The following is a 115,343-nucleotide window of genomic DNA, read 5'->3' as shown; positions in this document are numbered from 1 at the left end:
CGTAAAAGGCAAGCCGCTTCAAACACGTTTGTCAAAGAACTATATCACTAAGAAAATGGTAGATGACTATCAGGCGGCTTTTGAAAAGGCAAGGCTTGACGAGAAGAACAATTTTTCTTCAGAGATCAAAGAACACTTCGACCAGGAGCCACAACAACTCAGCAACTACAAGATCCTCAACTCGGGCTTGAAAGCGTCAGCTCCTGAGTTTGAGTATACGGCCACATTCGTGCTGGACAATTTTGTCAAGAAAGCAGGCAACAACTACATCGTTGAGGCTGGAAAATTGGCTGGCTCTTTTCTTAAATTGGATGATGAAAGCCGGACCCGCACAGTGGATGTGTATATGTCAGGACCAAGGACATTTCAGTATGCCATCAATCTGGCCGTACCTAAGGGTTACAGGGTTAAAGGATTGGAAGACTTAAATGCAGAGAAAAAGAATAAAACCGGAGCATTCAGTTCCAGGGCAGCTGTGGAAGGGGAAACGCTTCGTATCACCATCAGTCGTTCTTACACCAATTATTTCGAAAAGGCTGCAGATTGGCCTCTTCTTGCTGAACTAATTGAGGAAGGCAGTGCGCTGGGCTTGAAGAAGGTGTTACTGGAGAAGGTAAATTAGTTTTTGTTTAAGAAAAGCCAGGTGTTCTGATTGGGCGCCTGGCTTTTTTGTGAATTGTGGTGGCGATAATACGATAGCGCTGATGCTTTGTGCCTGAAATACTCGAAGAATTTCCAAGGTGCCTTTGGTTCTTATCACTTTTATTCGTCTGATTGTTGGTCTTCATTGCACTCATGAGCTCCCTTCGGTTGGTTTTCTTGAAAGAAAAGTACCAAAACTTAGCGAAGCGATCACTTTCCGGCTTTTCTTGTCACTTTTCTCTTGAAAGAAAAGTAACCAAAACTTAGCGAAGCAATCTCTTTCAGGCCTTTAAAAATCAAATTAGACACTAAAAAACTCAAGGACTTCCCAAGGTGCCTTTTCGCTCAAGGTCCCTCACAGTTCCTGCACTGAGGGAAGTCCGTGCCCTCCGGATAAACGTTCGTACTAAATATGATTGTTGCTTCAATTGCAGTACCTTTTTATCGAGGGTAGTACGGTCAGCTTTGTTGTTGATCGATGGGACGGCCGTCCCGTAAGTTCCGGGAAAAATTTGCGCATCAGCTGACTTTGTGCGGGAGGATGGGGCATTGGCTGGTTGTCTGAAGCGAAGGTTTGCGCGTTTCAGGGGACAAGCAGACGCAGCCCCGAGCTGATGAGCAAATTTGTGCGGTTGGTATGTGCGGCCAAGGAACATTCGGGAAGGCTTGAGTTTTTTGTTTCTTTTTGTGTCAAGACAAAAAGAAAAGAAGCAAGACTTAGCGAAGCATTCTCTCTCAGGCCTTTCTTGTCACTTTTATTCGTCTGATTATTGGTTTTCATCGGCACTCATGAACTCCCTTCGGTCGGTTCTCTTGAAAGAAAAGTAATCAAAACTTAGCTAAGCGATCTCTTTCATGCCTTTAAAAATCAAATTAACACCTGAAAAACTCAAGGACTTCCCAGGGTGCCTGTGTTTCTCGTCACTTTTCTCTTGAAAGAAAAGTAACCAAAACTTAGCGAAGCGATTTCTTTCAGGCCATTAAAAATCAATTAAAACACTGAAAAACTCAAGGACTTCCCAAGGTGCCTTTACCGCACAAGGCAACCGCACAGTTCTGCCAGCAGCGCTCAAGGGCTGGGCTGCTTTGCCCTCATACCCATATCCCTCGCTTCGCAACCAGCCAATGCCCTTTCCCATTACACAGGCCTACTGCTGCCAGAGCTTTTTCCGGCACTGAGGGAAGTCCGGCCCTCCGGATAAACGTTAGTACTAAATATGATTGTTGCTTCAACTGCAGTACCTTTTTATCGAGGGTAGTACGGTTAGCTTTGTCGAAAACTTGCAGCTACGTTGATCAATGGGCCCGCCTTCCCGTAAGTTTCGGGAAAAATTTGCGCATCAGCTGGCTTGTGCTTGGGGATGGGGCCTTGGCTGGTTGTCTGAAGCGAAGGTTTGCGCGTTTCAGGGGACAAGCAGCCAAGGCCCCGAGCTGATGAGCAAATTTGTGCGGTTGCTATGTGCGGCCAAGGAACATTCGGGAAGGCTTGACGTTATTCACAAATTATTTGTTATTTAATGGTGTTCATGGTCTCGCTTTGCTCGGCATTGTTTCCTTTTGTGTCAAGACAAAAGGACTAGGCCTTTCCGCGGCCATGAGCGGAGAAAAATTCCGGAGCTTTTGAATAAAATTAAAAAGCCCTATCACAGCATTTGCAATCCGAACAAGGGTTGATTTGATTGTTATTGGAGTTCATGGTCTCGCTTCGCTCGGCATGGTTTCTTTTTGTGCAAGACAAAAAGATAAAAGGATCTCAAGGTGCCTTTGTCGCACAAGTCAACCGCACAGTTCCTGCATTAGCGTTCGAGGGCTGCGCCTGTTTGGGACCAAGACGCACGGGCTTTCACTTCAGCCAACCAGCCAATGCCCTCTTCCCTGGCTCAAACCCTGCTGATTCAGGAACTTTTTCCAACCCTAAGGGAAGTCCGGCCCGGGATCAGCGGTAGTGAATTTGAGTTGCAATTAACAACCAGCACTCTTAGTCATCAGGGCGATACTAAATTAATTAATAGTTACTATTTAGATTTAATCTAATTTATTTGTGAAAAAGAAAAAAAGGTGCTTCTTTTGCCCTTACTTAGAATCAATCCAAATAAGATGAAACAAAAGATACCTTTTTTAACACTTCTACTTAGCGTTGTCCTTTTGAATTTTAGCAGCCTTTTTGCCCAATCTACCGGTACTATCCGGGGCAGCATAAGCACACCCGATGGAAAGCCAGCTGAGAAAATATCCGTAATGCTGAAAGGAAAAGGACGCGGCACGGCGACGAATACTGCAGGAGAGTATTCATTCAATGAGCTACGCCCCGGCGCCTATATGGTACGGGTGACTGCGGTAGGTTCGCTTGCCCAGGAAAAAACTGTAGAACTGGGTGCTGGTGAGACAATTGTCGCGGACTTTGTACTTAGCGCTGATGCTGCACGATTGCAAGAGGTCACTATCTCTTCCCAGAAAGTAAATACGCTTCATACCAGAAAAAGTGAATCGGTAGCGAGATTACCCCTGGAGAACCTGGAGAATCCGCAAGTATACACCACGATCAACAAAGAGTTGATGCAATTGCAGATGACGATTAATTTCAATGATGCTTTGAAAAATTCCTCTGGAATCGACAAGCTTTGGTCTTCTACCGGCCGTGCAGGCGATGGAGCAGCCTACTATAATCTCCGCGGGTTTGCCACCCAAGCTTCAATGGTAAACGGGATTGCAGGCCTGACTAACGGAGATCTGGATCCAGCGAACATTGAAAAGATCGAGGTAATCAAAGGTCCATCCGGTACACTTTTCGGCGGTGCCCTGACTAATTTCGGCGGTTTGATCAACATCGTGACCAAAAGACCACTTGATACGCTTGGTGGCGAGCTAAGCTATACAACAGGTAGCTTTGACCTAAACAGACTTAGTGGCGATATTTATGGGCCGGTGAGCAAGGACGGTAAACTGACGGGGCGCCTTAACACGGCCTACAATTACCGCAACAGCTTTCAGGATGCAGGCTTTTCGCGGTCCTTTTTTGTAGCACCGGCCCTTGAATACAAGGTAAGCGATCGCCTACGTTTGAACCTGGATGCGCAATTTTACAATTATGAGGGCACTAATCCCTTGATGGTATTTCTAAACAGAAGTCGCCAGCTGATCGCCAGGACACCCGCAGAATTGAACTTTAATTTCGAGCGCTCCTACACCAGTAATGACGTTACTTTTCAAACTCCTACCAGTAATATCTTCGGTCAGATCACCTACAAACTGTCTGACTCCTGGACCTCGCAAACCAGCTTCTCCAGAAGCAACCGCCAGTCAAACGGCCTTTACCAGTATGTCATGTTCATCGGTGCTACCGATGATCTGCTGAATCGGTATGTGGCCGACCAGAACTCTATCAGCACTTCCGGAAACTTCCAGCAGAACTTCACGGGCGACTTCCAGATTGCCGGACTAAGAAACAGGCTGGTGGCCGGATTCGACGCATTGAGACTGGAAACGCGCAATAACAATTCACCCTATATCTTATTTGATCAGGTAAATTCTGTTCAAGCAGACGACGCCAACTATGGAAAACTAAACGAAGCCGCAGTGGAAGCGAAATTAGCAGCAAGTACTGCGGCTTTCACAAAGAACACCTTGCTAAATAACGTCTACGGTGCGTACGTCTCTAACGTATTAAATATCACACCAGAACTGATGGCGATGTTAAGTGTTCGCGTGGACCGCTTCGATAACCGGGGCACTTTTAACCAAAGCAATGGTTCAACCACCGGAAAGTACCTGCAAACCGCCTGGTCTCCCAAATTGGGATTGGTTTATCAGGTAGTTAAAGACAAGGTTGCGCTATTCGGAAATTACATGAATGGCTTTAAAAACGTAGCGCCTGTCACTCAGCCGCTTCCTGACTATTCAGGAACCTTCAAACCGCAACATGCAAACCAGCTGGAAGGTGGGGTAAAACTTGATATCTTCCGAAATAAACTAAGTCTTACTGCGAGCTATTACGACATTACTGTATCGAATATGACACGTGCCGAAACTATCACAGTAAACGGAACTCCTTACAACGTAACGATTCAGGATGGAACACAGACGAGCAAAGGATTTGAAACTGACGTCGTGAGCAATCCCTTAAAGGGGCTGAACATCGTAGCAGGCTATAGCTATAACGACAGCAAAATGACGAAAGCCGCCGCTGGAGTACAAGGCCGTCGGCCGGTCACTGCGGGCCCGGCGCACCTGGTGAACGCTTGGATCAGCTATTCCATACAGCAACGAGCATTAAAAGGATTGGGCTTTGGTTTCGGTGGAAATTATGCAAGTGAAAATTTGATCACCAACTCAGCTGCTACGGGGGTATTTTCTATCCCGGCTTATACCGTTCTGAATGCCACGGCCTTTTATAATGCCCGCTTATATAGAATCAGCCTGAAAGTGGATAATATCAGCAATGAAACTTATTATAAAGGTTGGACAACGGTAGAGCCGCAGCTTCCAAGAAGTGTGCTGGCGGGTATTGCTTTCAAACTGTAAAATGGCAGCGACAAGCCCTTCGAACCCAAAAAAGAAGAAGATCTCCTCATTTTTACACCTATGGCTCGGACTAGCGTCCGGGCTGGTGGTGTTTATAGTCGCGGTAACTGGCTGCCTCTACGTATTTCATAAAGAGATTTCGCAGGTAGCAGACCGGGAGACGCTATATATTGAGCCGCCAGCCGCCGGCAGCTCCCTCCTGCCGATCGGTGAACTGAAGGAACGGGCGGAAAAAGCGCTCCAGCAGAAGGTCTATTCCATAACTACTTATAGAGATCAGCAGCATGCCTGGGAGTTTATGGTGTTTGAACCAGGCGACAAAGAAGCGCTTTGGTTCTTCGATACAGTGAAAGCCTACAAATCGGCCTTCCTTAATCCATACACCGGGGAGCTTACAGGGCTGAAGGACTACAAGCAGGATTTCTTCATCATCGTTAAATACCTGCACTGGAGTTTGCTGCTCAATACCAAGTACGGACAGCCCATTGTTGGTTATGCTACCCTGATCTTTGTGGTACTCCTCATCACCGGCCTGATCCTGTGGTGGCCCAGGAACTGGAACCGCCATAATTTGCGCAAAAGTTTTAGCATCAACTGGAGGGCTAGTTTTAAGCGTCTAAATTATGATTTGCACAATGTCCCAGGCTTCTACGCTATGTTGATCCTGTTGATTCTGGCCCTCACCGGCATGAACTGGGCAATGAAATGGTTCCAGACGGCGGTCTATGTAGTCGCCTCACAGTCGGTCACTCCACCTGTCAAGAAGGTCTACAGCTCTGATTCTACCGCTGTTCCTGTAAAAGATCCGCTTCAGGCAGCCTATCTGCAAGCGCTTTCCCGTTTTCCGGATGCCAAGAGGATCGCGCTTTCACCCGCAAAAGATGCATCGGGGGCGATTTCTGCCACTGGCTATTACGGGACGGAAACCTATTACGACGCAGATGTGCTGAAGCTCGACCAATACAGCGGCAAGCTGCTGGGCAGGGAGAATTTCTCCGACAAGAATAACGGGGAGAAAATCATAAAGATGAACTACGATATTCATGTGGGTGCTGTTTGGGGGCTGACCGGGAAGATCATCGCCTTTATCGCCAGCCTTATTGCGGCAAGTTTACCGGTTACCGGCTTTATCATCTGGTGGGGACGACGAAAGAAAGCCAGAAAAGCGGCCAGATTACCGAGAAAACGGCGTCAAGGAGGGAACGGAGTTGTCATAAGGGAATGAAGGTTATAAGTGATACCGCTTTCATCTCGATTGGAGAAAAGAGATATAAAGCCGTTGATGAATCAAGACCGCAACAACTCGGGCAATTTCTGAAACAGCCGGAAACAAGTTCTCTTTAAATTTAACAGTGCAGAAGGAAGAAATGATCCCTTTTCTTAATCGATTTCGTATTCAGAAATAATTGTCCGTCTAAATTCCATTACCTCTGGCGAGATTTTAAAGCCATTTCCACCATATCCCTTGGCGAAGGTTTGGATCTCGTCATTTGAGGAATAGCCTGAATGGTCGGTAGCGGCGCTGCCCGCGTTGCTGATGTAAACCAGTTTCCCGAGTTCTACATTTGCCCTGCTGCTAAGTTTCTTCGCCGACTGAAGGGCATCGTCGTATGCCAGCAGGTCGGCTTCTCTAAAGAGACTGTCGGCCTTTGAATGGTCAAACTGGATCTGCGAAATACTACTGATCTTTGTTGCCAGCAGATTTCCCGTCAGTTCAGTAAATTTCCGGATATCGTGCAACACGAAGTCGATGGACTGTTCTGCCTGGTACCCGGCAAATACGTTCGCTCTGCCATTATATTCGTAATGCTTATTAGCAGATATACTGCTTGTTTTTATATCGTTTTCGTTTGAACTGTACCGGCCAAGGATGTTCAACACGGAATCTACTGTCTGCTGGGTCATTCGAACAGCATCGGCCATCCGGGGTTGCGTGAAGGAAACCTGAAGGGTCAAAATCACCAAATCGGGTTTCGCCCTGATCTTTCCTTCTCCTGTCACACGAATCGTTTCTGCTTTCTGATGAGGCCTGAAGTTACAAGCGGATAACAGGAGACAAATAAATGATAAGGCGTATTTCATAATTGCAATTGTAAGATTTGAGGAGAAAAATAGGGAAATATAGTAACAATACAAAAAGGCAGGTCTGCAGGAATAGCACCGAGGGTATTTTCTTACCATCTCAGCAAAGGATGAATCTAAATCCTTTAATAAAGAGGGAGATTGTCATAAGTCAGGCCGAATTCAAGTAAAAAAGTAGTCGCTGTTCAGGAAGGAACTGATGAACAACGCGTTTTTTGTATCTTTAACCATGGACCTTATCGGAAAGTACAAATTAGCAGAATTTATTAAGGCCTATCCCGAAGACGAAAGAGCGCTGTCTGCATGGCTTAAACAAGATCGGCTTGATCATGGTCTCTATTCGCCGGTCTTTCGACCCAGCTTTGCTAGCTGTAGTCCCTTCGGGAAGTTTCAGCTTAACTATGTCTATAATCGAGGTCTTAGATGGGGATACGTGCACTACGCAGGCAAGGAGCATAAGAGTATTCCGGGCGATGTTACGATGCCAGAAATCCAGGAGGACCTGATAGCAGAATCAATCACGATCATGACCGGAAGAGGGCGGACTAAAACGATCATCGAACGAAAGGAAGTCCCAAACAAGCTTCGCGATGAAGACTATCCCATCCCCCAGGCCGAAGCGGCGAAAGCGTCGCAAAGAACTGAAAAGGAAGAACGTAAAGCTATTGGGAATGACAAGGAATATAAACGGCTGTATTTCCGGGCGTTAATGATATTTAACTCAGAACCCGGCACCAAAGAATATGAAGAGCTATTGTCATTGCTACCGCTGATCAGGGACTATGAAGATGACCAATTTCGGTTTATGGAGGTGACCTTGCTGGACGTGGTGGGGCTTCATATGGAGGAGCGTAGATATACGACCGACCTGTTGGCACTAGACTTAGGGGAACCGTTTGAAAGCGTCAAAGCCTTCCTGGAAACAGGAGCACCCTTATCTAAAAAAGGAATGAAAAAGCTGGTTAAGATCTTTCGCTTAGGGGCTTTTTTACCTTAGGTACTATTACAACTAAGATTACCGGATTCGGGCCAGAGGGCACCCTTGCTCCGCACCCTCCTCCTAAGGTAAGCGCGGCGAGGACTGATATCTAACGGTATGAAACGGTATGTCTGCCCTTCAATCAGCCACGGTTGTAACTTTAGCCACCTTTTCTATTGTTTCAACACCACTACACTGGCTACCGTTTGCCAGTTTTGGCTGACCTGCTGGTAAAAAGGTACATCGTCCGATCCACCTTTCCAGATATAATAAGTTTTTCGATCGCTGGAGCCGTTGTAGCTCACTGCATGTTCTAAGGCGCGGGTTTTAATTCCGGCCAATACCCGGTCAAGGTTAAAATTAAACACCACTTTGTAATTGTCCTGCGGTTGAATATTGAAGTCGTTCACAGCGATATTTGCTTCAAAAGGAAGTGAGCTGGCCACTACCACCGTGTCCCGTCCCGCACGGCTGTTCTCAAACGTTCCCTTCAGGTAAAAGGCCAATTCGGATTTTGGAGATTTCCGTAAAAGTAGCTTCACCTTGACGTTAGTGTAAGATCCGGAAGGTAGCTTAAATACGCCTGCTAATGCATCACTGTCAAAAATATTCATATTCTTCCCAACAATGATCGTGGTGTCAAGCATCTTATTACTCATTCCCACAAACGAAATCTTTTCTACCCAAATGCTGGCGGAAGACCAGTTAACAGCTACCATTGAATCGGTTAAAACCTGTGCTGACTTTATTGCGGTAGCTTTGGTGCCTGTCCCTAAAGCTTTAGCAAAGTAAGATACTTCCCCCTGAGCAGCAGTGCCAGGTTTCCCGGGAGCGTCATCTCCTTTTTGACAAGAAAGTGTTGCAGAAGCGATCAATAGCAGCGCTAAGATGTGTTTTAAGGTTAAAGTTTGCATTTGTTTCAGGTTTACAATTGAATTAATGGTATAAATATATGCAGAAGAACTAGATGAAAGTTAGCTATGGATGAAAAGATTTCAGGAAAGGGATGAGAGATCGAAACCACTTTCCTCTATGTTTTGCTCTTAAAAAGGTGTTTATCCTTTTCTTTTCCAGAGTAATGACTAAATTTGAACGCAAAGCGCTCTCCCCAGGGATCCACATAGCGATGAGTTGAATAGATGATGTGATCCACGCTTGTACTTAAACATTTTTTATCACAATTGAATGAGAAGATTTTTACTCCTTATCGCAGCTATTTTACCCATTGTCTCGTCTTTTGCGCAAACAACACCTGTCATTACCTCACTGGATCCTTACTCAGGTGCTGCAGGTACTGAAGTTACGATTGACGGCACGGGCTTTGCATCAAGCGCACCGGATAACATTGTTTTCTTCGGTAAGAAGAAAGCCTCCGTTATTTCCGCTACTGCAACCGAGATAAAGGTGCAAGTCCCTGCCGGCGCCACTTATGGATCCGTTTCGGTTACCAGCAACGGCCTCACCGCTTACTCAGTCAAACCTTTTCTTCCCCGATATACCGGATCAGTTATTGGGCCGGGAACCTTTCTATCCAAGATAAGCTACGACACTGGGGTGGGGGCCGAAAGTGTGGAGTTGGCCGACTTGGACAACGATGGCAAATTGGATATCCTGGTGATAAACCGGGACTCCTATTATATTTCTCTTTACAGAAACACAACTTCAAACTCTACACAGACCTCTTTTGCAGAAGAACTTACATACCACCTTGGTTATGGTGCTGATAATTTAGCAGCTGGAGACCTTGATGGAGACGGCAAGGCTGATGTGGTAGTAATGGACAAGAACACTGGGCGAATAAGCATCTTAAAAAACACCGGAACACCGGGTAAGATCAGCTTTCAACGATCGGAAATAGCTGGTCTTTTTGCTGCCTTTGATGCCTTAATCAGGGACGTTGATTACGACGGGAAACCAGATATAATTACCGCCGACCTGTGGAATAGAACAATTACGGTTTTGAGAAATGAAGGCGGCAGCACGGGTATCACCTTCTCAAAAAGCGTCTATCAGGCCCCTTACTCTCCCACTGCACTTATAATGACGGACGTTGATGGAGATGGGATTGCCGATCTCATTGCAGCGAACACGGATGCAGATGGAAGTTCCTTTTCGGTCTTTAAAAACTTAAGCAAGCCGGGGCAGGTTTCCCTTGCAGGAAGGGTAGATATTGCCGGAGAAGGCGGAAATTTGAAACAAATCACTTCCGCCGACTACGATGGGGACGGGCTCCCGGACATCGCTGTTACCAATACGGCTTCCCGACATATCTCGGTCTATAAAAACACCAGCACTACCGGAAATATCTCCTTTCCCCTCACTGAAAAGACCGACTATCCAGCTACTTTCTCAGCAGCAGATATCATTTCAGCAGACCTGAATGACGACGGGAAAGCTGATCTTCTTGTCGCTAATTCCAATGGATCGAACGTGAGCATATTAAAGAATGCGAGCAGTCCGGGAACGATTAATTTCGGCGAACATGTCGACTATCAGCTACCTGGTCCTTCAGGACTAGCTCTCACAGATCTAAATGATGATAAAAAGCCAGACCTTGCAGTAAGTAGCCGTTATAGAAGAGAACTATTTATACTAAATGGGCATGGCAACGCCTCGGAAATAACTGCTTTTTTGCCATCAAACGGTCTTGAAGGCGAAACAGTGACCATAACAGGAAAAAACCTCCTAAATGCAAATTCAGTGTACTTCGGAGGCCGACCAGCCGCTTCTTTTACTGTCAATTCTTCAACAAGTATTTCTGCAATCATAGGAAAAGGAAACACCGGAAGCGTTTCTGTAACACTCCCTCACGGTATCGCTTCCCTGAATAAGTTTCGGTATGAAGCCAATGTGCCGATAATCAGTACCATCTCTCCTGCAAGTGCCTCAGCAGGGAGTACCATCACTGTAAACGGTGCCAACTTTAATCAGGAGGCTGAGCAGAATTTCGTTTACTTCGGACCGGTGAAAGGAGAAGTTATGACCGCGACAACCTCATCATTGCTGGTCAAAGTGCCATTAGCAGCTGCCAACCAACCTATTTCTGTGACTGCAAAGAATTTGACCGGCACATCGGCAAGAACGTTCTATCCGTCTTTTCCCGGAACAACGCAGATTGATATAAACTCTTTTCGTAGCAAGATAGATTTTACAGCAGGCATCGCTCCTACTGACATGGTTGCGGCCGATTTTGATGGAGATCAAAAAGTAGATATTGTAACTGTGAACAGTGGCGGTTTGTCAAGTGCAGGTACACTCGGCATTTTAAGGAACACGAGCTCATCGGGAAGTTCCGCCTATCTCTCTCAGGGAAGTATTACTGCCGGTAGTAATCCGGCAGCCGTATCTGCGCCTGATATGAATAGAGATGGAAAACCGGACCTGCTTTGGGTAAGTAAAGGCAGCAATAGTTTTTTTGTGAGTCTTAATACCAGTCAAGCTGGATCTATCTCATTTACATCCCCCTTCGCCTTTCAGGTAAACGCCCCTTCTACGATTACTGCCGGGGACCTGGATCTTGATGGTAAGCCTGATGTTGTAGTTGGCCATGTACTTGAGAACCGCGTTTCAATTTACAGAAATGTTTCTATCAATGACACAACTCAATTCTCGTTACCACAAGTATTTACAGCTGATGCGCCCGTGACGTGCATCGCAATCGGCGATATGAATAATGATAAAACCCAAGACCTGGTTATTGGTCACGCTACTGTTGCTAGTGTCCTGATCTATGGAGGCGGCAGCACTCCCGACTACATCGGCTTTGGGCCACAGCTCCGCCTTACAGCAGCCAGCACAGTTTCGTCTTTGAAGCTGAATGACATCGACGGCGACGGAAAAGTCGATATTGTAACTACCGGTGCAGCTGTCAGTGCATTTAGAAATACCAACACAGGGAACTCACTGTCCTTTTCAACCGGCACAACTCTTCCTTTCTCCGGCACCTCAACTGGCCTTGCTGTAGCTGATCTGGACGGAGACAGGATGCCTGAGGTTGTCATTTCAGACAAAAACAACAATAACGCTTCAGTGTACAAAAACACCAGCACCAGCGGTTTAATCAACTTTTCGTCGGCCGTAAATTTCGCTACCGGCGCCGAGCCCGCGGGAATTCTCATTAATGACTTCGACGGTGATGGTGTTCCGGATCTTGCCGCTGCCAACAGCAGCACTTCGGCAAATTCTGTGAGTATACTTCGTAACCTCACGAACCAGCCGGAAGCGAATGCTGCCAGTGTCCCAAAGATCACCTCCTTTAGCCCAAGCTCCGGTGTCAACGGAACTTCGGTGACTATCACAGGTACGAACTTTAGTCCAACGCCCGGAAATAATATCGTTTACTTTGGTGCAGTAAAAGCACAGGTACAGGCTGCCAGCAGCACCTCATTAACAGTAGCAGTTCCCCTCAGCGCGACCTTTGCGCCCATCACCGTAACCGTCAATAATCTGACTGCCTATTCCCAGAAGCCCTTTATGGTAAAACAGGTGAATCCCATCCAGATGGAGTCCAAAACGTTTTCTCCAAAGAGCGATTTCCCAACCGGTGGAGTAAATAGCGTGGCGGTGGGAGATTTGGACGGTGATGGAAAATCTGAAATAATCGCAACAAGCGTAAGTTTATCGCCGCATGCTACTACGATTGCTGTGCTTAAAAATACCGGTAGCAGGGAACAGATTTCCTTCGATCCTAAACTAAATTTCACCACCGGCGAATCGCCCTCTGCTGCAGCTTTGGGAGACTTCAATGGAGATGGAAAATTGGATGTAGTGACGGCAAATCAGAATGGTAACAGTGTATCTGTTTTAATAAACAACACCGCTGGCACCATCTCCTTCCAACCAAAAATCGATCTGACCACTGGAATTAATCCTTCAGCCGTTGCAGTTACCGATATCGACCAGGATGGTAAACCGGATATAGTGGTCACAAACGGAGGCGAGAAGTCGTTCTCCATTTTCAGAAACACGAGTACCAATGGTACTGTCAGTTTTGCTGACAAAGTAGATTTTGCCGCAGGAAGCAGTCCGGTAAGTTTGGCTATAGCAGATTTCGACGGAGACGGTAAACCAGATGTAGCGGTAGGCAGCATGACAAGCACTACCATTGATATTCGTAGAAATGAGAGCAGCATAGGCTCTATTTCTTTCGCCGGATCAACGTATGTTAACGCATCCGCCTACCTCCTTTCTCTGGCTGCCGGCGATCTAAACAATGACAACAAGCCCGACCTGATTGCTGCGAACGACCTTACCCATACTGTTTCAGTAATTAAAAACACGAGTACCATCGGTTCAATTTCTTTTGATGCTAAAGCAGATTACCCCACCGGAAAAAATCCGAGGGGGCTCGCTCTAAATGACCTGGATGGTGACGGACTGGTAGACGTAGCTGTTGCGAATTTTAGCTCGAACAGTATATCGGTACTGAGAAACACCAGCACGAGTTCTATTTCATTGGCGGAAACGCTGGACCTACCCACAGGCCAGCAACCCTCAAGTGTTGCCCTTGCCGACCTTGATAATGATAACAGGACCGATATCCTTGCTGCGAACAGCAATAGCTTTTCAAGCTCGGTATCAGTCATCCTAAATGCCCCTAAAGCACGGCCCTTCATCCAAACCTTTGCGCCGGCGTCTGGTGCGGCAGGCACTACTGTAACTATACAGGGAGCAAACTTTAGTCCGATAGCGGCTGAGAATATTGTTTTTTTTGGGGCGGTAAAAGCTAAGGTTACTGCTGCGACGGTGAAGACCCTTACGGTAACCGTTCCTCTGGGAGCCACCTATGAACCGATTAGTGTTACGACCAATGAACTGACAGCATTTTCAGCTAAGCCTTTCCACGTTCTTTTCCCCGGTGCTGCCAGCACCTTCACACAGGCTTCGTTCGAGAAGAAAACAGATATCGCGACGGGCAGGGGGCCACGAGCTGTATCTCTGGCAGATTTCGATGGGGATGGTAAAGCAGACATGGTATCGGCCAACGTATTCTCAAACACTATATCTGTATTTAGGAATACAGGGACGAATGGGAACGCGGCACTCGCTGAGAAATTAGACCTGCCGGCGAATAATGAACCGGTGTGTATCGCTATTGCAGATGTTACCCGCGACGGCAAGTTGGATTTAATTACCACGAATTACAATTCGGGTAGTAACAGTGCTGTTTCGGTTTATAAGAACACGAGTACACCGGGGGCTATTTCCTTTGCAACCAAAGTAGATTACGCTGATGGTTTAAGAGGTTCCTATGGCGTGGCGGCAACAGACTTTGACGGCGACGGAAAGACGGATCTGGTATTGGTAAACCAATCCTCCAACACCGCCTCTGTTTTCAGAAACATAAGCACGGAGGGGACGGTATCTTTCGCAGCTAAAGTTGATTTTCTGACTGGCGATCGTCCCTATGGAATTGCCATTGGCGACTTTAACATGGATGGGAAGCCAGATTTCGCAGTCACTAACAGGTTCTCGAATACGGTCTCCGTGCACAGAAACACCAGCAATGTGGGTACCATTTCTTTTGCTGCCGGCATCCAGTTTACTACGGGGTCGGATCCCCTGCAAACTGCTGTAGCTGATCTTGACGCAGATGGTAAATTAGATATCGCGGTACTAAACACCGCATCCAACACGGTATCTGTATTAAAGAACATCAGCACTAATGGCTCCATCGCCTTTGCCGGGAAAGTAGATTACTATACAGGCAGCGGTCCCAACGGTATCGCGATCACTGATCTGGACGGTGAAGGAAAGCCAGATTTAGCTATAGTAAATTTTGAAGCCGGCTACGGAACAACCGTCTCTGTACTAAAGAATACCAGTACAAATACTGCCCTTTCTTTTGACTGGAAGGTAGATTATGCTACTGGCCTTGGAGCCGACTGGGTGTCTGCAGGCGATGTAAATAATGACGGTCGCCCCGACCTGGTAGTAGCCAACTATACAGATAACAGCATATCGATCCTACCTAACAAATATCAAGTACCAGACATTAGGCTTTTTAGTCCGGCTACAGCTGCTGCTGGCGATACGGTTATGATCAGCGGTGTAAATTTAGGCAGAGTCACCGAGGTTAAATTTGGCGGAACTGCGGCGACCTTTATCGTCAAATCCCCTACCCATATTACTGCCACACTTGGAACCGGAAGTTCCGGAACTGTTTCCGTCACATCGCCGGAAGGCAGTGATTCCGTGACCGGCTTTACTTTTATCCCAAAGCCTGCTGTATTCACATTTTCGCCGCCAGTTGGAGGTAGCGGAACCACCATAACAATAAGCGGCACTAATTTAAGCGGGGCGACTGCTGTTAAGTTCGGAGGCACGGCCGCAGCATCCTTTACCGTGAATTCGGCGACAAGTATTACTGCCGTAGTAGGTGCAGGATCTACGGGGAGTGTGTCTGTAGAGACGCCCGGAGGTGAAGGCACTATCGCAGGCTTCACTTACATTGCCGGGCCTGTTATTAATTCATTCAATCCCCTCTCAGGCAAGGAAGGGACTACCGTTACGATCAGTGGTACAAACTTTTCAGGAGCAACAGCCGTAAGCTTCGGGGATGTGTCCGCTGCTTCTTTCACTGTCGTCTCCCCTACTACCATCACTGCGGTTGTAGGTGCTGGAGGCGCGGGACCTGTTTCAGTGAAAACAGCAGGCGGAACGGCCAGCAAAGCAGGCTTTAATTTTACTGCTGCTCCGCTTATTACTTCATTTGATCTATCGAGAGGTAGTCTTGGTTCCGTGGTGACTATTACAGGAACTAATTTATCTGATGTTACAGCGGTAAGTTTCGGGGGAAGTCCAGCGAGTTCATTTACGGTCGTATCCGCCACTACTATCAAAGCGGTAGTTGGAGAAGGAGCCACGGGCCGCATATCGGTAACATCTCCCGGAGGTGTAGCAACAAGCAATGCTGATTTTACCTATTTGGTTAAGCATACTATCAGCTCCTTTGCTCCTACCGAAGCAGGTGAAGGTGAACGGGTGACTATAACGGGTACTAATTTTTCAGAGAACTCCGTTGTCATGTTCGGTAATTATGATGCTACCTCTGTGATATTTGTATCTCCAACAACCCTTATTGGAGTGGTTGGCAAGGGAAGCAGCGGAAGCGTGACCGTTAGCGCCCAGGGCTGGGACGTATCGCTGCCCGGCTTTACATTTTTAAATAAGCCAGCGCCCACGCTGACTGGCTTTACCCCTTCTGCCGCTGCAAAAGGTACGCGGGTAACGATCAGCGGACAGAATTTTACAGGTACCACTTCTGTTAGCTTTGGAGGGGTTGAAGCAACCTGGTTCAGCGTAGAATCGCCCAACACCATCATTGCGATTGTTGATGGAGGTGCTGACGGCCAAGTAAAGGTGACAACTGCCGGCGGCTCTGCTACCAAAAGTGGTTTTAGCTTCATTAAGGCACCTGTTATTACCTCCTTCAGTCCTGCTGTAGGGGGATTAGGCAGCACCATTACCATAACAGGAGAAAACCTGGCGGGTGTTAGCGCGGTAAGTATCGGCGGCACCCCTGCGGCCTCCTTTACCCTCAACTCTCCCACTTCTGTTTCGGCGGTGGTGGGTTCCGCTGCCAGCGGTGCTGTTTCGGTTACCACAGCGGGTGGAAGCACCTCTAAAGAAGGGTTTACTTTCATCCCCAAGCCTTTTATTAGTGCTGCAGGCAACACCACTTTTATCACGGGCGGAAAAGTAAATCTGAATTTCTCGTCTTCCCTGAACATACCGGTTCCTTACACCTTGCAGTGGTCGAGAAACGGTGTTCCAATCCTTGGTGCCAACGGTACAAGCTATGAAGCCAGGTCGGCTGGATCTTACTCGGTTATGCTGAGTGCCGGCTCTTTTTCTATCAGTGCTGAGCCAGTCGAAGTCAAAGTGATATTCGCCCTTCCCCCCGATAATTTCAACATAAGGAATACCAACGAGACCTGTCGCAGTAGCAATGATGGCTCGGTTAAGATAACCGCAAAAAATCCAATGAGCTATAATGCACGCATAACCGGGGGCGGTATCAACGCCGATTACACCTTTAGTATTAGCAAGGACATTAACAACCTTGGCGCCGGGAAGTACTCAGTTTGTATCACCGTACCAGACCAGCCCGGTTATCAGCAGTGTTATTCGGTAAGCATCACCGAACCTGAGGACTTGGCGGTTTATACGAATTTCAACGAAGAAACAAATAAGCTGAGGTTACAAATGGCGGGCGGTGAGAACTACGTTGTTGATTTTAACGGAACAACTTATACCACTAAACAAGGTACGATCGAGCTTCCCCTCGTAAACGGGACTAACCGCATAAAAGTGAGGACAGGAAAAGACTGTCAGGGTGTTTTTGAGCGGGTAATTAATCTATTGCCTTCAGCCAGGGTTTACCCTAACCCATTTGACGATCTATTGAATTTAAGTATTCCCAATCCCGGGGAAGATATCGTGATGGTAAGGGTGCTTTCTACAAGCGGAACAGTGGTATACGAAAAGATAGCTCAGCTACCCGAGGGCCAGCTGCAATTAAATCTTCAGCACCTGCAACCGGCAATGTATATCCTGTCAGTGAAGAACGGTAAACACGAGTCATTATTAAAAGTCATCAAGAAATGAGGAAGCTAATTCTATCAGTGCTAATTGTCTCCCTGGCGGGGTGCTCAGGAAAAAAAGATACACCAGTGCTTCCCCCGGAGAAAGCAAGTTTGGTTTTTCCGCTTCAGAACCAGGTGTGTACTTCGGGCAGTGTCATTTCCAACAGCCAAAGTATTATCGAATTCAAATGGAATCCGGCCGGGAATGCGCAATCTTACGAGCTCCACATCAAGCACCTGCTAAAAGATTCGGCCGTAGTTAAAACCACTTCTGCTACAAGTCTGTCTGTCCCGCTCTCCAGGAACACTCCCTATTCCTGGTACGTGATTTCGAAGTCATCAAAGACAGCAGAAACAGCGAAGAGTGAAGGCTGGAAATTTTATAATTCGGGACCGGCTTCCAGCTCTTACGCGCCCTACCCCGCAACAATAAATGCACCTGCAATGGCTGAAAGTTTTCCTCAAGGGACACAAAAGGTGAACCTGAACTGGAGCGGGAATGACGTCGACTGGGATATCAGCACTTACGACGTTTATTTCGGTACCGAAGGCAACCTTTCCCTGCTAAAAACGGATACAAAGGAAACCAGTATAACCGATGTTACGGTGAGAAGTGGGACAACCTATTACTGGAAGGTGATTACCAAAGATGCTAAAGGGAACAGTTCAGAAACGGTAGTTTATCAATTTAGTGTGAAATAAGCTGATACCTATCAACGGGTTAAGCATAAACGCTCCTTGTTACTGCTGAGCAAGGAGCGTTATTATGGTCTCGACGAAAGCGAGTTTTTATGAGATCATAGAGCGTACCTGTCTCTCAGCAGCTATACACAAATTTCTCCCCCCTTTGCAGTTTCTCCTTCACTCGTCCTATCGCTTCTTTCAAATTATCAGCTTCCTCCTTCTCCAGTACACAAGCATATGCTTTCCTATAAAGGTCCAGGGCCTTTCGGTCGTCCTGATTTTTCTCTTCCAGCAAGCCCAGCTGCTGGTAGATGAAAGACCTCTCCATGCCCGGTACCTTGAGCGCCTGAGATGCCAGCTCTCCGGCTTTCTTCTTCATATTTAAAAAGACCAGGAGTTTAAGAAACTCCTGGTAGGCTTCAGGAAAACCTGGTTCCAGCTCTATGCATTTGCCGAAATAGTATCCGGCTGCCTGATAATCCTGAGTATAATAGTAGTTCAGAATGCCGACCTGAAAATAAGCGCGTGCATAGCCAGGATCGGCCAGCAGCAGCTCGTTGAATAATCGCAGCGACTTTGCTGCTTCTCCATATCGCAGCTCTTCTATTGCCTGAATGTACCGCTCATCTGTAGTACAATAAATGTCCATAATAATTAATGTCTGGTAATCAATAAAACTCAAAGGGTTCCCCGGATTATCCTTACCGGGTTTCCCCGCTCCAGTGAATGGTGTTCGTGCCATTGCTCCTGTCGCTGTTGACTGAATGCCCGCTCCTGCAGTTGATACAGCTTTTCTTCCAGGCGGCGGATAGCTATCTTTTTATTTTCAAGTTGAGAACGGCTGTCCATCACCTGTACCTGCAGTCCGCTAGGCAGATGGGTAGCACGAACCGCTGTTTCCACCTTATTGACGTTCTGCCCGCCCGGTCCCGAAGCGCGAAAGGTTTCAAAGCGCAGTTCTGATTCCTGCAGGAATGAAACGTCTCGTTCTGCCCCTGTCGCTTTTTCATTGCATGCGGGAGGCAATTGGTCGAATACTTCCAACCCTACGAACCAGTTTTTTCGCTTATGGCCGGTCCGGTAAGGGCTCTTTCCGATCCAAAGAATACTTCCTCTCCAGCCCGAAAGAAAGGCACCAAGCAACTCCCCTTTTAAGCGGAGGGTAGTGGAAAGTAGTGTCCCTGCTTTTTCGGCTTTTACCGCTTCCATTACTTCGGTTTTCATTCCCCTGCCTTCTGCTTCTTTCCGGAAAATTTCCTGCACTTTATACACTACCCGCGCGCATTCCAGGGGACCGCGTCCTGCAGTAATTTGAATAATCTTTTCTTCCATATCTACTCCTTGTTCATCCGTACTAGGCGGGGTTGAAAGCTACCCTCGATGGTTACGAGGTCCCTTTGAGCGCGCATTACGTTGTCAATATCCTTGTAGGCTGACGGGTTTTCCTCCACGCTTCCCCCGATCAGCTCTACTCCCGCTTTCAGCAACATCTTCTTCAAGGCCGAGGGAGTCATGCTATTCTTTGCCTTTTGCCTGCTCATTGCTCTTCCTGCTCCATGTGAAGCAGAAAACAGAGAGCTGTGCCGGCCCGAGCCCCGCACCAGATAAGCAGGTGTACACATACTCCCGGGAATAATACCCAGTTCTCCGGCATGGGCGGGGGTGGCCCCCTTCCTATGGATGATTACCTCCCGTCCATCAGGCAGCGTATCTTTCCAGGCGAAGTTGTGGTGGTTCTCTACACGAGCCAGTGTTTCCAGCCCCAGCGATCGAAGCAGGTTGGCGTGGATACGGTCGTGGCAAGCTTGGGCGTACTCTCCCGCAAAATTCATGTGTTGCCAGTAGGCTTGTCCTGCCTCGGTCTGCAGATCGAGCCAGGCTAGCTGCTGCGCCTGCCTTGGAAGTTTACAGGTGTCCATGGCGATTTTTGTGAAGTGCATCGTAATAGCCGCACCTAAGCCACGGCTTCCTGAATGGGAAAGCAGGGCAAGGTATTTCTTCGGTTCAAGCCCCAGACTATTTTCCCCGTGCAAAGAGATCTCCCCGAACTCCACAAAGTGATTGCCGCTGCCGGAACTTCCCAGCTGCCTTACTGCTTTAGCATGCAAAGGCTTGAGCAGTGAACTGGTTTTGAACAGCGGGCTGTCCAGCACTTCGTGTTCTTGCCGGAAAGCTAGTCCCCCCTCCATCCCAAAGTGGGTAAAGTCGCGAAGTGCCTGCTTTAACTTATAGTCGTATCGCTTCAGATACAGTTCGCCAGCATCCAGGATGGAAAGGGCCATACGACAGCCGATGTCCATGCCCACGCCGTAAGGTATGACGACGTTTTCAGTAGCAAGTACCCCGCCTATAGGTAAACCGTAGCCGCTATGTGCATCGGGCAGAAGCGCAGCCTGCACGCTGACGGGCAAGGAAGTGGCCAGCTTCATTTGTTTCAAAGCCTGTTCCTCGATTTCCTTGCCGCCGTAGACTTTCAGAGGCGCATGCTCTTCCAGAAGATCATAGGCCAGCTTCTTCGCCTGCGGCTTAGCTGTAAAGGCCATCGCAATTTTACTCGTCAGTGGATCGGCGATAAAGGCCTCGGGCTCTTCCTTTATCCGAGCCAGCAAGTCCCATTGCTCCTCCACACCGCTGTGCTTAAAATGCCTGGTAAAAATGTTCACTACCAGGCTCCTCAACTGATTATTGGTATAACCCAATTGGGTTAAGTATTTTGTTTTTAAATGGTTGCCCATGTCTTTGTTTTTTTGTGTAACTGGATCGAAACGAGGAAAAGCAGTAGGAATAAAGCGTGAGGTCCAGCAGCACGAGCGTTATCTATAGCAGAAACAGCAGCGTCACCTGGGACTTCAGACGCCGGCGAATTCAGCTCACCCTTAGTTCAATCCCTGATCACTGAGCATTTCAGCGATCAATCAATAAGTAAATATTTTGAAATAGTAAAGTTGATTCATTCCCCAAGGACGGGAATATACCTTTCCGCAATGCCTGGCATTACAACTCAAGCAACATTTGATCGAAATACAATAAATGATGGATTCAGCTAAAAGCTGAAGGCGAAAGGGCTATATGTGAATAGTGTGATTCATAACTCCAGGTATTAAGACGTACAGGAATTGAGGCAAAGATAGAAAGATTTTCTTTTCCGAAGAAATGTTTTTTCTAAGCCGACAAGAGAGACATTGGTGGTCAATAAAATAAAGGACATGCTACAGTTCTCCCAGCGACACACAGGCAGCAAAGAGTCCGTCTGCGTCAGCAAAAACGCCGTATTTCCCTGTCCTTAACATTGAGCTAACACTCCCCTGCTACCTTTGCTGCAATTCGATCAACGAATGGAGAGCTTAGATACAAGGGATTTAATTGCAGGGATCATCAGTGGCGATAAGGAAGCGTTCAGTGAGTTCTACAACCGGAATTGGGAGTTTCTTTACCAGTTTGCTATCAGTCGATTAAAAGATACCGACGAGGCAAAAGATGTAGTGCAGGAAATATTTGTAACGGCGTGGTTGAAAAAAGAACAGCTGGAAAGCGTAGAAAATATCCGAGCCTACCTCCTGACGATGGTGAAGCATGAAACCATCCGGAAAATCAGCCATGCCTTAAGGTTGCAGGAAAAAATCACACACTACCACGAATACGTTCTCCCTTCCTTCGTACTTCCCGACGATCATGCTGCTTACAAAGAACTCGTCAGTATTCTCGACCGGGAAATAGAAAACCTACCCGACCGTCAAAGGGAAATATACAGGCTTAATAAAGAGCAGGAGCTAAGTATTCAGGAAATCGCCGCTCAGCTAAACCTTTCCAGCCAAACCGTGAAGAACCAGCTCGGACTTGCAAAAAAACGTCTTAGGACGGCGGCGAGCGAAGCTATGCTGGGCCTGCTGTTCCTCATGCAGTAGGTCGCCCATTAAAGAAACAATTTCTTAATATTTTCATAACCAGGTCGGACCGGTACTTTCCTTCATAACTTTCCTCATGCTTATATACAACAATAAGCATGAATGATAAACAACTGCTCCGGCTCTTCGATAAATACCTTTCCGGAACGGCAAGTCAGGAAGAACTCGAGTTTATCGAGGGATGGTTCCGAAGAACAGGCGCTAAAGTTCCACCTGTGCTTTCTGATCAGCAAAGGGAGCATATCCGCACTGACATCTATCGCAGTATTGAAAAGAGGATAGATCCTGAGCCGGTGAAGAGTTCCGGCAGGTTGATCAAAGTCCTGCCATTCTTATTCAAGGCAGCTGCCCTTCTTGGCTTCGCCCTCTTATTCTATGGTTCCTACGAATATTTAAAAACGGGTAAAAAGCACGGGAAAACCCGCGAGGTGCCGGTCTTTACGGAGCTGCACGTACCTGCGGGACAAAAAGCTAAAATAACGCTGCCGGACAGCAGTACCATCTGGCTGAACGGGCGTAGCAGCATTCGCTACAGTAAAACGTTTGACAAAATCAGGGAGGTATACCTGGACAAGGGCGAAGCATTCTTTGAAGTAAAGCACGATAAGCAGCGGCCTTTCGTAGTCCATTCAGCTGGTATCGATACGCGGGTATTAGGTACTTCCTTCAATATTTCCGCCGGCAGCAGAGAGGAAGATTTCGTGCTTTGTGTAAGTACCGGCAGGGTGCTCGTTTCCGAAAGTCAGGGGAACCGCCGAGTGATTGACACCGTTACCAGGGGATATCGCCTTAACTACCGTCGCAAAGACGGTGGCTTTAGCAAAAACACGGCAGATGTAAGCAATTATACTGCCTGGAAGGATAACCTCCTCGTATTTAAGGACGCGACCTGGACGGAAATCAAATCAAAAATTGAAAACTGGTACGACGTTGAGGTAATATTTCAGGGAACGCGTTCGGGAAAACAATTGTTCACCGCAGCCTACCGGGATAAGCCTTTGCGCGAAGTGCTGGAATCGCTCCGGGACATCAACTCCTTCCACTACCGCATCGATAACAGGAAAGTTTTTATAAGTCATTAACCAGGATCAGCCAAAGGAGGACAGTATATGTAAGATAACGCTTTTAAACAAAGCTGCCCGAGCTATTGGCCCAGCTCCGGGCAGCAGGTCTTTAATCTCTTTCAATAATTAAAAACAGTTAAATGTATGAAAAAACACTTAAAAAAACTCTTTTACCATACCATACCCATCATGAAATTCTCGCTTTTAGTCTTCACAGTCATAGCAGTATTGAGTGGTTCATTAATGGCTAATAAAACCCGGGCGCAGCAGTTGAACCAGGTCAGGCTGCGTTTGGAAAACCGCCCGGGAACGTTGGACGAACTGTTGCAGGAGCTACAGCAGAAATCCGGCTTTATGATCATGTACAACTCCCGGGATTTGGGTGGAGAGCGACCACTCCCCTTCACCCTGCCCAGAAATGAGCAGTCGTTAAAACAAATCTTGGACCTGCTTTCCCGCGAGATGCCGATAAGCTACCGTCAGTCGGGCGAAAATATCTATGTGCGACGCAAGGCACAGCCCGGCAGCATAAGGGGCTCCGTAACGGACGAATCCGGCGAGAGCCTACCTGGTGCCAGTGTCCGTGTAAAAGGGACCAACAAAGGTACCATGACCAATATGCAAGGTACCTATGTGCTCTCACTCGAGCCGGGAAACTATACGCTAGTAGTAAGCTATATCGGCTACCAGAGTCGTGAATACCCTGTTACCGTTGCTGAAGGCAGCGATCAGGAGTTGAATGTCAGCCTTAAAGCGATGGCGCAATTGAAAGAAGTGGTGGTCAGCTACGGGCAGCAGCGCAGAGCTGAAATCACAGGAGCTATAGCCCAGGTAGATGCCGAGGACCTTCAGGACCAGCCGGTAGGTCAGTTTGCCCAACAACTACAGGGACGAATTGCAGGGGTCCAGATCAACCAATACAGTGGCCAGCCCGGAAGAGGCATCGAATTCCGGATACGGGGAGCTGCCTCACTTTTTGCGGACAACCAGCCACTGGTAGTAATTGACGGAATACCGGTGACCGGAAGTATCAACAATATCAATCCGGCAGAAATTGAATCTTTCACCGTCCTGAAGGATGCCTCATCAACCGCGCTCTACGGATCAAGGGCAGCAAACGGTGTCATATTGATCACTACCAGGCACGCGAAAGCGGGGGAATCGAAAGTAGAGTTCAACAGTTTTTATGGGATCCAAAAAATCCCGGAAGGCAGAATACCGAAAATGATGACGGCACGCGAGTTCGCCGAATTTCAAAACGAGTATTATGAAGACAGAGTAAAATACGAAAACTACAAAGGGACGCTGGATCCCGTGTATCAGAATCCGGAACGCTACGGCGAAGGAACCAACTGGTTCAACACCCTCACCGAAACGAATCCTATTCAAAAGTATGACCTGATCGTATCCTCGGCGAGAGAGCGTTCCAGCTCTACCATCATTGCAGGCTATTTGAATCACCAGGGAGTCGTGTTAAACACCGGAACCCAGCTCTTTTCGCTTCGTCTCAACCAGGATCTTCGTTTGAATAACGACCGGATAAAGCTTGGATTTAATATCGCGCCAAGTTACCGGATAGATCATAATAACCGACTGAGCACCGATGGCCTGAATGGTCTGATGGAGAAAGTCGTAGAAGCTAGTCCATTGATTTCCCCAGTAAACCCTGATGGTACCATGCCGCTTTACGTTAACTCGCCGGGCATGGTGACAAATCTGAATCCTTACGCCCAATTTTTACAGACGAAGGACGACTACAAGACGACCCGGATCCTGGGAAATGCCTACCTCAACTACGAGTTTCTGAAAGGCTTGAGCCTGAAAACCAATTTCGCGGTTGACAAGGGGGCAGAAACCCGGAACCGCTTTGTGCCTTCCACCATTGTGGCAAATGGTATCGCCAGTGGATTAAGCAGTGCAGTTGACAATTACTCCTGGACAGCAGAGGCTAATCTGCATTACAATAAAACCTTTTTTGATTACCACCATGTGGAGGCGCTGGTTGGCTATTCTGCCCAAAAGTTCGATCAGGAAAGTAACTCCGTAACGGGTACCAATTTTCCAAATGATGATGTGGAATGGATCTCGGCAGCGACAGCGATCAGTGAGGGTAGCAGCAATACCACCCATTATTCCCTTATCTCACAGATCGCCCGACTGAACTATAATTTCAAAAGAAAGTATCTTCTATCAGGCGCCGTTCGCCGCGACGGTTCTTCCCGATTTGGCAGTAACCGGAAATATGGCTACTTCCCTTCCGTAGCCGCGGGCTGGGTATTGAGTGAAGAGCCGTTCATGGATAGGTTTACCAAGCTGGACCTCCTGAAACTTCGCGCCAGCTACGGTATCACAGGTAATAACAGCATTGGAAATTATACCTTTATTCCTAATACAGGTAGCTATAATTATGTATTTGGAAATCAACTAACTCCTGGCATTTCCATCAGTAACCTGGGCAACGTGGATCTTGCCTGGGAGCGGAACAAACAGTTTAATATCGGAGCAGACTTAAGCATTCTGGATAATCGCGTATCATTTACCTACGATTATTATGATAAGATATCAGACGGGTTGATCATGGACATGCCGATTCCCCGCGCTTCCGGATTTACCACCATTAAATCTAACGTTGGAGTGCTTGAGCTATGGGGACATGAGCTTAGTCTGAATACGGTAAACCTCACCGGAAAGCTCAAGTGGAACAGCAGTTTCAACATGTCTTTCGACCGCAACCGGATTAAATCACTCGTAAATCCTGGCTTCCTTCGCCGGAACAACACTACTTCCTCCGACTATTACCGCCACCAGGAAGGTCGCTCGCTAGGCGAATTCTACGGCTTCGTTTTCGAGGGTTTGTATAAAGACGAGCAGGATCTGGCCAATTCTCCGAAGTTGCAGATCTCCGGTCTGAAATCGGCAGTAGGTACCGTCAAAATGAAGGACGTGAACGGAGATGGCTTTATCACCAACGACGACCGTACCTTCATTGGAAACCCCACCCCAGATTTCAACTTCGGTTTCTTCAACGACTTCCGATACAAAAATTTCGACTTAAATATCGCCATGGCGGGATCTGTTGGAGGAAAAATTATGAACCCAGGAAAATGGGCCTACCTGGCTAACCTCGACGGTGCCCGCATGATGCTGGCTGCTACGAAGGACCGGTGGAGGTCGCCGGAGAATCCTGGTTCGGGTGTTTATCCGCGCACCATGTCGGGCACTACCGGTCTCGGTCGCAGTGTAAACACCCAGTGGATCGAGGATGTCTCCTACCTGACTGCCAAAAATATCTCCCTGGGCTATACCGTGCCTCTAAAGAATAGTAAGACGCTGAGCAACCTTCGCATTTATGCCTCCGTGCAACAGGCTTTCACTATCAGCAACTATTCGGGCATGAATCCGGAAGTAAATGTGGGAGGAATGGACCCGTCAAAGGGTCTGGGGATCGACGAGAATGCGTACCCTGTTCCCCGTACTTTTTCTTTAGGTATCAACACAACATTCAGATAAACGACACAGACAAATGAAACTATCGAAATCAACATACGGACTTCTGCTGATGCTAGCCCTGGCGGGAAGTTCCTGTAAAGAATCCTTTATTGACCTCGCGCCGGAAGATCAGCAATCCAGCGAAAGCTTCTTTCGCACGGAGGAACAGTTCAGACAAGCCGTTACAGCAGCCTATACTCCCCTGCGCGACCTGCTGGTCAACGACTTTTTTACTGGGGAAATGCGCTCTGACAATACGCATTACGAATTTTATGAGATCAACCGGGGCACCGCTTACCTTTTCAGGGAAACTATTGCCGATTTTACCGACGATCCCAACAATGCCTACAGCAATGCAGTCTACTTCCACTGCTACAAAGGTATTTCGAGAGCGAATATTGTGCTTGGAAGACTAGCGACGGCGACGCTGGAAGAGAAGGCTAAAAACGAAATTGAAGGACAAGCAAAATTCCTTCGGGCTTTCAATTACTTCAAGCTCGTCCGCTACTTTGGGGAAGTACCGTTGTACCTGAAGGAAGTTAGCACAGCTGAAGATGCCTTCCTAACAAGGAGCCATGTTGAAAAAGTGTATAGCCAGATCATTGAAGATGCTAACGATGCAATCCTGAAACTCGATGTACCCAAGTTTCCTCAAACGGGACAGGCTACGAAGGGGGCAGCCACAATGCTCCTTGCAGAGGTCTACATGACCCTGAAGGACTATGATGAAGCGGAGAAGCTGCTTAGAACCCTTCCGGGGATGGGCTACCAGCTCCTACCCGACTATGCCGCTGTTTTCTCGACGGCGAACAAAAACAGCAGGGAGTCGATCTTTGAAGTTCAGTATATGGCTGGTGCCCAGGGCGATCAGCAGAGCACCTTTATCTATTCATTTCTTCCGAGAAGTCTCAATACTTCCATCATTACCGGCGTTGCCACTAACAACAGCGGCACAGGGGGCTGGAACACGCCTACAGAAGATTTGATTAATGCTTATGAAGAAGGCGACAAGCGGAAGGCCGCTTCTATCGGTATTGCAGAGGGCACCTACAATGCCAGCAATATCTTTTCTATCTCTGCAAACAAAAGCATTGAAAACTATAGCCCGGCCGCGGGAAAAATTGGTGTTCCTTATATCAAGAAGTACCTGAACCCGCATAGCATCGCCAACAATACCAACGACAACTGGCCCATCTACAGGTATGCGGATGCACTCCTAATGTTGGCCGAGGCCCTCAATGAACAGGGATTGTCGCCTCAGGCACTGCCCTACCTCAATCAGGTGCGTGACCGGGCATTTGGTGCCGGTGTGTCTCCTATCACCACTACTGACCCTGCTGAATTGCGTGACATTATTGCTCGCGAACGCAGGGTGGAGCTGGCATTTGAAAATCACCGGTGGCATGACCTGGTAAGGACCGGTAAGGCCATAGAGGTAATGACAACCTATGGCGAGCAAATGAAGAGCAAGTTCCCTTACCTCGGCGCTGACACCTACAATGTGACAGCCGAAAGGCTCTTGTTCCCTATTCCACAGTCGGAGCGTGAGGTAAACCCTGCATTAACTCAAAACAAAGGATACAACTAGTGAAAATGATTTTGAACAAACTGAACCAGCAGCTTAAATTCCCTTTAAGCTGCCTTAGTCTTCTTGCAGTGGTAGCAGTCTACGGACAAACTACGCCGCCAAAAAAGGTAGCTGACACAGCTAAGGAAAAAAAGGAATTCTCTATAGCAGTGATTCCGGACACTCAGTACAATACCAAAGAAAGCCAGGGCGGCTCCAATGCACTTTTTACTGCCCAAACTGACTGGATTGTTAAGAACCGGGAGAAAGAAAACATCGTCTATGTGATTCACGTGGGAGACATTGTAGACGACGGAGATAGCAAGCCGGAGCAATGGGATAACGCGGTGAAAGCACTGTACCGCCTGGAAAAACCACAGCCCGGCCTGCCCTACGGGATTCCTTACGGTCTGGCCGTAGGAAACCACGACCAGTCGCCGAGCCAGTTCGCTGTAACCGGTAACACCTATTACTTCAATAAGTATTTTGGTGTGGAGCATTTCAAGAACCGGCCCTGGTATGGCGGAAACTATAAAAATGACAACGACAGTCACTACGACCTCTTCTCGGCAGGAGGTTCAGACTTCATCGTCATCTATATTGAGTATGATGCGTTTGACGAGGACCAGGAAAATATGAACAACTGGGCCGCAGGCTTGCTGGATAAGTACTCCGACAGGAAGGCAATCGTCGTGAGTCATTACATTATTGGTTTTAATAAAGTTCCCGGAACGAATCTGGGAGGAGAAGCACAGTTCGGCAAGCAGGGTAAGAGGCTGTATGACCGCCTTAAAACGAAACCGAACTTGTTTATGATGCTTTGCGGACATGTCGGGGATAACGGTGAAGGCTACCGGCAGGACACCTATGCAGGCAAAACGGTCAAAACTTTCCTTGCCGACTATCAGAGCCGGCCGAGGGGTGGCAACGGTTTGATGCGACTGATGAAGTTTTCTCCTGAAAAAGATCTGATTAGTGTCCAGACACTCTCCCCGGACTTGGGCACCTACGAACGGGACGGCGACAGTGAGTTCGTGAAGCCCTGGTTGCGCGAATCTTCCGCTTCGAGGATCTACGATTTTAATAATGATGGCAAATCGGAGATAGCGTTCTATCAGGCGGGTACCTGGCACATCGGTGGTGATAAAGTAAACTTTGGGAAAGAAGGTGACATTCCTGTTCCCGCCGACTACCTGGGAAGTGGCAGAGCAGAACTGGCAGTCTACTCCCCTGCTGAACAAGTGTTTCGGATTAAGGGCCTCGCCGACCAGCCTTTAGGAGAAGCAGGAGACGTTCCGCTTCCGGCAGATTATACCGGCGATGGTGTTGCGGATCTTGCCGTATGGCGTCCTTCAAATGCTACCTGGTACATTAAAGGCCAGGAACCCAGGAAGCATGGCTGGAAGGAATCTTTGCCTGTTCCCGCTGATTATGATGGAGACGGAAAAGCAGAACTGGCAGTCTTCCGCTATTCGAACCACGTATGGTACATCGCGGATCTGGGTAATGTTCCTTTCGGGCAAGACGGAGACATCCCTGTGCCGGGAGATTACAACGGAGACGGAAAAAGCGAGATCGCTGTCTACCGCCCCTCTTCAGGGGAATGGCTTTTTTATAATGCCAAAACAGCGGTCAAGCTAGGCAAACCGGGAGACATCCCAGTGCCGGGAGATTACTTTGGCAATGGCCGTATAGAGCCTGCGGTATACCGTCCGGCGAGTGGCACTGTTTATTCTGCCTCCGGGAAACAACTGAAAGCAGGCTCCACAAAAGCAGCGATCCTCAACCTTCCTTATCCTATCAGAAGCGCTTTCTTCAAAAGCGAATGATAAGTTGGACTAATAAAGGCTGTCGTGAGACAGCCTTCATTAGTTTTTTCCAAATCTGCTCCACTCCTTCTCATCTGCCAGTAAAAGTTCTTCTTCGATTTAGTTATTTCCAGCCAAGCACGCATTTACCAACGGCGTAAAAGTTTCTTCCATCCACTTTCATCATCGCGGTATACACTACCGTGAAGGTACCATCGTCTTCCTCAATCGCACAAAGCGGAGTGCGAGTGTAGTGATCGCCGGGCTCCGCCCATAAATTACGCTGATTCTGAATCTTTACTCTGGTTTCCTTCGTCCAATGAATTCCATCTTCGGATAAACTATAGCCGATTTCGTGGTCCCCCATCGAATCATAGATCATCAGGTAACGACCATCCTTCAAACGGCTGACTACTTCATTTTCGGTAAACACTTCAGCTAGTGGAAGCGGATTAAAGCCTTCCGGCATACGGGTCCATGGACCGGACAGACTACTCGCGAAGGCAAGTCCTGTGGGCCAGCCTGTCATGGGGATGTAATTGTGCCCGTCGTAGGGTGAGTACCACGTGTTGCCAACTTTATAGGGGTTAAAGCAGGCTACTGCCTGTTGCCCTTCCCAGGCCTGGGAATTTGCATCTGGCTCCAGTACGATTCCCATATCTGCATAGGGACCAGCGATTCCGTCAATTCCGGCTATTGTTGATTTAGCCCGCCAAATCCGTCCCTGATAATCACTTCCCGGGATTTCACCCTTACTTTCGTCTCCTCCCCGGTAAGCGACATAGAAGATATTCCAGGCATTCTCCTCCTCATTAAACACCACACCTGTCACCCAGACTTCGGCACGCGGATTTGTATGGGTACGACCAGGTACGCTGTTGACTACTGTCGACTGCCGTTTCCAGTTCCGGGCGTCGGGGCTTGTCCAATGCGAAATTCGAAGGTCGCGATGGGGCCGCTCAAACATTTCGTTTACGAACATATGGTACACTCCCTTCAGCTTCACTACCTGTCCGGTTTCAAAGCCAGAACGGTTATGGGTAGCGAGAACGTCGGGATGATCGGCTTTAATCACCGGGCCTTTCTCGGCTGAAATTAGCTGGAGCGTTTGTTTAGATTTTCTTGGCGACAACATACTTCCGCGCATGTCCTGGCTCTTCTGCGAAAAAGCAGGAAAAAAGCTAACAAGCAGTATAGCATAGCTTAGGAGGTACTTGCAATGGCTGAACTGTTTTTTCATATAAATCCAAGATATAATTAGTTGTTGAGGGATGGAAAACTAGAATCGAATAAACCATTCCTTTTTCCCCTGGATATAGCCAGGAGCAGTTTAAATCAATTGACTAAAGTAAAAACTAAAAAAACAAGAACTGAGAAAATACCTTCCAAAAAAGTTTTTAACTATAGAAACATTTTATTTATCAATCTGTTCTCCCTTTATCTACTTCTGAAATCTATGAAAACGCTTCTTCCCTACGCCCTGCTGGCATTGGCCGCTATTACAATGAGTTTTAAAAAGAGAGAGTATAAAGTTGCCGTCACCTATATGAATGGTCGCAGTGATACCCTCGTTTTTATAACCAGCACTAAGAATAACGTCATCGCCTCGCTTGAAGACACGGGCTATTGCTTAAGGTACCGTGTACGGGGGATGTCGAAAGAACCGCTTGTTTTAACCTGTTCTGTAAAAAGTTATGAGGTCAGCAAAAGGAAGATTTCGAATGAAGAGCTGCTTAAAAGCAATCTTAATCTCTATTCGGCGTTCCAGTACAAAAAAAGTACCCGCTCCCCTCAGCTTATATCGCAGGGATCTAAACTGAAATAAGAACCGGCGGAGAGAGTGATCTGTTCCTGTCCTTTATTTGCCGATACAGAACTTGGAAAAGATATTATCGAGCAGGTCGTCTGTTGTGACTGTGCCCGTAATCTCACCCAGGTAATGTAGAGCCTGTTTGATGTCCATAGCGAGAAAATCGGATGTTACCGGATTGTCGATGCCATGAAGGACGCGTTCGAGGGAATCCAGTGTTCGCTGGAGTGCTTCGACGTGTCGGATATTGGTTACCAGCACATCGTCGGTGCTGATGTTGTGCAGGTTTACTTTGCGCAGGATTTCGTCCTTAAGTTCGTCTATTCCTTCCTTATTTTTGGCCGAGATGAAGTTGGGATTCAACTGGGCGAACTCATACTGTTCCTGCGGACTCAGCAGATCGCTTTTATTCACTACTGCTACGAGGGGAATCTGGAGTTGCTCCACTTCGCTTATCTGTTCCCTGATCTCTTCCAGCTTCTGCAACGGATCCACCAGGTAAATGATCAGCTTTGCCTGTTTCATTTTTTCGAGCGTGCGCTCCACGCCCTTCGCTTCTATAAAATCCTCCGTTTCGCGGATTCCAGCCGTATCTATAAAGCGGAACAAGATACCGCCAATCGTCATCTCATCTTCGATAGTATCCCGGGTCGTTCCGGCAATGTCAGAGACTATTGCGCGGTCCTCATTCAGCAGCGCATTTAGTAGTGTTGATTTCCCGACGTTCGGTTTTCCGGCAATTACTACCGGTACTCCGTTCTTCATTACGTTGCCCTGTTCGAAGGAGCGAATTAACCGCGTTAACACTCGGGTGATCTGCAGGATGAGTTGCTTCAACTGATCGCGGTTGGCAAACTCTACATCCTCCTCCGAAAAATCGAGTTCCAACTCAATAAGAGAAGCAAAATTGATCAGCTGCTCGCGAAGCACCTTCAGTTCGTTTGAAAAGCCGCCTCGCATTTGCTGGAGTGCTACCTGGTGAGAAGCCTGAGAGTTGGATGCAATGAGGTCGGCAACAGCTTCTGCCTGCGACAAATCCATCCCGCCATTGAGAAACGCCCGCAGCGTAAATTCTCCCGGCTGGGCTGCCCTTGCTCCTTTCCTGATCATCAGCTTGATCATACTTTCGATGATATAGGGCGACCCATGGGTGGAGATTTCTACCACGTTCTCCCTGGTATAAGAGTGGGGAGCAATAAAGAGCGAAACCAGTACCTCGTCGAGGATTGCTTCTCCGTCGCGGATTGTTCCAAAATGAATGGTATGGGATGCCTGTTGAGAAAGGTTTTTGCCTTTGAAAACGCTATTGGCGATGGCAATTGCGTCCGGCCCGGAAAGCCGGATCACGCCTATTGCGCCTAGTCCCGAAGGCGTTGCGAGCGCTACGATAGTGTCGGAGTTTGTCATACTGAGTGCGGGCAAAGTTCGCAAATATTTTGCTAAGAGCGGTTGCTTTCCTGCGCTTGTTTCATCTGATCGCCTCATCTACTCATATGATAAAAGAATCTGGCTGTTGCTAGCCCAATCAGTGGTGACGACGGGAAGCAGAAACCCGCGAGCCAATTCTGACCAGGATAATTTGAGACAGTTTTGTACGAACGTTTTCGGCTTCGAATTGTTAATCCTCAAAAGAAACGTCCGCTTATGCACATTGAATTGTCCCCTAAATATGAAGAAAGCCTGACAAAAATCATCAACCTGTTGGAGATCGATGCAAGTATCTCTGACTCTTTTAATGCTGGTGGCGAGACGATTATTCTGGCCGCTGATCGTGAGGATCTGGAACGGATCCTGGAGACAGACAGTGCAGACCTGGTGGCTCCGGGAAGTCCTGAAGGTTTCCCGCGGGATATTGATGAAATCAAAGCACTGTTGAACGAGCAGCTGAACGAGGATATCTAAAAGTAAATCAATATAAAAGGCTGAATTTCTTCAGCCTTCGTCCTACTAAAAACTATTAACCATACTGTTATGAAGTGATTTAGCACTCCAGTAACCGCTGGCAATGATTCTTCTAATGGTATATAAGGGATCGTTCTCATCTCTTTTAGTCGAGAGGATAAACGCGGCTTTAAAGCCTCTTTTTTTAAGTTCTGGTATCGCTTGCTCGTTCCACAAGCCAAAGGGATAAGCAAAGTACTCGATCTTCTTGCCTGTAATTTCTTCCAGTCGCTTTGTTGGTTTTTCTATTTGTTGCACCCAGTCTTCCGCTACATATTTCTTCACGTTTTTATGATCATATGTATGGCTACCGATCACATTTCCTTCGTCCGATAGTTGTTTAATTTGCTCACTATTCATGTACTTATATTTTCCCATGCGGCCAATGGAAACGGTCATGATGAAATAGACGGCTTTGAAACCGTACTTCTTCAACTCAGGAGCAGCAACGGTAAACTGATCCAGATCCGTATCATCAAATGTTATCATCACGGGCTTTGCTGGAAGTGGATCTCCATACAACAGGTAATTGTAAACCTGATCAGGAAGAACCGTCTGATAACCACTGTCTGCAAGCATTTTAATATGTTGCTTGAAGGTACTTACCGGGGTAATGTAATCTTTAGCTGTCTTAGAATCGGTGGCTCTCCAATCCCTCACCTGGTGGTAACACAAGATAGGTACCTGCTTTCTGGCAAGAATGGTGGCTGCGTCTGCCGGCTTTCGTTCCTGTTGGGTCCTTGCTTGCTGAACGGGTGCAGAAGCAGCGCCGATACTGTCCGCGACTGCCGCGTTCTCGTTGTTGTTCTCCGAACTAACTGTTTTGCTTTGCTGGCAGGCAGTGGCCAAAAATAAAGAGGCTAAAAGCGTAAAAGTAAGTGCCTTGTTATAAATCATAAGTATTTCCAAAGCTGCAAAAGTAGTGGAAAAGAATATGATTTAGCCGGCTAAATACGAGAATTGTGACTTCCCTTTTCTTCGGTCTCCTCCTTCGACTGGGCGAAAGTAATACTGCAAGTCAGGATTGAAAGATGAAAGCAAGGGATAGTTGGCGCTGAGTGGATTGTAGTATCTATGTAGCCGAGATTATGCGGCTAAAGTAATAGCTGCTGCATAAACTACCATCACAGGCTTGACATTGTGTAAAAATGAAAAGAGCCGATAAAAAATACCGGCTCTCTTACTGTTAGTCGTGTCCTTCCAACTTAACTAATTTATTGTAAAGACCTAAAAGCAGGAATGGTGCAACCCATTGGCCAACAAATAGACTTTTAGGCTTTTTACCTATTACCTGCAGTACTAATGACGTTGCAATCGCAGCGCCGGCAGTCCACAGGAACAGGTCTGAAGGAAGTTTTGCAGTTTGCTCTTCAATTGCTCTCGCTACAGGACCTTCTGAGTGTTCAGGATTGAAATTAGTTGCCATAATGTTTCTTGTTAGATAGATGTTTAATTAATTATAGAAAGTTTACCAATTCTTATGCCAATTAATTGAAATGAAATTTCTCTTCCGAGCAATTTGCTTGCGCTCTTGTTAATAACAAAAAAGAGTGTGATATGTTAAAGAAACTATGAATTCTATTGAAGAAAAACTGAACATCCCGGCAACGGGTGTCATTATGCAAAAACTGGGTTTAGAGTACGACGGACAACTGGAAATGGCCGAACCTGAGGCCACTTACAGCTACTCTGTCCCTGTTATCACGGATGACTGCCCCGGGCGCCTGCAGTATTTTCCTTTAAATAAAAATTCGGAGGATGGACTTTCAGAACATTTCGATCGTGAGGAACTGCTCCAGAAGATCGAAGGAAAAAAATACTGTGTGATTATTTGTAACTCGTATGATAAGCTGGACCAGGAAGGAAGTCGGACGTCGTATAATCCTTATGGTGGTTCACCTGCTTACATCGCGGCTGTTTGGGATGCTACCGAGGACCCTTTAATGGCCACCACCCTATACAGCTGTACCTTTCTGACGGAGGCAGCTCCTCACGAAGCGCCTTCCGAGCTTGAGAGAGTGCCACTGTTTTTAAAGGAAGAAGAAGTGCAGGCTTGGCTTCACCCTACTGATGACTTGCAGAAGAAAGAAATACTGAATCGCGTTTAAACGAAGAAGCCGCCTTTATATGGCGGCTTCTTTGTCTATTACTTGCTCAGTTCGGCAAAGTATTTATGGAACAAAGGAATGGTCTCTATCCCCTTGAAGTAGTTGGCGATATCGTATTTCTCATTGGGCGAATGCAGGTTATCGCTATCCAGTCCGAAGCCCATCAATACTGTTTTAATTTGAAGTTCCCTTTCAAACAGCGCTACAATAGGAATACTTCCACCACCCCGTGTAGGAATCGGCTTCTTACCAAATGATTCCTCTATTGCTTTTTCTGCAGCCCGGAATGCAACACTGTCTGTAGGAGTAACTACAGGCTCTCCCCCATGATGCGGACTTACTTTCACCTTCACCGATTTCGGTGCAATATTTTCGAAGTGTTGTTTAAATAATTGTGTGATTTTTTCTGAGCTCTGATTGGGAACCAATCGCATTGAGATCTTGGCGTAAGCCTTGGACGGAAGAACCGTTTTTGCCCCCTCTCCAATGTACCCCCCCCAGATACCATTTACCTCTAATGTTGGCCGTATGCCGGTTCGTTCGATGGTTGTGTAACCAAGTTCGCCCCATACATCCTCCACGCCTAAGTCCTTTTTATATACCTCTTCGTTATAAGGAGCTGCGTTTAACATCTCCCGCTCTTCCTCCGTCAGACTTTCCACGTCGTCATAGAAACCAGGAATGGTGATATGATTATTCTGGTCGTGTAAAGAGGCAATCATCTGGCAAAGGATAGTTGCCGGATTAGCCACTACACCGCCGTAAACGCCCGAGTGCAAGTCCCGATTAGGGCCTGTAACCTCTACCTCCAGGTACGACAAGCCACGCAAACCGGTCTCCAGGGAAGGATTTTCCAGACTGATCATGGCAGTATCAGAAATAAGGACCACATCCGCCTTTAATCGTTCTTTATTTGCCGCCACAAACTTATCCAGATTGCTCGACCCGACTTCCTCTTCTCCTTCAATCATAAATTTGATATTGCACGGAAGCGAGTTGGTTTGCATCATGATTTCAAATGCTTTCACATGCATGTAAAATTGACCTTTGTCGTCGCAGGCTCCCCGGGCGAATATCTTCCCCTCTCTTATCGTCGGCTCAAAGGGAGGAGTTTCCCAAAGCTCCAAAGGATCCGCTGGTTGTACATCATAATGCCCGTACACCAGTACCGTCGGTTTGGTTGGATCAATTATCTTTTCTCCATATACAATTGGGTAACCGGCCGTGGAGCACACTTCTACCTGTTCTGCCCCCGCTGCCTGTAGCTTTGCAGCTACATACTCGGCCGTTTTTAATACATCCTCTTTGTATTTTGGATCTGCACTGATCGACGGAAAACGCAGCAGCTCGAATAACTCATCCAAAAACCGCTGTTTATTTTCCTCTACGTATTTTTTGATTTCTTGCATACGAGACTATTTTCAGCAAATATAACTGCATGCATAGCAGTTTGATTTAGGTAAGGAAAAAATTTGAGACTGTTTAATCCCAGCCATATGTCTTGTCACCTATTCCGCCGGTCATTACGGTTGATTCTGGCTGACCTTCAGCTGGTTTTACCTCTTCTTCTTTCTTGCAGGAAGAGAATCCAATAACTACGAGGGCAAGGGCAAATAGTGTTTTTTTCATGTTTTTAGTCTGTTTATGTTTAGCGTAATCTGTTGTGTTTCTAATAATTAATCCCAGCCATAAGTCTTGTCTCCTATTCCGCCTGTCATTACGGTTGATTCTGGCTGGCTTTCAGCTGGTTTTACTTCTTCTTCTTTCTTGCAGGAAGAGAATCCGATAACTACGAGGGCAAGGGCAAATAGTGTTTTTTTCATGTTCTTAGTCTTTTTGTGTTTGGTGTAATCTGTTTATGCTTCCTAATACTTAATCCCAGCCCTAGGTCTTGTCACCTATTCCGCCTGTCATTACGGTTGATTCTGGCTGGCTTTCAGCTGGTTTTACTTCTTCTTCTTTCTTGCAGGATGAGAATCCAACAACTACGAGGGCAAGGGCAAATAGTGTTTTTTTCATATTCTTAGTCTGTTTGTGTTCTTTAATAATTAATCCCAGCCATAGGTCTTGTCACCTATTCCGCCTGTCATTACGGTTGATTCTGGCTGGCTTTCAGCTGGTTTTACTTCTTCTTCTTTCTTGCAGTAAAACACTATTGATAGTCAGCTAGATGTATATCAAGAGATACAAATATGAAACAGAAAAACAGAATCCATTAATACTGTTATTTTCAGCGTGTTACAAAGGTAATTATTTCAAATAACATTTAGATTCTAGTATTTAGTTTTATCTATCTGACAATGCAAAATCTTGTCCAACCTGAAAATATTTTGCTACTGCATACAAAAATGAAGCGTGTAGTTTCTTAGTATCTGATTAAAACGATCAAATGGTCGTACATTAAAAGAAGTACGGGAGAAGCATTTAAGATTTGCTATACATGAAAACGTTCATCACACTTTACTAAAACATCTATTTCTGGGCAAATCTTCTTAAATTCATCCTTGTAAATCTGTTCAATCTGTTCCTTAACATTGATATAGGAACCAGTAGCTACTTGGTAAAGGGTGCCATCATGCATGGGAATTAATAAATCAGCGCCCTGAACATCTTCCGCAACACGTAATACAGCCTGCTTATAAATCAATGATGCTGTACCTTGGATTAAGTGACTTAATGCCCAAGTATATTCATCGTTCTTTCGATATCTGTAGTTTCCTTTGGTTGTTCCGATTCGACTGCTGCTGTGAATCGAATTATATACCTTATCTCGAAAAACTTCAAGCTTCTTGAATCTGTGAAAATAAGCCTTCGCATGTTCACTTAATGAATTGTCACCATAGATATATCTGTAGAAAATGATTTTGGCGTCTCCTCGTTTAGTCTCGTCACCAATTACCTCCCTTGCAAGATCCCTATAAATGTCTTTTTTATAAAGGTTTATCAAATTATTGTCCTTGCTTATTGATGCAAGAATACCAGCTTCAAATTGACAATAATCAATATAAAGTAAATTATAGCCTTCATCTGCTTCAATAACCACCCGATTGGCCTTTCTAAGATTTTGAAGACCAGGTTCTCTTAATGTTATCCGAGATGTAATTGTACCGAAGCCATGATAAGTTGGGTTCGTTCTATTCTCTCCTCCCCAATGCGATAGCATCATTAGCAAACTATCAAGATCTTGCTGATTTCGAAAAATTTCGTAAAACATTTTACAAACTTCATCATCTCCTCTTCTTGCCTTAAAAGTAAACGTTGTAGATTTTATGAGATTATAACCACATTTTTCTATATAATGCCGTTGTTGATCAATACTATCTGGATTATAGATATTATACTTTAATTGCAAGTTGTTTTTTGCCCTATAGATTTCCCTCTCTAAACTCTTGCATAATTCTAAAATTATATGTGCGTTAATTTTTATCCCTTCAAGCTGCCTTCTGTATATAACTTTATTTATTTTTTTCTCAATCTCCTCGAACCTATTTTTTTCTTCCGTATCCTTTTCGTACAATTGAAGAAACACTTTTGCAATAGCTTCCAAGCATTCTTTAATTGTAGCAGAGCTTAATTTAAAATCCTGACCAACAACCCTATAGTGCTTTAGAAACGAGAGAAGTTTCCATTTTTTATCGGCTCGAAACTCTTTTCCTTCTTGAGACATTTGCTTATCAAATGATTCAAGATCAATTATATCAGGCAGAGTTTTGATGCCTTGCATCGATTTTATAGATCTAATGACATCTGCAGTTTGGGACGAAACTAAGGTAACATCTTGAGAAACTGGAAGATGCAAAATTGATTCAGAATGGTCGTCGATATTTAATCCATGCCATTGGTTATTAAGTAGAATTATCGCAAATCTTTTCATTATAGAGAATATAATTGTTCAGCCTCACTTTCTTCCGTCTCTTCCGATTCCTCTGCCCCCTGTACAAAAACAAGATCCTTTTCTTTCCACCTATGGCTAAAAGCATGAGCTTTATTTAAGGTACTTTCTATTTTGTCAAATGGTAAAAGATCTGAAGTAAAGTGTCTCAAAGCAATAAGCGCAATCCTATTTTGAAAATACCCATGAGTGAAACCTTCGCCCAGTTTTCTTAGAACTACTCTTCTATAGGCCGGATTTACCGAACATAAATAGATAATCATTGCGCCGATTACGGAGCGATTGGTGTCGTCATTCCTTTCAATCTGTCTTATAGCATGGGCTTTGAGATCTGCATGGTTACATTTATGTTTAGCAAGGAGTAACCATATTTGATAAGTTTGAAAGGCATAAGTGTTATATCTTACTTTCAATACGATTCTTTTTAGAGAATCAATAAAATGTGTTTCAATAACATCAGAAGAGATATAATTTAAGACTTTGCAAACTTCTGTAGTGGTCCAGGGTCTATTAATCAAGGCTTTGGTCGCCTTCAAAATGGTTGGAAGAAAATCGGAAGCAGCGTTTTCAAGAGAGAACTTTTTTATCGCCAAAAAGCGAAATGTATTAAATGCAAAGTTTAATCTTTTTTGAGCATCATCGAAACGCTCTACTTTAACCTTTATATTATCCTTTATCAATTTAATACTTCCATGAAAAGCTTCATTAAGGTACTGTTGATTCTCTGATTGTCTATATCTGCTAATCTTGGCCAAATCGAAGTTAAATTCTACAAAAAAGTCTTTTCTAAATTTCTCGTCAGAAGAGCAACCTTTTTCATTTTCCTCGATAAGCGTTATAATTTTTGTTTTTTGTGAATTAACAGACAGATAGCATCTTCTCAACTCAAATTCGAAAGTTTGTAGTATTCGCCTGGCTTCAAATTTATTTTTGCAAAAAATTCTGATGTCGTCCATGAATCTGTAGTACACTATGCCATGGCTTTGCATAAATACATCTACTTGATTAAGATAAAATGAGGCCAGCAATGACGATGCATCACTATTTTGAGGAAGTCCGACATCTTGATTACTGAACCTTCTTAACATTTTGGTTAGAAGGAGAGCTGCATTCTTTTCGTTTTGAGTCTCGCATACTCGTAAAACTTTTTCATGAAGAAGCTTCTTGCTTATATTGTCATAAAAATTCAACAGATCAACTTCAATAACGCAGTTAAAATCATATTTTCCATCTACATTTCTTTGTAGTACTGTCTCTTCTAACTGATATTGCAATTTCTTCCATTGCTCTACTCCATTTAGGATCAAGTTGTTTTTGGAAAATCTGTTATATCGGGCTGAATAGACTGAGTTAATCATAGCTGAATCAAGCTTTTCTGCAATTACCCCAACCGCTGCCATATACATTATTCTATCAATAAATGGTACATTTAAACTTTGCCTTAATGTAAATTGCTTTTTCGGTACGTAAAATCTTTCAGCTACTGAAGCTTCGTACGTTACACCGGATAAGTATGGCTCCAATTGAGCAAAAAGATAATCTTGATTAAGTAAATCAATATATTTTAATGGGTCGTAAAACCAGTCATCTGATATATCCGTTGAAAGCCGCCTCCTAGCTAGCTCTAAATTCAAACACGCATCATTTATTATAGCTTGATTTATATCTACAACATTGCTACCAACCTCCCTTTTAAAACTAGAATTTTCTGTACTTAATTCAACTAGTCCTAAGGATTTTAATTGCAAATTAATATCTGCAAATTTGATTCTGGTACAATCAATGGTTTCATTTTGAAAATCTTCATTGGGATACCTAGAAATTATCCCATAAAGCACGCTTTTAGTATTTAGGAAAACACCGGCGCCCGACATTCCTGGTAGGGCACTTGCTTTAAGATTAGCATGTAAAGAGAAACGTTTTGCTGTTATATCATTTCTCTCCAAGTTAAATTTGCTTAACTCACCTTCGTTAGCAGAAAAAACAGCCCAAAAAAAGAATTTTTCATCTTCAACCTGTAGCTCGTCCGCCACAAAAATTTGTCTAAAAGACAACTTGTGGTTTTTGCTTACTTTTATTACCGCAAAATCTTCCTCAAACACAATTAGCCTATCCTTTACCTCTGACTTTTTAATAAGATCTAACCTGTGAAATTTATGATCATGCAGGTATTCAAGTTCGATTTTCCCTACCTTATGACTGTCATAGGGTGTATTTGAATCTTCCTGAAATAAATGTTTTGCGGTAAGAACATAATTGTAAGAAATACGGTTAGGAGTAGAATACAATACGCCGGAGCCGTAACCGTTGACACCACTAATGTTAGTTTTAATTTTTATGCCGCAACTTTTCAGTTTTTCAGAGAGCGACTCCATAAGGTTCGTTGTTTTTTATTAATTCGATTTTATATTTCTTTTTCTCTAAATCTGAAATTTTTAACGCATTTAGAGCCTCCTCATAATTGAAAAGTAATTCCACAGGCTTGGTATCTTTTCTCAAGAATTTTAATATCTTCAGAATGGCTCTTTTATTTGGAAGAAAATGTTTCTGACTGTTGGTGCTTATGATAAACTTGTTACAATCGATTTTCTCAAGAATTCCTTTTGATAAACTTCTGTAACTTCCATGATGAGGTAATTTTACAGCAGAAAAAAAAGCTTTTCCAGTATTAGGATCAATTAAAGTATTTACAACGTCTTCCAATCGATCAGGTGTAGAGTCTGCAGTTAACAAAACCCGCGAATTTTCATGTTCGATCAGAACAACGACACTTGTTTTATTTGGGAGAGACGTATCCAAGCTTGCATCGTCTATAAACTCTTCCAAAGTCGCCATTGGCGAATTCCAATCACAACGATAATCTCCAGTTAGATATGCACCTTTCTGAGTTGAATATTTCTCTAAGATTTCCGTGGTAGGTCCAAAAAAAGTAAGCTTGAGATCCTCAAATTCTCTACATATACCAAACTCAATAGAAGTCTTCCAATTACGACCTATTCGTGTTAGAAGATTTTCTACCTCGAAAGCTTGTTTATAGGATAAATTATTTGAATCGTCCCTACTTATTTTTCCCATGATCTTTCTTGGAGAATTAAAAACGACTTCTTTGATAAAGTCTTTGCCATAATCTTCATCTATAATAAGATTTAAGAGTTCAAGAATTCCTCTTATATGATCATCATCATGATGCGTAATAATAAGCAAGTCTAACTTTTCTTCAAGTTGCCGAATCTGAGAAACTTGCGATAGTAAAAATTTGGGTTCATTACCACCATCAATTAATATATTTTTGTTATTATGCTGAATTAATATGGAGTCTCCAGTCCCTGCTTTTAAAAATTTTATCTTCATGATTTTACTTGATTGATTACTGTCGATCGAGCTATTTATCAGTAATGATGTAAAAATTGTTTCCCGTCTTCTTTAACAGTAAATCGGTCGCTCCCAAAAGTTTTAGATGCTCGGGTTCATTAATCAATAGTTCTCTACTTAATCCAGGTTGTACTACATAAATATTAAAGTTGATCCTGCAATAACCGGTAGATAACATACTTAATAAGAGTTTAATGTCATCTTTCGTACCCTTCTCGAACCTAGAATTTCTGCCCTGATTAATTCTCAAATTTTCTCGACGGATCATGTGATTAAGAAGCTCGATACTCTGATGTCGCCAATGAAAGCTTCTTTGAGCCTGTCCATTTACTTCATAAATATCTTTTAACCTTGCTCCACTTTGCGGTTTGCTTGAAAATTTGCAATGATATAAACTGACATCAATTTTATAGTCAGCATCAGCCCAATACTTTATTGCAACTATATCACTTGCCTCGTTAGCGCTGTCATCATCAAATACAATCTTACAATCTTCATCTGATTTCAACTGCAATAAAATAAAATATTGAATGGAATTTAGACGTTTTTCTTCCTTCTGAGACTCTTGCTGAATATTAACACCTTTCCAATCGTAAGGAATAATATTATTGACGTCAAAAATATCGTAATCACCCTTAAATCTGAGCAGTATATTATTGTGCATTTTTGAGTTATCATGGAATCGAATGATTGGCGGATATTCATAAAACACCTCCTCCAATAATTTCAAATCGCCTCCTTGAGTTATATATAGTGGGATAGTAGATTTAAGCTCATATTTAAAGCCTCTGCCTTCATCAATCAAATGCAATCTGTACTCAATTCTTAACTCATCAATTTGAATTGAGAAGTTTAAAATACTTGCATCAAATGATACAAGAGAAATACCATAGTCTACAATTGGTATATTTCGGTAGAGTGCTAAGTTCGGATACGCATAAAGTTCCTCATTCCAAGATATTGAGACAGGGACAAGGTCAATAGGCAAGGTTGTAATTACTTCTGGCTTTTGAATGAAGCTGAATATATCATCTGTATTTATAGATTCATCGAGAAGCTTTAATCCAAGCAAATCACACCACGTGCAAAAATCAGGTATACTTTTTACAAGCTTAGTCCAAACACGCCCTTTTGATGAACAACCAATACTTATTTTCTCGCCATCCTCATATCCAACCCCAAAAAGATTGGAACTTGATTTAGTTTTATTATCTAATTCATCCAATCCATTTACAATACCATTTCCGGCGTACATTGTAAAACTAATCGGACCATCAAGTACCGATTTCAGCCCAAGATTAAAAAGTTCTATTTGAAAAATATTTCCCAGACATCGGTAAATTTTAGACTCATTAAATAACGATATATTCTCACCAACAACTAGTTCGCCTAATTCTCGATGAATACTTCCATTATTAGAACTGTTGATATACAACAACTTCTGTTCTTCGTTTAGGTATACGATGTACAAATGGTACGCACAATTTAATAAATCATCAATTTTTCCCCATTTTACAGATTCAATCTGTTTAACGATGATTATTAACAGCTTTTCTTCTTCATGTTCTACTGAGACTGCTTCATACTTATCTTTATCAAACAACTTTTTGTACTTGTTGGGGTTCCATTCGATTTTAGAGTCATGAAGTTGAAATACAACCGTACTCATTGCCGGCATTATATTTCTTAACGGGATTTTATTAGGAATTTCCGCTTGAGAGAAGTTTTTAAAAAAATTCTCTTCCTTAACTATCGACTCAATTATCTCTTCGTTTGAGCTTTTTATAATAGTATTCCAGTCTGAATCCTTCTGATACAACTTGTTTAATGTACCCTTCAAGTTTGGGTCAGCAATATTTGCAACTATCGATGCTTCACCCAGCCTTAAGCTTGAGTCACGAGTAAACCTGCCGAAAAATTGAAAGGACGTTGTTATGTTCTTATGAAGATCATGTAATGCACAAATTTTAAGTTGAGGCAAGTCAAATCCTTCTCCAAGCATGTCAACACACACAATTATCTTGTGAAGTCCCTTTTTAATATCTTCCAATAACGCCTTTTTATCGGGCGTATCACTATCTATTAATATCGGATTGAACTCTGTATACTTACTATATATATCATCAAACACGATCTGAGCTCGCTCTTTAAGATCAACACGTGCCATGAGTATATGATCATACACTTTTCGATCCTTAATCAAAATATCAATTGCTTTCTGCGCAATTGCTTTATCAGCTGTTTCAGGATTAAAATCTAAAATGTGATGAAAATTTATATTCTTGTAGTACCCATCCCTTTGAGCAAGTGATAATGGATAATTGTAAATTATTTCACCTTGAAGCCTTTTTTTATCGTTTCTAAATGGAGTTGCAGTAAAGAGAAGAACAGGGAGCTCTAAAATTTCTACATTTTGCTTGATTTTATTCCACTCCTGTGCTTGACTATGATGCGCTTCATCCATAGTAAGCACCTTAAGCCATTGTAAAAATTTGCTCTTAATCTTTGAAGGTCCTTTAAGAATTCCTGTAATAATCTGCGGGGTTGAAACTATAACATTTGACTTAAAAATTTGATCAGCATCTTCGTCAGATTTAATTTTTGTGTTTAAATGTCCTACCAAAGGAGCCTTAGCTTCAAAGGAAATGATCTCTGTATCTGGTTGTTTTAATATTCCAAGAGTTTTAAATTTATCAAAAATTTGTGTGCGCAATGATGCCGTTGGTACGATTACTAGTAGACCAGTAAGCTTCTCAGCAACAGTTAAACATAACATTGTCTCAGTCTTGCCTGTTCCTGTTGGCATAACGACTACAGCAGGCTTAGAAGAAATACTCCAATGCGCTTGAATTGCATGCAACGCTCCTAACTGTGGGGGTCTAAGCCCCTTTTGTAATATCGATGATTTATCTTTACTCCTAGTCTCTTTTTTATACTTGAAGGCGTTCTCCCATGAAGTCTCTACTTCGCTACTCTTGGGGATGTTGATATATACAGCTTTCTTTGAGCATTTAGCTAAAACAGAGTAAGTTAGTTTATCATATTTAGTTGTATCAACAAAGAAGGCAGCATCGTATCCATTAGGAATGCTTGATTTTACTGTTGAAATGAAATACTTGGAACCATTATCTGAAAAAAATTCAAATCCACTATAATCACTAGCCGTATACTTTCTCAGTATGCCTTTTTCTGTGCCAACATGATACTCGATCTTATTACCATGCACAGGAATAACTTTTGAACATTCAAACTTAACAACGAACTTTTCTTCAGGAAATAAACTAATCATTCAAGCATTAATAAGCCCACATGAAAAATCATGCAGCAATCGTGAAACTCATCGGCCTGAACTAATTGAAATAACGGGAGGTGTAAGTAATTATGGTCAGGTAGTTCAAATATAACTTAAAAGATAGGCTGTTTCATGCTTGTGGAAATTTTTTTTTTACTACACATGATGTCAACTCTACTAATTATCAATTAAGCTAAATAAAATTTCAGTATATCCCTTCATCTGATCTCCACAGCATTGTTCTAAAATCAGTTACTAGAAACGGATAGGAAGCTTAAGGCTTCCCTTTTTATTTTATTCACCTAGTTATACAAGCTAACTATCACGGATCAAATGGACCATTAAGCTTTTATCCCTTCCCAGATTCTGCCTTTCGGATCTTAAATAGAATTTCTTCAATATGCTTTTTAATACTTCTCATCTGGCTCTTCCGGATGTGAGTATAGTCCATTAGTTCAAAAAGTGATAACTTTATGAACCTTCGTTATTTCCTCTGGAAAAGGGAGTCAGAAAGTAGGGTTTAATTAGGCCATAAAAATTTGATTTAATTAGATGATAACCCAGTTCAAGAGTTAATGCTAGTGCTTATTTTGGTTAAACATCAAGTCCTAGAAAGCAACTGCATTTATTTTATTCTCTTCGATCATAGACTTTATAAGGTTTCATATTTCCCCTGCTAGTAAAAACAGTAAAGCCCCTGAAAGGGCTCTACTGTTTTTCATTATGTTCAATTAAAAACCAAATTTGCCGTTCTGATTTTTCCATTCACTTTGTGGAGCGATTGGCTCTATCACATCCCAGTGTTCCGCGATCTTTCCCTTTTCTACTCTGAATAAATCGTAGAACGAAGTTAGCTTACCAGCTAAATGACCTTCACTTACTACCAGCACAAAGTTACCTTCTCCTAATACTTTATGAATGGTATCATATTTCATCGTAATTCCCTGTTTAGCCCATTCTCCGAGTGCCTGTCCTAGGCCTGACAATTGATCAGCAATTTGTGGGTTATGCTGAATGTAGTTATCACCATTGAAGTATCCCGCTAGTTTTTCCATTTTTCCATTAACCAGAATATCATCTACGAAAGCTCTGACTAATATTTTATTTGCTTCAGTCTTTTCCAGTTCAGATGCTTCTTGGGGCCCATCTGTCATTGTGCGCCCACTCGGATTTGCGTTCACTGGTTTTTCTTGTAAATTGTCCCAGTGCTCTACAATTTTACCATCCTCAAAGCGGAAGATGTCAAAGCCTATTTTCGGGCCAAAGAAGTTATAGTCTGTGTGGGCGAACACAAAATTCCCCTCTTCAAATACCCTTACGGTATTGACCCTTGCGGAACCTTTAGGTAGTTGAGCAAGAGCAGCACCAAAGCCCGCTAAGCCATCTGCTATTGCTAAGTTGTGTTGTTTGTATTTAGCTGCATCAATTACACCTACTGGCTCTGCCGCTCCGGTTTCAATAGCTTTTAATAAAGCTACTACTTGTTGTTTCTTATTCATGACTGTTTCTTTTTTTATTATTTCTCTTTCCTGTGATGAGCAAGAACTGAATGTTATTGCTGCTGTTATTGTTAATAAAGTCTGCTTGAAATATTTCATATCCTTGTTTTTTTCTGCTACAAAGATTGGAAGACTTGAAGCCCTGGAAAAGGTAGAAACAGCCGTTTGAATGATACTTTTGCGACAGTTACTATAAGAAGTTCTCCCTGAATTCAAAGGGCGTACTGGAATTGTGCTTTTTAAAATATTTTATGAAGTTTGTAGGCTCTTCAAAGCCAAGGGTAAAGCCTACTTCCTTTATGCTATCGGTTGTATGAGCCAGCAATCGCTTTGCTTCCAACATCACTCTCTCATCAATCACCTGTTTAACGGTCTTCCCCAAAATTTTTGAAGTTGCCTGATTTAGCCGCTTTTCGGTTACGCTCAGCTTTGAGGCATAGAAGTTTACTTGCTTTTGATGTTTGAAATTTCCCTCCAAAAGATCCCGGAAAAGAATAATATAATCTTTGTCAGCTCCTTTCTTTACTTCCAAAAAGCCATTCTTTCTTCTTTCCCGCTCAGCCAGTAGCAAAAAGCTATGAAGGAAATTTTTTAGAATTCCGGATTGATAGGCATCTTCGGCTTTCAAAGCTTCCTCCTGCATAAGGGTTAATAACACTTCAAAAGACACCCCAGCACTATCAAGTTCTAACTTTGAAATGGAGAACAGATCATTAAATAAAACATTCTCCTTTAAAAACTTTATGTCTGTATCTGATTTTGAAAAAAAAGCCTCGGTAAATAAGATTGCTTGTCCCTGGAAAGGTTCAGGGTTAAACATCTGCACTATATCCTTATTTAAGAAAAGAATAGTATTTGCAGGGGCGGTTACAGATTGAAAGTCGATTATATGGGTAGTACCTCCCTTTTGAATCCATATAATATGATAGAAACCAGTTCGGTGAGGTCGAATAATCATCTCCCGCTTATCTCTATATAGTTCAGTAATATCTACTATTTCAAACTCGATGGGTAGGCCATGTTTAAATTCATACTTAACTATTTCCTCTGACATGTTCTGCTTAATATTATTTAAAGTTGAAAATAATTGTGATTTTCAAGAATACTTAAAGGGCCAAAAAGTCATAACTTTCTGGGCTTGGCTCATTTCTTCCTATTTTCATAAAAGAGCAATCAAAATGAGGGTTCAAGAAGTAGGTCCAGAAAAAATAGTATTTTTCCTTTTTGAGACCAACTTCTTGAACTATCTAAGTACGTTTTCTGGCTAGCCTTCCCTACCACCGATTATGTAATAAAACGAATTTTTTAGATATAATGAGAATGACACATTCTTATCTAGAAGTTATCTTTTAAACTGTGCCTCGATGAAAACAAGAATATTCAAGCACTATTAGGTAATTCTTGAGAGATATATTCAATGAGTTACACTAGGTTCTGCTTCAAAATCACATCACGTAAATGAACTTCATGTTCATCGGCCCACTGCCCCATGGCGGCAATGACTGGAATTAAGGTCTTACCGAATTCAGTGAGTCTGTATTCTACTTTTGGCGGTACCACCGGATAGATCTTTTTCTTAATCAGATCATGTTCTTCCAATTCTTTCAATTGAATATTTAAAACCCTGCGAGAGGCATCGGGTATTTTGCGTTGCAATTCACTCGGGCGTTTATTGCCTTCATTGATAAACCATAACAGGCGGATTTTCCATTTGCCGTAAAGCACTTCACCTATCAGATCAAGCCCACAATTTAAGTTTGGAAGTATCTTCCTTTCATACATCCTGCTAAATTAAACGTATGTTCCAAGCTGTGCAATAGGGGAATAATTTATCCCTATATGAATCGTAATGCCCTACTTGTGGAGCCTGCTTTTATAGCTCAATTTTGGCCTATAATAATTCTCAAAATGGAACAATTTGATTTCAACAATGAGTTATCAGGCAAGATAGCATTGGTAACAGGAGGTACAAAAGGAGCTGGAAGAGCAATTGCAGAAAGACTTTTACAAGCCGGAGCAACAGTTATTATTACAGCAAGAAACGCACCCGAAAAAGAAACCGGCAGTCTGCACTTTATCCCTTCCGATCTAAGTACAGCAGAAGGAACACAAAAAGTAATCAGTGAAGTTCTGTCCTCTTATGGGAGACTGGATATTCTTGTAAATAACTTGGGTTCTTCTGTAACACCTGCTGGTGGCTTTGCTGCTTTAACTGATGGCGATTGGGAGTCAACCCTGCAAGCAAATTTGCTGGCTCCGGTTCGACTTGACAGAGGCTTTTTACCGCAAATGATCGATAACAAGAGTGGTGTGATTATTCACATTGCTTCCATCCAGGGCAAATTGCCTTTGTACGATTCTACCTTGCCGTATGCTACTGCAAAAGCAGGATTAATTAATTACAGTAAAAGCTTATCGAACGAAGTTACGCCGAAAGGTGTGCGCGTGCTCACTGTTTCGCCGGGATGGATAAATACAACAGCATCAAAAGCCTGGTTGGGCGAGATTGCAAGAAATGCAAACAGTACTATAGAAGAGGCTCAGCAAAGTGTTATGGATGCATTGGGTGGAATACCTTACGGCAGGCCAGCCGAACCGGAAGAAGTAGCAGAATTGGTTGGCTTTCTGGTTTCACCAAGAGCCAGCTACTTAACAGGAACAAATTTTATAATTGACGGTGGAACTGTACCCACCATTTAATATTTCAGGAATAAAAGAATGAACTTACCGAAAGTAATAGCAGATTTAGTAAAAGCACAAAACGACTTTGAAAGCGTTGCTTACGCAAATTGTTTTTCCGAAAGTGCGGTAGTTTTTGATGAAGGCAAGACGCATATAGGGCGAAAAGAGATAGAACATTGGATTGACAATGCCAATAACCGATACAGGGCGACAATGGAACCAATAAGCTTCGAAGAAAAAGAAACTGAGAGCATTTTAAAAGCAAAAGTTTCAGGAAGTTTTGAGGGAAGCCCCATTGTGTTAAATTATCATTTAGAAATCATTGAAGGCTTGATACAGAAGCTCAAAATTTCTGGCTTAATGGGAATGGCTGATTTAGCCATTTCTTTTATCTTTAAGACCTTACGACCAGAATTAGATAGAGAATGTCCTATTGTACCGCTATTGAAAATATGCAATCCGAAGAAAGAAGGACTTTGCATAAAAACTATCACGACAACCACTATGGTTTCCCGATCTACGATGACAATGAATTGTTTGGCAGGTTAATTTTAGAGATCAATCAGGCAGGATTGAGTTGGGAAACGATTTTGAAAAAGGAGCACTCGTTCAGAAATGCCTACAGTAACTTCAACATTAAAAAAATCGCTGCTTACACAGAAACGGACAGGGAACGGCTTTTGACTGATGCTGGAATTATACGCAACAAACTGAAAGTAAATGCAGCAATAGAAAACGCAAAGACAATACTTGTTCTGCAAAAAGAGTATGGCTCGTTCGCAAATTGGCTAGAGTACCACCACCCGAAATCTAAAGAGGAATGGATTAAACTGTTCGGGATAACACTTCGCTTTACAGGTGGAGAAATTGTGAACGAGTTTTTAATGAGTATTGGCTATCTGCCCGGGGCACACTCTGAGGGTTGTATTATACACAAAAAAGTTTTGAAGCAGAACCCAATGTGGGCAAGACTGTAAATGAAATACTCAATTGTAACGGACATAACGTTCTTACCATTAAAGCTGTTTCCGGGCAAAATAACTACTTAAAATCCCTGCCCTTCCATGTTGAAAGACCTACAACTAATATCTAGACGATCTTAACGCTTTTCGTTTTTCTAAAAATCCATTTGCTTCCAATTCCAATTCAGCAGTGGTTTTTACTTTTCCGGCTCTAATCCACTGAATCAATTCTGATTTATAGAAGTACAGTTTTTTACCTTGTTTATTAACTGGAATTTCCTGCCGAGATACTTTACTATATATAGTGTGAATAGAAAGGTTTAGAAAAGCGGCAGCTTCAGCTACAGTGTAGATTTTATCTTCATCGCTTTCCTTTTGGCGCAAGTCTGTTAAAAGAGCTTCGATATTATTTACTTTCTCAATCAATACCCTAATTGCTTCAGGCAATTGTTCGAATGTTAGGTTCTCCATGAGTTTCATTAATTGACAGCGGATCACATTAGGTTATTGAAAGCGCTAGTTCATCAAATTTGAAAGTTCAGCACATAAGATGTACGAACATTTTGATACTGGAGCGGATTACAAATTTTCAGAATATTACTATTAGCTTGACGGAAACAGTGGTAAATCTGTATGATTACCGATGATAAAAAAGAACCCGCAGTATGAGACCGCGGGTTAACCTAAACCTTATCACAATTTTGTGAGTGCCAATATCATAAATAAGTTAAAGATTATCAAGTAGATTCTATTATTTCTCGCAAACACAAGTATATATCTGAACTTATCTCCGGTCTTTTTCACATTAAAATCAAATAGACTTTGCGTTACTATAATTTTTAGTATTTTTAATAAAACATTTAAGTATGATACGTCTACTTTTTTTAGTGTTCGTGACTTTTGCGTTAACAGGAGCTCTGTTTAATAGTGTAATGACGGGGCATGCAGCAATATTTGCTTTGCCTGTAATGCTGGCTGGGGTCTTTCTAATTAGCAAAATTTCGCGTTTTACTAGGCGTTAAATACCTATAGCTTACTACTCTTTTATGAATAATGGGTGCTTTGACAAAAGACTCAGCCCTGTCTAAAACGACAGGACTGAAAAACAGACTACAGAGCGAAATAAATTAAAGTATATCGCAGAGAGTAAAATGAATTATCTGCCCTTCGATCTTCAAACTCACCCGACATTTATGTTCTGCCTTACCGATCTCTACAACAGAATAGGTAATTCCGTTAAATTTGGAATAAGGAGAATCCTGCCTTACATTTAGCGTTGCTTTTCCGCTCGCTCGCAACTGATCTATTTTTTGAAAGATTCGTTTCATGATCTGCCACGTGATCGTTCCTTAACCTCTCCTTGCTCCTGTTGCTGTTTTGATGGTTTAGCCTGCTTTCCCTGTTCTGCTTCCTGCTGAACTGAAATTGAATTTTTACCACCCGAATGGTCACGCTCATTTGGCTGCCTGTCAGGCCAAATAGGGTAATCCTTAATAGGAATCAATTTTTTATCATAAATATCAATGCCCTTCATTTCCGGATTTGCGCTGAGATAAACTGCCACAGTCTTACCATCCAACTTTAAATTCGCAGCCGTAAGATTTCCTTTCTTCAGCCCGGACATTATCTGCTCTTTCAACACGTTCTGCTGCAAGTCAATGATCGGATATTTATTTAGTGCCTTCTCCAGATCATAGCCATACTGCGGATAAAAGGTACGAGCAGGATAATTTCCGCGTGCATCTTTTACATCAAGATCAAGTTTCATCCAGGCACTAACCTTCTCCGAATCCTGTTCCCTCCCTGACATTTCCTTTAGCAATGATCTTCCCGATAATAAATTGTATGCCTCCTTTGCAGTAATCCAAGTACCTGAAGAGATGTTGAAATTATGATCCTTTTCCGGAACTCCTGAGGAATAGAGCTTAGCCTGGTAGGAATTAAGAAAGTACATGTCAGATTCCTTGCTTTTTGAGAAATTGAGTTCGTAACTCATATGATCCTTTGCCGGCAGCTCATTCCTTGGAAGATTTGGAGGATTATAAGCAACGCCAAGTTGAAGCTTAAAGGCCGGCAGTTCCTGACGTATTGCTTTTTCCAAAACATCGTGAAGCTTTTCTCCAAAGCCCAGATATTTGAGGCTATTCTTTAGATAATCAAGATTATTTTCATTCATAGGATAAGTTGTTGTTAGTTAATAATTGATGGTAGCTTTCGTATTTGTCCGGAGGTTTAAGCGTTCTGTGGCCAAACCGTAATCCAGCTTTTTTTTCGAAACTGTTAAGGGAGAAGCGGGCTTCCGGGATTAGGTAATTTGCTTGCTGAAACTGGATATACACGTTATTGCGGCAATAACTAAAGTAGGCTTCCTGATCCTTCCACCACAAAGCGACCCTGCAGTCCGCTACCCTTCCTGGCAAGTCTCTCCCAAAAATCAGCTTTAGCCTGGCTAGTGGGAAAAGCCGGTGTAAATGACTGATTTGAGAAGAATTTGGAGTTAGGCCAGTACTGGCAAAAGCGAGTGGTTTATTATCAGCAATAAGGTAGTTATGGCACTGCAGGAAACTAAGTGCTTCTATTGCCGAAGAAAAGATGTAAAGCTCATTAATTGCGAAAGTAAAACCAGCTGTAAACAACCATATTCCGGAAGTTTGAGGAACTGCATGAACAGACAGTTTATAAACTTCTCTGGCAACAGCTTGCCCATCCCACTCATACAGAAACTCCAGCGTACCGTTTGTATCCACAGCAATTGAATTGCTAAGGAATGAGAGAACATCGGTGGAGAACAATGCAAAAAAGCTTAACGGGACCCTGTCCGGCTATAGCCTCTACTTATCTCTGGAGAATTTTTACGAATTTCCTTGTCGTCAGAAGGATCCCGCCTTTCCATGTCCTCTAAAGCTTTCTTATAACCTTCAGAAAAACCAGTTGCAGGCAACCTTCCGTCGAGGTCCTTCAATCCTTTTATTACCAGATAAGTAATTCCTCCGTCGGTAAGAAAAGACAATATCAAGGCTGCTTTATCAGATAGTACGCCTTTGCTATCGGATGCTGCAATACGCAAATTCGTCTGGTCTTCTAATGTAATAAGCTCACCTCTCTTGTATGACTCCTTTTGTTTCTCCGTGAGCTTCTGCCCATTAATTTCTTCAGGTACCTGCACTTTCGAAGGATTATAAGTTATAAACTCCCGGGTATCCTTATCGTACTGCAGAACAACCTGTAATGCTTCCTTACCTTCAGGCTTGTAGGTTTTAAGTAAACTGTCCTTTTGTCCCTCAATTAAATCCATGGCTTCGCCATCCGTCAAAAGAGGATGTGGTTTAGCTTCTTTATAGATCGGATGAAAGACAAGATCCGGCTTCCCTTCAGCATTGAGGCTTAGCGATAATTTAACATCAAGCTGAGGAATCTGAAAACCATCTGTGTGAAGGTTCTCCAGCCGAATAAACGAAGTTCTTCTGCCTGCAAGCAGAGCATCTAAGTCTTCTTTGGAAAGCAAGGCTTTACCGTCCTTCCACACGCCGATTGACTCGAGAGCTTTTTGAGGAAGCTCTTCCTGATTGGATTCATTCTTCATATAGTAAAAATTTAGTGTTAAGCTTATTCATTAGCCGACAGGCTGAGATCTCGAAGGAAATAAAGAGGATTAATCCAGCTCTTTTTGAAACGCACTGCAAAGTGCAGATGAGGGCCGGTAACCTTGCCGCTACTTCCGCTAATAGCCAGGATCTCTCCTGCAGACACTTCATCTCCTGGTGCAACCAGCGATAATGATAGATGAGCATATTGGAACAGAAAAGATCCCTGTTTTAATTCCAAAAAATTTCCCAGGTCCTTATGATACCCCACCCTTTCAACCTGACCAGACAGAACAGCATAGACAGGTTCATAATCAGCCACCAGATCGAGCCCGAAATGCTGCTGAACATCTCTGGTTATAGGATGAATGCGTTTACCGAAGGTTGAGGTGATTCTAAGATTGGATAGAGGCATTGAATAATAATTTTGTCCATAAACAGGACCGGCCAAATAGGCAACCTTTGTGGCCAGTAACACAAACAAGCATTTTCTAAAGCCGACTTTAACTACTTGGACTCCTGATCCGCCCAACCAACTCGCGAACTTCCCGATGGATTCGTAAGAAATTGCTTTTAAGGATCTCATCCTTCTTCCCTTTAAAATCGTAAAAGAGAGGCATCTCATGTCTGCGTAATTGCTCATCCTCTATCTCTTTTATATTTAAATTGACCTTACAATGCACAGCAGCGCTCTCGTACTGGCCTGTAAAATCATCTGAATGCTCTCCTGCCAGGAGTCCTACCAATTCTCCGGAACGTAGTGATGCTATTTTTCCAGCTGGTATAAGTGGTTCGAGCTTCTCTGATAAGGATATACTTGTTCTATTCCGATCAATGCTTAAGCTTTCAGAACCCTGCTTCACCTTACCAAAGAGCCGCTCAAGCCAATCCAGAGTCTCTTTGTTACGTACTGATCCCGATAATACATTGCCAATGACGGCAGTAATTGTGGATGAGGTTTCCTTTCCATATTGCTGCATAAATTGCGGAAGTTCCTGCAGACCAAGAAGGACAGCAACCTTATTACTCCTTGCCGTCGCTATTAAGTTTTCAACTTTGTGCAGAAAGAGAGTTGGCACTTCATCTATGATCAGAGCACAAGGCTTGTTTCCCTTAGTGTTGATCAGACGAGTGAGGCGATTAAGCACAATGGAATAAGAGGCAGAATTAATGTTCTGTGTGGCTGGGTCGTTTGCAAGTACCAAGACAGAAGGTTCTTCCATACATGATATTTTAAGATCGAAGTCGTCACCAGAGAATACCCAAAAACTCTCTTTAGTCGCCATCCTGCTTATGAATACCTTAAGGGTTCCTACCTGCCCCTCCAATTGATCGAAAGCTTTAGCCTTATAGGCACTTAAAAAAGGGGAAAGCAACGAGTGTAGCTCCTGTTCGGAAAAGAGCGAATCGAAAACTTCTTCGTAGCTCATATTGAGAAAGGCAAGGACGTGGGGCAAAGACGAGTATCTACCACCCTCTGCCCTGCTAAATAAATAAATACAACAAGCCAGAAAATTTACTGCTGATTGCGTAAAGAACTGATCACTCCCTCCACTTCGATCTCCCTTCTTTAATGCTTCTACCAATGCCTCTGCCGTTTCAGAAGCATCTGCAAGACTTGTAATATATTCTTTTCTCCAGGGGTTAATTCGCCGACTACGCTCTACTTCGCTCAGGTTAAGCACATGAAAGTTGTAATTTCTGCACTTTCCCTTTGCTTTAGCCCTATTAAACTGATACCAAGCTATCTGTGCCAGATCCGGAAACTTGAAGTCGTAAAGACACATGGTAAAGTCTTTATTAATCAGCTGCCGGATAAATGGCCCTACTACTCCAAAAGACTTTCCTGAACCCGGTGTACCAATAAGCAGAGTTCCCCGAAAGGGACTTTCTACATTTATCCAACCCTTTCGTACTCTTCCCTGATAGTAAAATAGCATTGGTATGTTAACCGAGTAATCTGATCGTCGGAGCAACTCCGTCTGCTGAAAAGATTCGCCCTCGATATTCCAAAGGTCTTGACCCAGTTTCGAACTAATAATCTTGGATATATTATCTAACGCCAGGTGGATTAGAAGAGTCCCGCTAAAACTAGTAATGGCATACAGAAGAAGGTACATCCTGTTCCCTGCTATATTTTTCCATTCTACAAGCAAGGCTGAACCAAAGAACAGCAACAAGCCTACGCCTAAAGGCAGCACGATATGTGTAAGCGGATTTAGTTTCCGCTTTTTCTTGCTTAATGTTCCTATTGAGGCAAGTAATATCAGCAACAAAGTAAAGAACTTCGAGTAGAGGATATGCTGATATATAATTAACCGGCCAACTCCTTCAAGCAGTCTTTCTACGAAGCCAGATAGTTCATGATGTTCAGAACCCGGAAAAACAAATACAAGGACTTCCAGGAGCAATGAAAAGTAGACACAAACCTGCAGAAGACGATGCAGACCTTGCTGTTCCTTTGTTTCTTGCATAATGGTTTACCAGGTATCAGCTTCAAGAAGATCACGATTATTTAGTTTCATGTTTAAATTCCTTCCGGAAATTTGCCTTTCGGATAGCTCAATCCGCAACACTTTGCTTGCCGCGAAGGTCATTTTAGGAATCACATAAATGTTTCTGAATCGCTGCCTGAATGACCGGTCTTTATACAGCGAAAATAAGGGAACAACGGGAAGTGATTGTTGGTTACTTGCTTTTCTGGTCTTCTTATCTTCCAGAAAAAAGCGGAGCGATTCCGTATCGTATTTCAATCCCGTTCGGTTTTGCCAGCTTAAATCTAAAAAGAGATAATCACCCGTAGCCACAACCTGATTCACCTGCCCCTTTAACCCGTTTGAAGTAGCGCTTTTTAAAGCAATTGGCTTTCGCTTTGTCAGGGAAAAAGCTATATTTCTCATCTCGCTTCCCGAAAGCGAAGAAGTATTTGTGTCAAGAGCTTTCATCTCGGAAGCTGAAATATAGATTCGGGTAACTACATGTCCATTAGAAGGATAAAGCCTGTATTGTGTTATGAAATGCTCGCCGACAATAGTCAGAATCGCTGACCTGTCAAACGTTGCGTATTTAACTACGGAATCCGGTAAAACTTTCACCTGAATGATGTTTTTCTCCGGTAGAGCAACCTTAATAGCGGGCGAGGATATTTCAGCGAACCGAATATTATCAGGTGAAATAATATGGAGCGTAACGTCTGGATTGACCGCAATTCCGGGAAGATCTGTGTCTAAAGCGATGTCCTGAGCTAAAGCGGTAAGGCACGAAAAAATGAGAATGATATTTGTGAATAGATTTTTCATAGTGATCTTTATTTTAATTGTTTTTCAATTCTTTAGGGTCTATTAGATAAACCTTGGTACTATTGGTGAAGCGTGCCTTGTTTTTCTTTGCGGCACGGCTGATGGCGGCAGACCCCGATTGGAAAATCTTTTGAAAAAGACTCATAGCTAATTTGCTTTCGCTTTCGCCTTCAGCAACAAGCTCGGTCAAGGCAGATCCTGAAGAAGTATTGAACTGCGTTGAGAGGTCGCTGAACAGTGAACCCGGGACGTACAAACCTTGTAATCCGTCAAGATCATAAACTTCCAAATGAACTGGCAGGATAGTATTGCCGGACAGCAAGGAACTTACTTTAAGACCTATACGCTCTGTGCCGAAACTGCTAACCTGGGCATATAGTGCACTCCCTGCCGGTATTAAAACATTTCCCGCCTTAATATCTTCCAGAAGTTTAAGCCTTACTCTTGATCCGCGATATGCGGAGTGGTCCTGGTCTATTATTGCTGAAACAAAGGAAACTGGCTCGGCATTGTGAGTCGAATTTATTCCGGAATTGCTATTCTTAAGCTTCTCCACGCGAACGGTCTTTTCAGATAATGCAGCCCGTTCCGCCGTTTCCCGTGCTTTTCTTCTCCGAATCTCCTTTTGATATTCAGGGTCCGAAGCACGGGCCATGCTGTCGGCAAATTCCATCTGCCTTCTAAAAAGCTGCATCGGATCCGGTTCATCACTTTCGTTTTTTCTCGCTGTTGAACGCTGCCTTTTTATTTCCTGTAACGTTGCCCTGATATTGTAGGCTTCATCTCTGTTACCAAAATTGGTTGACCCGGGATATTGCGTTCTGGGCGATCTATTTTTTGAAACCTGCTCCAAAGAATCCAGCAGCTGTTTTTCCCGATTATTATATAAATCCGGCATACTCGCATCCTGCTGTTCCTTTGTCCCAAGTTCACCTATTGCTGTATAGCCGTCTGCTGTACGATAGTCCTCCCTGTAAGCATCCAGTTTGTCAGCTAGGCTCATATTTCGCACTTCAGGAGACACTTCTGCCAGGTTTTCCTGCAGGCCTTCCTTTTTATCAGCCTGCCTCTTCTTTTCTGCAAAATTTCTATGATATACATGAAAGAAGAGTATTAGAAAGGGTAAAAAAATTAAGGGCAGCACATAACGCGGCTGCCTGAAATCAATTTTCATAAGCGTTATTTTTTGATGTTTTTTTTAATTCGGTCCAATTCCGCAAATATTGCTCTCACCTCCAAACTGTCCATTGCTGATACCGTATCTTTGGATAGGAGCCTTTCCATTCGCGCTTGCAGCATTAGGAGGGTGCTTAGATCTGCCAGGTTCTGACTTAGCCCGGATGAATTTGATGAAGACAAGGCTGGAAGGGCAATGGGAATAGCTTTTTTTCTGGATGGATATCTGACAATTGTAAGTATCAGAGAAATGAGGAAGGTAGTAGATAGTAGAGATATTAGACCGATCCTTCGATTAAAGGTCATTTTTCTCATGGCTTTCGATATCCTTATTTTCAAGAGTTTTCCAACGCGTGATTAACACCGCGTGCGGATTGTTCTCCGATCGCATCTCGAGATCCTTGAGGTAACCTTCTGTAACCAGAGAGCGAATCAGGGAGGAACTTCTTCGATCAATTTTTTGCTTCCCATAATACCTGAAGTACTTTCTGGCAGGATCAAGAATGATCGAATCTGTACGAATGGTCAGTACCGCGCTGGAAGAAAGAATCGAATTGAAGTATCCTTTCTCTCTAAGATTATTGTACTGAAGTGCACCGCTCTCATCCACCATATACATTGCTTGTTTCATTTGGTATTCAATGTATTTATCGTCTGGACTTAAAGAAAAAAATAAGGTATGAAAGCGTTGAACATGTGCTTTGTATTCGGCAGGTCGGTTCACTTCTACATCTGTTTGAGCAGCCATTACAGGGATATTGGCACCGTCCAGAACATAAATACTTTTGCGGGCGAGTGTTACCTGTTTCCACGCAAAGAAACATGCTATGGCTGCAACCAAAACAGCGCAAATAAAACTACCGGCCGACAGCCAAGCAGCCAGCCGGATCTTTGCTTCAATATTTCGTATGATCATAAGTTCGCTTAAAGACCGTTTACAATGGTTGTAATGGATGAAAGTCGTCTTCCCACGGTTGATGCAGCTGAACTAACACCAGATGTAGAGACCACCCATGTTGAGATACTGGGAACTGTCAGCATGCATAATCCACTGATTATAAAAGATACGACCACAATCCCAAAGCTTAGCATGCCATTGGTAGCAAAGACAGCTATCTTCTCCATCGCCTCATCACCTTGCAGCAGTTCTTTGTACCTGGATATCTCCATTTCCATAGCAAATTGCTGAAGTAGCGAGGAAACGTAAAGGACCAGATAAGCTATGCCGGTGTAAAGGTTGACGGAAATAAAGCGTGCAATCCATGTTTTAAAGGATTCACGGAATGCCGGGAGTATGCTAATCGCTACGGCGAAAGGTCCGAGAATGACCAAGATCGTCGAAAAGACTACCTGGAAGAGGAAAACGATATAAACGCAAATTCTAAGGAACCATAGTGCAAGTGTTTCCACAAGTGAGGTGATCAGTAACTGAAAACTTACCTGCATCCTGTTTCGCAGTTCAACAATAGGATTCCAAACCTCGGAGAATCCTTCCTTAACAGAAGATTTGACAGATTCCCAGGCGTTTTCGTACCAGGTATCTGCCTCTTTTTTTGCCGTCTCTGTTTCAGCCTGAACCTTCATAAGCTGATTGCCCAGTTCAGCAACCAATTGCGCTCGCTCCAGGCGAAGGTTGTCCACTTCAAGCTGTCCTCCCTCAAAAAGCTCTTCGGTTTTAGTAGCGATCAGGTCGGTTGGAAAAGCAGCAAGTTTTATAAAATTTCCCCACCAGAGGATCACCATTGAAAGCGCAAAGGGGCGCAAGAGTGGCATCACTTCGAGTTTGCTGTCGCCGGCAATCATTTCCCAGCTTTTCATTCCAAAGAAAAGGAGCATGAAAATACAGGAAAGGGCTTGCGCATCTGCAATAAATGTATCGAAGTGAGTCCACACCGTTTCACGCAACAGATGTAGGAAATGCATCATACCATCCTCATAAACACCACTTCCTTGTAAGAAATGATAAGTGTCTTTGAAAGAATCCGGCACTGTTGATACGGCTAATAGATTTCCCATCGCTATAGTTTAGAGTTTAGTAAAATGGACTCGGCAATATCTTTATCAGAACGTCCTTCCTTCCTAACTGGAATTGCCTTTTTTCTTAAGGTGTCACGTTTCTCTTTCAGCCTTAAGTAATAAGTTACCCGCTGTCGTTTAGAGCTCCATGTTGCTTCAAGTACCTCCATATCCATAAGAATTCTCTGACAGGCTAGTGTTCTGGAGCCTCTATCCAGGATTGTATTTCTTGCGATCTTTAGCCGTTCCCTGATAGCTTCTCGTTCATCCATGTACCATTTAAGTAAGCCAGAGCTGATCAGGTATGTCTTCTCCTTTTCAGCTAACCCCTGTAATGGATCTGCCTTTTCCTCAAGCACCCTGAATTCTTTCTGGTAATACAGTAACCAAAGAGGATCTGCCGCGGCAGCAAAAGGTGAATAATTAAGCGCTTCGGAAACAGCGACATTAGCCAGGGTATCTGACTCGGTAAGATACTTGTTCGACGAGTTTTCTAGAGCCAGTACCAAACCAAGGCGAAGCGTTTGAGGACCCGAAGGACCTAAAGGCCGTTTGTCTGATTTAGGATAATCTGGATGCAGTCCCCAGGTCAGCCAGTAATTCGGATTTAGTCCTAGAAAACCCTTTTTAGGACTAAATTTTGAGCGGTCCCACTGGTAATATACCATGCGCTCCTGCTGGTGGGTAATATGAATATCCCGAATAGGAGTTTGGCTAAAAGTGGCTATGCTAAGTAAAAGAAAGCTGCATAACGTCAGCCATGTTTTTCTTCTTTTCATTTTAGTAGTCTTGTTTTTATAATGATCTGTTTAATTAATACTTTATCTCGATTGATAAAATTTCGGTAGGGATTGAGACTCCGGAACACCCCGTTAACTTTGGCCCAGTACATACTTCTTGAAATGCTATAAAGTAGTGAACGAATCACCTTTAGTTCGAGGATGACTTTCCTTAGGAGTGCGTCACGTTTTTCAAAATCCATATATACATCACTGCCTTCCTTTAGAATAAAGCTCCCGGTTTCAGTTGCGAGTTTTAGCCCGCGATCCTTCAGGTAGCGAGCGCTTTCTTCAGCAAAAAGCAGCAGGGTCGGATTTCCTTGGGCAAGTTCCAATACTTCTCTGCTTTCAGTGATTATTTCCGAAGTGACCTCTCCTATCTGGATAACTGACATTCCGCTCTTCAAAGCTGCATCAACTTGAGTCAGCGACTTATGTATAAGGTTTTGCACCAAAATGACTGCATTGAGATTGAGCTGGATATCACTTATATCCTCCTGAACCTTTTTGAGCGATGATTGATGTTTGACCTCTGCCAGTTCACGGAAGGAACTATTGAGTATTACTCGTTTGAAATGTTCCGCATCATATACGGTTGCTTGGGCCCACAGCAATTCCGGAATAAGCAGGGTTAAAAACAGAATGAGTCTTTTCTTCATAGTCTATCCCTTAATTACTTTATCCTTTCGACAATATCTCCTGCAAGACGCCGATCCTGAGTGATCAAATCAGGAAGACTGGAACTTCGCCGGAAACCTTGTTTGGATAAGGCCATTTCTAGTCCCTTGCTGTCTGCTGCAATTCTCTTCAACCTGGAAAGGGCGTGATTAAAAAGAATATTCCGGTCAGAGGGTCTCATCTGGTTAAGGTCTCCGACTGTCAGACACAGTCCATACAGGAAATTCAACAGCAACATAGCCTCTCCGAGCATCTCTTCTTCTACAACAAGAGCCAGCGGCAACAAGACAGGATTGTCTCTTGCCTTCTGCAGGATAGCGTCCTGAGAATTATAAATATCCTGTACAACAGGCCAGGCATCCGGGGCAATTCCAGCAGTAGAAACAAGTAGTGTGGCGATATGAAAGCGTTCCTTAATCTCCCGGTATTTACCCTTGAGCTTCTCCATTTTTGAGCGGTTAACTTCCTCCTGTGCTGAAACGAGCCCCTGTCTGTTTCTGGCAGTCTGCTGCCTACTGAACTCTGACTTGTTTTCGGCAACCAACTGATGCAGTAATTGAACATTCAGTTGAGCATTTGCCTTGCTCATGGTTATTAAAACAAGTACGGGAATAATGAAGTACTTCATCTTTTCAATAATTTAGAGTTCCTTAAAATATTATCAGCGAGATTCTTATCCATATTAATGTAACGAGCATAGGGATTGATAGAATTCCAAATCCCCCTGCGTTTTGCCCAGTACATGGTTCTTTGCATCCCATAAGCTACGCCCCTTAATATCATTAGCTCTCTGGATATTTTGTTAAGCACACGAGAGCGTTCGCCGGAGTCCATCAAATTGTTTTTTCCACCTGTTAGGGCGAAAGATCCCACTTCCGCCGCCAGAGCTGTTCCCCTGCGTTTAAATTCCCGTGCCCCTTCCTCCGCGAACAGTAGTAAAAGAGGATCTTCCCGACCAAGAGCAAGTGCCTTTTCAGCATTGCTGATAATATCTGCACTAGCCTCGGCAATATCTTTTACCGCGAGAAGATTTCGCATAACTGCTGCCACTTCAGACAAGCCTTTATAAATATTGGATTGAAGTTCATTAACGATTACAAGCTGCCCTGTGACCGCCAACTGAGCCTTTTGGATAAGAGTAAGGCGTTCGTTGGTCTTCTCCAGCTGGCTATTTATAATAGCTGAGTGAGCGGCCGTTGCTCCTGCGACTGCAGGATCTACATAGATCTGTGTACTTCCCCGGATTGATAGCAGTAACCCGAGGAAAACTAATAGATGTTTAAGCATAGGTAGATTTAGTAGTTATTCTGTTTATCTTGAAGCAATTGTTTAACGAAAGCGGAGAGACTTAAACCAGATTGAGTAAGATCGCTTACAAAAGCATCCAGACCTTTGCGGTAATCCCTAAAGCGATTTACGTAATGCTCCACTGCTGTTTTCTCGGGCTTTTCTGTTGTATAGACCAGGTACTGATGCAGGCTAACCTCAACACCGTAAACCTCACCAGAGCTTCCTCGCCGGATGTAGACCTCTTTAAACCTCGACCGTCCTTCCCTATTATCAAGCTGGTTAATTGTGAAGATCTTCTTCTTCTCTGTTTCGCTAATGGCCAGAAGGCGTGCTATTTCATCATAGTTATCCCGAAATTTTGATTGATCCAGCAGACAAACGGTATCAGAGTTCGCTAGAATACTTTCCTTGACGACAGGATTACCGAGAATATCACCGAGTTCTTGTGTTACAACTATCGCCTCTCCCCAAAACTTGCGAACGGTCTTGTATAAGTAAAGCAGGTAGGTTGACATAAGTGGGCTGGCAATTGCCTTCCAGGCTTCCTCACAGATCAAGACCTTGCGCCTTTCCCTGCGATGTCGCATTTTCTGAATGAAAACATCCATAATAATCAGGGTTACAATAGGAAAAAGAACACGGTTCTCTTTGATCGCGTCAATTTCAAAAACTATAAAGGGCGCAGAAAACAGGGAGCTGTCGGCTGCTTCATTCAGGATCTGCCCAAATTCGCCGTCCTTGTAAAACTTTTTTAGAACATATCTAAATTCATCAAGGTCGAAAGGGATCCGCTCTTCCTTTTTAATAACTGGTATTCGCTTAAGGCAATAGTCGTAGAAGCTATTAAAACCTAATTCCGGAATACTGCCGCCACCAAGAAACCAGGAAGCATAGTAACCGCTGACCACTGAAGCAATTACATCTCTTTCTACAGTGGTTAATACTCCTTCTGCTCCTTTCCAAAGCAAGCCGATGAGCGTACATAGAAAGTCTTTCTTTTCAATATTATACTCACCCCGATCGATCAGAAAGGGATTCATCGTGATAGGTTTGTCTTCTTTCCAGGTAATATATTTCCCATTGAAATAAGCATTCAAGCCCGAATATGAATCGCCTGTGTCTACAATCACTACATCCATATTATAGCTACTGTATTGCTCTACCATTGCATTCATAAAGAAGCTCTTTCCAGAACCAGAGGGGCCTAATACAAACTTATTCCGGTTATTGATACGGTTCTGTTGCATGGGTAAATCGGCAGGATCGATACCAATAGGGATACCTTGACGGTCTGTAAAGTGAAGAAGAAAATCTGAATGTTCATCTTTCATCAGGGCCTCCTTATAGAACAGACAGGCAGCCGCTTCAGCAGTAGTAAGAAAGGAATCATAAGACTTCAATGCAGCTGCGTTCCCTGGCAGCGAAGCACGAAAAAGTTCGAGTTGATTGTATGCTCCTGAAGAAGAGATTATACCAGCATTAAACAACTCGGAACCGATAAAATTCGCTGCTTTAGCAATGTCTTCGGAAGTTGCGCAAACCAGGATCGAAAAATGAGCGTTCACCAACAAACGATTCTCCCGAGCTACTTCATCCATTAGCCTGGAAATATCCTCTACGCAGAGCTTATTAGCAGGATCTGGAACACTGGAATGCCGTTTCTTTTTAAGTTCCAGTTTGCGAAGTAAACTCTGCTGCTGTGGAAGCTCCAGTACTTGATTATATAAAATCCAGGCTGCCGAGGGAACCTCCGACAGAAAAGAAAAATTATCAGCAGGAAAATCTACTAATGCTTTATTGTTCTTCTTGAAAGAAAAAGGAGAAACCTGAATTGGCAGATCAAGGGTTTCACTATCAGCAAGTACGATTGTTTGCAACTCCCTATTTGAGGACTTCAACCCGTTAGAACTCGCCCGAATATTATCAAAACCAGGAACATCTGCTGAAGGATCCATCGCGACAATTCCTCGGAGGTAATCATCAATTTCCTTTTTATCCATTCGCCTAGGCTTCCAGCCAGAACGGTGCAACATATCAAAGGCTTTTTCTCCAATCCTGACCGTAGTATCCAGAACCTCCTGATTCCAGGTATAGAAAGCGTTTCTTTTAACGGCACGGGTAATGATGAGGTAAGTATGGAGATCGAAATATTTTCGTCCCTGAAAATGCTGGCTATAATGCTGCTGCAAATAGTCTTTGTGTACCTTTGATTGAAATTCACGCCGGATAAAAAGATCCTGCTTCTGGAGGATATAACCTTCCCCCAAAATTTTTATCACCCCCATCAACACTTGATGAAATGCCTGATAAGCCTGTGCATCTGCAGAGAGACAGAGGACTGGATTCTCTATTTTAAGCAGTAGAGAGAAATCGCCTCTTTCGGTATAAAGTATATTCCAATCCTGGTAGTCATCAATGCCAACATAAGGCAGTTTAAATACTTTATTCATAGTGATAAGTAATTTTTAAACGGACTTCCCGTACGTATACTCCATATTCTTTGTTTTTAGGATGAAGACCTCTTTTCTGTTGAAGGAATGTTAAGGTAAGCCCGAGAGCAAATAATGTGAGGATTAGAAAGCAGCCCAGATATACATTTACCATTGAAGCAACCAGACACCCAAAAACAAGGGCTATAGCAAGAGAAGCTATAGCCCAATAAATGAACTTTCCTTTTAATCCCCGATATACAAGGGGCTGACTAAGCCCCTTATATAAAGGATAGTGATGGATCATACTCCAAAAAATGCTTTAATGATTTGGGAGACCAGTGCCAGAAACAGGCAGCTTCCACCCCATGACATGATCTCCTTGTTAATGTTCTGATCACCGGAGTTCCATTTAACAAAGACGATTACACCACCCACAAGACCCACAACTCCACCTATGATTAATATCAGATCAGAGAGAGGATCAACGTAGGATGACAGTTCAGAAGAAGCAGCATTAATGCCGGTACTTCCTCCCTGTGCAAAGGTGTTGGCAGATAATAAAATAGCCAGTACAGGCAAAAGCGCCCGTTTTGAGAAGCAGTTTTTCATAATAAAAAGTGTTTGGTAAATGAAGGGTTGATTATTGACTAGTAAGGAATTGATCGCGTTTCCTCGATCATTCCTGCATGTAATAGTGAGTAAAGTTCTTGCAGGTCAACTCCTGCAGGTGATTGCACTTCCAAATTTGGCAGGACTTCTGTATCGGTGATATCAAGTGAAAGGTCAGGACTGTTCGGAACCGGGGGGCTTAGTTCAACTAATATAGGTTCGGACGTGTCTGCAATAAAAAGCAAATCCTCGTCAAGATCCCCCCTTCCCGGTCGTTGCTGTCGGATGATATCCCATCCAAAGTTGGCGGAATAATACAGGAGATAAGTGCCGGTAACACCAATTAAAAATTCGTTCCAGTTCATAGTTTTTTATTTAAAGATTCTTTGATGTATGTGCCTAATTCGGGATTGTCGCTGAAGTAGCGGTCAAGGCAAAACGAGATGAAACGGTTCAAATCGATTCCTCGCAAGGTTTTCAACTGCCGCATCATGAAGAGGCTTTTGTCATTCAGCCGTACCAGCACCTTCTCATTCCCCTCTAATGGATGTTCCTGGATTTGACCGAGCAGCCTTTCCAGATCGGGGTTGAGCCCGGCGGTCGTCTTTTTTTTGCCCTTCCCGTTTCCGCGCATACTCTCCCGTAGCTCGTCTGCAAGGCTTTTTATTTCATTCATATTTGAGGATATAAGATTCGTAGATCAAGTCAAGGATGGGGTTAACGACAGGATAAAGAATCTCCGGAGTATTTACTGTACTGATGCGTTGGAAATCTATTCTATCAGATATACCAGGACAAACGTGTCCAAATTTGGAAAGTACTCTATCGACTTCAGTACGGGTTTCATATTTCACTGTATTCTTTATCCTGTTGGGGATAAAAAGGAGTTGCGCTTTCGGGTTTATCTTCCTGAATACCATAGCAAAGAGGACAGTAGAATCAACTGAAAAGGCATCGTAAGAAAATGGAGATAGTACCAGCCTGGTAGAATTGAAGACGGGTATAAGTCCATTATCGTTAATTAGCCCGGGAAGGTCAATTAAAACAACTCTGTCACCTGATTTTTCTAATACCGGTTTAATTGAGGCGAACTGGCTTAAAGAAGCTGGAAGTACTTCATAAGGAGGGTCTCCGGACAGGATCTTTGCTTTTTCCGCTTTCGACATTAAAGATTGCTGATAATCCATATCTACGACAATTACATGTCTTTGCCTTCTTTGCGTGAGGTAATTGGCTAAAAGCAAGCATAGCGTACTTTTACCTGCCCCGCCCTTCTGGTTTCCAAGTAAAATGATCATGTTAAATATTATCTAAAGTCTATTCCTTCCTAGCTTGCCCCTTCTTCTTTTTGCATTCAAAGCTTCATCGTCCTGGTCGATCGAGATATTTAATCCAGAGTACAATGGGATTCTGGTAATCTCTCCATTCCTATTTTCAAGCAGAGGGGATTCTGCCTCAATTGGCCAGGTATCAGTTGGTAATTGTTCCGGGTTTGAGACATTTTTTGCTGCAGAGGGAGAATCAGTAAATTCAGCAAGAGACACAATCTCGCTTCCTTTGAATACCTGTTTCCCCTTATGATCAATGATGGTATATCCATAAGCTGGAGTGCCATGAAAAATCGTTTCGAGAAAAAATCGGGTAGATATAAATTCCGCTAACGCGTTTGGATTATCAAAACGATCCTGATACTTATGAATAAGTGCCCGGATTTGCATTATTCTTCCCGTATCCTTTTCTCGTTCTGCAATCCGCTGATTCACCTGAGAAAGCTTTACCTGACCCTCTTCTCCTGCTGACCTGAAAACCTTGAAATGATCTTTTTCCGCCTGTATTGAATACCCTTTGCCTTCCAAAATCAGCTTCCACTGGGCAAGCGTAGAAAAGTGATAACTAAGCGACTCTGCTATATCTTTTTCCACTTTCGTTTTCAGATCGGTACCATTGATTTCACCGAGCACTCTATAGGCTTTCAGTCTTTCATGCGAGTCTGAGACTTTCTTTCCATCGAGACCAACACGGGTTGAAACCATATGAATATGATTATTGGCGGTGTCTTTATGAAAAATAAGCATATAAGGGTTCTCTCCATAGCCCATTCCCTTTAGCCATTTATCTGCAATTTCGGCAAGTTCTTCCCTTGAGTTCGTCCTGCCTTTACAGGATATAACGGCGTGAAACTGGGGAGACCTGACCCGTGTATTAAGAGAAGCAATGGAACGGAAATAGTTAATGTAGTCTTGTGGACGCAGGTTAGCCATTCCCTCTAATGGACCAAAATTTACTGCTTTAATCAGCTCACCTTTGTCTCTTTCAATCTTTCGGGTGTTGTATTTTACACCGCTGAAATCAGCAGAGCTTCCAAGAATTTTAACAATCATCGCGTGTTTAATACACGAAGCAGTTGACGCAGTAACCGATCTAACTCGCCTTGCAGTTTGATATAATTGCCAAAAAGCTCCTCGAAATCCTTTATTATTTCATCTGATAAGACGCCCATTTTACTCATTACATTGGCATGCTTTGCTAACTGATTTATATTGTTTCCTACTCTTCCGATCTCACCTCCAAGCAAGTGAAGAAGTCGTAGTAGTTCCTTCGCGTTTATAAAGACAGCATTGGTGTTGTGAAACAATCTCTTTCGAATGAGATCGGTCCTGTTAATCCCAAGCTCTTTCTCCAATGCAAGCAAGGCCTGAAACTCTTGCTCATTCAACCGGACTTTTATAACCCTGTCTCGCAATTGTTTCTTTTCTGCCATGATCATTGATTTGAAAATTCAGCTCTTCAAGACAAAAGGAGTTGCAACTTTTGTCCCCCCTGCTAAAGGGCAAGTTTTTGTGGCCACAAAAGCACAACTTGCAGTTACAAAAACAAAAACGAAGCTATTAGTAAAGCTGTCGATTCAAGCCTTTCTACAAACCTCGAACCTTCCTTTGCAAAAGAAGAATTAAAGCTTAAGAGTATTTCAGAGCATATTGATGAGATCTTCCCGGAAACTTATATTCCGATATCTTCTGATCTAAATAAATTAATATCTAAAAAGCTGTATATCCATTGATTTGAATATATATATGCTGATGTATTTCTAAACATCCGGATTTAAAATGATCCCATTATCCAGATAGTTCAATATTCAGATAGCATCTATTTATAAATCCCGATATCGGTTAATCCGTATATCCTGATGATTATATATCTGGATAGAACTTATCTCACTATCTGGACAGGTAGAAGTTATCAATCTGGATAAGTAAGTTCTTAGATATATTTCGATATAGATAAGTTCACAGCGGGATAACCAGATGCTTCGATATCAGGATATACCAGCTAACGACGAAAAGGAACTTTGATCCTCTCGAAAAAACCTGGAGGTTCCTGCAAAAGCTGCTGCTTCTGTTTTTCCTCGGCGATGTGTTTCTCATTATAGTCATGGTAGCCAATGTAAGCCGAAGATCGATCAACGGCATTTGGATGAGCTTCCGTAAAAGCCTTGTTTGCGGCTCTTCCTGCTTTGTCAAGATCGAAGTATAAGTTGATAAGTTTGTAAGTTCTAGCCCGTTTTATGGCAGCGTCGAGAAACCCGACTCCGTTTAAAATAATCGTACTGTCCTTCTCTTCCGGGCTGTCTTTCTTCCAACTCAAGTAATCCATAAACCCTTCAAATACAGAAAGTTTATTTTTATCTCTTTCAATAACGGTTAATCCCTTTCGGCCCAGACAACCCTTGAAATGCTTGGTCCTAACTTCCCATCCCCCGTTCTCATTTTGCCAACCAGCAGCCTGGAAATGCTTGCGGAACTTTTTCTCATCTTCTACATAATAAAAGATCTCGCGCAAACACCCTTTGCCTTCCTCAAAGATTCCCCGCGCCTTTAGGTAAGACGCAATTGGACCATCGAACGGAAGCTCGCCAATATGTTCAATCTTATAATTAGGCAATTTTACAGCTAGTCTGGGTTTCTCCAGTTTCGGACGAAGTGGTTCGGTGGCAATCATATCCGCCGCACATACTTCAGCGATCTTTTGCAGAACTTCAGGAAAGGTTAAACGGGGCCAGTAAGCGAGACCGAAATCAATAATGTTCCCTCCCTTACCTGTGCCGTGATCGAACCAGACATTTAACTCTCCATTTACACAGAAGGAAGGAGAAGTATCGCACTCACGGAGCATTGAGATATACAAAAGTTCCTTTCCGTAATGTCGCTTCGGCTCGTAGCCAAGACGTGTTAATAGATCGACCAGGGAGACCTCGTCCCTGATTTCAGCTGCACTAATATTTTTCATAGGATCGATGTAGCGGGACGCTGCCCTATAAAAACAGAAAAGGGGCTTGCGCCCCCTCTCCCAACCGGGATTACCCACGTAGGTATCTACATACCCGCCAAAACTGGCTGCCTATGGTTCATCAACTGCGGGAAGAACACCTACTTGTAGGTACTCCTGCTGCGCTGACTGCACTGTAATTTCCGGCTCCTCACCGAAAATGCTTCATCCCTCGAAGTCAAAGAACTCCGGGCTTGCCCCGGCTGATGGGACAAAGTTGATGGTAAGAAAATGGGAATTGGGGGTGGATTGAGGGGTGATACCTTAAATAATTTTGAAAGATTATTTAGACTTCCGTCTATTACAGTCGAGGTGATACTGGTAGGTTTTGAATTATTATGAAGCTAGCTCATGACTTGCCAGCATTGAATAATCAAACTAGTCATAACGACAAGCCAACAAAAAATCCCTTCCAAGAGCTGATACAGTAATAGTGTTTATGGTTAAACTGTACGTTTTAACTTCCTGAATAAGTCTTAAGCGAAGTAAATTATCGATAATTATATCACAATTGTTTATAGCAGGGGCAAAACTCTTAATTTGTAATGCTCTAAAATTAGAGGTATTCTGTTCGATAATTATGCCTCCATCAGAATTTTTGTAAGTGCAGCATTCGTCAAATATAAGCTCAAACACCTCTGCTTCTAACCTTGTAAGCTGACTAAGGATATGAGTAAAAAGCGTTGTATTTATTTTACTATCTTCTGATACAGTGTTTGCAATTAACGCCGCCCATTTGTCCTGCAAAGATTCATCTTCTTCAATTGACGACTCCTCAAGCATTGGCGTGAGGATTTTTAATGCAACTTTTCTTGTTCGAACTCCATGTTTTTTCAAGTGTTGCTCCGCTGCTGCCAATATTTTTACTTGATTTTTGAATCGCCATAGCTTGACGTTATCAGTTAATAATAATCCCAGTTTTTCAATAGGAGGCGTGATGACTTTTTGAAGAAAATACTTAGCCCCTTCAGCTAACGTATCAAGTGCTTTAACTTTAATCTCCATTCGTTTAAAAATCTTGTTCTTGATTTAATTCTATATAATAAAGGTATTCAGAAATTCGGTCCAAGCTTTGATGTATCTCAGTGAAACGACTAATAAAATTTTCCAGATCAACTTCTACATTTCCGATCTCATCAACATAAAAATGATTTACGTATTTTTCACTGAAAGGATACCTTGAAAAGTCCATTTTATCTTCTTTTGGGGTTGCATTTGTCTTTTCAAATAGTTCCTCAATATATAGGGATAGTCCAAGTGTGCTTTCAGTAAAATCCTTTAAAGAAAGACCTCCACCATAAGACTTGATTTTTGACCGGACTGTTGCGTAAATTTGACGAATGTTATGCTTTCCCTCTATCTTTAATTCCTCTCCCATCTTTTTGTTTAACATCCACATTATCGCCTTTAAATACAACTCGATACTGTGATTTGCATTAGTTAAAATAGGAAAAATAAGAATATCAGCGACTTTTTCTCTGTTATTTGTTAATGCGAAATTTGAAAGCTCGATAGCTGATTTCATAAAGCCATCAGCAATATTTACCATATTTAAAATATCGCTGTATTGCTCAATTCGCCAGTTAAGAAAAGCTATTTTATTATAATCTTCATTTCTTGAAAATATCGGCTGCATCGTCAAAAATTATTATTTAAATTACCCTTAAATGTAAAGAATTTACACATCTCAGCATGTGTCTTATTTTACTATACCCAAGTTCTAAAATCTCAGAAATTTCAAAAAATCGATCAAAAATAGGGCTTATAGTAGCCCTTCATCAGCAAATGAAAAATAATCAAACATGGTCAAGATTATATGGTCAAGAACTGATATTTCTAATAGGTTAGCTCCATCCTTTAATTTCCTCGTGAGATTGATATCCGCTTGAGACGGCTTAAGATTTCCTGACGGGTGATTATGGCATAAGATTATAGAGCTGGCGCTAGCTTTTAAAGCCGCTGCAAAGATAAGTTTTGGGTCAGCAACAGTTCCTGCTGTACCTCCTTTTGATACTGAATAAATTCCGATTACTCTGTTTCCACGATTTAGAAACATAGCTTTAAACTCTTCCTGGTATTCAATTAAGTCTTGATCCCAAGCTTTTCTAAAGATGTTCATGCACTCGTTAGAGCTATTGACTTGTAGTCTATCTTTAGCTTTTATCCGTGGGCAGTAGGATATTCTTACTTCTGCTACCTGGAATAATTCGTTTGTTACTTGATGCTTTTTCATAATTGGATTCTTTAAAGTTTGAAATGAATTAATTATGTGCATCGCTGAGCTTTCAGGTCTCACTAAGGTCAAGGTGGAGATTCGAAAAATGCGGAGGCTCCCGAAGGGATACCCATTTTTTGAATACTACCTTGGCGTAGCGTAACCGTGTGAGTACTGGAAGCTAAATTAGTGTAGAATTAATGAGAGAAACCCTTGGGTCTACGTGAAATTAGGGTCTTAAAATGCCTTATATTTTACAGGCTAAGCGGACGTGATCTTCGCAAAAATTGTATATTTCTGTCCCGGTAAAAAGCATTAGGATAAAGAACACAAGTACCACTCATGCTATGAAATTATTTAAAGATCCTGAAAGTATATTTAGTATAATGATTCCAACCTCTTGGACTTACAATGAGAAAAAAGAATTAGGCAGAGAAAATCTTCATCAATTTGAGGTTGTTCCTGGCACAGTTTTCCAGATTAGTGCTAATCCAGTAAATGAACGTATTGCTAATATTATAGAAGCTAATAACATCATCCCTCATGATTTTAGTCTTCCAGAAATCAGCTTCATTGAGGATTTTCAAAACACATCTTCGATGCAAGTCTATACGTGGATGGCACTTATTGTGGATAAATTTTTCCTTGCTGTTTATTACTACGACAAAAAGATCAAGGAGCAAAGGAACCATGGTTTGGATTTGTACGAAGTGCGCATGGGGCTTAGGAACCTAGTCTTTCATGGATCAGAAATTACTAATAAGAGTTGTCCTCATTTTATCTCTAACGACGAAAATTATCAAGACATCAATAATTGGCGAGATCATCCAACAAAGTATCGAAGTAATATTGCTAACGTCAAAAAGTTTAAAGTGATTGGGATATCACCCTTGAACTTGGATGTTGTCAAACTTTATGCATTACTGACACTGAAAGTTTCCCAGCAGCCGAACGGTTTCTTTGATCTTTTGAAAGTTAAAAAACCATTGGATAATACGATATGGTGGGATTTTGTACTAGAATGTAAAAAAGGCTTTATTCACATCTGGAGAACACCGTTTATTATTGAAGTCCAATATTACTTTGACGGGGAGTTTGACGTTGAACTATTTTTCAAAGACAATATCGAGCGTAATATAAAAGAGATTGAAGCGAAGATAAAAACATTTGAAAAGCATACGATTTATATCAACCATTATCAAAGCTATAGTCGTTGCGTGGAGACGCTTTGGAAAGAAATTGAGGAAATTGATTTGACGGTTCCAGAGGCGCCAGCTACCCACGTAAGTGAGCAAGCCGATATGAGTAAGTATTCATCAGCGTTGGAAGCATTTTCCGCTAATAGTGTTCGCTACCATACACTTGCGAAATCCATGGTTCTTCATGCTGCATTTAAGGTAGAGTCTTATTTAAACTTAGTAATCCGAATTGGCAGTACACCGGAATTAAAACTATATCCCGATGTATTATCTCGATTTTTAAAACTAGAATTCGCCCAACGAGTTAAAAATCTAAGATTTTACTCACTAATATTGACAGAAGACATAGATATGGGCAGTAATATCTACAGGGAGACTAAGGAGTTAATGACTTTGAGGAACAAGTATGTGCATTATGAAGAAGATGCTATCCATAACAGGATTGGAGAAATATACTATGACAGAGATTATCCATTACATCCTTTAGAAAAAAATAGGCCAGCGATTGATTCAATAATTAAAACATTTCATCAGCCGGACTTCGCCGCAGTAAAAAAGGCATATGAGACATCCGGTAAATTTATTACAATGATCGAAGACTTATTTATTCCAGAACTTAAGCAAAGTCTGCAGTTCCTGATTGAACAGAATCCAATTGGATATAATGAAACCAAAGGAATTTATTCAGCTATTAATATGCCAATGTCCCTCGATTTTTTCACAGCCAGTAAGTAATTACTACATATGGCCGAACAGAATGTCTTCCCATCTTGGGAAAATGCTAACATCATCGAATACAGTGTGTTAAAATAGAAAATCTCTTGGGATAAAACGGCAGAAGTTACTTTGTGATAAAATCCAACATGATTAAGAGACTCAAAAAAGGAAAACTTGAACGAACAATTATCTTAGCCTAAATTTTCTTTATGAGTTTAGATAAACACCTGAAACTTTTCCGCCATTATCATCAAAGTGAAGACAACACGATTTTAGAGAACAACCTGACAAGAGCATTAGCACTTTGCCTGACTCACGATAATTTATTGATGTATCGGTTTCTGGAGAAGTATCTTGAAAGGGAAGATTTGGATTTTATTGTTAATACGGGTCCCAACGAACGAAGTTTTAAAGTGGATATCCAGCAAAACACTGAAGGTTTGGTAGAGCAATGTCGAAAATTGTATGCGATTGCTCTTACTGAAGTTGCGCTTCCTTTTGATAAGTCCTTTCAATTAGCTCCAAAATTAGCTAAAAAGAACATTACTGACTTAACTATCCAAATTAACGATATTCTAATCATTTTCGAAATAAAAAGGACTCCCGAAGACTGTCGAAAGCAGTTGCATCAGCAAACCTGTATTTTCATCGAGAATGCTATTCAGCCAATTTACAGAGGAATTAGCTGGGCGGAGCTCGCTGCATTATTATTTCAGACGAAGAATTTTAATTCAATGACCAGTAGGAGTTCAATTTTCCTAGATGACTTTATTGATTTACTGCACGATAAATACTCTTCTTGGATTCCAACTACGCCGTTGAAATTTCTTACAGCGGAAAGCAAAGGGATTTACGAGAGGCTATTCTATGCAATGGGTTCTACTAGAAATGGGGAGAATTTGCTTAGGACGTATGATCGTACCGCAATGAGGTTGAATAAGCCTTGGGCAACCGAAATTATCCCTTACTTTTCAAAAACTGATCTTGTAATTCAAATTTGGCCTGGGAATACTAAAACTCAAGGCTGGCATGTATATTCTAACAAAATGCATTGGAAGTATAAGACAGAACTCGAAGTGGCTGACGAGAAATTTTCGCTTTCCGTTGTCCGAGAATATAAGCTGTGTCATTTTAATAGATTTATAGGTGGTGTAACTGCTTCTGATTCTGAGCTGCACCCAGGGAAAGAAACGCATACTTTAGAAAATTTTAAAGATATTTCAGGTTGGCACAAGCGAGAGGAATGGCTTGAATTTGAGAAATTTATGGATGAACATTTGAACAAGGATTGGCGAGGACAGGCAAAATGGGAGTCTAATTTCAAGCAATCTCAAAGAAAGTATTTAACGCTTTCTCTTGGTTTTTATTTATCTGTTTATATTCCCTTTGAGAAGTTGCAGGAATTGGATAATGGATATGACGGGCATTTGAAGGTAGCGAAGTTTTTGGATGATGTGGAAGATGCTTTTGTAAAATTAATCGAGGATGAAAAGAATGAGAATGAAGTTTACAAATTAACCTCTCTTCCTAATAGCGACCTGAATTCATCTAACAGTCTTCTCTATAGTTAAATTGGATCAGTCCCTGTGTTTCTCGGAAGCGGTTTAAAACCATTTGTTTTGTCAAAACAACTTAATGCTGTTCCGGGGATTATGGTATTATCAGTAAGTTTCTCCATTACTTTTGGTTCATTCTCAAAAGCTGTATACCAAAGACTAAAAAAACCGCATCCTTTCGCTACCAAAGCAATATTTTTAGCAAACTTATCTTCATCAAATCCAGCAAGAACTTTGGTAGATTGCAACATATCATACAAACTATTCACTAATAGCTGTGCCTCAGCACGCTTTTTCCACCGCAAATCGACAATCTTATCTCGTTCATCCACAACATGTAAATTCAACAATTTTATCGTTCTTTTTGCTTTTGTCAGCTGATTTCTTTTTAAGCCAATTGCAGGAGCAATGATACACGCCTTAGGGATTGTAGAATGTGCAATCGCAGCAAAAGGAAGATGTGTATTATGACTTTCTGGAAGATAATGAAGGGAAATATTACTTGTCTTATTTGATTTGGCTCGGTTGCATGGTCCGCATGCCAGTACCATATTATCCCAAGCTAACTTAGCCCCGGCGGGAGCTCCGGAAACAGGAACCTTTGGTACTACATGCTCAACCTGAAGAGCATGATTTATTGGCATGTTACAATAAACACAATATTCACCAATACGATCACACAGGTCAGATCTCCATTGTCCATATTCTGTAACAACTTTATCTGTGCCTGCTATTTGCGGGCACTTCCCCTTCTCTATCGGTCGCATATTATTTATTTATTACCCTTCGCCATCTTATTCAATTCCAGAAAAGCTCTTAACGCCGGATCTGATATCTCTTTTATTTCTTCATCAATTTCGCGAACGCTTACTTTCGGATCCTTTAATTTCTTTAGAACATCTCTAGAACTGTTGTATTTATCTTCATTTTCTACAGAATATTCGCTTTCAACTCGCATCACATGTGTGGAGACCTCATCAAGCGTCAAATCCTTTGGACTAATGTCACCAATGGCGTCCAGGTTAATAAGTTCGTCATTCCGCAATGACTGTACTATAAAAGGAGAATGCGTAGTAACTACAAATTGAATTTTGGGAAAAGCACTTTTGAGATCAGCGACAACATGTCGCTGCCAGTTGGGATGCAAGTGCAAATCCAATTCATCGACCATTACAATTCCCTGGCTGTTGCATATTGCATTAGATTTCAGATGAGCATTTAGCATAATGCATCGATATGCTAGTTCGGCTACCATTGCTGTCATCGTTTTCACACCATCACTTTGCAGACTTAGGGGCAAATATGGCCCTGCTTCTTCTTCGTGAATCATCCTTACTTTTAGTCTTAATTCCTGACCATCAAAGTCTAAGTCTTCTATGAAAGGTATAGCACGCTTAATAGCTTGCAAAAATGCCTTGTAAAGATCTGCACTTTCGCGTTTCTCCTTGACCATAAACCGATGGCTCTGCAACCAGCTAATGTAATTATAAGTGCCAGCCTGCATTTCATGCCAGTTGTAATATCCATATTTGAAAACCTCCCTACCATTGTATGGACCAAGGGTATTCCTTCCCGATCCATTTAACCTTTCCGTTCCAAAAAAAGCTATCACAGGGTTATCAACTTGGCTACCATGAAGATACGAAGTGTAACGGTTCTGGGCTATTGTTTTAATCTCGCCGATATCTACTTCGTTAGCAGTCGTCTTATATCTGCCTTCAGGTATTTGCCGGCACCAGGGTTTACTCAAACGCTGTCCATAGATTTCACCTTCTGCCCGAATAACTACTGGAGTGTTTTTTATAAGATGACTTCCATGATCTGTTCTTCTAATTTCATTCTCATAGATGTGGCGTTTAGGAGCGTCCGGAATACCAAGAAGGTAAGCACCAGAAGCAATTTTAAGAGCATTAAGTATGGATGATTTCCCTTTACCATTGATCCCAATTATAGCTGTGAAGCTGGGATTTAAACGGTATTCAGTCATCCCACCTATATTTCGAAAGTTCTGTATGCCGATCTTATCTATTCTCATATTTGTATTGCACGAATATAAAGATAAAAGAAAAGGGAATAGTAAACGATTTTAATGCTTCTCTTAGAAAGCACAGGCTTAAAAATTGGTCGCAATAACTTTTGTTACCGATTGAACCAGCTGGGATTGTATAATAATATGTTATTGATAAGTTTCCTATACTTTTTACCATGTCTAACATCTAACCAGTTACTACTTTGTGTTAGTCTTCAAAAGAACTAAATTTGATAATGGAAGAACTTGAAACATCTATCATAAAACTCCATGAGCGTTACGAATCACAACCATTGCTAAAGGCCCTTGTTCAACTTGCTACTCTAAATGGTTTTCCAATTGGCGCAGTTGCAGACACAGTGCTCAGTGGATATGTTAACTCAATGAAAACGAAAAAGTTAAGAACATTTTTCGACGAACTAAACAACGAGGAGGTTAAACTAAGCCCTGAGATTATAGAAAATAGTGACAATTTACATGCATTTTTTGCCACTGTTAACTATGTTAATCAAAACAGAAGTGACGTTGAAATTAAAGCATTTGCAGCCATATTGAAATCGTTATATAGGGACGAAATTAAAATAGATGAATTTGAGGAATATGAACAGATTTTGAACGAACTAACCGAAAGAGAATTTATTATTCTTTCCGTTAAATTAGAATTTGAGAAACATGCTTCTCTTAGTCAAACGGATCTTAACCCTTTGCAACTTACCTCAAGCTATTGGGAGGATTTCAAGAGTGAAATTAAGAAAAAGCTGAATATTGAGGCTGAGGAACTCAACGCTATCTTAGTTAGAATACAACGTACTGGATGTTATGCCACATTTAGAGGATACTTCGATGAGTCTGATGAGGAGATTGGAAATACTACTATAGTATTACAAAACCTTATTGGCGCGATTCAAAACAACGGTTAAGTACGGACTGGAATATAGCCTAAAAATCTAGAAGTAAGTTTGGGATGACAATGAGGAAAAGTCAAATGCACTTTATTAATGAATTGGGTAAACCTTTTATCTCTTCCTACAGTCGATAATGGCCTTCCGAGAACTGTAACCATATATAATTAACTTGCAGTTTTCCACCCAAATTACAAAGCTCAAATGTTCAGATACATCAGAGTTTAATGATATAAAGAATACCTATTCCCTTGTTAGAAAATAATATAAAGCCATTTGAGATTTACATTGAGGACATTTTTTCGAACTTTTGAAATACCGTGGAAAGACAAACTTTAAGATTATTTACAATAAATTAAGTCTAAGATTAATTTAGTTCAATTCTTTATTTCTATTGACTTTCCACCTGAAAGATATACTGAGTATATCGAAACTTTTTTTTAAAAACTGATCATAAGTTTTCTTTCGGTAAAAATTAGAAAGATATAAGCTAGATAACATTTGAAAAGAAGTGTTTGATTGCTCCATCAAACACTTGAATTTTAATTTTTACAGCTCCAACTCCTTATCAACTCGCTGCTTAATCAACTCCGTCATACGGTCCAGGAATTTTGTATAACTATCCCGCTTCCTTTCAGAAATGTCCAGCCATCTCCGGTGGGCTTTGCCTAATTTTACTTGAAATGTAGGTTCCAAGAAGCGGAAAATTTGAGAGATGTTTGCATTTCCGTGGTTTAGCTGACCGGCAAGCCAGATACCATACGCAATTTCAACAAGATTAATGGAATCTCCTGTCCATACCAGCCCTTGCTCCGAAGACTTAGTCTCCTTTTCAGACTTATCTGAATAACTTTCTAGTTGAGATAGTAGAAAGTCCTGCAAACGTTCATAAGCCATAAAACGAGCGAAGAGACTATCCGCCGGACTCGAAAAATCCCGGTCGCGGTCTATAGCATCTCTGTAAAGAAATTCAGGATCTGGCGAAGAACGAAGAAATAACAGTTTATCCATTTCCGTCAAGCCCTCTCGGTAATATTGGTAAAGGAATTTATGACGAATAAAGAAACGGTCTACAATGCGTAGCTCTTGTTTGTAGTAAGCATTAATTCTTGTTTTATCACAACGAGGCTTTTCTGCTTCGGCGGTAAAGGATTCTAAAACGTAGATCTGTTCGGCAACTATTCGGGGCTTGATAAGCTTAAAAAAGTGTATTTCGTCCTGCGTATCAGCAAAAGTCGTTGAAGCGAGAAATGTTTTTATATCGCTAAGGGCGGATCGAATCGCAGTAAGGGATGTATTTAAACGTTTCACGGATGAAATGCCCATTTCCGCAATTAAATCAAGTTCTTCTTTTAAGGTATTATAGCGATGTTCTGATTGTTCTGTTATCATAGATAGTGAAGGAATATTTATAAGCAAAGCAATTCGCCTGGACATAGGTATCCAAAGCCAAAGACTTCACTTGTTAAATTCGATAAGACTAATTTTCAGTTTGCAAATTCTCTTTTAGAGGTTCGGACGGATTCCGTAGAGATTTAGAATTGACCTGCTTAAATAGAGGCGCAGGACTTACAGCTAGGGCTATGAAATCGACGGGCACTGGTATACCCAAATAGAACCATAACTCTGCACGCCCGCGCTTTGGCAGGCGTCGCATTGTTTCTCGTTCTATTTTAAAATTACCAGTTTTGTCAATTTAGAGAATCAAGGTGACGCTTATGAGGTCAATATGTTTATATCTGTCTTTTCTTCTATACTTTGTTCATTTTTAAATTAGTTTTCAAATATACGTATGTTTACTAATTGATCAATTGAAATCAAATAGCATTGGAAATTGCGGTTAATTTTTCTCCTTCTTTTGGCCACATACTATCTAATATTATTTCAATCATTCTAATGACTTCCTGAAAGTCCTCTTTCTTATTAAGAGAAATCCCACAAACAGTACTCGCATTTATGGAGGAATGTAAAGCTAAATAGTAGATACCTCCTATCAGGAGAGCATTTAGAGCTCGAAAATTAACATGACTATTTTCAAAAGCGGATTTCATCCATTCCAGATACCTCTCTCCTTCATCTTCCCTCTTTTGACAAATGCTTTTGATGAGTTTATTTTCCTCCGAGATTTGCCAGAGCACAAACTGCTGCATCTCCTTTTTCGAAAAAACGTGTTCAAGTTGCTGCTGGAGCATTCGGATATAGAATTCTTTCAACTGATTTCCCTCCGGCTTTTTCTCCTCTTTGAGTTTCTCAAATGTGGGCAACCAAAAATCCTTTTTCGTTATGTAAGCCAAGAGCAAACCATTCCTGCTTTGATAATGGTCGTAGATTGTAGACTTAGCTACACCAGCACGCAGAGAAATCTGGTTTATACTTAATCCGGAGAAGCCTTTTTCATGCAAGATACTTTCCACTGCTTCCATAACAATTCGTAGTATCTCGTCCCGTTTCCTTCTAGTCTTCATTAGTCACTTCAACTGCTTTTAGATTAAGTTTAGCTATGGCGTACTCATATGCGTTCAACACCTGGTCAAGTTGTTCTCGAGAATGTGTTGCCATAACACTCATACGTATACGTGCATCATTAAGAGCAACTGCCGGATACATAATAGGATTGGCATATACTCCTGCATCCAGCAGCAAACCTGCCACCTTTCCTGCCAGTACCCTATCTCCTAGTTTAACTGGTAAAATGGCCGAGGCTGAGGTTCCTAAATCTAAACCCAAACCTAAAAGACCAGATCGTAGATATTCTACATTTTCCCAGAGCATGCGTTGCCAAATAGGTTCTTCATCAATTAGGTCGATCGCTTTTAAAATGCCTGCTGAAGCCGGAGTAGCTGTTACTGAGAAAAGATGCTGGCGACTCTGATACTTCAAGAAATTAACTAATTCTTTAGAACCCACGACATAGCCACCGATTTGCCCGAAAGTTTTACTGAAAGTGCCGGAAATAATATCGACCTCTTCCCAAAGATTTTTCAGTTCAATTACTCCCCTTCCAGTCGCACCTATTACGCCCGTGCCATGTGCGTCGTCCATCATTAAAAGGGCATCATAGTCTTTAACCAGTTTAACAATTTCCTTTAACGGAGCTAAATCACCATCCTGAGAATAAACGCCGTCAATTACAACCATCTTTGTCCGGTATTGATCCTTTGTCAAACGAAGGATTCTTTCCAATGCTTCCAGGTTGTTATGAGGAAACGTTTTTACGTTGGTCAGCAGACAACCCTCAATTACACTGGTATGAACTCCTGCATCAATGATGGCAATGTCTTCTTTCTTCAGTAAGCACTGAAGTGTCGCAGAATTAGCTGTATAACCGGTGGTGTAAAGAATTGCGTTTTCTCGTCGGAAAAAGCTGGCTATCTTTTTTTCTAACGCTTCATGTAAGGCAAAGTTACCGCCTATGGCTGGCGATGCTCCAGAGCCTGTTCCTAAATCCTCGATTCCCGCTATTGCCGCCTTTTTTACTTTCGGATGCTGTGTAAAACCTAGGTAGTCGTTAGACACAAGGCTAACATATGGGCGAGGAGGTTTTCCAGGAAGCTCCAGCTCTACTACCGGAGAGCAAGGACTAGATATTAAGTAACGATAATGTAACAGGCCGCGCTCCTTCAGCCTGTTAATATAATTTAAAAACAGAGCAGAACGCTCATTCACGCCAAGGCCGGGAATGTTCTCAAAATCCCTAAAGCTGGCTTTGTCAAAATCAATTTTCATTGCGGAACTTTATTTAATTAAGAGCCAAATTATATTCAGGGTAACTTGGTGGTGGTAGCTTAACAGCAAAAAAGAAAAGAAGCAATACTACCATCACCCAGATAAACTTTAAGAGGAATTGATTTTTTCAAGTTCGGTTAAATCCAAAAGATTTATTAGTGCCGCGGCATCTGCTAGAACGATCTCGTAACTGAAGGTGTGATAAACCTTTTTCGTGTTTACATTAGATTTATCAGTATTTCCGAAAATTATCCATATATCTACAATTTTTGGCATCCAATAATATCTGTTCCGGAGTGTATTTACCTTGGTTACTATCTATTAAAAAACTCGTAGGTACTACCAGCTTTTGTATTTACATCGTACACTATTCCTTTATTTACCGAGATACCCTTCAAATTCGCTTTCTCTGACAGAATTGGTCGTTTAACAGGTGACACATGATAAAACGGGTTTGGGTTCTCCCCTTTTGCCGGACGCAAAATGGCTACTTTAGCAGTAAGATCGTTGTGAACTTTAAGCCTGCAATTTCCGCCTAAATTGGATTTTATCCTGAGATAAGTAACCTTTCCATCTTTCCAATCCATATCGATCATAAATCCCCCTCGGGCGATAAGTCCTTTTATGCTCCCTTTTGGCCAATTATCGGGGATCGCCGGTAAAAGATGAATTGCGCCATCGTGCGACTGTAAAAGCATTTCTGCGATGCCTGATGTGCAACCAAAATTTCCATCAATCTGGAAAGGAGGATGTGCATCAAAGAGATTAGGATACGTTCCCCCACTCTGTCCTGATTTTTCTATTGAAGCTGGATTCAACTGGTCTTCTATTAATTTATACGCACGATTTCCATCCAGCAATCTTGCCCACAAATTAACTTTCCAACCCATTGACCACCCGGTTGATTTGTCTCCCCGATAAGTTAGACTATTTTTTGCAGCCTCAAATAGTTCGGGATTTCGAGATGGAGATATTTGAGCGCTTGGAAACAGTCCGTATAGATGGGAAACATGTCTGTGATTGTCTGTCGGTTTATCCCAATCTTGCAACCATTCCTGTAGTTGGCCATACTGTCCAATCTGCATGGGAGGCAGGCGTTTGATAAGAGCAGAAAGTGTATCGGCAAATAGATTATCCTTTTTTAGGATTGATGCTGAGCGGATCACGTTAGAGAAGACATCAAACACAAGTTGATTATCCATTGTGGCGCCGGCAGTTATGCCTATTCCAGGTTCATATTTGTTCTCCGGTGACATAGACGGAGATACAACCAGCCATTTGTTCGCGGGATCTTCCTGTAATATATCCACGTAAAATAGTGCGGCTCCCTTTAATACGGGATAGTACTCTTCCAAGAACTTCTTGTCGCCTGTAAATAAATAATGTTGCCAGATGTGTTGAGTAAGCCATGCCCCACCCATTGGCCACATGCCATAAAAGCCACCATCTACAACTCCGGTTATTCGCCATAGATCTGTATTATGATGCAGGTTCCAGCCCCGTGCATGGTACATGCCAGCGGCGCTTTCCTGACCTGTAACACTTAGATCTTTAAGCATTTTAAACAAGGGTTCGTGCAATTCTGGCAAGGCTGTGACTTCTGCCGGCCAGTAATTCATCTCGGTGTTTATATTCACAGTATACTTACTATCCCATGGTGGACTTAATTTGTCGTTCCATTTTCCCTGCAGGTTTGCCGGGTGTGTTCCTGGAAGCGAGCTGGATATTAATAGATAGCGTCCAAACTGAAAGTAAAGAGAAGTCAGGGCGGGATCATTCCCTTTAGCAAATTCCTTAATTCTGATATCAGTTGGTTTATTAACAGCATCGGTCACACCAAGATTCAGGCTTACACGGTCGAAGTATTTTTTATAAGCAGAAATATGTTCTGACTTAAGCCTCTCGTAGCTCTTTTTCGCCGCCTGACGCAGGTAAATCGCGGCCTTTTCTACTTCATTCCCGCTTATATCATTATAGCTGCGATAGTTAGTACCGATAGAAATAATTAAGGTTGCAGAATTTGCATTAGAAACGTGTATGCTGGTATCGGAGATTGATATTTTACCTCCCTCCACAACAGGTCGAATTTGCACCTGATAGCGAACTTTGCCTTTCTTATTCTCAACCGATGAGGTTAAACCTGCAAGTAACAGTTTACCATTTTGAGTTTGAACCTGATATTCTTTGAAGGGGCTATCCATCCCTAACCCGAACGAAATACTTCCCGATTTATCTGCTGTGAGTCTTACCGCAATAACCCGGTCGGTTAACGAAGCAATGAATTCACGTTTATAGTTGACACCTCCTGTTTGATAGGTTACGCTGGCTACTGCTTTGCTAATGTCCAGGTCACGACGGTATTTCGTGACCGGACCAGCATAACTAGATCGGATATATAGGTTGCCTGCGGTTTGATATTGCATTCCATGGTTAAGGTTGGCAGGTGCCTGGCGAGGAAAGGTCGCGTTAGACAAATCCTGCGCCTCCTTATACTTCCCTTCGAATAGTAATTTCCTTATTTGCTGGATTGGTTCATAAACGTTTTCTGGCACATTGTTTCCCGGCTCTCCGGCCCAGATTGTTTCTTCATTTAACTGAATTCGCTCATTAGTTACATCGCCAAATATCATTGCAGCTAGTGCTCCATTCCCAATAGGAAGAGCTTCGTTCCAATTTTCAGCAGGCTTGTTGTACCATAACGTTAATAATTTCGAGGGCTGGGCAAATACCTGCCCAGTGAGGATTAATAACAAAAAGAAGTGTCCAATTCTTAAGCTTGCCATTTTTTTATCTATTGTGTGAGTGTGTATGTTCATTGTTTGTTTTGGGATAGGTGGTTAACTATTGAATAAGCAGTGCGAATTCCTTCGATTAGATACTATCCGAACAATCGCATATAGGCTTCGTTCAGCAATACAAATGCAATAAGACCTCAATCCATTGAGGCATCTTCCCTCGCGTCATAAACTGCTAATCTTCTACAGGTTTTGGAATCCCGAAATAGAAATAGAGCGTTCGTTTTATAGGCCCGTTAAATTCATTGAGATCGCTGCTTGGTCCTAATCCTTTGACATTTTCATAGTTGATTCCCATTTTTGAACCTACTGGTGGAATCCCATCCAGGAAGGAAATATTACCTGTTGGAAGTTGCGGATGAGGTTTCTGTCCTTTAATCGCGTAAAAATCAAACAGGCGAACAAAAAGATCATTATCAGGGCTTGCGATAGTAAATTTCCCTTCCATTGTACTTAGTTCCATCCATACGACTTCAGAATAGTAGCCTTTGAATTCGGGAAAGATCCAGGGTGAGGTACCAGTCTGGGTATTGTTATACCTTTTTTCAAACACGTCGAATGTTACTCCCTGCAACCGGTTTTTCCAGACACGATATGGCCCTTTTCCCAACCATTTCACTCCAGTAACTAACCCTTCAGGGTAATCGAAACTAATACCACCAAAAGGATACTTGCCGTTTAAGGAGTATTGATAAGACATCTCTAACCATCCCGAAGGCTGCATTTTCCACCTGACAGATGTCATGTCCCCTGTATAAGAAGCTTCTACAATAATATCGTTCCCTTCTTTAATCGACTTAATTCCCGTAAAAGTGCTATTTCCGCTCGCCAGCACAGGACCGTTATCGAAGGATAATTGAGGATTTTTCTCGTTCTTGACATTAATCAGCTTACCCGTCCTTTTACTTAAGCTGATGGATATCCCATTGGCTTTCAAAGTAATCGAACTATCCGTTTCGGTTGCGACAGCACTGCCGTCTGCTCTTTCAGCATTTAAAACTTCTTCCAATAGTTGGGTATTAGACTTTACCTTCCAAACCCAGCGGTAAACCTCATTTTTATATGGATCGTATGCTCGAATAGCAAGGGCATCACTGCTTTTCCATCTGGCAGGTAGGTTTACTTTTAGAACTCCTTTCGCTACAGGAGCAACATCGGGAGCTGAGATAACTCCCTTATTTATTAAAGTATAACCGACGTCGTCGTCTTGCTTTTTATTGAATTTAAGCAACTCCCACTCAAAACTGCATTCTTTCAGGTTGGTGAAATTGAAACGGTTTTCTACCGGAATTTCACCTTTGAAATTTTCGGGCAATGCTTTCAGGCTTATTCTGACTGGTGAATAAATCTCGCGGATAGCGTGGAAACTTCCTTCCTTCTCGCGATGAGGACCAACAACTCCATCGGCGGCATTTGTCCCATTAACATCGATCATATTATTCAGATCTGTTCGCATAATGCCTTCATCTGCAAAATCCCAAATGAAACCACCTACTCCCTTTTTTGAATTCCAGTGGAGATCCCACATATCAGCAAGGCCAGCTGCACCTCCGCCGTCATGCATTGCGTGAAGAAATTCAGTTGGCATATACAGGTTTGTATCAGCAACTATTTTTTCTGCACTGTAATAATCTTCATAGTGATTGCAATCGATGCCGTTGATAGCATTTCCCGGACGGTGATGGGCATGGATGACTATTCTGGCAGAAAGATCATATTTGGCAAAGTCATCATCCAGATCCTTATTATGCCCACCCTCATTGCCATTGCTCCAGAATAAAATAGAGGGATGATTGGCATCACGCGTTACCATTTCCTTTACTCTCGTTTCTCCAACCTTTGTGCTGTATGCTTTTTGCCAGCCCGCCAGTTCGTCGATTACGTATAAACCAAGAGAATCACAAACTCGCAGAAAATTGGCGTCGGGCGGGTAATGCGAGCAACGAACTGCATTCATGTTCATTTCCTTGATCAGCTTTACATCTATCAGATCTGCTTCTGGATAGGTTGCACGTCCGTACTCTGGCCAGAACACGTGGCGGTTTACTCCTTTTATTTTAATTTTGGTTCCGTTTATATAGATACCGTCCTGCTTCCGAACTTCAATAGTCCGGAAGCCAAATTTTTCCGAAGTTTTATAAACTAGATTCCCATTGTTTTTAAGATAAATGTTAACCTTATAAAGGTTCGGAGTTTCTGCCGCCCAGAGTGCGGGTTGCTTCACAGTAGTTTTGAGGTTAACAACCGAGTCTTTTCCTGTTGTTTTCACCGAGCCAGTTCCCACAACTCTGCCAGCTTTATCAACGATCTCCGCTAATACTTCTCTGCCTGATCCAGCATTTTTAAGATACACATTTAGGTTGAATGCCCCATTAGCCTTCGCGTCAATTGACACCCAGTCTATATGTTCTTTCGGTAGGGCTTCAAGTAGTACGGGGCGATAGATGCCTCCAAAAATCCAGTAATCTGCCAACCGTTCGGCATTGTTAACGGATTTATCTGCCGACATTTTGCTAACGGTGACCTCTAACAAGTTTCTTTGGCCATATTTCAGCTTATCGCTGATGTTATATTTGAAGCGATAGAAGGCTCCCTGGTGAATTGGGCCAGCAGATTTCCCATTGATCTTTACTTCTGTATCCGTCATCGAGCCTTCGAAAACGATATACACATCTTTTCCCTGCCAAGATACGGGCACATCGAACTGGTACTTGTATAATCCTTTTTCATCATTAAATCTAAAGTTCTTGCCGTATGTCACATAGTCACGGCCGTAATTGTAACCACCAAAGCCATGCTGTTCCCAGTGAGAGGGCACGGGGATGGAAGTCCAGAAACCACTTTTACGCCCTCCTGTAACCCAGAAATCCCAGGTTTTAGTATTCTTAACATCTGTTCCCGAAAGGTATTGAACCTCTTTAGTTGTCCCGGATTGTGCTACTGCTACCGCAGAAGTAAGAACTAAAAGTCCGATAGCATAAATCCATTTCTTAACTTTCATAATTAAAGGTGTCTATTTTCTATATTGAATTAGTAGCTGACTGGCTGGCACATCAACCACAGAGCATTTATTCTTCGTTTTATAATCTCTACGCGCATCCTTCTTGTCCCATATCCTAAAACCAGATGGAATGTTAAGGCTAAAAAAATGGCATAGCACTCCCACGTCGCCTGTTTTTTAGGCAAAAATCAATTTGCAATCAGCTGTAATTACTGTTTAGATTTTAAATATTCAGATGGAGCAACATTATATTTTTCTCTGAAGCACGTGCTGAAATAACTGGAACTATTGAACCCGACCATATAACCAACTTCGGTAACTCCCATTTCACCTGTGTCCAAAAGTTGTTTTGCCCTTTTAAGCCGTATGTCTCTTACCAGTTCAACGGGCGACATATTCGTAAGGCTTTTGATTTTTTTGAAGAAGGTTGTTCGTCCCATTCCTATACCTTCCGCAACAGAATCAATTTTAAAGTGGATATCCGACATTTTAGTCTCTACGATCTGTATCACATCTTTCAAGAACTTTTCATCTCGGGGTGTTATAAATATTTCACTGGGTTCTAATTTTACAACTTTTGTTTTCTCAAGAATATTGCTAAGAATCCTTTGACGCTGTGTTACCAAATTCTTTATCAAGTGCTCGATATAATCAGTGTGAAATGGCTTTGTGACATAATAGTCTGCCCCAAAAGAAAGACCGTTTATCTGATCTTCAATCGAAGACTTTGCCGTTAGTAGGATAATTGGAATGTGGCTTGTTTCCATTTCACTTTTCAATTGATTAAGCATTTGAATTCCGTCCATCTCGGGCATCATAACGTCGCTGAGGATGACATCAGGTTGAAATTCTACAGCCTTCTTGCATCCTTGCCTTCCATTTTCTGCTTCAAGAACCTGGTAGCGTGAACTAAACTGATCAGCAAGAAGCTTTCTTAACTCTGTATTATCCTCAACAATCAATATTTTTGGAAGACCATCTGTATTTCCGGGTGGCTCAATATTCTGAACTTTAATGGGTTTGCTTTCAACTACCTGATTGATTACAGTTCTTTCTGACACGATATCATAGGGGTTATAATGTGAATTTCCTTTAAGCAGTTCTACCGCCACTGTAATTCCTTCTTCTTTATTATTGCTGGCAGATATCCTTCCCTTATGAAGTGTAATTATATCCTTACTTAATGCCAAACCAATACCGGTACCTTTAAATGCCTTATCCTGCCTATTATCCCCTTCGTAATAAAGTTTGAAAATATCTTGCAGCTTATCCTCACTCACTCCTACTCCTTCATCAATAACACTGACAGTTACATACTTTTCGCCATGGGCGTCTACTTCGACATAAACATGCTTTCCTACGGGAGTAAATTTGATAGCATTTGATATGATATTAAAAAACACAATCTCAATCTTTTCTTCATCACCCCACACAATACATTCATTGGACGAGCAAACCACTTTTAATTGGATATTCTTTTCAGAGCAAATGTCATTGAAATAAGAGGCTATCTGATTGAGAAAGCTAACAAGCTCAATGCTTTGAACACTTAATTTAAATTGTTGACTTTGGATCTTTCTTAAGTCGAGAAGCTGGTTAATGAAGCGAAGCATTCTTTTAGTATTTTTATCTGCTATCTCTAAATACTCGCGGCCTTTTGAACTTAGGTTTTCGGTTTCTCCAATTCTATTTAATGGGTTTACAATGAGTGTAAGAGGCGTCCTGAGTTCGTGAGAAACATTTGTAAAAAGCTGTAATTTCAGCTCTGTCATTTTTTTTTCTACAACTACCTTGTTTTTTAACCTGATAAGCGTTAAAGCAACTCTTCTGATTATTTCAATAATTACCAACGCGGCTAAACAATAGCCAAGAATCGCCCAATTACTTAACCACCAAGGCTTTAGTATATGGACTGATATTTCCTTTTCGGGAAGATTACTGAAGTAATAACTGTCAGTAACTTTTACTTTAAACGTATATTTCCCTGGAGGTATTTGGGTATAGGCAGCTTTTCGTTGATTCTTTACGTGATGCCACGTCTTATCGTAGCCTTCGAGTATGTAAGAGTATGAGATATTTTTTGACAACCTGAAATCTAAAAGAGCATATTCGAAAGCTATAAAGTTCTGGTCGAACCTAAGTATAATCTCCTTGGCATAATTAATGGCATATTTTATACCCGGATTTGAATTTCTTGTATTAATGTCTGTGTTGTATAGCTGAAAATTGGTAAGTGCTAGTAAAGACTTGAATTTCTGATTAACCAGCTTGTCCGGGCGAAAAGAAATATAACCGTTAAGACATCCGAAATATATCTCTCCTGTGTTAGATCTAAAAACGGCTGACTCTGAAAAACGGGTTTTGGGCAAGCCATCATAATTATCATAATTTCTAAATATGCCCCTCCTGTGATCTAGCCTGGATAATCCATTTTCAGTAGCGATCCATAGTCCGCCAATGTCGTCTTCAACTATGCTAAGAATTATGTCGTTAGGTAGCCCCTGTTCTCTGGTAAATGTCTTAAACCGCAGAGGTTGCTTTAGATCTGAAGGAGAAGAAATCAATTTACTTACTCCTCCTCCAAAAGTACCGATCCAGATATTCTTATCGCGGGCCTGATAGATATATAACGCATCATTACTACCAAGGCTCGACCTGTCTCCTGGTATCTTTGTAGTTTTTATAAATGAAACGTTGTCCAGGTCTTGGTTTGGATCAAAACGCAATAAGCCATCTGTCGTAGCTAGCCAGATCCGTTTATCTGGCCCTTGAATTATATGCCTGATAACATTAAAAGCTTTATTCGGATATTTTTTGAAGGTATTATTAGTATTTCTGAACTTATATCTTCCGTTTTCAAAAACCAGCAGATTTAACCCTTTACCAAATGTTCCGACCCATACCCTGCCCTTATCGTCGACCAGTATTGAGTATATCTGGTCACCGCTTATACCATAAGGATTATTCAACTCTCGGACGAAGCGAGTTAACTTGTACTGAGTTCTTTCTTTATTCAGAGGATCTAACTTCAAAAGGCCCTGACCTTTTGTCCCAATCCAAATGGTTCCGTCTTTTCCTTCTGTGATACAATATATTCTTCCTAATTCTGGATAAGGAGCACTTAAGAGCCCTTTGATTTCTTTACCATTTTTATATACCCGCAACTTTCCAGTTTTAGAGGTAATCCACGTTTTACCATCCTGATCTTGGAATAGAGCTCGTACTTCGTTATCAGACTTTGCATTTGGATCCTTAATCAGCAGATGATGCTTAAAGTTATTCGAAGGGAAGACAACCTTATTGAGACCTCCATTTCGGGAGCTAAACCAAAGAACCCCTTTGCTATCTGAAAGCGCAGAAACTACACTGTTCGAAAAAAGCTTATTTGAAGCACCAGGCTCATTGTAGAAGAAGTCTAGTCTATCTTCTGCACGGTTAAAATATCCAAAATCTGCATTCTTTAATCTTACCCATACCACATGATTTACATCCTCAAAAATATTGTAGCCTTTATCGCCGTAAGGATTCTGGCCCTTCGAAGTAAAATATTTGAACTTTCCATCAGTAGGCGAATACCTATAAACACCGGCGTTGGGCGTCTCTATCCACAAATTGCCGTTGGAGTCTTCAAAAATCGATTGAAGCTTCTTCTGGCTCCCATCACCTAAACGACGGAAAACTGCGCCTCTTTCGAATAGAAACAGGCCGGCGGATTTGGTAGTAACGTAGGTTTTTCCTGTATTTGATGCCCGCACATCAGATATTTCAGTTCCTTGAATTTTGAAGTTCGAAAAAGTTTTTCCTTTTTCGTGATATCTGATTAAAACACCACTGGTACTACCAAAATATATTTCACCGGCGCTGTTTCCAGAAACGGAAGTAACACTTAAATTGCTTGCATAAACCTTGGGTGAAGAGAAATAGGATGAATACTTGCTTCCCCTTTTTATCAGGCAAACAAGACCTTTTTTCGTTCCAAACCAAATTTTATGATCCTTATCTTCATAGATGAAATTTACGGCCCTGCCGGCAAATAGATATCTGCCTGAACTAAAATTGACAACTCGCAAGCTATTATTAGCGCCAGGTGAGACGCAAAGAACTTCCCTGTTTTCAGTAAGAAGCCAGGTATCACCATTAACAAGGGGGATGATTTTTTTGAAATATAAATGCTCTAAATTTTCTCCTGAAACTGATTTAGAAAGGGCAGTGAACTCCTCTGTTTTTTTATCAAAGCGATAAACTTTACGGTCGTAAGTCATCACCCACAGGTATCCAAGCTGGTCTTCTACAATATCCCTAACTTTATTATTTCTAAGGTCTGACTTATCACCTGGTCTAGACTTGTATGTCGTAAAAGTGTGACCGTCAAACCGATTAATGCCGTCCCATGTACCCAACCATATAAAGCCTTCTCTATCCTGTTTAATACACAAAACTCCATTGTGAGACAAACCGTCTTCAGTAGAATAATGGGTAAACTTCGGTTCTGGAAGTGTCGCTAAAACTGCAAACTGGTTCCCAAAAAGAAATGCCAGTAGAAAACAAAGCTCTTTCAAATATTAATCCTCCCCCTATCACATTATGAATGACTATAGTAAATATAGATTCCTTTTTGATGACTTGGAGCAACGATTATTCAATCGTTACACTAGATATTAAATTTTATGGGATGTACAGTTCAGGTACACCCGAATTATTAGATTTTCCTTTTATTATTTTATTTCCTATTGCTTGATACACTTCAGAGTCTCTACTCCCGAAGCCTTTACTATTTTAATAAAGTAAATGCCTGAAGCAAGATTACTTCCCGTAGAAACTTGTTCTTTAGCCTCTCCTCTTTCCAGCTCTTTACCTAACTGATCAAAAACAAAGTAGCTAAATCTGTCGGCTGATCTAATTGTGAATTTATCTGTAGATGGATTTGGATAAATTATTGAACTACTATTCTTTTGTTCTATTAGTGATAGCTCGTTAACTTTTACGTCCATAACAGTAGCTCCGGAGCAACTTAAAACACCAGGGTTATTTCCTGTCACTTTAAGATAATCAATATTAGAAAGTCCACTTGCGGTAGTACTTTCCAATCTGACCGTGTTTTGCCCTGCTCCTAACAGACGAGTAACCGAAACATCTTTCCATGTTGTCCAACTACCAGTAGTGGGGAAACTTATATTTTCAAGGACTTCAGATCCATTAACTAGCAGTCTTGCTACTCTATTATCTCCCGCGCCATTTGCCTGGCGCCAGGTTAACGTATAAAGCCCTGCTTGCGGCACGTTGATTCGCCATACTATACCTCTATTTGCTACATTGTTAGTATTTGCAAAACCGCTGCCTGTAAATCCAGAATGATTAGAGTCAATAGTTCCCTGAACACTACAAAAGCCGGTTGAATTCTCCTGAATAGTAATGCTTGTGCCTGTTGCAGAATCTCCGCCAGTCAAAGAATTAAGATATTCCTCAAGATTCGTATATCCATCAGCATCAAGGTCTCCGTTATTATCTGCAACATTTATGTTCGTGCCATTTGCAGATTCCCATGAATCCGGCATTCCATCATTGTCAGAATCATATGGAGCAGACCCACTATTTAAAGTACCCACCCCATTCATCGGAGCGTTATTCTCATCACTGATAGTCTGGCCTATTGTTCCATACGACTGAAGCTCTGTAATTAGTCTTGCATCTGTTTTATCTCTTTTTTTATTGCACCCTGCATTTGCAATAACATAATTCAACGCTGCTTGTGGCGTTAGTTCCGTAACAACGGGATAATCAAAAGGAGTAGTTTTCCAGGTTACAGTTCCGTAGCCCGATTGAGGTATAACGCTACCATTTAATACCCCATCTTTATTAGAATCCTGGTAATTATTTGCAGCATAAATACTGAAATTGGTATTTCCACGACTAAACGCAGAAGTAGAGGTCTCGGGGCCGTTGATAAAATAATTGTTGGTAACATTAGCTGCTGAAGGACCGTCCGAATCGCCCAATATATACGCTGAAGCTACCCAGTTATAAATGACGTTATTTACAAACTGGTTTATACCCTTCACCTTTGGGTTTCTGGAGTTATTATCAATATATAAACTTCTAAGAATACTTATACCAGCATCCGACTGTAACAAGCCTCCGGTTGAGTGCCCTTGAAGCCCCTGTGCGATGATACAGTTTTGAAACGTCATATCACCAACTTCGTCTCCTGTAGCAGCACTAACATCTAATGTCCCATCCCTTCCCCAGGATACTGATACATGGTCGAAAATCATATTTTTACCATTCGCAATAGCAATTGCATCTTTACCATCACTTCCATTAATACCCATTCTGATACGAATGTACCTTACGATACTATTATCTGCATTTGTAAAGGAAAGACCATTGCCATAGATCATGATGCCATCACCCGGTGCTGTCTGACCCGCAATCGTTACGTTCTTCTGGACAACAATACGGGTACTGATTCTTATTATACCTCCTACTGTAAAAACAACGGTTCGATTAGGCTGACTCACAGCATCGCGAAATGAGCCAGGCCCGGAGTCATTCAGGTTAGTAACCTTATACACTGTACCGCCTCGTCCACCAGTAGCAAAACGGCCAAAACCTTCCGCTGATGGAAAGGCTAACTGTTGGCCGAGTACCTGTGTACTTAATAGTATTGCACCTCCAAGGGCGAAATGACGACTTTGCATTCCTAAACTTCTAAATGCAACTAAAAATTGATTAATCCTAGTTTTCCTCATATTTCTAGATTTATAATTGGTGTTACAAACCTATTGGTTAGTGGTCGCCAGCACTTTTGAAATTTGACGAAAAACTTTAAATAATTGTTATTTTGGATGTATGAAGAGGTATTTCTCATCTCGCATTGGGCCAACTGAATTATGGACAAAACAACCTTGATAGGCTTATATAGCTTTAGTAAGTAAGACAGAACTATTGTTTCCAATACTAAAATCGGTGATCCGATAGTATCTACCCAGCTTACTTATGACAGTACGCTTAATTTAGCTGAACCATTCAGGTATAGTCGTTCCATATAGAATACTTGCTTTGCACTAGCTTGGAAACAATTTATAATTGAGGCGATAGCAATACTATCTGCCTGGACTTTTATGTAGTTATAAGTTGTTATGTTGTATGTGCCTGTACATCAGAATCTTGCAGGCTATGGCATCCTCTTAAATCCTTCTGACTTCACCTTCCATTTACCATTCTTAGGGAAACCTGGATTTGGCCCGACGGTACCATCCCAGCCGGCAGCAAGCATAGCAACAGTAGTTAAGACACCTCCGTTACCAGGTAGATAAATTCTTAAGCGACCGTCCTGATAATTGTGTCCGTTTTTCAAATAGGTATTGGTTTTAATGTTCATAAACAGGGCGTCAATGGCCTTTTCAGGATTTCCAAGTCGTGCAGCTGTCATAGCAGCCATCGGAAAATCCCATCCCCAAGTATCATCCCATTGCCAAACCTTCCAAACAGTATCAAAGGTCCTTTGCATGATAGCCTTGTCTAATTTAGGAGATGCAGGTACCATGCCTAAAGCACCCAAAACAGATGGGTGATCACGTAGCCATTCCTGGTTAGTGAACGAGTCTAGATTATTCTCTGTTGACAGATACACTCCCTTAGATACGGGCAGTGGTGCCAGCTTCGTAATTACATTGTCCCACTCTGCATTTCGAGGCATTCCCAACCGCTCACGCCATTTTTGGGCCACCCGAAGAGCCCAATCCCAGTAAGCCAACTCGTAAGTTGGGTTATAAGTATCTACTGCTCTGAAAACTTCCTGGGCCGGAATTAACCCTTTGCCTAAGTTATAGCGATGTTTAACACTATCATAAGCAGGGAAAGAAGCCATAAACTCTGCCGTTTGAAAAACGATGTCTTTGTATTTCTCCAGCACATCTTTACTAAGATTATCGCGGTAAAGCAATTCAGCCATATAAATAGGATGAGGTTGCTGCCACAATATAAATGCACCTACAGACGAGGGGCTTTCCAGCCCTTCGTGGTCAGTCATCTTTTGCCACCGAACACCTTTAAAACCTTGTCTGGCTGCGATTTTCTTCGCTCCATCTTCAGCTTCAAAATACCAATCGAGACTCTTTTGCAGATATTCCGGTCTTCCCCATAAAGCAAAGTGAACAGCATGCCACCAATGCATTTCCAAATGGGGCTTTCCAAACCAGCTATTAAAGGTTAAACCAGTTTCCTGTGGAGGAAACGAGCCTGCACACTGAATCTTTGTTAAATACTGTGAAGTTACTACTCTCCTTTCCAGTTCTTTAGCACGTGGATCAGTGCTTCCAGCGAAGTCTATTGCCGCTCCGCTCATCCAGAAGGATTTAAGAAGGTTGCTACTATTATTCCTGCATTCTTCGAAATCTGGCAAATCTGAATTTCCTGGAGTTTGTTGCGAAAACAGGCAGTTAAGCTCAAAAGAATCACTTCCCTTATCGGGAGTTATCTGAAAATAGTGCGGAGTCGAGGTCTGAGCAACAGATGCTTTCCCATTCCATTTCAACTCATTGAAATAAGTAATTCCTTCCAGTTTATGTATTAACACTGCACCGGTTTCACTTTGGGCATCGACAGATGAAAAATGTTTTTCGTTACTATTGTAATTTACGCCCTCATCCAAAAACCCTATAGTAGGATAAGGATAACGTACTCTGATTTTCAATCTTCCCGCCTGCAACAACGGCGTTTTAACTTTAACCGCTACAAGATCCAGCTCCTGATGAGCAACGGTAACAACCTCCACGGGTACATTTTCAACCGTAAAACGACTTGTAATTTCGCCGGTCCACATATTTAATGTCTGATGGATGTTCTTCACATCAGAGGGAGTAATCAAACGGCCATTTTTTTTATGAATGTCGAAGCCGAGATTACCCAGTTGGATGCGATGTACACTTTTGCGAAACCAATCGGCCGCCCTTCGTTTTCTTAAAGGCTCGGAGGACTGCATGCTATAGCTACCTTTCTTTCCATTGAACGTAAACTCTTTGAACGTTTCTTCAAATTTATATCCAACAGTATCTTTCAACCGGTTCCATCCCCATTCGGACTGAGTACCCAAACTAACACCTTTTGCGTAACGTTCGGGAAAAGTCTGTAGTCCTGTAGCATCTACTGTAAATGCAAATTTTCCATTTCCTACTGATAATGATTCCAGAGAATCTATCCTTGTATTCAGAATCGTATGCCTTTGCACAACGTCCTGCCGGTTTATAGGTTGGGCGTTTGTCTGTGCCAGGACTGCTATTAAATACAGCGCACTACTGATGATGATTTTACCTACGTTCATATAAACATGTATTATTTAAGTTGGGTTATAGCTTCTACTACCGGGTTAGAAACTATTGTTTGCTGGTTTTCTATATTGCATTCCGAGAGACATCTATAAATGTTAGAAGGAGGCGACTTGATGAAGGTATTTGTCGCATCCTTCGGATAAGGCTATCAATCAAAACATGTACGTGTTTCCCTGCACGCAAGCTATTAAAGTAAGATCTTGAAAAAATTAGAGAAGTTACCAGAATATTAAGGCAGCCAGAACGAAGAGATCGTCCGGCTGCACTTTTAAGAGAAAAGCTTTCAATTTTTTTCCTGCGGATATAGTTTCTAGTAACCCGGTAGTTCCTGACCTGTTAATCCTGGATTTTCATTAATTTTACTGATACCTAAAGGGTGTAATTCGGACTGATTTTTACGTAGTCCACTGAACACACTAGTTACCCAAGCAGAAAGCTGCCCGTTGCTTGTGTCGAAAAAGTTGAACCTGGTTGCACCAGTATTTACAGCATCACCATCTAAATTGACTAACTTATAACCTTCTGTTGTTAATCTCGTTCTTTCAGTTGAACTAGGCTGGGTCATGTAGGTATAATTAGGTACAATTTCTACAACTGGGTCTTCAAAACTAACTGTACCCACCTTATACGCAGCGTACCGAGGAACATTCGCATATTTAGAGCCGGCTTCTCTTCTCGCAAGCTGTTGTAACTTCGCCTGGGTTTCCGTAAGCTTTTCATAAAAAATGCCCCATCGTACCAAGTCAGTCTTTCTCCAACCTTCAAATGCTAATTCCAATTTACGCTCTTCTATAATAGCGTTTTTAAATTCCTGGTAGCTAGTCGGAATGACTCCAATCTTAGTTTCATCGCCATTGAATGCCCGCTTTCTTACCTCTTTAAAGGCATTGATCGCTGCAGTTGTCGGGCCATTATTTAGTTCATTTTGAGCTTCTGCATACATAAGCAGAACATCGGAATAACGTAGAAATATCCAGTTGATATTACGTTTGTTATCAGCTACCCCTTTGTCTGCTTTCCAAACCACACGAAACTTACCAATTCCCATCATAGAATAAGGATTTAGCCAGCGTTCATTAGTGCTGGTTAATCCGAAGTTGGCAATTGTCACGCCTCGTCTTGTATCTTGTGCATCATAGTCAAACCAAAGCGTTGGCATTGCGCCTTGCAGCGGGAATGATCTTCCAAAGTTTACGTTCCCTCTTAAAATAGCTATCCCGTTTGTGTAGCCGATAGCGCTGCTATTAAAGTCATTACCAAATTGGCCGTGCTCAAGCATCGACTCCGCATTGTATCTACCGTTTACGAGATCTCTAAAAACAGTCTCAAACTTTGGAAGAAGACGGTTTTCGCCCCTTTTGATAACCTCCTCACAAGCATCCGAGGCTATTTTATAAAGCTCCTGTATCCGGTTTTGATCGGGTCTTTGCGCTAACTGCAATGATGAAGGAGAATAAGTATTTAAATCCCAACGTAAGGAATACCCTGCAGCATATAAAGCTGTTCTTGCTAAAATACCATAGGCGGCATTTTTTGAGAAGCGTTCAGGAGTCTGAATCATCCCCTCACTTTGCCATGGCAATAACTCTACAGCTTTTTGTAAATCTTGAATAGATCTATCGTAGATGGAATCTCTGGAAACCCTCCCTGAGGAATAGGATTTAGCATCCTCCGTAGGAATATTAGTATAAGGAACATCTCCAAAATGACGAACTATATTTAGGTAGGACATCGCTCTGATGGCATAGCACTCTCCTAATAGCATATTTTTCTTTTTTTCCTCTTTGGCATCTTTCGGAGTATAAGGAGGTAGCTTTTTCAGTACCAGGTTCGCCATCTCGATTGCTCTATATGCCGTCGTATATAGCCCACTGGGACTCTCCGAAGGCGTATAGTTGTAGGTTGCCAGCCTTGTCTTGCTATTGTTGTTTTCAGTTGTTATTACCTCATCTGAATTAGCGGTTAAATTGTAATATAATTCCTGGTGGAAAGTACTGGGATATATACCTAAAACAGCCATATCCACAGCATTTAAATTTTTGAACACGGTTTCGTCATCCAATTTTGTTGGCGAAGGAATAGAAAGCCAATCTTTCTTACAGGAGGAAACAGCGATGATGGACAAAATCAAAAGTCCTTTGTATAATAGATTTTTCATCTTTTGCTCTTTTTATACGTTTAAAATGTCAAGTTCAAACCGAATACGAAGCTCTTGGAACGAGGGTAAGCAGAGCTGTCGACACCTTGCTCAAACCCTTTGCTTGAGTTTGATACTTCCGGATCGTATCCTGAATAGTTGGTAAAGACATAGGGATTGTTAAGGGTGAAATACATCCTTGTTGTTTTTAATCCTACTCTCTTTAACACCATTGAAGGAAGGGAATAGCCAAGGGTAACGGTATTAATGCGAAGGAATGAGCCATCTTCAAGATAGTAATCCGAAGTTTCGGTTAAGGCGTTCTGATTTCTTGATTGCAAGCTCCAAACTGCATCTTTTGCGTATTGATTAGGATTTAAGGCTGCCAGACGTTGCAAGTCCGTGGTTTCTCTGCCAGTTGCTGGATCTATCAGAACAAAACGGTTTGCCATTGGATAGAATGAACTTGTAAAAGCCATATTGGGACCCATAAAGCTTTGTTTGTTGGCATTCATAACCTGGTTTCCATAACTAAAATTCACAAATACACTTAAATCAAATCCTTTATAGGCAAAGGTATTAACCATACCACCGGTGAATTTTGGTAATGCGCTGCCGATAACTGTGCGGTCGTTAGCAGTCCAGACAGGGTTACCGTTCGCATCAACTTCTCCTGCAGTAGGCACGTACTTCAAATCTCCCGGTTTTATTGTACCTCCCGGAGCTTTAGCTCTTGCAACCGCGTCTTTTAATGTATAAGAGCCATTTGCATTTTGCACAAAGTCGTCCGTTGTGTAAACGCCATCATATTTATATCCAAAAAACTGGCCCAGTGGACTTCCTTCCTCTACAAGAAAAGTACCCGGAGGCATTCTCTTTGTATCCGTGCCGTATAGCTTCAACACTTTGGACCGGTTAAACGACATATTATAGTCTGTTGTCCAGGTGAAAGCTTTATGAACAATATTTCTTGTATTAAGAACGAACTCAAAACCTTGATTGCGAATAGATGCGATATTTTGATACTGGGTAGAATAGCCTGTACTTTTTGGAATAGCAACTTCTAACAATAGGTTATCAGATACATTTCTGTAGCGTTCCGCGGTTAGGCTTACTCTGCCTTTAAGTATGGAAATGTCCAGTCCAAGGTTTGCAGATTTCGTCTTTTCCCAAACTAGCTCCCGATTGCCTAGTCTGCTACCTGGCGCCAGCCCTACTGGATTTGTGTTGTTAACAGCATAGACATTCGATCCGTAAGCAGTAGTATACATATAGTCATCGATATCACAATTCCCAGTGACGCCGTAACCAACCCTCAGTTTTAGCTGATCGAAAAAGGTATTGTTTTTCATGAAGCTTTCTTCTGTGATTCGCCATGCTGCTGAAGCAGAAGGCAAAAGCCCCCATTGCTTTCCTTTAGCAAATTTAGACACTCCATCACCCCTTAGAGAAGCCGTTAGCAAGTACCTTTCATTATAATTATATAGTGCACGGCCAAACACTGAGGTAATCCGGTAATTCGATAAACCTGATGACTTGTCATACACCAGCGTTCCGTCGAGATTATTTAAACCGAAATTTACCTGATTGAAATTATCATAACTATTGTTCAAGTACATGGATTGAGAGTTGTAGGCCTCTTGCCCAAGAAGTGCATTTATGTTATGCTTTCCAAAAGTCTGTTTCCAATTAAGGGTATTGGTGATCTGCCAGGAATATTCTTCGCTATTATTTCTGGATCCAAAAGGACGGCCACCGTGATTCGCTATTGCTCCCTGAGTTGTTTCATCTTCCCAAGATTCCGATCTTTCTTGCTGCCAAAAATAGCTTCCTGCTGTTCGGAAAGTCAGGTTTTTTAAGATATTAATATCTACTCCCGCATTTCCCATATATTGTCTGGTGAGTTGTTTAGAAGAAGTAGCATTGTTTAAAAGTATTGGATTATAAACGTTATAGGTTCCTACATCAGTCAATATGCTATTATAGAAATCATCCGTATTGATCATTTGATCATTGGTAAAGCGTGTTCCTCCCGTAACAGGCGCCATAAGCGTCATCCTTAAACGGCCACCTAAAGATCCACCTCCCTCTAACTTTGTATTGTTGTAGTTTGAGTTGAAGTCTACACGAATCCGATCATTTACAGTATGGTTTATTTTTGCCCTTACGTTATTCTTACCATAACCGTGCTTATCAAGAATACCCTGCTGCCCAACATTGTTATAGCTTAAAATAAAGCCTGTCTTGTTGGTTCCTCCCGAAACACTTACATTATGATTCTGAAGCAGCGACGAACCTCCAAAAACAATATCCTGCCAGTCTATCCCCTGAGTTTGAGAATAGGTGTCATGGATGTATTGAGACGCTCCGGTATAGAATGCGGGGTCTTGTGAATTACCTCCACCGAAATTCTTGGTAAATTGATCCATTGGAGTTCCACGCAACATCAGGAATTCGTATTGGTGCCTTACGTATTCTTCCGGACTCATAACGTCTATCTTTTCGCTAAGTCGTTCAAAACTTGCATAACCGTTGTAAGAAACCTGACTTTTACCCGTTTTAGCAGATTTAGTAGTTATAATTACTACTCCGTTTGAGCCACGTGCACCATATATAGCTGTAGCTGATGCATCCTTCATTACATCTATAGACTCGATATCGTTAATGTCGATATTCTTCAGGGCATTATCCATCTGAAAACCATCAACAATATACAATGGCGTAGTACTTTGAGTGATTGAGGTACCACCACGTATTGTTATATTAACAGGAGCTCCCGGTGCGCCACTTTGTGTTACCACATTAACACCTGCAAGTTTACCGGTTATTGCCTGTGCCGCACTTGTCACCGGGATATTTGCAATTTCCGACCCTTTTATAGAGACTGTCGAGCCGGTCAGGTCTTTCTTTCTCGCTACCCCATAGCCAATAACAACAACCTCATCCAAGGTCTTGGTATTTTCTTTTAAGATAATATTTATCGAAGTGTGTTCGCCCACATTGACCCTTTGGGTTTCGAAACCCAAATAACTAACTTCTAACACGGCGCTAGGCTTGACGTCTAAGGAAAACTTTCCATTTACATCTGTTGTCGCACCTGATTGTTCGCCAACTACTTTAACTGCAGCACCGATAATTGGCTCGCCGTTGGCAGCAGCTACCGTTCCTGAAACCCGCTTTTGGCTTTGCGCTACTGTTGTTTGCCAGCACAAACAGAGCAATATCAAAAGCGAGGACATTCTTAATGAGAGCTTTTTTAATTCTTCGTTCATAATTAGTTTGTTAATAAAAAACGTATTAATGGTCTATAAAAAGTTGCGATAATTCAGCGGTAAAGAATATCCACGACTCTCCCTTACGGGTGGAGTCATGGATTTCTCGCCCTACACCAACCTGGCCCAGCCAGTAATTAAAATGATTTCCAGAATGATAATTAGAGAACTGCGCAAGACAAAATAATTGCGCTTTCCATATCTCAAACCTACGCCGTCGCGAGATTTTTAAGTTTAAAAATTTGATGAAAGACTTTCAATATTTGACAGAATTCCTTTTGAAAAGTATTTGTAACACTATTTTAAAAGACTAATCCAGGCACCAGAACAGTTTGCTTTTCATCTAACGCTTGTAGGAAAGAAATTCAAGAGCTATTCCTAAAGCCCCCTCCTTATGCTGTAACATAAAGTCAATGTCATTCTTAATGAAGGCAGTTCCCTTGTTTCAAACATTAAGCGATTTTTTATAAGCCCAACTTATTGCGATACGATAACTTTAAAACTTAAGGCCAGTTTAGAACCGCTTAGCAAGAAAAAATAAACTCCAGGAGCAATAGCGGTATCATAATTAAATGAGTACTCTTGATGTGCTTTTACAGGGCCCGAGTAGATGTTTTTCACCTTTCCTTTCAGACCGTATAGGTCCAGTGAGACGTTTGGATGATCCGAAAGTAACCTAAATACAACCCTTGTCTGTGTTTTAAATGGATTCGGATACGCAGATAAGGTGTTAATGCTACTTACATTAAGAGTATTAAGACTAAGTTCAGAGGTTTCAATGGCAGCAACTTTTGCCGCTGCTGGAGATGTACAAGCACCTAAATAACTACCTTTGCTCAAGTGTTCTGCAACTGCGTTGTAGCCTATGCTGACTTGTGTCCATGGATTAGACTTGCTGCCTGTTTTGTGGCAAACCAACACTTTATTACCTTTATTTCCACTGCGTACGTCGATAACTGTAATGGTAACAGCGGCGCTTGAAGTGCATCCGAATTCGTTAGTAGCAAGTACATTAAATGTATAGCTGCCAGCAGCAGTTGGAGTAAACACCGGATTAGGGCTGTTTGTATCACTTAATCCTGTTGCAGGTGACCAGTTATACCTTGTAGAGCCATTTGCAGAAGTGGTGTCTGACGCAGTAAGTATTAAACTTTGTGCGCCATAACCTAAAGCGATAGTTTTGTTGTCAAGACCAGTAAATGTTTCATCTGTTCTGGAAACACCGATTTTAACTACCGGAGTAACGCCAATGACATTTACAGTAGCCGGTGTTGAAGAAACGTTTCCGTTCACATCAGTAACCGTAAGCACAACTGTATTGTTACCAGTGTTTGAGCAATCGAAATGCATTCTATCAATTGTTAATGATTTTAGACCACACGCATCGTTACTTCCATTATCGATAGCTGAAGCCGCGATTGTAGCTGAACCATTTACCAATGTTACGTTGATATCTTTGGCTAGTGCTACAGGAGGGGTCGTATCTTTCACTATTACATTTTGAGTAGCTGTAGTAACATTTCCATTTCCATCATCAAATCTCCATGTTATAACATGTGTTCCTTGAGTGCTGTAAGTAAGAGAATCGATGGTTGTTCCCGTGATAGTTCCGGCACATCCGTCGGTAGTTGTTGGAATATCGGTTACGGCGGCAGAGCATTCGCCTGTAACATCCGGAAGTTGTACTTGCACCGGTGCAATGCTGTCGCGAACAGTTACAATTGCGGTTTTAGACGACACATTATTCTCGGCGTCTGCTACTGTAAGAAGTACAGTGTTAGCGCCAATATTAGAACAATCGAAAGTTGTTTTGTCCAGAGTCATTGAAACTATTCCTACATTATCGCTCGACCCTCCGTCAATTTGAGAGGGATTAATAGTAGCCGTTCCGTTTTCATTTAAAGCTATACTGATATTCTTTGTGATTACGTCAGGAGCAACATCATCTGCAACATCAGTCTCATCGAATATCCACCTCAACCGGGTCCTGTCAGCGGGAGTGCTAAACGCAAGCGGACCGCCCTTTCCTGTCGCATCAACATTTCCAACATTAAAACACTTCGTATTCAAATCCGATACTTGTAAAGAATATGCATGTTTTCCGTTATCTTCTTTCTGGTAATACGGATAGATTTCGACCGGGGAAGCTGACAAATAATTATCAATTGCTAAATATGTCCCCCGCGCTTTGTTTTTTACAATAAAAAATCCTGGATTAGCTTCCGATTCAGCTATAATCCATTGCGCATTTTTCTGTTTTTGAAGTACATCAACAGCTCCTGCCTTGATATCATTATCACTTTTACCGATGATGTAGACCAGAGAATCCTTTGTACTGTTATAATTAGGAATAGCAACCAGATAACGTCTTGCGGTTGAAGCAGATGCGCTAGTTGTACCAGATCCGGAATTTGTACCGTAACTAAAAATGTTATAAAGTTTTTGGGGATTATGATTGGCAAATGTACGAATTTGCGCAGCAATGAAATTGTTGACTGCACTTTGCAGGGCCAGTACGGCATTATCCACCTCCGGCTGTAGGGTTGAAGAATAGTCGACAGCATCAACAAAAGCCTGTGCTGCTGCAATTTCCTGATTTAAAACAGCAATAGCATCTGGAGGATATTGTAAAACATCTGACCCTGGTTGAGCCTCGTTTGCCAGACTAGTAGCTTGAGCAATCAGGTTTCTTAAGCCTCCGAGATAAAGTGAAACAGCCTCCTTACTTACCGGTACAAAAGTATAAAGCATATCTGCCCGATTCGTGCTGCCACCGGACCAGAACCATTGAGCGCCAAACGAGCGTGGACGCAATTGATTACTTCCGTTATGTATTCTGAAAAAGGAGACCGAATCAGCAACACCAGCTTGAGCTGGATATTGATTTAGTCCAAAAATTACGCTGTAACCACCGTTGGGTTCGTTGACTACTGCTGTGGTATTATTGTTGGAGACGTTTCCAAAATACTTCCCTGTTCCAACATTCTTGATAATATAAGTACCTTTACCTCTGCCATCGTCGGTAATTTCCCATAACAGGGTAGGATTATCCCATACAAACGTTGCTGTAGACCCAATTAAATTATCCTGGGTAACGTTTAGATATTTTGCGACGCCCGAAAAATTCGCACCAGAATTGAAGGCGACACTCCCGTAATTAATTATACGGTAATATTTTCCCTCTTGTGGAGTAAAGATTTTTGTTCCCTTGAGTGTACCTCCTCCGGCTTTTGTCACGTCATCGTAGATCTTCACCGTTTCTGAATATGATGACTGGCGCGTATCATCCGCGGTTTTTAATCTGAAGTAACACGGAGCGTCGGCCGTAACTGTTAATGTAGCAGTGGTTGCATCGGCAGCAAACGTAGACACAGCAGTATAATTAACTCTGTCAGTAGACTTTTCCAGGATAATTTGCTTAGCATTAGTTTCTACATTTGTCCACTTTAATACTGCGGTAGTTGGGTTAGAAAGCGAGATACTGAGGTTAACCGGATATTTTAGGAAAGTTATTGAAGAATTAATACTATTTATATAGCGCTCAATATTGGCATATCCATCAGGTCCAATAATCATTGCATCGTCCGCATTTGCGTTTGTACCATTGGCATTTTCCCAACTATCTGGCATACCGTCATTATCAGCGTCCGAAGCTTTTGGGGCATTAAAGATATTCCCTACGTTTTTGGGTAGCCCAAGCGAGGTCTCATTGTTGATCATTTTCCCTTGTGTTCCTAGAGACGTTAATTCACGCATCAAGATAGAATCAACAGGATCTCGGACAGGCAGAGATGCTCCAGCATGTTGAACAATGTAATTATAAGCATCCTCTGCCGAGGTTTGCGACAGGATAACAGGATGAAGCTCTGGAATAGAAGTCCATCCCGAAGAAGCATCAGTTATCCATGTGGCAGGTCCATAATCTGCCTTTACACTTTCAGTTCCGTCAAGTGTGCCGTTATTATTATTATCAAGGAAGTTGCCCGCTGCATAAAGCTGAAAATATTCATTGGCACGAGTGTAAGGTGCTGTAGGAGTTACCTTTCCCCCATCGTAATTGTAGCCTGGACCTTCAATAAAATAATTGTTTACGATTGTTGCCCAGGAAGAGCCCTGAGAATCACCAAGTATATATCCGCCGCCGTTACCCCAGTTATATACTATATTATTAACAAACTGGTTAAGCCCTTTTACTTTAGGATTACGTGTTTTATTGTCGATGTAGAGATTTCGAAACAGCGTTACTCCTCCATTTGTCTGAATCAATCCACCAGCCGAATGAGTTTGTAAGCCCTGCGAAATAATAGAATTTTGTATGGTAATTCTTCCCAAAGGACTACCGTCACCACTTATTGAAAAATTTTCGTCCCTTCCCCAAGATACGGACACATGATCGAAGATCATATCCGTCCCTCCTGCAATCGAAACTGCGTCTTTCCCTGATTCGCCGTTTACCCCCATTCGTATACGTATATACCGGCAGATTGTATTAGAAGCTCCAGAAAAGGACATTCCGTTACCATAGACCGTAATCCCTTCTCCAGGAGCTGTTTGTCCTGCTATTGTGAGGTTAGAAGCAACGGAAATACGACTTGCTATCTTAATAACTCCGGAAACGTCAAAAACGACAATTCTATTAGACTTACTTACAGCATCACGCAAAGATCCGGGGCCTGAATCATTAAGATTTGTTACGTGATAAACCGAGCCATTTCGCCCTCCGGTCGCAAAACGACCGAAGCCTTCAGCTCCGGGAAAAGCAAGTTGCTGTGCATTTAGGAGAAGTCCTGAAAAGCACATGATAATTAAAAATAGTAGGTGTTTTTTCATTTTATATTTAAGTTTTTGGTTTTGCTTGTTAATCTACTTTTGCCAACTATACTACCGATTCGCGTTCGGTCATCTAGCTCGTTTATTAAAGCAGAGTTTCACTCTAAAAGCAGTCGCATGCAGTCAGCATCGCGTGCTATATGTTCTAAAATTTGCCCATACACTCCTTTCGTAAGTTTTACTGTTAGTTCTGTCCCAAGCCAAAAATATGAACCAGCATGGGGCTGGCTCACTTAACCAATTATTATATTTTCAACAAGGGATGTTGATTAGATTGAGTGTAAAGTTGGAGATTTGCTGATCGGCGGACTTTTAAATTCTGGTGAAAATCTTTCAAATACTGACGCGAAAGCGATTTTAATAACTGTTTACCGATTATATTGTAAGAAAATACCTGTAGAAATTTTTGAAACGGCAAGACAGGTAGAAGAAGTGGAATTCTTCTTATCGCGCTTTGTAAACGAAATGTGCGGAACGCAAAACGTCAATGAAACTAGGTTAGACACTACTGATTGCAAACTATCTCTCTACTGCAATTCTCCAGCCGCCTCTAACATTATTAGTCTTAATATTAAACTGTGCTCCAAAGAATTGCTTTTTGCAATCAGCGATGATAATCAAACCAATACTTGGATGCCGTAAGTGATAACTTATCTCCCCTGTAGAACCCAATGCCTATAAGGGTTAATTAATACGCAGCGCCAGACAGTTTCTGCAACTTGAATATTAAATACGTTACCGCACCCTTGTCAAATTTTGAAACGGTTTCACCAATTTTCTAAACATTAAAAAAGCGTAACAGCGTAGGTTTGAAAAAAATCTGCAACAGTGATTGATGTCGTTTTAATGAAAAAAGTTTTTCTAATATTCATTTGTCTTTTCAGCTTGAAGGAAGTTTTTTCCCAGAAAACGGGGACTCTATTTGCTGATTCAGAAATAAAGCGTTTTCCGCAAGCCTGGCAGTTGGACCATGGAAAAAGATTATACTTTGGTTATGCTCAAGGCCTTGGATGTTTGGCAATTTTGAAAGTGTGGAAGGCTACTAAAGATCCGAAATACTTTAAGTACGTTGAGCAATGGGCTGACTCCCTGATAAACGACCAAGGACAAATTCATCAGTATAAAATCGAAACCTACAATCTAGACTATATTAATCCAGGCAAAATCTTATTCGAGTTATATAAGGAGACAGGCAAAAAAAAGTATAAGCTAGCAATGGATTTGCTAGTGAGCCAATTGAAAAGACATCCCAGGACGCTTGAAGGGGTGTTTTGGCATAAACTTGCTTATCCTCATCAAATATGGCTGGACGGTATTTATATGGCAGATCCATTTCTAGCAGAATATGCTGTTACGTTCGATCAGCCAGACTTAATTGATGATGTAGTAAATCAATTTTTGGTAACAGCTAAGAGAACCTACGATTTTAAAACGGGCTTGTATTATCATGCTTATGACGAAAGTCGAAAACAAATGTGGGCGGATAAAACAACGGGGCATTCTCCAAACTTTTGGGGACGAAGTATTGGCTGGTGGTTCATGGCATTAACTGATGTTCTTGATTTTGTTCCCAAAAATCATCCACAGCGTAGAGATCTGATACAAATCATAAAAGAGCTAGCAGATACGCTTCCCAAATATCAGGATGCAAATGGATTATGGTTTCAAGTATTGGACAAGCCTAATTATAAGGGAAATTATCACGAAGCTTCTGTATCAGCAATGTTTATGTACAGCTATGCAAAAGCGGTAAAAATGGGTTATCTGGATAAAAAGTACCTGGAAATTTCTGAAAGAGCTTATAGTGGCATCATGAAAAACTTAATCAGGAAAAATGCAGACGGTACATTAACCTTAACCAAATGCTGCGCTGTAGCGGGCCTTGGAGGCAGCCCCTATCGCGATGGCAGTGTAAATTACTATGTTAATGAACGAGTTAAAGACAATGACGCAAAGGCAACAGGTCCATTTATCATGGGATGTTTGTACCTCAACAGATGACAAAAGTGGCTACAAACTACACAACTTCAAGCTTTAACAGGATTAACCTTACTCTCACGTCTTTTCAATTCACACTTAGATAATATATGAAAAAAACAGGAATCATTTTAACTGCAATTTTAGGCCTTTGGCTGAAGGCGCAAGCACAAACACAGGTAACATCCGCCCGAACTACGAATCTAGGCATTAGTGGACCCGGGCTGAAAGAAAATCCTCCAGGAAAGAATTTTCTAAAAGTCAATGAAAAAGTAACTGGCTCTGCTGTGAAAGCCGGTCTTGTTCCAAATATAAAGCCGATAATTGAAGCACAGATCAGGGATGCGGTTGTTATTTTAGGGGGAGACGGAAATTATTACCTCACAGGCTCTACCGGGGATGACATATGGGATCACAACGATGGCGTTGAGTTATGGAAATCGAAGGATCTAAAAAGGTGGGACTATATGGGCTTAGTTTGGTCGTTTGATAAAGATGCGACTTGGCAGAAGGAATGGCGTTTCCACAAAAAAAGAGTAAGAGCGTTGTGGGCACCGGAATTAAGATACATTAAAGGAAACTACTATATCACTTTAAGCATGCCCCCCGGCGATAGGGGAATACTCAAAAGCGTGTCTGGCAAGCCTGAAGGCCCTTATGTTAACGCACTTGCAAATGATGCCAGATTACTAGGTGATATAGACGCTACTTTGTTTGAAGATACAGACGGTGTAGTTTACCTTGTTTGGGGCGGCGGTTGGATTGCACGCATGAAGGATGATATGAGTGGCTTGGCAGAAGAGCCGAAAAAGCCCGTGCTGATTAATCCAGACCTGAACCCTAAAAACCATGCATCTAATTGTTCACTTCGTCGCGATTGTCAGGATATAGGACATGAAGGCGCTTTCCTATTTAAAAAGGACGGGAAATATTACTTAACCGCAGCGGATTCCTACCAGGGAAGATATAGCAGTATGGCGGCGGTATCCGATAATATCTATGGTCCTTATCAGAACAGGCATGAGGCAGTTCCTTGCGGCGGCGGTACTAACTATTTCAAAGATAAGTCGGGAAACTGGTATAGCTGTTTCTTTGGAAATGATAACCAGGCGCCCTGGAGAGAAAAACCGGGGATTGTAAAAGTAGAATTTGATAAGCAGGGCTTAATAAAGGTAGCTTCCAAACAACCTGATTTTGTATTGAAAAAAGGCGCAAAAAAATTGAAATAAAAGGGTTAACAACGTTGCCTTCCTTACTCTCTTCACTGTTGTTTAGAAATATGTATTGAATACCGGTTTGCAATAAGCTTTTAAAGCATGTAAATAAGCTCCTCAAAATACTGATTGCTGACGCTTTCTTAAAAAGCCAGAGCGATACTAGTGAATGGAGGAGCTTACAGTTAAAACAAATTTGAGCTGGCAGTTTTAAGCTATTTAGCTAAAAATTAGAGCATGATGTTCGAGATAATGCTGCAACAACAGCATCTTTCAATTCGTCAAATCCAGTTTAATCCTATTTGCAGCTTCCTTCTTCTTATCATCAATTACCTTAGTATATATCTGCGTAGTCTTCACATTCTTATGTCCCAACATCTTGGAAACAGTATAAATATCTGTTCCAGATGCTAGTTGTAAGGTTGCGTATGTATGACGTAAGCAATGAAAGGTAATCTTCTTTGAGATTTGAGCTGCGTCCAGCCATCTTTGCAAAACAGTTCTCATCTTATGATAGCTTAACTTTTGAAATACCTTTTGATCGGGGCCAAGGCGTTCCCCTAATAAACTGTATGCCTGGTCTGATATAGGAAGATTTTGAGCTCCAGAAGTTTTTATCTGACTAAACTGCAAATGGTAATCTCCTTGCGAGCCCCGCACTTGTGACCATCTTAATGCATAAATATCAGAAAATCTCAAACCAGTCAATCCTGAAAATAGTGCTGCCGCTTTCACTGACTGATCTTGACATTCTGTTGAAGCTAGTTTCTGAAATTCTGAAATTGTAAGAAACTCCCTATGTGTATCCTTCTCTGCGATACCAGAAACTAACTCGTAAAGATTTGTGACTAATAGCCTGGCTTTAAATGCTGACTTAATTACGTTCCGAAATTTTGCGTAGTAGCTTGCAGCGGTATTGAAGGATATTTTCTTGTTTCTGTTGCCTATCGCAGGCGATGACAAGATATAATCTTTGTATTCTTCACAAAATACTTCATTCAAATCCAAGAAGCGAACGCCACTTCCTGCAAAAGCTTCAAGATACCGAACCGACATATCCCAGTTATAGTAATTCGGGCCTCGTCTCTTTTCAGCTTTCATTCTAAAATATTCCAGGAAACTTTCATTTCTCTTGCTGTCTGAAATAAAATCAAATTGCTTATTCTGAATTTCCAGCTGTCTTTTTGCTCGTAAATTTTCAGCTAAAGCTAAGGTTTCTTTATTATGCTTCTTTTCAAGAGCATCCTTGGGTTTATCATAAATGTATATTTTTAAATGTTCCCTCCTGGATAACTTTCCAGTATGAGGATGAACAAAGGCAGGATAATAATCTAAATATAAGGCTTTACGTCCGTTAGAAATCGCGCGTTTTCTTAAAGTTACCTTCATGACTTTGAGGTTGAAAGAGGAGATTTTTTAATTGCTAATGAATCGATCATCTTTTTCGGCACGTACACATACCGACCTTCTTGAAACTTTGGGATCTTGTTTCTTTTGATATAATGATATACTGCAGCCGAAGACATACCCAATAGGTTTTCAGCTTCCGCAATCGTGTAGCAATCTTCAACTTTAAATTTGATTTGAGGGGGATCAACCCTGAAAACAACCTCTGGCATTTGACATTGAAAGAGATCCTCTACATCAGAGCGTCTAACCCTAGTATTTCTTTCGCTGAACTTCATTGCTGCCAATCTTCCAGAGTCAATCATCTTTGACACTGCTCGTCTTGAGCATTTCAATAATGTTGCAACTTGCTTAACCGTAAGGACATCTTTGTCTTTCAATTCTAAAAGGGGGACGAGCTTTTTTTCTTCTGTTTCCTGATCACTCTTCTGAATTTTTGAATCCCTTATCCTTTGTTTATACGCCCTCTTTCCACAGCGGTCAGAGCAATACTGCGTAACAGTAGTTTTAGCAAGGAATTCCACTCCACAGTGCTGACAAATCCTTTTTACTTGAATGTTTGAGCTCATTTTTGCACTTATTTATCGTTTAACTTATAAAAACTACATTGCAGTAATCAGCTGTTGTTAAGTGCCCTTTTAGAGGTTGTTAGTCGTCGTTAGTGGTCGTTAAGTGTCGCTAAGGGAACTAATTTCTCCCATTGAATTTGCTCTCATTCAAAACTAGAATGAGGTACAAATAGGGTACAAAATCAATCCAAACAACACTAAATATTTACGAATAAACAACATAAAAAAAGCCGCTTAACACAGTGTTAAGCGGCTTTCTTGCATTTTTTCGTTTCTACTGGTACTTGTTTATACTATCTATTTGCCGATACAGAACTTGGAAAAGATATTATCGAGCAGGTCGTCTGTTGTGACTGTGCCCGTAATCTCACCCAGGTAATGTAGAGCCTGTTT

General features: G+C 42.1%; 85 protein-coding genes (1 of these 85 running past the window's edge). 23 read left to right on the top strand and 62 right to left on the bottom strand.

The window, feature by feature from the left end; genetic code table 11:
* Positions 1-622, top strand: the 3' portion of a protein-coding gene (locus tag J4N23_RS00425; RefSeq protein ID WP_207425031.1) for a hypothetical protein. Its footprint begins 1,589 nt before the window's first position; the window shows 622 of its 2,211 coding nt (coding positions 1,590-2,211); its start codon lies off the left edge, out of view; the stop codon is at positions 620-622.
* 337 nt (positions 623-959) lie between these two features.
* Here the strand turns inward: J4N23_RS00425 and J4N23_RS00420 are convergent, their stop codons facing one another.
* Positions 960-1,298: a hypothetical protein gene (locus tag J4N23_RS00420; RefSeq protein ID WP_207425030.1), complete on the bottom strand. Its 339-nt coding sequence runs from the start codon at positions 1,296-1,298 to the stop codon at positions 960-962.
* Positions 1,299-2,739: 1,441 nt separating this feature from the next.
* Between J4N23_RS00420 and J4N23_RS00415 the strand changes: the two genes are divergently transcribed.
* Complete coding sequence (locus tag J4N23_RS00415) at positions 2,740-5,163, top strand: TonB-dependent receptor (RefSeq protein ID WP_207425029.1); 2,424 nt, start codon at positions 2,740-2,742, stop codon at positions 5,161-5,163.
* A gap of 1 nt (position 5,164) precedes the next feature.
* The gene (locus J4N23_RS00410) at positions 5,165-6,388 is read left to right on the top strand and encodes a PepSY domain-containing protein (RefSeq protein ID WP_207425028.1); all 1,224 of its coding nucleotides are present in this window, start codon (positions 5,165-5,167) and stop codon (positions 6,386-6,388) included.
* A 155-nt stretch (positions 6,389-6,543) separates the two neighbouring features.
* On the opposite strand, the gene J4N23_RS00405 is transcribed toward J4N23_RS00410, so the two are convergent.
* Positions 6,544-7,245, bottom strand: coding sequence for an SIMPL domain-containing protein (locus tag J4N23_RS00405; RefSeq protein WP_207425027.1), 702 nt, complete (start codon positions 7,243-7,245; stop codon positions 6,544-6,546).
* 199 nt (positions 7,246-7,444) lie between these two features.
* Here J4N23_RS00405 and J4N23_RS00400 point away from each other — a divergent pair, with 199 nt between their 5' ends.
* Positions 7,445-8,242: a hypothetical protein gene (locus tag J4N23_RS00400; protein ID WP_207425026.1), complete on the top strand. Its 798-nt coding sequence runs from the start codon at positions 7,445-7,447 to the stop codon at positions 8,240-8,242.
* A 155-nt stretch (positions 8,243-8,397) separates the two neighbouring features.
* Here the strand turns inward: J4N23_RS00400 and J4N23_RS00395 are convergent, their stop codons facing one another.
* Positions 8,398-9,138: a hypothetical protein gene (locus J4N23_RS00395; protein ID WP_207425025.1), complete on the bottom strand. Its 741-nt coding sequence runs from the start codon at positions 9,136-9,138 to the stop codon at positions 8,398-8,400.
* Between the two features lie 271 nt (positions 9,139-9,409).
* On the opposite strand from J4N23_RS00395, the gene J4N23_RS00390 reads away from it, so the two are divergent.
* The gene (locus tag J4N23_RS00390) at positions 9,410-17,833 is read left to right on the top strand and encodes an FG-GAP-like repeat-containing protein (protein ID WP_207425024.1); all 8,424 of its coding nucleotides are present in this window, start codon (positions 9,410-9,412) and stop codon (positions 17,831-17,833) included.
* Positions 17,830-18,513, top strand: a complete 684-nt coding sequence (locus J4N23_RS00385; protein ID WP_207425023.1) for a hypothetical protein — start codon at positions 17,830-17,832, stop codon at positions 18,511-18,513. The genes J4N23_RS00390 and J4N23_RS00385 overlap by 4 nt, the downstream gene beginning before the upstream one ends.
* Positions 18,514-18,628: 115 nt before the next feature.
* Here J4N23_RS00385 and J4N23_RS00380 read toward each other — a convergent pair whose 3' ends face one another.
* The 3 genes from J4N23_RS00380 to J4N23_RS00370 are packed head-to-tail and all read right to left on the bottom strand — an operon-like array spanning position 18,629 to position 21,230.
* Positions 18,629-19,144 (bottom strand): hypothetical protein, encoded by a 516-nt coding sequence (locus J4N23_RS00380; RefSeq protein ID WP_207425022.1) that lies wholly within the window; start codon positions 19,142-19,144, stop codon positions 18,629-18,631.
* A gap of 29 nt (positions 19,145-19,173) precedes the next feature.
* Positions 19,174-19,827 (bottom strand): peptide chain release factor H, encoded by a 654-nt coding sequence (gene prfH, locus J4N23_RS00375; protein ID WP_207425021.1) that lies wholly within the window; start codon positions 19,825-19,827, stop codon positions 19,174-19,176.
* Between the two features lie 2 nt (positions 19,828-19,829).
* A complete protein-coding gene (locus tag J4N23_RS00370; protein ID WP_207425020.1) occupies positions 19,830-21,230 on the bottom strand; it encodes an RtcB family protein in 1,401 nt (466 codons plus the stop codon).
* Positions 21,231-21,830: 600 nt separating this feature from the next.
* On the opposite strand from J4N23_RS00370, the gene J4N23_RS00365 reads away from it, so the two are divergent.
* From J4N23_RS00365 to J4N23_RS00345, 5 genes are all read left to right on the top strand, one after another.
* Positions 21,831-22,400 (top strand): RNA polymerase sigma factor, encoded by a 570-nt coding sequence (locus J4N23_RS00365; RefSeq protein WP_207425019.1) that lies wholly within the window; start codon positions 21,831-21,833, stop codon positions 22,398-22,400.
* Between the two features lie 98 nt (positions 22,401-22,498).
* Positions 22,499-23,482 carry a FecR family protein gene (locus tag J4N23_RS00360; protein ID WP_207425018.1) on the top strand — a complete coding sequence of 328 codons (984 nt, stop codon included), beginning with the start codon at positions 22,499-22,501 and terminating at the stop codon, positions 23,480-23,482.
* Between the two features lie 126 nt (positions 23,483-23,608).
* A complete protein-coding gene (locus J4N23_RS00355) occupies positions 23,609-26,974 on the top strand; it encodes a SusC/RagA family TonB-linked outer membrane protein (protein ID WP_242689029.1) in 3,366 nt (1,121 codons plus the stop codon).
* Positions 26,975-26,987: 13 nt separating this feature from the next.
* Positions 26,988-28,541, top strand: a complete 1,554-nt coding sequence (locus tag J4N23_RS00350) for a RagB/SusD family nutrient uptake outer membrane protein (protein ID WP_207425017.1) — start codon at positions 26,988-26,990, stop codon at positions 28,539-28,541.
* Between the two features lie 5 nt (positions 28,542-28,546).
* Positions 28,547-30,349: a metallophosphoesterase gene (locus J4N23_RS00345; protein WP_207425016.1), complete on the top strand. Its 1,803-nt coding sequence runs from the start codon at positions 28,547-28,549 to the stop codon at positions 30,347-30,349.
* A 103-nt stretch (positions 30,350-30,452) separates the two neighbouring features.
* Here the strand turns inward: J4N23_RS00345 and J4N23_RS00340 are convergent, their stop codons facing one another.
* Positions 30,453-31,568 (bottom strand): hypothetical protein, encoded by a 1,116-nt coding sequence (locus J4N23_RS00340; protein WP_207425015.1) that lies wholly within the window; start codon positions 31,566-31,568, stop codon positions 30,453-30,455.
* Positions 31,569-31,784: 216 nt separating this feature from the next.
* Here J4N23_RS00340 and J4N23_RS00335 point away from each other — a divergent pair, with 216 nt between their 5' ends.
* Positions 31,785-32,153 (top strand): hypothetical protein, encoded by a 369-nt coding sequence (locus J4N23_RS00335; protein ID WP_207425014.1) that lies wholly within the window; start codon positions 31,785-31,787, stop codon positions 32,151-32,153.
* A gap of 33 nt (positions 32,154-32,186) precedes the next feature.
* Here J4N23_RS00335 and mnmE read toward each other — a convergent pair whose 3' ends face one another.
* Positions 32,187-33,545 carry a tRNA uridine-5-carboxymethylaminomethyl(34) synthesis GTPase MnmE gene (gene mnmE, locus J4N23_RS00330; RefSeq protein ID WP_207425013.1) on the bottom strand — a complete coding sequence of 453 codons (1,359 nt, stop codon included), beginning with the start codon at positions 33,543-33,545 and terminating at the stop codon, positions 32,187-32,189.
* A 237-nt stretch (positions 33,546-33,782) separates the two neighbouring features.
* Here mnmE and J4N23_RS00325 point away from each other — a divergent pair, with 237 nt between their 5' ends.
* The gene (locus tag J4N23_RS00325; protein ID WP_207425012.1) at positions 33,783-34,040 is read left to right on the top strand and encodes a hypothetical protein; all 258 of its coding nucleotides are present in this window, start codon (positions 33,783-33,785) and stop codon (positions 34,038-34,040) included.
* Between the two features lie 45 nt (positions 34,041-34,085).
* On the opposite strand, the gene J4N23_RS00320 is transcribed toward J4N23_RS00325, so the two are convergent.
* Positions 34,086-34,976 carry a polysaccharide deacetylase family protein gene (locus J4N23_RS00320; RefSeq protein WP_207425011.1) on the bottom strand — a complete coding sequence of 297 codons (891 nt, stop codon included), beginning with the start codon at positions 34,974-34,976 and terminating at the stop codon, positions 34,086-34,088.
* 289 nt (positions 34,977-35,265) lie between these two features.
* Positions 35,266-35,505, bottom strand: a complete 240-nt coding sequence (locus J4N23_RS00315) for a hypothetical protein (protein WP_207425010.1) — start codon at positions 35,503-35,505, stop codon at positions 35,266-35,268.
* A 145-nt stretch (positions 35,506-35,650) separates the two neighbouring features.
* On the opposite strand from J4N23_RS00315, the gene J4N23_RS00310 reads away from it, so the two are divergent.
* Positions 35,651-36,187 carry an SOS response-associated peptidase family protein gene (locus J4N23_RS00310; RefSeq protein WP_207425009.1) on the top strand — a complete coding sequence of 179 codons (537 nt, stop codon included), beginning with the start codon at positions 35,651-35,653 and terminating at the stop codon, positions 36,185-36,187.
* 38 nt (positions 36,188-36,225) lie between these two features.
* On the opposite strand, the gene J4N23_RS00305 is transcribed toward J4N23_RS00310, so the two are convergent.
* The 11 genes from J4N23_RS00305 to J4N23_RS00260 all read right to left on the bottom strand — a co-directional run bounded on the left by J4N23_RS00305 (position 36,226) and on the right by J4N23_RS00260 (position 50,024).
* Complete coding sequence (locus J4N23_RS00305; RefSeq protein ID WP_207425008.1) at positions 36,226-37,596, bottom strand: dipeptidase; 1,371 nt, start codon at positions 37,594-37,596, stop codon at positions 36,226-36,228.
* A 73-nt stretch (positions 37,597-37,669) separates the two neighbouring features.
* Entirely contained in the window at positions 37,670-37,816 is a 147-nt protein-coding gene (locus J4N23_RS00300) for a hypothetical protein (RefSeq protein WP_207425007.1), read from the bottom strand.
* Positions 37,817-37,863: 47 nt separating this feature from the next.
* On the bottom strand, positions 37,864-38,010 hold the full coding sequence (locus J4N23_RS00295; protein ID WP_207425006.1) for a hypothetical protein: 147 nt from the start codon (positions 38,008-38,010) through the stop codon (positions 37,864-37,866).
* A gap of 61 nt (positions 38,011-38,071) precedes the next feature.
* On the bottom strand, positions 38,072-38,206 hold the full coding sequence (locus tag J4N23_RS21050; protein WP_255534768.1) for a hypothetical protein: 135 nt from the start codon (positions 38,204-38,206) through the stop codon (positions 38,072-38,074).
* A gap of 415 nt (positions 38,207-38,621) precedes the next feature.
* Entirely contained in the window at positions 38,622-40,061 is a 1,440-nt protein-coding gene (locus tag J4N23_RS00290; protein WP_207425005.1) for a DNA polymerase, read from the bottom strand.
* Positions 40,061-42,454, bottom strand: a complete 2,394-nt coding sequence (locus J4N23_RS00285; RefSeq protein WP_207425004.1) for a reverse transcriptase domain-containing protein — start codon at positions 42,452-42,454, stop codon at positions 40,061-40,063. The genes J4N23_RS00290 and J4N23_RS00285 overlap by 1 nt, the downstream gene beginning before the upstream one ends.
* Entirely contained in the window at positions 42,438-43,430 is a 993-nt protein-coding gene (locus J4N23_RS00280; protein ID WP_207425003.1) for a ComEC/Rec2 family competence protein, read from the bottom strand. The genes J4N23_RS00285 and J4N23_RS00280 overlap by 17 nt, the downstream gene beginning before the upstream one ends.
* Positions 43,431-43,461: 31 nt before the next feature.
* On the bottom strand, positions 43,462-46,740 hold the full coding sequence (locus J4N23_RS00275) for a DEAD/DEAH box helicase (RefSeq protein WP_207425002.1): 3,279 nt from the start codon (positions 46,738-46,740) through the stop codon (positions 43,462-43,464).
* 734 nt (positions 46,741-47,474) lie between these two features.
* Complete coding sequence (locus J4N23_RS00270) at positions 47,475-48,341, bottom strand: nuclear transport factor 2 family protein (protein ID WP_207425001.1); 867 nt, start codon at positions 48,339-48,341, stop codon at positions 47,475-47,477.
* A 91-nt stretch (positions 48,342-48,432) separates the two neighbouring features.
* On the bottom strand, positions 48,433-49,296 hold the full coding sequence (locus tag J4N23_RS00265; protein WP_207425000.1) for a helix-turn-helix domain-containing protein: 864 nt from the start codon (positions 49,294-49,296) through the stop codon (positions 48,433-48,435).
* 368 nt (positions 49,297-49,664) lie between these two features.
* Positions 49,665-50,024 carry a helix-turn-helix domain-containing protein gene (locus tag J4N23_RS00260; protein ID WP_207424999.1) on the bottom strand — a complete coding sequence of 120 codons (360 nt, stop codon included), beginning with the start codon at positions 50,022-50,024 and terminating at the stop codon, positions 49,665-49,667.
* A gap of 126 nt (positions 50,025-50,150) precedes the next feature.
* Between J4N23_RS00260 and J4N23_RS00255 the strand changes: the two genes are divergently transcribed.
* The 3 genes from J4N23_RS00255 to J4N23_RS00245 are packed head-to-tail and all read left to right on the top strand — an operon-like array spanning position 50,151 to position 51,901.
* The gene (locus J4N23_RS00255) at positions 50,151-50,942 is read left to right on the top strand and encodes an SDR family oxidoreductase (RefSeq protein ID WP_207424998.1); all 792 of its coding nucleotides are present in this window, start codon (positions 50,151-50,153) and stop codon (positions 50,940-50,942) included.
* Positions 50,943-50,960: 18 nt separating this feature from the next.
* Complete coding sequence (locus J4N23_RS20885; protein ID WP_242689028.1) at positions 50,961-51,473, top strand: hypothetical protein; 513 nt, start codon at positions 50,961-50,963, stop codon at positions 51,471-51,473.
* Positions 51,377-51,901 carry a DNA-3-methyladenine glycosylase I gene (locus tag J4N23_RS00245; RefSeq protein WP_242689027.1) on the top strand — a complete coding sequence of 175 codons (525 nt, stop codon included), beginning with the start codon at positions 51,377-51,379 and terminating at the stop codon, positions 51,899-51,901. Before J4N23_RS20885 ends, J4N23_RS00245 begins: the two co-directional genes overlap by 97 nt.
* 105 nt (positions 51,902-52,006) lie before the next feature.
* On the opposite strand, the gene J4N23_RS00240 is transcribed toward J4N23_RS00245, so the two are convergent.
* The 26 genes from J4N23_RS00240 to J4N23_RS00115 form a co-directional block, all read right to left on the bottom strand.
* The gene (locus tag J4N23_RS00240) at positions 52,007-52,357 is read right to left on the bottom strand and encodes a helix-turn-helix domain-containing protein (RefSeq protein ID WP_207424996.1); all 351 of its coding nucleotides are present in this window, start codon (positions 52,355-52,357) and stop codon (positions 52,007-52,009) included.
* A 656-nt stretch (positions 52,358-53,013) separates the two neighbouring features.
* Positions 53,014-53,214, bottom strand: a complete 201-nt coding sequence (locus J4N23_RS00235; protein WP_207424995.1) for a hypothetical protein — start codon at positions 53,212-53,214, stop codon at positions 53,014-53,016.
* Positions 53,211-54,062: a hypothetical protein gene (locus J4N23_RS00230; protein ID WP_207424994.1), complete on the bottom strand. Its 852-nt coding sequence runs from the start codon at positions 54,060-54,062 to the stop codon at positions 53,211-53,213. The genes J4N23_RS00235 and J4N23_RS00230 overlap by 4 nt, the downstream gene beginning before the upstream one ends.
* Positions 54,055-54,633: a hypothetical protein gene (locus J4N23_RS00225; protein WP_207424993.1), complete on the bottom strand. Its 579-nt coding sequence runs from the start codon at positions 54,631-54,633 to the stop codon at positions 54,055-54,057. Before J4N23_RS00225 ends, J4N23_RS00230 begins: the two co-directional genes overlap by 8 nt.
* Before the next feature lie 56 nt (positions 54,634-54,689).
* Positions 54,690-55,469 (bottom strand): DUF4099 domain-containing protein, encoded by a 780-nt coding sequence (locus tag J4N23_RS00220; RefSeq protein WP_207424992.1) that lies wholly within the window; start codon positions 55,467-55,469, stop codon positions 54,690-54,692.
* 23 nt (positions 55,470-55,492) lie between these two features.
* Positions 55,493-55,885, bottom strand: coding sequence for a M23 family metallopeptidase (locus tag J4N23_RS00215; RefSeq protein ID WP_207424991.1), 393 nt, complete (start codon positions 55,883-55,885; stop codon positions 55,493-55,495).
* An 88-nt stretch (positions 55,886-55,973) separates the two neighbouring features.
* Positions 55,974-57,944 carry a type IV secretory system conjugative DNA transfer family protein gene (locus tag J4N23_RS00210; RefSeq protein WP_207424990.1) on the bottom strand — a complete coding sequence of 657 codons (1,971 nt, stop codon included), beginning with the start codon at positions 57,942-57,944 and terminating at the stop codon, positions 55,974-55,976.
* Positions 57,945-57,950: 6 nt separating this feature from the next.
* Positions 57,951-58,769, bottom strand: coding sequence for a DUF4138 domain-containing protein (locus J4N23_RS00205; protein ID WP_207424989.1), 819 nt, complete (start codon positions 58,767-58,769; stop codon positions 57,951-57,953).
* 13 nt (positions 58,770-58,782) lie between these two features.
* The gene (gene traM, locus J4N23_RS00200) at positions 58,783-59,943 is read right to left on the bottom strand and encodes a conjugative transposon protein TraM (RefSeq protein WP_207424988.1); all 1,161 of its coding nucleotides are present in this window, start codon (positions 59,941-59,943) and stop codon (positions 58,783-58,785) included.
* Positions 59,944-60,240: 297 nt separating this feature from the next.
* Positions 60,241-60,861: a conjugative transposon protein TraK gene (traK, locus tag J4N23_RS00195; protein WP_207424987.1), complete on the bottom strand. Its 621-nt coding sequence runs from the start codon at positions 60,859-60,861 to the stop codon at positions 60,241-60,243.
* Positions 60,862-60,869: 8 nt separating this feature from the next.
* Positions 60,870-61,961: a plasmid transfer protein gene (locus tag J4N23_RS00190; RefSeq protein WP_207424986.1), complete on the bottom strand. Its 1,092-nt coding sequence runs from the start codon at positions 61,959-61,961 to the stop codon at positions 60,870-60,872.
* A gap of 2 nt (positions 61,962-61,963) precedes the next feature.
* Positions 61,964-62,740: a hypothetical protein gene (locus J4N23_RS00185; RefSeq protein ID WP_207424985.1), complete on the bottom strand. Its 777-nt coding sequence runs from the start codon at positions 62,738-62,740 to the stop codon at positions 61,964-61,966.
* A complete protein-coding gene (locus tag J4N23_RS00180; RefSeq protein ID WP_207424984.1) occupies positions 62,737-63,399 on the bottom strand; it encodes a hypothetical protein in 663 nt (220 codons plus the stop codon). The genes J4N23_RS00185 and J4N23_RS00180 overlap by 4 nt, the downstream gene beginning before the upstream one ends.
* A gap of 14 nt (positions 63,400-63,413) precedes the next feature.
* Positions 63,414-64,046, bottom strand: a complete 633-nt coding sequence (locus tag J4N23_RS00175) for a hypothetical protein (protein ID WP_207424983.1) — start codon at positions 64,044-64,046, stop codon at positions 63,414-63,416.
* The gene (locus J4N23_RS00170) at positions 64,043-64,705 is read right to left on the bottom strand and encodes a hypothetical protein (protein WP_207424982.1); all 663 of its coding nucleotides are present in this window, start codon (positions 64,703-64,705) and stop codon (positions 64,043-64,045) included. Before J4N23_RS00170 ends, J4N23_RS00175 begins: the two co-directional genes overlap by 4 nt.
* 8 nt (positions 64,706-64,713) lie before the next feature.
* Complete coding sequence (locus J4N23_RS00165; protein ID WP_207424981.1) at positions 64,714-67,158, bottom strand: TraG family conjugative transposon ATPase; 2,445 nt, start codon at positions 67,156-67,158, stop codon at positions 64,714-64,716.
* A gap of 282 nt (positions 67,159-67,440) precedes the next feature.
* Positions 67,441-67,749, bottom strand: coding sequence for a DUF4134 family protein (locus J4N23_RS00160; RefSeq protein WP_207424980.1), 309 nt, complete (start codon positions 67,747-67,749; stop codon positions 67,441-67,443).
* A 38-nt stretch (positions 67,750-67,787) separates the two neighbouring features.
* On the bottom strand, positions 67,788-68,114 hold the full coding sequence (locus J4N23_RS00155) for a hypothetical protein (protein WP_207424979.1): 327 nt from the start codon (positions 68,112-68,114) through the stop codon (positions 67,788-67,790).
* Positions 68,111-68,425 carry a hypothetical protein gene (locus J4N23_RS00150; RefSeq protein ID WP_207424978.1) on the bottom strand — a complete coding sequence of 105 codons (315 nt, stop codon included), beginning with the start codon at positions 68,423-68,425 and terminating at the stop codon, positions 68,111-68,113. Before J4N23_RS00150 ends, J4N23_RS00155 begins: the two co-directional genes overlap by 4 nt.
* Positions 68,418-69,047, bottom strand: a complete 630-nt coding sequence (locus tag J4N23_RS00145) for a ParA family protein (RefSeq protein ID WP_207424977.1) — start codon at positions 69,045-69,047, stop codon at positions 68,418-68,420. The genes J4N23_RS00150 and J4N23_RS00145 overlap by 8 nt, the downstream gene beginning before the upstream one ends.
* A 12-nt stretch (positions 69,048-69,059) precedes the next feature.
* Positions 69,060-70,130, bottom strand: a complete 1,071-nt coding sequence (locus J4N23_RS00140) for a relaxase/mobilization nuclease domain-containing protein (RefSeq protein WP_207424976.1) — start codon at positions 70,128-70,130, stop codon at positions 69,060-69,062.
* A complete protein-coding gene (mobC, locus tag J4N23_RS00135; RefSeq protein WP_207424975.1) occupies positions 70,127-70,510 on the bottom strand; it encodes a plasmid mobilization relaxosome protein MobC in 384 nt (127 codons plus the stop codon). The genes J4N23_RS00140 and mobC overlap by 4 nt, the downstream gene beginning before the upstream one ends.
* A 569-nt stretch (positions 70,511-71,079) precedes the next feature.
* A complete protein-coding gene (locus tag J4N23_RS00130; protein WP_207424974.1) occupies positions 71,080-72,036 on the bottom strand; it encodes a toprim domain-containing protein in 957 nt (318 codons plus the stop codon).
* A 417-nt stretch (positions 72,037-72,453) separates the two neighbouring features.
* Positions 72,454-73,080 carry an Abi-alpha family protein gene (locus tag J4N23_RS00125; protein WP_207424973.1) on the bottom strand — a complete coding sequence of 209 codons (627 nt, stop codon included), beginning with the start codon at positions 73,078-73,080 and terminating at the stop codon, positions 72,454-72,456.
* 4 nt (positions 73,081-73,084) lie between these two features.
* A complete protein-coding gene (locus tag J4N23_RS00120; RefSeq protein WP_207424972.1) occupies positions 73,085-73,711 on the bottom strand; it encodes a hypothetical protein in 627 nt (208 codons plus the stop codon).
* A 126-nt stretch (positions 73,712-73,837) separates the two neighbouring features.
* Positions 73,838-74,308: a JAB domain-containing protein gene (locus tag J4N23_RS00115; RefSeq protein WP_207424971.1), complete on the bottom strand. Its 471-nt coding sequence runs from the start codon at positions 74,306-74,308 to the stop codon at positions 73,838-73,840.
* A 329-nt stretch (positions 74,309-74,637) separates the two neighbouring features.
* Here J4N23_RS00115 and J4N23_RS00110 point away from each other — a divergent pair, with 329 nt between their 5' ends.
* Together J4N23_RS00110 and J4N23_RS00105 are read left to right on the top strand one after the other, a co-directional pair.
* On the top strand, positions 74,638-76,224 hold the full coding sequence (locus tag J4N23_RS00110) for a hypothetical protein (protein ID WP_207424970.1): 1,587 nt from the start codon (positions 74,638-74,640) through the stop codon (positions 76,222-76,224).
* Between the two features lie 191 nt (positions 76,225-76,415).
* Entirely contained in the window at positions 76,416-77,777 is a 1,362-nt protein-coding gene (locus J4N23_RS00105) for a hypothetical protein (protein WP_207424969.1), read from the top strand.
* Here the strand turns inward: J4N23_RS00105 and J4N23_RS00100 are convergent.
* Positions 77,774-78,529, bottom strand: a complete 756-nt coding sequence (locus J4N23_RS00100; protein ID WP_207424968.1) for an HNH endonuclease — start codon at positions 78,527-78,529, stop codon at positions 77,774-77,776. The two genes, J4N23_RS00105 and J4N23_RS00100, sit on opposite strands and share 4 nt — an antisense overlap.
* Positions 78,530-78,534: 5 nt before the next feature.
* Positions 78,535-79,797 (bottom strand): AAA family ATPase, encoded by a 1,263-nt coding sequence (locus J4N23_RS00095; RefSeq protein WP_207424967.1) that lies wholly within the window; start codon positions 79,795-79,797, stop codon positions 78,535-78,537.
* 230 nt (positions 79,798-80,027) lie between these two features.
* Between J4N23_RS00095 and J4N23_RS00090 the strand changes: the two genes are divergently transcribed.
* A complete protein-coding gene (locus tag J4N23_RS00090) occupies positions 80,028-80,711 on the top strand; it encodes a hypothetical protein (protein WP_207424966.1) in 684 nt (227 codons plus the stop codon).
* Positions 80,712-81,242: 531 nt separating this feature from the next.
* Here the strand turns inward: J4N23_RS00090 and J4N23_RS00085 are convergent.
* The 11 genes from J4N23_RS00085 to J4N23_RS00035 form a co-directional block, all read right to left on the bottom strand.
* Positions 81,243-82,085, bottom strand: a complete 843-nt coding sequence (locus J4N23_RS00085; RefSeq protein ID WP_207424965.1) for an RteC domain-containing protein — start codon at positions 82,083-82,085, stop codon at positions 81,243-81,245.
* A 425-nt stretch (positions 82,086-82,510) separates the two neighbouring features.
* Entirely contained in the window at positions 82,511-83,158 is a 648-nt protein-coding gene (locus J4N23_RS00080) for a TetR/AcrR family transcriptional regulator (protein WP_207424964.1), read from the bottom strand.
* On the bottom strand, positions 83,148-84,419 hold the full coding sequence (locus J4N23_RS00075; RefSeq protein ID WP_207424963.1) for an aminotransferase class I/II-fold pyridoxal phosphate-dependent enzyme: 1,272 nt from the start codon (positions 84,417-84,419) through the stop codon (positions 83,148-83,150). Before J4N23_RS00075 ends, J4N23_RS00080 begins: the two co-directional genes overlap by 11 nt.
* Positions 84,420-84,733: 314 nt before the next feature.
* Positions 84,734-87,202 carry a glycoside hydrolase N-terminal domain-containing protein gene (locus tag J4N23_RS00070; RefSeq protein ID WP_207424962.1) on the bottom strand — a complete coding sequence of 823 codons (2,469 nt, stop codon included), beginning with the start codon at positions 87,200-87,202 and terminating at the stop codon, positions 84,734-84,736.
* Between the two features lie 187 nt (positions 87,203-87,389).
* Positions 87,390-90,215: a glycoside hydrolase family 2 TIM barrel-domain containing protein gene (locus J4N23_RS00065; RefSeq protein WP_207424961.1), complete on the bottom strand. Its 2,826-nt coding sequence runs from the start codon at positions 90,213-90,215 to the stop codon at positions 87,390-87,392.
* Between the two features lie 209 nt (positions 90,216-90,424).
* Positions 90,425-94,774 carry a two-component regulator propeller domain-containing protein gene (locus J4N23_RS00060; protein WP_207424960.1) on the bottom strand — a complete coding sequence of 1,450 codons (4,350 nt, stop codon included), beginning with the start codon at positions 94,772-94,774 and terminating at the stop codon, positions 90,425-90,427.
* 168 nt (positions 94,775-94,942) lie between these two features.
* Entirely contained in the window at positions 94,943-96,964 is a 2,022-nt protein-coding gene (locus tag J4N23_RS00055) for a carbohydrate-binding protein (RefSeq protein ID WP_207424959.1), read from the bottom strand.
* Between the two features lie 425 nt (positions 96,965-97,389).
* A complete protein-coding gene (locus J4N23_RS00050; protein ID WP_207424958.1) occupies positions 97,390-99,537 on the bottom strand; it encodes a hypothetical protein in 2,148 nt (715 codons plus the stop codon).
* A gap of 317 nt (positions 99,538-99,854) precedes the next feature.
* The gene (locus J4N23_RS00045) at positions 99,855-101,702 is read right to left on the bottom strand and encodes a RagB/SusD family nutrient uptake outer membrane protein (protein ID WP_207424957.1); all 1,848 of its coding nucleotides are present in this window, start codon (positions 101,700-101,702) and stop codon (positions 99,855-99,857) included.
* A gap of 20 nt (positions 101,703-101,722) precedes the next feature.
* Positions 101,723-104,953, bottom strand: coding sequence for a TonB-dependent receptor (locus tag J4N23_RS00040; protein ID WP_207424956.1), 3,231 nt, complete (start codon positions 104,951-104,953; stop codon positions 101,723-101,725).
* A 477-nt stretch (positions 104,954-105,430) separates the two neighbouring features.
* Positions 105,431-109,783 carry a hypothetical protein gene (locus J4N23_RS00035; protein WP_207424955.1) on the bottom strand — a complete coding sequence of 1,451 codons (4,353 nt, stop codon included), beginning with the start codon at positions 109,781-109,783 and terminating at the stop codon, positions 105,431-105,433.
* Positions 109,784-110,077: 294 nt separating this feature from the next.
* Here J4N23_RS00035 and J4N23_RS00030 point away from each other — a divergent pair, with 294 nt between their 5' ends.
* The 3 genes from J4N23_RS00030 (at position 110,078) to J4N23_RS00020 (ending at position 112,989) form a co-directional block, all read left to right on the top strand.
* A complete protein-coding gene (locus J4N23_RS00030) occupies positions 110,078-110,425 on the top strand; it encodes a hypothetical protein (RefSeq protein WP_207424954.1) in 348 nt (115 codons plus the stop codon).
* 204 nt (positions 110,426-110,629) lie between these two features.
* Complete coding sequence (locus J4N23_RS00025; RefSeq protein WP_207424953.1) at positions 110,630-111,784, top strand: glycoside hydrolase family 105 protein; 1,155 nt, start codon at positions 110,630-110,632, stop codon at positions 111,782-111,784.
* An 86-nt stretch (positions 111,785-111,870) separates the two neighbouring features.
* The gene (locus J4N23_RS00020; RefSeq protein ID WP_207424952.1) at positions 111,871-112,989 is read left to right on the top strand and encodes a family 43 glycosylhydrolase; all 1,119 of its coding nucleotides are present in this window, start codon (positions 111,871-111,873) and stop codon (positions 112,987-112,989) included.
* A 258-nt stretch (positions 112,990-113,247) separates the two neighbouring features.
* On the opposite strand, the gene J4N23_RS00015 is transcribed toward J4N23_RS00020, so the two are convergent.
* Together J4N23_RS00015 and J4N23_RS00010 are read right to left on the bottom strand one after the other, a co-directional pair.
* On the bottom strand, positions 113,248-114,363 hold the full coding sequence (locus J4N23_RS00015) for a site-specific integrase (RefSeq protein ID WP_207424951.1): 1,116 nt from the start codon (positions 114,361-114,363) through the stop codon (positions 113,248-113,250).
* Positions 114,360-114,950: a helix-turn-helix domain-containing protein gene (locus tag J4N23_RS00010; protein ID WP_207424950.1), complete on the bottom strand. Its 591-nt coding sequence runs from the start codon at positions 114,948-114,950 to the stop codon at positions 114,360-114,362. Before J4N23_RS00010 ends, J4N23_RS00015 begins: the two co-directional genes overlap by 4 nt.
* Positions 114,951-115,343: the final 393 nt, after the last annotated feature.

The sequence above is a fragment of the Pedobacter sp. SYSU D00535 genome (assembly GCF_017355855.1).
GTDB lineage: Bacteria > Bacteroidota > Bacteroidia > Sphingobacteriales > Sphingobacteriaceae > Desertivirga.
This window is presented reverse-complemented; position numbering and strand designations above follow the sequence as displayed.

What these genes read in the sequence shown, in the direction of transcription:
- J4N23_RS00420 (WP_207425030.1), bottom strand. Translation starts at nt 1,298, where the DNA reads ATGTTCCTTGGCCGCACATACCAACCGCACAAATTTGCTCATCAGCTC.
- J4N23_RS00415 (WP_207425029.1), top strand. Translation starts at nt 2,740, where the DNA reads ATGAAACAAAAGATACCTTTTTTAACACTTCTACTTAGCGTTGTCCTT.
- J4N23_RS00410 (WP_207425028.1), top strand. Translation starts at nt 5,165, where the DNA reads ATGGCAGCGACAAGCCCTTCGAACCCAAAAAAGAAGAAGATCTCCTCA.
- J4N23_RS00405 (WP_207425027.1), bottom strand. Translation starts at nt 7,245, where the DNA reads ATGAAATACGCCTTATCATTTATTTGTCTCCTGTTATCCGCTTGTAAC.
- J4N23_RS00400 (WP_207425026.1), top strand. Translation starts at nt 7,445, where the DNA reads ATGAACAACGCGTTTTTTGTATCTTTAACCATGGACCTTATCGGAAAG.
- J4N23_RS00395 (WP_207425025.1), bottom strand. Translation starts at nt 9,138, where the DNA reads ATGCAAACTTTAACCTTAAAACACATCTTAGCGCTGCTATTGATCGCT.
- J4N23_RS00390 (WP_207425024.1), top strand. Translation starts at nt 9,410, where the DNA reads ATGAGAAGATTTTTACTCCTTATCGCAGCTATTTTACCCATTGTCTCG.
- J4N23_RS00385 (WP_207425023.1), top strand. Translation starts at nt 17,830, where the DNA reads ATGAGGAAGCTAATTCTATCAGTGCTAATTGTCTCCCTGGCGGGGTGC.
- J4N23_RS00380 (WP_207425022.1), bottom strand. Translation starts at nt 19,144, where the DNA reads ATGGACATTTATTGTACTACAGATGAGCGGTACATTCAGGCAATAGAA.
- prfH (WP_207425021.1), bottom strand. Translation starts at nt 19,827, where the DNA reads ATGGAAGAAAAGATTATTCAAATTACTGCAGGACGCGGTCCCCTGGAA.
- J4N23_RS00370 (WP_207425020.1), bottom strand. Translation starts at nt 21,230, where the DNA reads ATGGGCAACCATTTAAAAACAAAATACTTAACCCAATTGGGTTATACC.
- J4N23_RS00365 (WP_207425019.1), top strand. Translation starts at nt 21,831, where the DNA reads ATGGAGAGCTTAGATACAAGGGATTTAATTGCAGGGATCATCAGTGGC.
- J4N23_RS00360 (WP_207425018.1), top strand. Translation starts at nt 22,499, where the DNA reads ATGAATGATAAACAACTGCTCCGGCTCTTCGATAAATACCTTTCCGGA.
- J4N23_RS00355 (WP_242689029.1), top strand. Translation starts at nt 23,609, where the DNA reads ATGAAAAAACACTTAAAAAAACTCTTTTACCATACCATACCCATCATG.
- J4N23_RS00350 (WP_207425017.1), top strand. Translation starts at nt 26,988, where the DNA reads ATGAAACTATCGAAATCAACATACGGACTTCTGCTGATGCTAGCCCTG.
- J4N23_RS00345 (WP_207425016.1), top strand. Translation starts at nt 28,547, where the DNA reads ATGATTTTGAACAAACTGAACCAGCAGCTTAAATTCCCTTTAAGCTGC.
- J4N23_RS00340 (WP_207425015.1), bottom strand. Translation starts at nt 31,568, where the DNA reads ATGAAAAAACAGTTCAGCCATTGCAAGTACCTCCTAAGCTATGCTATA.
- J4N23_RS00335 (WP_207425014.1), top strand. Translation starts at nt 31,785, where the DNA reads ATGAAAACGCTTCTTCCCTACGCCCTGCTGGCATTGGCCGCTATTACA.
- mnmE (WP_207425013.1), bottom strand. Translation starts at nt 33,545, where the DNA reads ATGACAAACTCCGACACTATCGTAGCGCTCGCAACGCCTTCGGGACTA.
- J4N23_RS00325 (WP_207425012.1), top strand. Translation starts at nt 33,783, where the DNA reads ATGCACATTGAATTGTCCCCTAAATATGAAGAAAGCCTGACAAAAATC.
- J4N23_RS00320 (WP_207425011.1), bottom strand. Translation starts at nt 34,976, where the DNA reads ATGATTTATAACAAGGCACTTACTTTTACGCTTTTAGCCTCTTTATTT.
- J4N23_RS00315 (WP_207425010.1), bottom strand. Translation starts at nt 35,505, where the DNA reads ATGGCAACTAATTTCAATCCTGAACACTCAGAAGGTCCTGTAGCGAGA.
- J4N23_RS00310 (WP_207425009.1), top strand. Translation starts at nt 35,651, where the DNA reads ATGAATTCTATTGAAGAAAAACTGAACATCCCGGCAACGGGTGTCATT.
- J4N23_RS00305 (WP_207425008.1), bottom strand. Translation starts at nt 37,596, where the DNA reads ATGCAAGAAATCAAAAAATACGTAGAGGAAAATAAACAGCGGTTTTTG.
- J4N23_RS00300 (WP_207425007.1), bottom strand. Translation starts at nt 37,816, where the DNA reads ATGAAAAAAACACTATTTGCCCTTGCCCTCGTAGTTATTGGATTCTCT.
- J4N23_RS00295 (WP_207425006.1), bottom strand. Translation starts at nt 38,010, where the DNA reads ATGAAAAAAACACTATTTGCCCTTGCCCTCGTAGTTATCGGATTCTCT.
- J4N23_RS21050 (WP_255534768.1), bottom strand. Translation starts at nt 38,206, where the DNA reads ATGAAAAAAACACTATTTGCCCTTGCCCTCGTAGTTGTTGGATTCTCA.
- J4N23_RS00290 (WP_207425005.1), bottom strand. Translation starts at nt 40,061, where the DNA reads ATGAAAAGATTTGCGATAATTCTACTTAATAACCAATGGCATGGATTA.
- J4N23_RS00285 (WP_207425004.1), bottom strand. Translation starts at nt 42,454, where the DNA reads ATGGAGTCGCTCTCTGAAAAACTGAAAAGTTGCGGCATAAAAATTAAA.
- J4N23_RS00280 (WP_207425003.1), bottom strand. Translation starts at nt 43,430, where the DNA reads ATGAAGATAAAATTTTTAAAAGCAGGGACTGGAGACTCCATATTAATT.
- J4N23_RS00275 (WP_207425002.1), bottom strand. Translation starts at nt 46,740, where the DNA reads ATGATTAGTTTATTTCCTGAAGAAAAGTTCGTTGTTAAGTTTGAATGT.
- J4N23_RS00270 (WP_207425001.1), bottom strand. Translation starts at nt 48,341, where the DNA reads ATGAAATATTTCAAGCAGACTTTATTAACAATAACAGCAGCAATAACA.
- J4N23_RS00265 (WP_207425000.1), bottom strand. Translation starts at nt 49,296, where the DNA reads ATGTCAGAGGAAATAGTTAAGTATGAATTTAAACATGGCCTACCCATC.
- J4N23_RS00260 (WP_207424999.1), bottom strand. Translation starts at nt 50,024, where the DNA reads ATGTATGAAAGGAAGATACTTCCAAACTTAAATTGTGGGCTTGATCTG.
- J4N23_RS00255 (WP_207424998.1), top strand. Translation starts at nt 50,151, where the DNA reads ATGGAACAATTTGATTTCAACAATGAGTTATCAGGCAAGATAGCATTG.
- J4N23_RS20885 (WP_242689028.1), top strand. Translation starts at nt 50,961, where the DNA reads ATGAACTTACCGAAAGTAATAGCAGATTTAGTAAAAGCACAAAACGAC.
- J4N23_RS00245 (WP_242689027.1), top strand. Translation starts at nt 51,377, where the DNA reads ATGCAATCCGAAGAAAGAAGGACTTTGCATAAAAACTATCACGACAAC.
- J4N23_RS00240 (WP_207424996.1), bottom strand. Translation starts at nt 52,357, where the DNA reads ATGGAGAACCTAACATTCGAACAATTGCCTGAAGCAATTAGGGTATTG.
- J4N23_RS00235 (WP_207424995.1), bottom strand. Translation starts at nt 53,214, where the DNA reads ATGAAACGAATCTTTCAAAAAATAGATCAGTTGCGAGCGAGCGGAAAA.
- J4N23_RS00230 (WP_207424994.1), bottom strand. Translation starts at nt 54,062, where the DNA reads ATGAATGAAAATAATCTTGATTATCTAAAGAATAGCCTCAAATATCTG.
- J4N23_RS00220 (WP_207424992.1), bottom strand. Translation starts at nt 55,469, where the DNA reads ATGAAGAATGAATCCAATCAGGAAGAGCTTCCTCAAAAAGCTCTCGAG.
- J4N23_RS00215 (WP_207424991.1), bottom strand. Translation starts at nt 55,885, where the DNA reads ATGCCTCTATCCAATCTTAGAATCACCTCAACCTTCGGTAAACGCATT.
- J4N23_RS00210 (WP_207424990.1), bottom strand. Translation starts at nt 57,944, where the DNA reads ATGCAAGAAACAAAGGAACAGCAAGGTCTGCATCGTCTTCTGCAGGTT.
- J4N23_RS00205 (WP_207424989.1), bottom strand. Translation starts at nt 58,769, where the DNA reads ATGAAAAATCTATTCACAAATATCATTCTCATTTTTTCGTGCCTTACC.
- traM (WP_207424988.1), bottom strand. Translation starts at nt 59,943, where the DNA reads ATGAAAATTGATTTCAGGCAGCCGCGTTATGTGCTGCCCTTAATTTTT.
- traK (WP_207424987.1), bottom strand. Translation starts at nt 60,861, where the DNA reads ATGATCATACGAAATATTGAAGCAAAGATCCGGCTGGCTGCTTGGCTG.
- J4N23_RS00190 (WP_207424986.1), bottom strand. Translation starts at nt 61,961, where the DNA reads ATGGGAAATCTATTAGCCGTATCAACAGTGCCGGATTCTTTCAAAGAC.
- J4N23_RS00185 (WP_207424985.1), bottom strand. Translation starts at nt 62,740, where the DNA reads ATGAAAAGAAGAAAAACATGGCTGACGTTATGCAGCTTTCTTTTACTT.
- J4N23_RS00180 (WP_207424984.1), bottom strand. Translation starts at nt 63,399, where the DNA reads ATGAAGAAAAGACTCATTCTGTTTTTAACCCTGCTTATTCCGGAATTG.
- J4N23_RS00175 (WP_207424983.1), bottom strand. Translation starts at nt 64,046, where the DNA reads ATGAAGTACTTCATTATTCCCGTACTTGTTTTAATAACCATGAGCAAG.
- J4N23_RS00170 (WP_207424982.1), bottom strand. Translation starts at nt 64,705, where the DNA reads ATGCTTAAACATCTATTAGTTTTCCTCGGGTTACTGCTATCAATCCGG.
- J4N23_RS00165 (WP_207424981.1), bottom strand. Translation starts at nt 67,158, where the DNA reads ATGAATAAAGTATTTAAACTGCCTTATGTTGGCATTGATGACTACCAG.
- J4N23_RS00160 (WP_207424980.1), bottom strand. Translation starts at nt 67,749, where the DNA reads ATGAAAAACTGCTTCTCAAAACGGGCGCTTTTGCCTGTACTGGCTATT.
- J4N23_RS00155 (WP_207424979.1), bottom strand. Translation starts at nt 68,114, where the DNA reads ATGAACTGGAACGAATTTTTAATTGGTGTTACCGGCACTTATCTCCTG.
- J4N23_RS00150 (WP_207424978.1), bottom strand. Translation starts at nt 68,425, where the DNA reads ATGAATGAAATAAAAAGCCTTGCAGACGAGCTACGGGAGAGTATGCGC.
- J4N23_RS00145 (WP_207424977.1), bottom strand. Translation starts at nt 69,047, where the DNA reads ATGATCATTTTACTTGGAAACCAGAAGGGCGGGGCAGGTAAAAGTACG.
- J4N23_RS00140 (WP_207424976.1), bottom strand. Translation starts at nt 70,130, where the DNA reads ATGATTGTTAAAATTCTTGGAAGCTCTGCTGATTTCAGCGGTGTAAAA.
- mobC (WP_207424975.1), bottom strand. Translation starts at nt 70,510, where the DNA reads ATGGCAGAAAAGAAACAATTGCGAGACAGGGTTATAAAAGTCCGGTTG.
- J4N23_RS00130 (WP_207424974.1), bottom strand. Translation starts at nt 72,036, where the DNA reads ATGAAAAATATTAGTGCAGCTGAAATCAGGGACGAGGTCTCCCTGGTC.
- J4N23_RS00125 (WP_207424973.1), bottom strand. Translation starts at nt 73,080, where the DNA reads ATGGAGATTAAAGTTAAAGCACTTGATACGTTAGCTGAAGGGGCTAAG.
- J4N23_RS00120 (WP_207424972.1), bottom strand. Translation starts at nt 73,711, where the DNA reads ATGCAGCCGATATTTTCAAGAAATGAAGATTATAATAAAATAGCTTTT.
- J4N23_RS00115 (WP_207424971.1), bottom strand. Translation starts at nt 74,308, where the DNA reads ATGAAAAAGCATCAAGTAACAAACGAATTATTCCAGGTAGCAGAAGTA.
- J4N23_RS00110 (WP_207424970.1), top strand. Translation starts at nt 74,638, where the DNA reads ATGAAATTATTTAAAGATCCTGAAAGTATATTTAGTATAATGATTCCA.
- J4N23_RS00105 (WP_207424969.1), top strand. Translation starts at nt 76,416, where the DNA reads ATGAGTTTAGATAAACACCTGAAACTTTTCCGCCATTATCATCAAAGT.
- J4N23_RS00100 (WP_207424968.1), bottom strand. Translation starts at nt 78,529, where the DNA reads ATGCGACCGATAGAGAAGGGGAAGTGCCCGCAAATAGCAGGCACAGAT.
- J4N23_RS00095 (WP_207424967.1), bottom strand. Translation starts at nt 79,797, where the DNA reads ATGAGAATAGATAAGATCGGCATACAGAACTTTCGAAATATAGGTGGG.
- J4N23_RS00090 (WP_207424966.1), top strand. Translation starts at nt 80,028, where the DNA reads ATGGAAGAACTTGAAACATCTATCATAAAACTCCATGAGCGTTACGAA.
- J4N23_RS00085 (WP_207424965.1), bottom strand. Translation starts at nt 82,085, where the DNA reads ATGATAACAGAACAATCAGAACATCGCTATAATACCTTAAAAGAAGAA.
- J4N23_RS00080 (WP_207424964.1), bottom strand. Translation starts at nt 83,158, where the DNA reads ATGAAGACTAGAAGGAAACGGGACGAGATACTACGAATTGTTATGGAA.
- J4N23_RS00075 (WP_207424963.1), bottom strand. Translation starts at nt 84,419, where the DNA reads ATGAAAATTGATTTTGACAAAGCCAGCTTTAGGGATTTTGAGAACATT.
- J4N23_RS00070 (WP_207424962.1), bottom strand. Translation starts at nt 87,202, where the DNA reads ATGGCAAGCTTAAGAATTGGACACTTCTTTTTGTTATTAATCCTCACT.
- J4N23_RS00065 (WP_207424961.1), bottom strand. Translation starts at nt 90,215, where the DNA reads ATGAAAGTTAAGAAATGGATTTATGCTATCGGACTTTTAGTTCTTACT.
- J4N23_RS00055 (WP_207424959.1), bottom strand. Translation starts at nt 96,964, where the DNA reads ATGAGGAAAACTAGGATTAATCAATTTTTAGTTGCATTTAGAAGTTTA.
- J4N23_RS00050 (WP_207424958.1), bottom strand. Translation starts at nt 99,537, where the DNA reads ATGAACGTAGGTAAAATCATCATCAGTAGTGCGCTGTATTTAATAGCA.
- J4N23_RS00045 (WP_207424957.1), bottom strand. Translation starts at nt 101,702, where the DNA reads ATGAAAAATCTATTATACAAAGGACTTTTGATTTTGTCCATCATCGCT.
- J4N23_RS00040 (WP_207424956.1), bottom strand. Translation starts at nt 104,953, where the DNA reads ATGAACGAAGAATTAAAAAAGCTCTCATTAAGAATGTCCTCGCTTTTG.
- J4N23_RS00035 (WP_207424955.1), bottom strand. Translation starts at nt 109,783, where the DNA reads ATGAAAAAACACCTACTATTTTTAATTATCATGTGCTTTTCAGGACTT.
- J4N23_RS00025 (WP_207424953.1), top strand. Translation starts at nt 110,630, where the DNA reads ATGAAAAAAGTTTTTCTAATATTCATTTGTCTTTTCAGCTTGAAGGAA.
- J4N23_RS00020 (WP_207424952.1), top strand. Translation starts at nt 111,871, where the DNA reads ATGAAAAAAACAGGAATCATTTTAACTGCAATTTTAGGCCTTTGGCTG.
- J4N23_RS00015 (WP_207424951.1), bottom strand. Translation starts at nt 114,363, where the DNA reads ATGAAGGTAACTTTAAGAAAACGCGCGATTTCTAACGGACGTAAAGCC.
- J4N23_RS00010 (WP_207424950.1), bottom strand. Translation starts at nt 114,950, where the DNA reads ATGAGCTCAAACATTCAAGTAAAAAGGATTTGTCAGCACTGTGGAGTG.